The following is a 113836-nucleotide window of genomic DNA, read 5'->3' as shown; positions in this document are numbered from 1 at the left end:
GAGCGCCCGGGGTCCAGCTCCGTGACCACGTACTCGCTCTCGGGGAGACGCGGTTGGCTGATCCGCGCCCGGCTGCCGACGCGCAGCGGGCCGTCGTCGAGCAGGCGCACCGAGGTCACGGTGGACGTCCACTGCGACCAGTGCTCCACGTCGGTCAGCACCTCCCAGACACGCTCGGGCGGTGCCCCGACGTCGACCGTGACGCTCTGCTCCATCGGCCCATCCTGACGCTCGTCGCGCCGGCGATCGAGAGGGTGTCCGTCGGGGCCCCTGCGCCGGCGGCGTGGTCGCTAGCATCGGCCCTGGGCACGGTGCCGCCCGCCGCTCGCGTCCTCCGGGATCAGGTGAAGGCACCGACGACCGTCGCTGACCACCGGCCGAGCACTCCGAGCGCGGCGCCGCCGGCAACGCGAGCACCCACGGCCGACTGACGCCGCGCGAGGAAGGTCGCCCCATGATCCCGTCGACGACGACCGCCAAGGCTCAGGCCCGGCGCCTGCGCCAGGACCTGGGCGCCACCGGCGTCCCGGTCGGCCACGCCCGGGCGCTGGAGCTGGTCGCCCACCTGCACGGCGTGCGGGACTGGAACACGTTCGTCGCACTGGCGTCGGACGCCGCAGCCCCTGACGTTCCCGCCGCCGGCCCCACCGCCGGACCGGGCGTGCCCGTCCTGCGGGTCAGGTCGGCCGCCGTGGCCGTGCCGTTCTACGTCTCGTACCTGGGCTTCACGCTCGACTGGGAGCACCGGTTCGAGCCCGGCCTCCCGCTGTACGTGCAGGTGTCGCGCTCGGCCCTGGTGCTCCACCTCTCCGAGCACCACGGGGACGGCAGCGGGCCCACGGTCGTGTGGGTCCCCGTCGTCGACGTCCACGGGCTGCAGGCCGAGCTGCGCGCCCGCACCGACGTCCCGCTGCGGCCCGGCATCGACCTGGACGCCCCGGGCGGGCCGACCATGGAGGTCGTCGACCCGGACGGCAACGTGCTCCGCTTCGCCCAGCGGGTCCCGTCCTGACGGTCCGGCCCGGGTCCGCGCCTCTCCGGCGGCGCGGATCCGGCCGACCGGCCCCCAACGACCTCCCGGATCGGGTAGACCAGAGCGGGGCCACGCAGGACCGCACCGGCAGCACCGAGGGAGACCCGAGGGACATGGGCACGACCACCGACACGCAGCCCACGACCGTGCACGTCGCGGACAGCCACGACCGGATCCGCGTGCACGGCGCGCGCGAGAACAACCTGCGGGACGTCACCGTCGAGCTCCCGAAGCGCCGGCTGACCGTGTTCACCGGCGTCTCCGGGTCCGGCAAGAGCTCGCTGGTCTTCAACACGATCGCCGCGGAGTCCCAGCGGATGATCAACGAGACCTACAGCGCCTTCGTGCAGGGGTTCATGCCGACCCAGGCGCGGCCCGACGTCGACGTCCTGGACGGTCTGACGACGGCGATCATCGTCGACCAGCAGCGCATGGGCGCCGACCCGCGCTCCACGGTGGGCACCGCCACCGATGCCAACGCCATGCTGCGGATCCTCTTCAGCCGCCTCGGGCAGCCGCACATCGGCTCGTCGCAGGCGTTCTCGTTCAACGTCGCCTCGATCAGCGGCGCCGGCGCGGTCACGCTCGAGCGGGCGGGGCAGACGGTCAAGGAGCGCCGCGAGTTCAGCATCACCGGGGGGATGTGCCCGCGGTGCGAGGGTCGCGGCTCCGTGAACGACATCGACCTGACCCAGCTCTACGACGACACCAAGTCGCTCAACGGGGGCGCGCTGACGATCCCCGGCTACACCATGGACGGCTGGTACGGCCGGATCTTCTCCGGCGTCGGCTTCTTCGACCCGGACAAGCCGATCAACCGCTTCACGAAGAAGGAGCTCCACGACCTGCTCCACAAGGAGCCGACCAAGGTGAAGATCGAGGGGATCAACCTCACCTACGAGGGGCTGATCCCCAAGCTGCAGAAGTCGATCCTGTCCAAGGACGTCGACGCGCTCCAGCCGCACATCCGTGCGTTCGTGGAGCGGGCGGTCACCTTCACCACCTGCCCCGACTGCGGCGGCACCCGGCTGAACGAGGTGGCCCGGTCGTCGAAGATCGGCGGCGCCAGCATCGCCGACGTGTGCGCGATGCAGATCAGCGACCTGGCCGGGTGGGTGCGCACGCTGCACGAGCCGTCCGTCGCGCCGCTGCTGCAGACCCTGCAGGGCACCCTGGACTCCTTCGTCGAGATCGGCCTCGGCTACCTCTCGCTCGACCGGCCGTCCGGCACGCTGTCGGGTGGGGAGGCGCAGCGCACCAAGATGATCCGGCACCTGGGCTCCTCGCTCACCGACGTCACCTACGTCTTCGACGAGCCCACCGTCGGGCTGCACCCGCACGACATCCAGCGGATGAACGGCCTGCTGCTGCGCCTGCGGGACAAGGGCAACACCGTGCTCGTCGTCGAGCACAAGCCCGAGACGATCGCCATCGCCGACCACGTCGTCGACCTCGGTCCCGGCGCCGGGACCGCCGGCGGGACCGTCTGCTTCGAGGGGACGGTCGAGGAGCTGCGGGCGAGCGGGACCGTCACCGGCCGCCACCTGGGCGACCGGGCGCGGATCAGGCCCACGGTGCGGACACCCACCGGCACGCTGCCGATCCGCGGTGCGACGGCGCACAACCTGCGCGACGTCGACGTCGACGTCCCGCTCGGGGTGCTCGTGGTCGTCACGGGGGTCGCCGGCTCCGGCAAGAGCTCGCTCGTGCACGGGTCCATCCCGGCCGGCGCCGGAGTCGTGTCCGTCGACCAGGGCGCGATCCGCGGCTCCCGGCGCAGCAACCCGGCGACCTACACCGGGCTGCTGGAGCCCATCCGCAAGGCGTTCGCCAAGGCCAACGGTGTCAAGCCGGCGCTGTTCAGCGCCAACTCCGAGGGCGCGTGCCCGACCTGCAACGGTGCCGGCGTCATCTACACGGACCTGGCGATGATGGCCGGCGTGGCCACCCGGTGCGAGGAGTGCGAGGGCAAGCGTTTCCAGGCCGCGGTGCTCGAGTACCACCTCGGCGGCAAGGACATCAGCGAGGTCCTCGCGATGTCGGTGACCGAGGCCGAGCGGTTCTTCGGTGCCGGGGAGGCGCGCACGCCTGCCGCGCACGCCGTCCTGGTCCGGCTCGCGGACGTCGGGCTCGGCTACGTGAGCCTGGGTCAGCCGCTGACCACGCTGTCCGGCGGCGAGCGCCAGCGGCTCAAGCTCGCCACCCACATGGGCGAGAAGGGCGGGGTCTACGTCCTCGACGAGCCGACCGCCGGGCTGCACCTCGCCGACGTCGAGCAGCTGCTGGGCCTGCTCGACCGGCTGGTGGAGTCCGGCAAGTCCGTGATCGTCGTCGAGCACCACCAGGCGGTCATGGCGCACGCGGACTGGATCATCGACCTGGGCCCGGGCGCCGGGCACGACGGCGGACGGGTCGTCTTCGAGGGCACCCCCGCCGACCTGGTCGCGGGCCGGTCGACGCTCACCGGGCAGCACCTCGCCGCCTACGTCGGAGGCTGACGGCCGGACCCGGCGCAGCACCCGGGGGCGCGCCTATGATCCGGCCTGTGCTCCACGCCGAACCGCTCAGCCGCCTGCTGGACGCCGCCGAGTCGGCGGCCCCCGTGGACGCCGTGCGTGCGGTCACCCAGGAGGTCGGACGGCGCCTCGAGGCGACCGCGGTCTCCCTGCTCGTCCTGGACATGTCGGGCCGGCAGCTCGTCCGGCTCGCGTACGTCCCTCTGGTCCCCGGTGGCTCCGGGCACGGCACCCGGACGCCGACCGCCGGGCAGCGGACCGCGGGCGGCGAGTCCGCCCGCACGGTGCCGCTGGACGGTGGGCCGATGGAGCGGGTCGTGCGCAGTCAGCGGCCCGAGACCCTGCCCCCGGATGCCGCGGCGGGGCGGGACGGCTGGACGGTGCTGGCGCCGGTCACCGAGCGCGGGGAGGTCCTCGGCGTGCTCGAGCTGCGGCTCCCGCGCGAGCCCGACCCCGCGGACGCCGAGGAGATCCGCGCCCTGGCGCACGTGCTGGCGTTCGTCCTCATCGCGAACCACCGCCACACGGACCTGTTCGAGTGGGGCCACCGCACCCGACCGCTCAGCCTGTCCGCCGAGATCCAGCAGCGGCTGCTCCCGGGCTCGCGCACGTGCGAGGCGGGGTCGTTCACGCTCGCGGGGTGGCTCGAGCCGGCCGCGGACATCGCCGGGGACACCTTCGACTACAGCGTCGCGCGCGACACCCTGCACCTGTCCATGACCGACGCCATGGGCCACGGGGTCGGTGCCGCGCTCACCGCGACGCTGTGCGTGGGTGCGCTGCGCGGGTCCCGGCGCCGCGGCCTGTCGCTGACCCAGCAGGCCGTGGAGGCCAACGTCGCCGTCGCCGAGCACGGCCGGACGCACGGTCTGGACGACTTCGTCACCGGTCTGGTGGGTCGGCTGGACCTGCGCACCGGTGCGCTGCACCTGGTCAACGCGGGCCACGTCGCTCCGTTCCTGGCCCGCGGTGCCAACGTCCAGGCGCTGCACCTGCCGCCCAACCTCCCCTTCGGGATGTTCCCCGACTCGGTGTACCAGTCCGCCGTCGTCCCGCTCCAGCCGGGCGACCGGGTCCTGCTCGTCACCGACGGCATGCTCGAGCGCGGCGCGGCGGGCGCCGACCTGCCCGCCGCCATCCGCACGTCGCAGACGCTGCACCCCCGCGAGCTGGTGACCGCGCTCGCCGACAGCGTGCTGGACGCCGTCGGCCACGCGCTCAGCGACGACGCCACCGTGCTGTGCCTGGACTGGTACGGCGGCCACGGCGACGACCGCACCACGTCGGGGGGCGCGGACGTGGGCCGCGCGAGCAGCGCCGCCCGCTGACCGCACCGTCCGCTGACCGCGCCGTCCGCCGGGCACCGCCGTCGGCCGTGCCGCCGGTCCGCGTGCACGTCCGTGCACGATGCTTGCCTGCCCGTGCTCGCGGTGAGAAGCATGGGGCTCGGCCCCGCGGGGCGGACGGCGACGACGCCGGACGCCCGGACCGGTGGTCCGAGCCCTCCCGGGCCTCTGCGACAGCCGCCCGGGAGGACGCAGGGGGTCGACCACCGGGTACGGCAACGCCGCCGCGTCCGGATCGCAGTCGGACGAGGAGGAGCTCGTGACAAGAGTGCGACGTGCGCTGGGCGCATCGATGGCGCTGTGCTGCGCCCTGGTCGGGGCGGTGGTGACCGGGACCCCGGCGACCGCCGCCGACGGCCCGACGCCGGTACCGCAGGTCATCGGACCGCTCGTGGTGACCGAGGAGTCCCACCCCTTCGGGGCGGCGGACCATCAGCTCGTCCCCCAGGACCTGGCCCGCGAGCACTACGTCGAGGAGGAGTTCCTCGTCAGCGGGACCGCGAACGTGTACACGTGGCCGGCCGACGGACCCGCGGTCGTGCGCACGCCCGACGCGCCCTACACGACCCGCGTCCTGGTGCGCCGCCCCGAGAAGGGTCAGCGGTTCAGCGGCAACGTCGTCGTGGAGATGCTCAACCCGTCCAACCTGATGGACCTCAACATCGGGTGGGCGCTCGCGCACCGCCAGATCATCGACAACGGCGACGCGTGGGTCGGCATCACGGCCAAGCCGACCGCCGTCGAGGCGCTGAAGCGGTTCGACCCGGCACGCTACGCAGCACTGTCGTTCGCGAACCCGCTGCCGCTGGACGACCCGGCCAACTGCTCCACGATCCAGACGACCATCGCCGGGGACAGCTCGCGCACCACGGAGAACGGCCTGATCTGGGACGTCTACAGCCAGGTCGGGACGTGGCTGCGGAGCGACGTCGCGTCCAACCCGCTGCGGTACCGGTCCACGGAGAGCCAGGTCGAGCACGCGTACGGGTTCGGCTACTCCCAGACCGGCGGCTACCTGGTCAACTACATCAACGCGGTGCACCCCCTCGTGGTCGAGTCCGACGGCGAGCCGGTCTACGACGCCTACCTGGTCGCCGTCGCCGGGGGCGCGTTCGTCGGGGCGGTCCCGATGAACCAGTGCGAGCCGGCCCCGCCGCCGGCCGACCCGCGCCGGCAGCTCTCCGACGTCGGCGTCCCGGTGATCCGGATCATGTCGCAGTCGGACTACCTGATCGGCATCGGGTCCCGGCGCCCGGACAGCGACGCGCCCGGTGACCTGTTCCGCCACTACGAGATGGCCGGCGCCGGGCACGCGACGCCGGACGAGCTGTACTACTCCGCCAAGCCGGAGGACATCGTCCGGGCCGGCCGCCCCGTCCCTCCGATGAGCTGCACCGAGGGACCGCGCAGCCGGTTCCCGAGCGCGATCTTCTTCGACGCCGCCCTGCGCAACCTCGACCTGTGGGTCCGTGAGGGGATCGCGCCCCCGCGCGCCGCGCCGATCCTCGTCGAGAACGGCGCCCCGGTGCTGGACAGGTTCGGGAACGTCCAGGGCGGCCTCCGCTCGCCGTACCTGGAGGTGCCCACGAGCACGTGGTTCGGCAGCGCGACCGGCGAGTCGTTCTGCTTCATCGCCGGGTACGAGCGCCCGTTCGACACCGCACGGCTCACCTCGCTGTACGGCGACGAGGGCGTCTACATCCGGGCGGTGCGCGCCAGCATCGACCGGCTCGTCGAGCAGCGGTGGCTCACCCGGGACGACGCCCGCCTGCTGTTCCGGGAGGCGACCCGGGTCGACATCCGCTGACCCGCGCACCCGACCGTCCGTGCCCGTCGTCCGCAGCCTGCGGGCGGCGGGCACGGGCGTCCCCGGCACCGTCAGCGCGAGCGGCGCCTCGTCACCACGCCGGCGGCGACCACCCCCGCGACCAGTCCCCAGAACGCCGGGGACACCCCGAACGGCGCGGTCCCGGAGACCGTGACCAGGAGGGTCACCGCGGCCGGGACCCGGTCGGGCTCGCCGGCGAACGCCCCGCCCAGCGACGCCCCGAAGGTCGCGACGAGCGCCAGGCCGGCCGCTGCCGCGATCAGGCCCGCGGGGGCGGCGAGGGCCACGGCCGCGACGGCCGTCGAGGCCACGCCCAGGAGCGCGTAGGTCACGCCGGCGGTGACGGCCGCGTGCCACCGCCGGGCCGTGTCCGGGCCCGCCTCGGGCCCCGCGGCGAGCGCCGCGCTGATCGCGGCCAGGTTGATGGTGTGCCCGCCGAACGGCGCCGCCAGCACCGTGCCGATCCCGGTCGTGAGCATGACCGGCCGCAGCGGCGGGTGGTACCCGAAGCCGGCGAGGACGGCCACGCCCGGGACGTTCTGCGACGCCATCGTCACCACGAACAGCGGCAGGGCGACGGACACCACGCTCGCCCACCCCAGGGCCGGCGTCGTCCACGTCAGGGTCGGCACCAGCGCGGCGCCGTCCAGCGCTCTCGCGGCAGGACTCGTCAGGGCCAGCCCGACCGCGAGGGCCACGGCAGCGGGAGTGGCCCAGCGGGGCGCCAGGCGGAGCAGGACGAGCCACACGAGGAGCACGGGGCCGACGAGAGCCGGCGAGGCGACCACGGCGCTGACCGGCTCGAGGCACAGCGGCAGGAGCACCCCGGCCAGCATGGCGTGCGCCACCGGCACGGGGATGCGTCGGACCAGGTCGCCGAGCGGCCGGAGCAGGCCGACGGCCGCGAGCAGGGCGCCGCAGAGCATGAACCCGCCCACCGCGTGCGCCCAGCCACCGGCGGCCGCACCCGTCCCGGCGAGCAGCGCCGCACCCGGGGTCGACCAGGCGACGGTCACCGGCATCCGGGTCCGCACGGCGAGCAGCACGGTCGCGGCCCCCATCGCGACGGTCACGGCCAGCAGCCCGGACGCCGCCTGCGCCGGTGAGGCGCCGACCGCCCGCAGGCCGTCGAGCACGACGGCGAAGGCGCTGGTGAAGCCCACGACCGCCGTCACCACACCGGCTGCGACCGCACCGCCGGGACTCTGCACGCGGGCGGCACCCGCCGCGGAACGGGACCGGGTCGGCACGCCGGGGACTCTAGCCAACGAGCCGACGTGCCCGGGCGAGCGGCTCAGCCCTCGCCGCGCAGCGCGGCGAGCACCTTCGCCACGCGCCGCGCCCGGGTCTCGTCCGTCTTCGCGCCGTCGACGGACAGCGCGTGCGCGCGCTGCCTGCTCACCGACAGCGCCGCCCAGGCGTCGGCGGCTGCCCGGTCGGACGCGAGCGCGACGGCGAGGTCGGCCGGGACCTCCACCACCTTCGGGGCGTCGTCCACGTCGAGCGTCACCTCGACCTCGTCGCCGGCGCCCCGGCCGGTCGCCGCGCGGGTCGCGGCGTCGAAGGACACCAGGTACCGGCCGCCCATCGAGGCGATGGTGGTGCGGTAGGTGTGGGCGCCGTCGATCGTCACGACGACCGGGACCCGAGCACCGCGGCCGAAGCCCGCCACGACGTCGGCGGGGACGACGACCGCGACGTTGCGGCCGCCGGTGGGCTCGAGGATGGTGCGGAACGTGGGCATGGGTGCTCCTGAGGTCCGGGCCGCGCGGCACCCGCTGCGGCAGGTCACCCGCTGCGGCGGGTCACCCCGAGCGGCGGCAGGCCGACCGTAGCGGTCGGTGACGCCCCCCGGGCCCGGGCACCCGGCCCGGGCACCCGGCCCGGCGGCGCCGCGCCCGGTCCGTCCGGCGCCCTCGCCGCACGTCCGGCACGCCCCTGCCCAGCCGGGCAGCGCTGTCGACTGGCGGCGGGCGGGGTCCGCGGAGCAGGCTGCGGCCGTGAGCCACCCGACGACCCCGGACGGCCGGTACCTCGTCGTGCGCGGTCGCCTGTGGCGACGGTCCGACCCCGGGCTGGGAGCGGACGAGCGTGCGCGCCTGACCCGCGAGCTCATGGCGGCGCGCCGCGCGAAGGGCGCCGCGATGCGAGCCGGGGACGCTGCCGCCCGCAAGGAGGCCCGGGCCCGGGTCGACGCCGCCAAGGTCGCGCTCGGCGAGCGCGGGCCGGTGTGGTGGTCCGACGGCGCGCCGGACCTGACCCGGCACCTGGCGCGCACCGGGCCGTACGCCGACTGGTTCGCGAGCCTGCCCGAGCAGGACGGGCCCGACCCACCCGACGACGCCCCCGGCCCCACCACCTGACCGTCCGGGCCGTCGGCCACCGCAGCTCGTCCACGCCGGACCCGCGAGCGCGGGCCGGGGCGGACGGTCCGTCGAACCCGCCCCGCGCGCCCGGGCGCTGTCCTACCGTCGGGAGGACCAGCGTCGGGAGCAAACCCAGCGATCGGAGACCAGCCATGCCCACCGCCACGCTCAACGGGACCGTCCTCGCGGAGGCGTCCGAGGACGCCGTCCTGCACATCGAGGGCAACGTGTACTTCCCGCCGTCCGCCGTCCGCACGGACCTGCTGGAGGAGTCGCCCACGCCGTACACCTGCCCGTGGAAGGGCGAGTGCCAGTACTGGTCCGTGCGCACCGGGGACGACGTCCTGAAGGACCGCGCGTGGTCGTACCCGCACCCCTACCCCACGGCGTTCGACCGCGTCGGCGCCGACTTCAGCGGGTACGTCGCGTTCTGGAAGGAGGTCACGGTCGGCTGACGGCAAGCGCTCGCCGGCCGACGCGGTCGCCCGTGTGTGCTTCTGGGCAGTGGCCGGGTCCTGGACGTACGGTGGTCGCGAGAATCACCTCAGGCTCGGGCGACGAGGCCCGACCGCGTCGGCCCCTGCGGCCCGGCGGGGTCCGGTCTCCACGCCCCTGCGCATCGACGCTCAGGAGGCATCCCATGACCAGGCCCGCGCACCGCACCGGCCGCAACCGCACGCTCGCGACGGCCGTCGGGCTCTTCGCGAGCTGCTCGCTCGTCCTGACCGCGTGCGGTCAGGGGGAGACCCCGGACGACACGCCCGCCGCCGACTCCGACGCCGCCGAGTCGGGCGGCGACGTGAACCTGCGCTTCACGTGGTGGGGAGCGGACGCCCGCGCCCAGATCACCGAGGAGGTCATCGACCAGTTCGAGCAGAAGAACCCCGGCATCACCGTCACCACGGAGTGGGGCATCTGGGACGGCTACTGGGACAAGCTGTCGACCAGTGCCGCGGCGGGCGACATGCCCGACGTCGTGCAGATGGACGAGAGCCAGATCGACGCCTACGGCTCCAGCGGACAGCTGCTGGACCTCGAGTCCCAGCCCGACGCCCTGGACGTCAGCACCATCGCCCCCGAGGTGCTCAACACCGGTGAGGTCGACGGCACGATCGTCGGCGCCCCCGTGGGCATCGGCATCTACTCCCTCGGGGTGAACGAGGACCTCCTGGCCCAGGCCGGCGTGGAGATGCCGGACGACAAGACCTGGACCTGGGACGAGTTCATCGACGCCGCGGCGGAGGTCACCGCCCAGCTGGGCGACCAGGGCGTGACGGGGCTCGACTGGTGGGGCTTCGACTCCCCGGAGATCGGCGCGTTCGCCCGTCAGAACGGCGAGGAGGTCTTCCCCAAGGAGGGCCAGGACCAGGTCTCGAAGGAGACCCTGACGGCCTTCTTCGAGCAGGCCCTCGAGATGGTCGAGACCGGCGCGACGCCGCAGCCGTCCGTGCAGAACGAGAACATCATCAAGTCCCTCGAGCAGCAGCCGTTCGGCACCAACAAGTCGGCGTTCCACTTCCAGTTCCACACCCAGATCCAGGCGTTCGTGGACGCGAGCGGCACCGAGCTGAAGCTCCACCGGCTGCCCGCGGTGGAGTCCGGCAAGCCGAACATGGTCAACAAGGCGTCGATGTACTGGTCGATCTCGGCGGACAGCGAGCACCCGGCCGAGGCGGCCCAGCTGGTCGACTTCCTCATCAACGACGTGGACGCGGCCAAGGTCCTCGGCGTGGAGCGCGGTGTGCCGGCCAACCCCGAGATCCAGGAGGCGATCCAGCCGCAGCTCAGCCCGACCGGCGTGATGGCGACGGAGTTCGCCGCCACCATGCAGGAGGAGGTCATCGACCCGCCGCAGGTCACCCCGGACTTCGCGTCGGACTTCGACGCCGAGTTCGGTCGCATCGGCAGCGGCGTGCTGTTCGGGCAGACGAGCCCCGAGGAGGGGGCCCAGGCCGTCCTGGACATCCTCGAGAACTACGAGCGGTAGCGGCCCGGGCCCGGACCCCGGTCACCGCTCCTCCGGGGGTGGCCGGGGGGCCGGCTGGGTAGCGTGACGGGCGGTCCGGTCCTCGCGACCGGGCCGCCCGTCGTCGTCCCGACCGAGAGGTGCCCCCATGCCGTACACCGTCCAGGGCGTCGTCGCCCGCACCAAGGGGGCGCCGGTCGAGCTGGTCGACGTCGTCGTGCCGGACCCGGGTCCCGGTGAGGCCGTCGTCGACGTCCGCGCGTGCGGCGTCTGCCACACCGACCTGCACTACCGCGAGGGCGGCATCTCCGACGACTACCCCTTCCTGCTCGGGCACGAGGCGGCCGGCGTCGTCTCCGCCGTCGGGGAGGGCGTGACGAACGTCGCGGTGGGCGACACCGTGGTGCTCAACTGGCGCGCCGTCTGCGGGCAGTGCCGGGCGTGCAAGCGCGGCGAGCCGCAGTACTGCTTCGCCACCTTCAACGCCGCCCAGCCCATGACCCTGACCGACGGCACACCGCTGTCCGCGGCTCTGGGCATCGGCGCCTTCGCCGAGAAGACGCTCGTGCACGCCGGGCAGTGCACCAAGGTCGACCCGGACGTGGATCCGGCCGTCGCCGGCCTCCTCGGCTGCGGCGTCATGGCCGGCATCGGCGCGGCGGTCAACACCGCGCCCGTGCGCCGCGGGCAGACCGTCGCGGTCATCGGCTGCGGCGGGGTCGGGTGCGCCGCCGTCGCGGGGGCCGTGCTCGCCGGCGCCCGCCGGATCATCGCGATCGACCTGGACGAGAAGAAGCTCGCGTGGGCCCGCGAGCTCGGCGCCACGCACACGGTCTGCTCGCGCGGCATGGGCGAGGACGAGGTCGTGGCCGCGATCCAGGAGAGGACGGACGGCGTCGGCGCGGACGTCGTGATCGACGCCGTCGGACGCCCCGAGACCTGGCGGCAGGCGTTCTACGGGCGGGACCTGGCGGGCACGGTCGTGCTCGTCGGGGTGCCGACGCCGGACATGGAGCTGCAAATCCCGCTGCTGGACGTGTTCGGCCGGGGCGGCGCGCTGAAGTCGTCCTGGTACGGCGACTGCCTGCCCGAGCGGGACTTCCCCGCGCTGCTCGAGCTGTTCCGGGACGGGCGGCTCCCCCTGGACGCGTTCGTCTCCGAGCGGGTCGCGCTGACCGACGTCGAGGCGGCCTTCGCCACGATGTCCCGCGGTGAGGTGCTGCGGTCCGTCGTCGTGCTCGACGGCGCCGCCGGGTCGTCCGCCGCGGGCTCCGCCGGTGCGACCGCCGGGGCCGTCGCGTGACCGCGCGCGTCGACCACCTGGTCACGTCCGGGACGTTCAGCCTCGACGGCCAGACCTTTGACGTCGACAACAACGTGTGGGTCGTGGGCGACGACGTCGAGTGCGTGGTCGTGGACCCCGCGCACGACGTCGACGCGGTCGTCGCCGCCGTCGGGGGGCGCCGGGTGGTCGCGGTGGTGGCCACCCACGCGCACGACGACCACGTCCGGCGGGCGCCCGAGGCGGCCGGACGCCTGGGCGCACCCGTGCTGCTGCACCCGGACGACCGGCCGCTGTGGGAGCTCACCCACCCGGCGTCGGTGGCCACCACCGACCTGGTCGACGGTCAGGTGATCGAGGTCGCCGGGACGTCCCTGAACGTCCTGCACACCCCGGGCCACTCCCCCGGCTCGGTCTGCCTCTGGGCCCCGGACCTCGGCGTCGTCCTGACCGGTGACACCCTGTTCCGCGGCGGCCCGGGCGCCACGGGGCGCTCGTTCTCCGACTTCCCGACGATCGTGGAGTCCATCAGGCGACGGCTGCTCACGCTGCCGGCCGGCACGCGGGTGCTGACCGGTCATGGCGACCCGACGACCGTCGGGGACGAGGCCCCGCACCTGGCCGAGTGGGTCGACCGCGGCCACTGAGCCGGCCGGTCGCCCCTGGCCCTACCAGGCGCCGTCCGGCGGTGTGAACTGGCTGACCGTGAGCTCGGCGCCCTGCGGGTCGCGCAGCAGGGCGTGGCGCGTCCACATGTCCTCGCCCGACCGCAGCACGGTGGCGCCCAGCCTTTCCGCGGTCGCCACACTGCCGTCCCTGTCGGCCACGCTGAAGGTGACGTGCCAGTGCGCCGGCTCCCCGGCGGCCAGGACGGCCAGCCCCCCGATGACGTCGGCGAAGCCCGGCGGGGCCGACCTCTGCCGCTCGTGGATGCCGGGGTCGACCGTCGCGGCGAGGTGGTCGCCGTACCCGGGGACCTGGAGCATCGTCCCCGCACCTTCCACCGTCACCGCCACCCATCCGAACAGCGGTGCATAGAAGGCCAGCGCGGCCTCGGCGTCGTGGGTGTGGAGGTCGCTGAAGTTCCACGTACCCGGGACGTTGACCAGCTGGGCGCCTGGCCGCCGGCGCGGCTGCCACAGGCGGAACTCGGCGCCACCGGGGTCCCGGCACACGGCTGCCCGCCCTCCCGGACCCGCGTCCGCCGGCGCACCGACGACCCGGCCTCCGGCAGCGTCGACCGCGGCAGCGGTCACGTCGACGTCGTCCACGGCGACGTAGGTGTTCCACGAAGCCGTGCCGCCCGTCGCCGGGGCGAGAGCCGCGACGTCCTGCCCGTCGAGCGTGGCGACCAGGTACGAGCCGCCGACGTCCGGCGGCATCGCGTCCGTCAGCGTCCAGCCGAACAGGCCGGTGTAGAAGCGGGCAGCCTCACCGAGGTCCGGCTGCTGGGTGTCGATCCAGCAGGTGACGCCGTGGGGGTAGGTCCGGGGCTGGGGCTGGGGCTGGGGCTGGGGCACAGGGTCTCCTGAGAACGGTCGGGCGGCGCACGGGGTCAGCGGCGACGGGCCTCGCGGGCGGTGAGCCACCGGGCGAGCAGGCCGACTAGGCCCAGCGCCACCAGCGCGTAGCCGACGAGCAGCACGAACCCGCCGCCGATGTCCGTGGGGGCGCCGAACGTGCCGATCCGCAGCCCGGCGAGCACCCGGTAGGCGACCACGAGGACGAGCCCGGCACCGACGAGCCACAGCCACACGCGTCGGGGGACCATGCACGGAGGCTAGTGCGCGGGCCCGGCGGGCGAAGGCGCCCCCCGCACCGGCGCACCGCCCGCGGTCGCCGCGAGGGCTCGGTGGGCGCTCAGCTCACCGCGACGCCGTCGGCCGCGGCGCGCAGGGCGGCGATGTCGAGCTTGCGCATGGTGAGCATCGCCTCCATGGCCCGCTTCGTCCGCCCGGGCTCGGCGCCGGAGAACAGCTCCGCCATGCCGACCGGGACGACCTGCCAGGACACCCCGTAGCGGTCCTTGAGCCAGCCGCACATCGACTCCTCGCCGCCGTCGGTGAGCCGGTCCCAGTAGTGGTCGACCTCCGCCTGGTCCTGGCAGTCGATCTGGAACGACACCGCCTCGGAGAAGGTGAACTGCGGCCCGCCGTTGATGCCGACGAACCGCTGGCCCGCGATCTCGAACTCCACGGTCATGACCGAGCCCGCGGGACCGGGGCCGGCGTCGGTGTAGCGGGCGACGTCGATCACGCGCCCGGAGCCGAAGACGGAGATGTAGAACTGCGCCGCCTCCTCGGCCTGGGTGTCGAACCACAGGTTCGGGACGATCTTCTGCAGCATGGCGGCCTCCTCGGGGGACGGTGCCCGGCCGCGGCGCGGGGGGCACCTGTGTCGACCGGACCCGGGTCGTCGACTCATCGCCCGCCCCCCGGGCGGTCACGGGCCCGAGGAACTCGTTGCATCCGCATGCATCCGGCGCGGACGGGCGGGACGTAGTGCGGGTGTCAGGAACATCCGCACGACGCCCAGGTCCGCCGGGCACCCGCAGGAGGAAGCATCATGCGCACTCGATCCCTCGCAGCCGGTCTGGCTCTCGCCCTCACCGGCGCCGCCGCCGCAGCCGCGCCCGCGTCCGCCGCCGACGGCGACGCCACGCTGTCCGTGCTCCACGGCGTCCCGGACCTCACCGTGGACGTCTGGGTCAACGGGGAGCGGACCCTCGACGACTTCACCCCCGGCACCCTCGCCGGACCGCTGGAGCTCGCGCCGGGGACGTACTCGGTGGCCATCACCGCCGCGGACGCCGCCGACGCCAGCGCTCCGGCGATCGGACCGGTGGACCTGTCGCTCGCCGGGGACACCAGCTACACCGCGGTGGCGCACCTGGACGCCGCGGGCGCCCCCACCGCGACGCTCTTCACCAACGACACCTCGGCCACTGCGGCCGGTCAGGGCCGCCTGACGGTCCGGCACACCGCCGCCGCACCCGCCGTGGACGTGCTCGCGGGCGGCTCGCCCGTCATCTCCAACCTGGCCAACCCCGCCGAGCGGACGCTCGACCTGCCGGCGGGCACCGTCTCCGCCACGGTCGCCGCCACGGGCACCACCGCTCCGGTGATCGGCCCGGCGGACGTCGCGGTCCGCGAGGGGGTCAGCACCATCGTCTACGCGTGGGGCAGCCTGCAGGCCGGGAACCTGCAGCTCGCCGTGCAGCAGATCGAGGGCCTGCACTCCTCGCCGTCCGGGGTGCCGTCCGGTGAGCTCGGGCTGGCGGACACCTCGTCCTCCTCCTCGGCGCCGTGGTGGGTCGCCGCGACCCTGCTCCTCGCGCTCGGTGGCACCCTGGTGCGCCGCCGGACGCCGGTGCGCGCGACCCAGGACTGAGCCGGCACGGGGCGCGGCGCCCCTCCCCGCCCGGCGCCGCGCCCCGCTGCCATCCCGCCGACCCGTCCTCTCCCCCGCGACCGCACCGCGCACCGCGCGCACCGCGCACCCGACCCTCCGGAGCCCTCGTGAACCGCCCGTCCGACCACCGGCCGCCGAGGCTGCGCCGGCTCGCCGCCGTCGGCGTGCTCGTGGTGCTGGCGACCGGGGCGTCGGCGTGCAGCACGCCCCCTCCGCCGCCGGACCCGGCCCCGGCGTCCACGGAGGCACCGGGCCCCGGGCCCGCACCGGACGGCACGCCGGACGGCACGGCGGACGGCACGGCGGCCCTCCCGTCCGTCCCGGTGCGCAGCGCCGCCCTCCCGGACGCCGCCGCGCAGGCGGTCGACCCCCTCGCTCCGGTGGCGTTGGCCCTGCCGGCGCTGGAGATCTCCGTCCCGGTCGACCCGGTCGGTGTCGCGCCGGACGGGCAGATGGAGATCCCGCCCCGCGCCGAGCGGGCCGGCTGGTACCGGTTCGGCCCGGCGCCCGGCGCGAGCACCGGCACCGCCGTCATTGCCGCGCACGTGGACTCCGCCGCGTCGGCCGGGCTCGGCCCGTTCGCCCGGCTGCAGGACGCCGCCGTGGGCGACCTCGTCGACGTGGCCCTCGCCGACGGCACCGCGCGCCAGTTCGCGGTGACGGCCGTCGAGCGCCGCGCCAAGACCCAGATCGCCTGGCCGGACGTGTTCGTCCGCGACGGCGCACCCCGGCTGGTCCTGGTGACCTGCGGCGGGGTGTTCCAGCGCGACGTCGGCCACTACACCGACAACGTGATCGTCACGGCGGAGCCCGTCGGTGGGCCATGATGAGCGTGCCGGCGGCCGTCGCTGCCGTCTCACCGCGGACGTCGAGGAGGCCAGCCCTGTCCACCGTGCCGCCGGGCGCCGCGCTCGACGCCCCCGACGCCTGGACCGACGACGCCCTGGTGCGCGCCTTCCGCGCCGGGGACGAGTCCGCGCTCGCCGAGGTGTACCGGCGCTGGTCCACCTACGTGCACACGCTCGCGCTGCGCTCCCTGCGTGAGGTCGCGGACGCCGAGGACGTCACCCAGCAGGTGTTCGTCAACGCCTGGCGCGGCCGGTCCGGGTTCGACCCGGGTCGCTCGCCGCTGCCGGCGTGGCTGACCGGCATCACCCGGCACGCGATCGCCGACGCCCACGCCCGGCGGGCGCGGGACCGGCGGGACACCCTCGCGGTCGCCACGTCCACCGGCCGCGACCCGGAGCCGGACACGGCCACGGTCGCCGAGCGCGTCGCCGTGGCGGACGAGCTCGCGCGGCTCGGCGAGCCGCAGCGCACGATCCTGGCGCTGGCGTTCTACGACGACCTGACCCACGACCAGATCTCCGCCCGACTCGGCCTGCCGCTCGGGACGGTCAAGAGCCACATCAGACGTAGCCTGCAGCGCCTGCGCACGCGGATGGAGGTGGATCGTGACGCACGTTGACCCGGACGCCCTCGCCCTCGTCGCCCTGGGCGAGCGGCCCACCGCCGCCGACGCCGCACACCTGGCCGCGTGCCCCGAGTGCGCGGCCGAGGTGGCCTCCCTCGCCGCCGTCGTCCTCGTGGGCCGGTCCGCGCGTGACGACGCCCCCGTCCCGGCCGCGCCGGCCGTCTGGGACCGCATCCGCGACGAGCTCGGGCTCCCCGCGGGGCTGCGGCCGGTCGACCCCGCCGCCCGGGGGCTGCGCACCGCCACCGCGGAGGACGACCGGCCGGGCACGCCGGACGCTGTACCCGACACTCGGCCGGGCGGGCTGCCGGACGCTGTGCCGGGTGGGCTCCCGGACGGTCCGCCGGCGCCGCGGCTCGCGCCGGTGGTCCCGCTGCGCCGCCGGTCCGCGCCGTGGGTCGCCGCGGCCGCCGCCTGCGGCGTCGTCGTCGGTGCGGCCGGCGGGGCGTGGTGGGCCGGTCGGGACGTCTCGGCAGAGCCCGACGTGGTCGCGCAGGCCGCCCTGGACCCGCTCCCGGGGTGGGACGCGACCGGGTCCGCGCGGGTGGAGCAGGCCGGCGACGGCGAGCGCACGCTCGTGGTCACGCTCACCGACACCGAGGGCGACGACGGCTACCACGAGGTGTGGCTGATCGACCGCGACGTCACCCGTCTGGTCAGCGTCGGCATCCTCACCGGGTCCGAGGGCCGCTTCACCGTCCCGCCGGGTCTCGACCTGGCCGAGTTCCCGGTCGTCGACGTCTCCGACGAGCCGCTCGACGGCGACCCGGCGCACTCGGGCGACAGCATCATCCGCGGCGTCCTCGACGCCTGACCGGGCGTCAGGCGGTGCGCGCCGACGCCGGCCGGACCGGCCTGACCATCCCGAGCAGGGCGAGGTCCGGCCGGCGCGGGACGCCGAACCGCTCGTCGTCGTAGGGGAAGTCGTACCGCTCGCCGGTGAGCGTGAACCCGCACCGCTCGTACCAGGCCTGCAGCTCGGGCCGGTGGTTCAGGACGGTGATCTGCAGGCTCGTCGCCCGCCACCGGTCGCGCGCGAACGCCTCGGCGGCGTCGAGCATGCCGCGCCCGACGCCGCGCCCCTGCGCCGTCGGCCGGACGGCGAACATCCCGAGGTAGGCGGCGTCCTCGCGGCGCTCCAGGTGGCAGCAGGCGAACGGCGCGCCGGCGTCGTCCTCGGCGAGCAGCACGACGGCGTCCGCCAGGCCGACGACGTGGCGGATCATCGCGGCGTCGGCGCGCCGGCCGCCGACGAGGTCGGCCTCGGTGGTCCAGCCGCGGCGGCTCTCCTCGCTGCGGTACGCGGAGTGCACCAGGTCAGAGACCGCCTCGGCGTCCGCGACGGTCGCCGGACGGACGGCGAGGGACGGGGTGGGCACCATGACGCCATCATGCCCACGCCGGTCCCCTGATCGGGCCACGACGTGCGCGTCAGCCGGGGGTGTCACATGAGTCGCGACCTAGACTGACGCCCGTGATCTTCAAGGCCGTGGGCGAGGGGCGCCCGTACCCCGACCACGGCCTGGTGAGCACCCGGCAGTGGGCGCAGGTGCCGCCCCGCCAGGTCCGGCTCGACGAGCTCGTCACCACCAAGCGCACCCTCGACCTCGGCAGCCTGCTCTCCGACGACTCCACCTTCTACGGCGACCTGTTCGCGCACGTCGTGTCCTACCGCGGCGTGCTGTACCTGGAGGACGGCCTGCACCGGGCGGTGCGGGCGGCCCTGCAGCAGCGACCCGTGCTCCACGCACGCGTCCTCGTCCTCGAGTGAGCCCGCGTCGTCCCGCCCCCCGGACCGACCTCGCGACGGCACCGGCATCGGCTAGGTTCTGCGCGTGAGCGCGCCGGGGGTCACCGACCGTGACCGAGCGCTGCGCCGCCGGCACAAGCACGAGCGACAGGCCGTCGTCTTCGGCGTGCTGATCGCCGCGCTCGCCGTCGCCGGTCTGGGCGCGGTCGCGGTGTGGACGGGCGGGATCGAGGGGCCGTTCAGCCGTCCCTTCACGACCAAGGCCCCCACTCCGGGCGCCTCCGTCGTCCCGCCGCCGTGCCCCCCGGACGGCACCCTCCCGGTCGCCTACGGGCAGATCCAGGTCCAGGTCCTCAACGCGACCGACCGGGCCGGCCTGGCCGGCGACACCGCCGCCGCGCTGACCGCCCGGGGCTTCGGGGTCCTGGCGACCGGGAACTCCCCGTCGCCGGTGCTCGGGGTCGCCCGGATCAGCTTCGGCGCCGCCGGCGTCCCGGCCGCGTACACGCTCGCCGCGCACGTCCAGGGCGCGAGCCTGGTGCTCGACAACCGGCAGGACGCCACGGTCGACCTGGCCGTGGGCTCGGAGTGGGTCAGCCTGCTGGACCCGGGCGTGGTCGCGCTGGACCCGAACGCGCCGCTCGTGGGCCAGCCGGGGTGCCTGCCGCTCGACCAGGCGCAGGCCGCCGTCGCGGCAGCGGCCGCACCCGCCGCGGGCTGACCGGCCGCGCCCGCACCTCAGTGGTGCAGCTCGGCGCCCCCCGGGACCGACGCCGGGCTGGCCGGCTCCTGGCTGGTGCCGCGCCAGCGGGCCAGCGCCCGCATGAGGTGGTAGATCCCGATCGCGGCGGCGGTGCCCAGCGCGATCCCGCCGAACTCCACGTCGCCCGCCGCCCAGGTGAAGTTGGCGATGCCGACGACGAGCGCGACCGCGGCGGTGGTGAGGTTGACCGGGTCGGAGAAGTCGACGCGGTTCTGGACCCAGATGCGCGCGCCGAGGATGCCGATCATCCCGTAGAGCATCGTGGTGGCCCCGCCCAGGACACCGGCGGGGATGGTCGCGATGAGCTCGCCGAACTTCGGCGACATGCTCAGGACGAGCGCGGCCGCGGCGGCGACCCAGTACGCGGCCGTCGAGTAGACGCGCGTCGCCGCCATCACTCCGATGTTCTCCGCGTACGTCGTCGTGCCCGACCCGCCGCCGACACCGGCGAGGCCGGTCGCCAGGCCGTCGGCCAGCAGCGCACGGCCGAGGAGCGGGTCCAGGTCCCGGCCGGTCATCGCCGCGACGGACTTCACGTGCCCGACGTTCTCCGCGACGAGGACGAAGACGACGGGGGCGAACAGGCCCAGGACGGACAGGTCGAGCTCGGGGGTCGTGAACTGCGGCAGGCCGAACCAGGAGGCGTCCGCGACCTCCGCAAAGCTCACCTCGTCCCGCAGCCACGCGACGACGTACCCGATCAGCACGCCGACCAGGATGGCCAGCCGGCCGAGGATGCCGCGGAACAGCACGGTGACGGCGATGATGGCGAGCAGCGTGACCAGCGCCGTGACCGGCGCCTCCTGGAAGCTGTCCCGCGCGGTGGGCGCCAGGTTCAGGCCGATCAGCGCGACGATCGTCCCGGTGACCACCGGCGGCATGAGCGCGTCGATCCAGCGCGACCCCACCGCCTGGACGAGCAGCCCGACGGCGGCGAGCAGGACGCCGGCCAGGAGCACCCCGCCCAGGGCGACCCCCGGCCCGCCGGACTCCTTCGCCGCGGCGATGGGGGCGAGGAACGCGAACGAGGAGCCCAGGTAGCTGGGCAGCCGGTTGCGGGTGAGCAGCAGGAACAGCGCGGTGCCCACCGCCGAGAAGAACAGCGTGGTCGCGGGCGAGAAGCCGGTGATGTTGGGGACCAGGAACGTCGCCCCGAACATCGCCACGACGTGCTGCAGGCCGATCCCGGTCGTCCGCGGCCAGCTCAGCCGCTCCTCGGGCCGCACGACCTCGCCGACGCCGACCGTGCGCCCGTCGCCGTGCAGGCGCCATCCGATGCCGCTCATCGCGCGTCTCCCTCGTGCTCGATCCGCGCGGCCGTCGGCCACGCCGGGTGGGACCACCCGGGGGCGGACCGCCACGCAGGGTAGCGACCCCCGGTCCGGCGCTGCGCCGCCGTGCCGAGACGCGGGCGGGCGGCCGCCGCGGGGGGCCGCGGGTGCTGTGCCATGCTCGGCCCGACCGGTCGGACCCGCACGCGCAGGAGGCATCGTGACCCCCGCGGTCGAGCCCTCCCCCGTGCGGGCGGGCGGCCGCGAGCGCCGCACCTCGACGCCCCCCGGTGCCGTCCACCGGCTGGGCCGCTCCCGGATTGCGCTGTGGGCGGCGTTCGCGGTCGTGCACGGCTGGCTGGCGCTGCTCGGCGTCGTGCTCATCCCCGCCCGCGGCTTCTGGGACGTCGACCTGTACCGCTGGTGGGCCACGCTCGCGCTCGACGGCGGCCGGTGGCCGGTGCTGGACGACCCGTGGGTCTACCCCGCCGGGGCGCTCGGCCCGGTGCTGGCGCCCGCGCTGACCGGCGTGCGCAGCACCAGCGGCTACGCCACCGGGTGGTGCGTGATGGTGACCGTGCTGGACGCCGTCGCCGTCGCCGTCCTGCTCCGGGCGTCGGCCGCACGTGCGGGCGCCCGGCCGCAGCCCACGGCCACGGGGACCGGCGGCCCCGACCCGCGCGGCGTCCCCGTCGGCGCGTGGTGGTGGCTGGCGTTCCTGCCCCTGCTCGGGCCCGTGGCGATGGGCCGGCTCGACGCCGTCGTCGCGCCGGTCACGGTGGTCGCCCTCGCCGTCGCGGTCCGGCGACCGCGGGTCGCCGCCGCGCTGCTCACCGTCGGCGCGTGGATCAAGGTGGCACCCGGCGCGCTGGTCGTCCCGCTCGCGGCCGCCGCCCGGCGGCCGGTGCGCGACGTCGTCGTGCCGGCGGCGGTGGTGTGCGCGGCCGTGGTCGGGCTCGTCGCCGCAGGCGGCGGCCTCGCACGGGTGACCGGCTTCCTCACCGAGCAGTCCGAGCGCGGCCTGCAGCTGGAGTCCGTCGCGGCGACGCCGTGGGTCGTCGCCGGGCTCGTGGACGACCGGGTGCGCATCGAGTTCGACACCGAGATCGTGACCTGGGAGGTCGCCGGCCCGGGCACCGGGGTCGCGCTCGCGGTGCTCGACGTGGCGCTGCCGCTCGCGCTCGGCGCCCTGGGCGCCCTCCTCGTGGTCGCGCGCCGCCGGCCGCAAACCGACCCGGTCGCGATGCTGCTGTGGGGCTCGCTCGCGGCGTCGGTGCTGCTCATCGCGGCGAACAAGGTCGGCTCACCGCAGTTCGTCGGGTGGCTCGCCGCCCCGGTCGCGGTCGCGCTCACCGTCGCCCCGTCCCGGGCGTGGTCCCGGGTCGGCGCGGCGGTGCTCGGCACCGCCGCGCTGACCCAGCTCGTGTTCCCGCTCGGCGCGGACGGCCTGCCGACCGGGGACCCCGCGGTCACCGCCGTCCTGGTCGTGCGCAACGCGGCCCTGGTCGCCCTGGCGGTGGTCGCGGTCCGCGGAGTCATGCGCAGCGTCGTCCGGGACGTCGTGCCCGGTGCCGCCGCCGGGACGGTCGGGCGGGGGTCCTAGGCGACCTGCGGCATGACCTCCGCGGCGACCAGCTCCAGGTGGTCGAGGTCCTGCAGGTCCATGACCTGCAGGTAGACGCGGCTCGCACCCATCTCCGCCAGCGCACCGAGGGTGTCGACCGCCTCGGAGACCGTGCCGGCGACGCCGTGCTCGCGCAGCTCGGCCGGCTCCCGGCCGATCGCGGCCGCGCGGCGGGTGACCTCGGCCTCGTCGGCCCCGACGCACACGATGAGCGCGACCGAGTACGTCAGGCTCCCGGGGTCGCGGCCCGCCTCCTCGCAGGCGGCGCGCACGGCGGCGAACCGCTCGGGGACGTCGTGCTTCTCCGGGAACGCGGCGTTGTACTCGGTGGCGAACCGGGCGGCCAGGGCCGGCGTCCGGCGGGGGCCGTTGCCGCCGACGATGACCGGCACCCCGGCCCGGGACGGGTCCAGCGGCGAGGTCTGCACCGGCTTGGGCAGGGCCGGGGAGTCGGTCAGCGTGTAGTGCGTGCCCGCGTGGTCGAAGCGCTCCCCGACCGGCGTGCCCCACAGCCCCGTGACGATCTCGAGCTGCTCGGTGAGCAGCCCGAACCGCTTGTGCGGGAACGGGATGCCGTACGCCGCATGCTCCTCGGCGAACCAGCCGGCGCCCAGCCCGAGCTCGACCCGCCCGCCGGACATCTGGTCGACCTGCGCGACCTGGACGGCCAGCACGCCCGGGTGCCGGAACGTCGCCGACGTGACCAGCGTCCCGAGCCGGATGCGGGACGTCTCGCGCGCCAGCCCGGCCAGTGTCGTCCACGCGTCGGTCGGCCCGGGCATCGGGTCGCCGTCCCCCATCCGCAGGTAGTGGTCGGAGCGGAAGAACGCGTCGAAGCCCAGCCGCTCGGTGGCCTGCGCGACGGCGAGGAGGTCGTCGTAGGTGGCGCCCTGCTGGGGTTCGGTGAAGATGCGGAGATCCATGCGCCCACCCTGCACGACGACGTCGTGGAGCGCCCGGGCGGCCACCAGGGCTCGACCGCCGGTCCGCGGGGGCGCCTGCCGGTCGTCCGGTGGTCGGTGGTGGTGCGTGGGCGCCCGCCCGACGCGCGAAGATCTCCCCATGACTGCGACGCGCACCGGCTCCGCGATCACCGCGATGTGGGCGTGGGACAACCCGGTGGACCCCGCCGACGACCCGCGCGGCCGTGGGTACGCCCCGGCCGCGGCCGACCGGCTCGCCGCCTTCGCCCGCGCCGGGCAGCTCCGCGAGGTGCACCTGCTGGCGCCGTCCGGTCCGGCCGGCGGGGTGGTCGACGCGTGGGCCGCGGAGGCCGTGGCCGCGCTGCACGCCGAGGGCGTCCGCGTCACCGCCGTCTCCGGCGTCAGCGGCGCGACGCCGCGGTGGACCGAGGCCGTGCTCGCCCTCGCGCCGTTCGACCGGCTGCAGGTCGTGGTGCTGCCCTGGGCCGCGCCGGCACCGGGCCGGTCCGTGGCGGACCTGGGGACCGCACTGGCCGCCGCGCTGACGGCCGTCCGTGGTGCGGGCGGCGGCCTGCCGGTGGACGCGAGCGTGCCGTGGTGGTTCGCGACGGGTGACGGCGCGACGGGTGGCGCCCTGGAGGCGCTCGTGCCGCTCGCGGACCGGGTCGCGCTGGCCGCCCCGGCCCCGCGGGCGCACGGCGAGGGCGGGATCCTCGAGCTGGCCGCACCGGCCGTCGCGACGCTGGGCGCGGCCGGGCGGCCCTTCATGGTCGCGGTGCAGACCGACGCCCCCGACATCGCCGGCGGCGCCGACCGGACGTTCTTCGACGAGGGCCCGGTCGCGCTCATCCGCGAGTGCGCGCTGGTCGGCCAGGCGCTCGGCGAGGTCCCCGGGTTCGAGGGCGTCGCCGTCAAGGCGCACCGCGCGTGGCGGCGGCTGCTGGGCGTCTAGGCCGGCGCCGGTCCGGCAGCCGCCGAGTGCACCGCGCACGGACCGCTGCGGTGTCGGGTCGCCCGAAGCCCGCGGGCCCGCCACAGTGGGCGCCGTGAACGACACCTTCGACGTCCTGGTCATCGGCGCAGGGCCTGCCGGCACCTCCGCCGCCCTGCGCGCCGCCGAGCTGGGGGCGCGGGTGGGCGTCGTCGAGGGCGGCTCGCGCACCGGTGGCACGTGCGTCAACACGGGCTGCGTGCCGACGCGGGTGCTGGCCAAGACCGCGCGGCTCATGCGTGAGGTCCGCACCGCCGACACCTACGGCATCACGGTCACCGAGCAGGCGATCAGCTGGCGGACCACCGTCGCCCGGGTGCGGTCGACGGTCCAGCGCGTGCTCGACGTCAAGGACGAGCCGGACCGGCTCGCCGCCGCCGGCGTGGAGCTCATGCTCGGCCACCGCGCCCGGTTCGTCGGCCCGCACGAGCTGGAGCTGGAGGGCTCGGGGCGGCGGGTGCGCGGCGAGTCGATCATCCTGTGCGTGGGCGGCCACTCGCGCCGGCTGCCGATCCCGGGGGCGGAGCTGGCCACGGTGCCCGAGCAGGTGCTCGACCTCCACGAGGTCCCGCGCCGCCTCGCCGTCATCGGCGCCGGCAACACCGGGGCGCAGCTGGTCACGATCTTCAGCGCGTTCGGCAGCCAGGTGACCCTGCTCGAGGTGGCGCCGCGGATCCTCGCGCCCGCGGACGCGGACGTCTCGGCCGAGGTGACCCGCGCGTTCACCGAGCAGGGCGTCCGCGTGGTCACGGGGGTGGAGACTGTCGAGTCGCTGGCCAGGACCGACGTCGGGATCGCACTCACCTGGCAGGCGGGCGGCGAGCAGCACCGCGCGACGTTCGACGTCGTCGTGATGGCGACGGGCTGGCCCGCGTCGATCGAGGGCCTCGGCCTCGAGGCCGCCGGTGTGCACGCCGAGCGCGGTCGCATCCCGGTGGACGAGTACCTGCGCACCGACGTCGAGCACATCTACGTGGCCGGCGACGCCGACGGGGAGTCGATGCTCGTGCAGGCCGCGCACTCCGAGGCGGAGGCCGCCGCCCGGAACGCCGTGCTCGGCGCGACCCGGCGCGCGTCCCACCACCTGCTGCCGTCCGGCGGGTTCACCGACCCGGACTACGCCGGCGTCGGCCTGACCGAGGACCAGGCGCGCGAGCGGGACCGCGACTGCCTGGTGGCGACGGTGCCGTACGCGAGCATGGAGCGCGCGATCATCGACGACCGGCCGCGGGGGTTCCTCAAGCTGGTCGCGGACCGCCGTCGTGAGCTGCTGCTCGGCGCGCACGCGGTCGGCGAGAACGCGGTCGAGGTGATCCAGGCGGTGACCACGGCGATGGCCGCGGGCGTCGACGTCGCCACGCTCGCCAAGGTCGAGTTCGCCTACCCCACCTACAGCGCCGTGATCGGCGTCGCAGCCCGGCGGCTGCTCGCCCAGCCGGCGACGCCCGAGGGCTGACGCCGGTCAGGGACCGGCCTGGCAGGTCGGGCACCAGTACAGGTTGCGGGTCGCCATCGTCTCCACCGCGATCGCCGTCCCGCACACCCGGCACGGCTCCCCGGTGCGCTTGTAGACCCAGTGCCGCTCGCCGACGTCGGCCAGCGCGAGCGCCCGGCCCTCCGCGGTGTCGTCCCCGCGGGTGACCATCGCGCCGGTGCGGATGCCGTCCGCGAGCAGGCCCACCCAGTCGCGCCACAGCTCACGGGCGACCTCCGCGGGGATCCGCCGGCCGGACGTGTGCGGCTCGATGCGGGCACGGAACAGCATCTCGGCGCGGTAGACGTTGCCGATCCCGGCCACCACCGCCTGGTCCATGAGCAGCTGACCCACCGGCACGGCGCGTCCGGTCAGCCGCCGGACGAACTCGTCCTCGGCCACCGGCCCCGGGTCGTGCACCGGGTCGGGCCCCAGGCGCGCGATCGCGGAGGCCACCTCCGCCTCGCCGAGCACCTCGCACGCCGTCGGGCCCCGCAGGTCCGCGGCGCTCTTCTCGGTCAGCAGGCGCACGCGCACCTGGCCCACCGGGGCCGGCGGGAAGTCGGCGTCGGCGTCGGCGTCGGCAGGGTCGACCGGACGCTCGCCCTCGCCCATGCGCAACGTCCGCGCCACCCGAGGCGCCCCGAGGCTGCCGCGGGCCTCGTCGCCGCCGGCGATGGGCGAGATGCGCCCGTGGAAGTCCCAGGCGCCGTACAGGCCGAGGTGGACGCGCAGCCAGCGGTCCCGGTCGAAGCCGAGGAACAGCTGCTTGCCGACGGCCCGCGCCTGCGTCATGACCGCGCCGTCGAGCAGCGCCGCGCCCGCGGCGAACCGGCCCTGCGGCGAGCTCACGGCGACCCGCTCGCCGACGAAGTCCGCGCGGAACTGCAGGGCGATCCGGTGGACGGTGTGTCCCTCTGGCACGGCGAGGACGTTACGCCGCGCCCGCGCGTCCGGCGCGCGGGGTGGCGCGCGTCAGACCCCGCCGACGACGACCATCCGGTTGCCGTCGGGGTCGCGCACGACGAACATCGGCGGCGTCCCCGGGATGTCCAGGACGTCGTCGGCGTCCGCGCCCGCCGCGCGCAGCGTCGCGTGGTCGGCCGCCACGTCCAGGCTGGCGAGGCGGATGCCGGTGTCGACACCGGCCGGCGACCCGTCCTCCGGTGCGGCGAGGCCCACCGTGGTCGCGCCGCCTGCGGGTGCCACCTCCACCCAGCGCAGCGCGCCACCGCCGCCGCCGCCGCCGCCGCCGAAGGTGACGTCCATGCGGACCTCGAAGCCGAGGGTGCCGACGTAGAACTCCAGGGCGCGGTCCACGTCGGTCACGCGGACGAGGACCGCGTGCAGCGCCGTGATGTGGGTCCGACGCGTCGTGCTCGTGTCCATGGCTGCCTCCTGGTGGTCCGACAGGTGTGCTGACAGGTCCTCACGACGGGCAGACCCCGGTCGGGCCGCCCGCTCATCGGCAGGCCGGTCGGGTGCTCAGGCGAACCGGTCGGGCCGGAAGCGCGCGAGCAGCGGGCTCGGCTGCGCGTCGACGACCTCGTCCGCGAGCAGCTCCCCGGCGACCAGCCCGAGCGTCGCACCGCTGTGCGTGAACGCGACGACCAGACCGCGCACGCCCGGCACCGGACCGAGCACGGGCTCGCCGTCCCCCGGGATCGGCTTTCGCCCCGCGCCCCACGACTCGGGCTCGGGCGCCGGGCCGGACAGGACGGCGGCGGCCTCCTGCAGCAGACCCTCGACCGTGGAGTCCCGCACGTCGAAGCCGCCGTCGTCCCGGGCCACCACCTCCCGCTCGGCCCACCCGGCGTCCACCACCAGCGCGCCGCCCGGCGCCGGCCGGACCGCGACCCGTGGGGTGTTGAGCACCGCGCGCAGCCCACCGGCGACCGGCCGGGTCCGCACCAGCAGCGCCGGCGTCGTGGCGTCCGGGACCGTGACGCCGAGCCCCGCCACGGTGGCCGGCACGTCGGCACCGGTCGCCAGCACGACGACGTCGGCGCCGAGCACGTCCCCGGACGGCAGCCGGACGCCCGTGGCGCGGTCCCCCGTCACCACCACCCGGGCCGGACCGGCACCGGTGAGCACCTGCCCGCCGCCGGCGCGCACCCGGTCGCCCAGGTGGTCGATCACGGACGGCAGGTCGACCCAGCCCTCGTCCGGCGTCGCGACGGCCCCCTCGTCCGGGACAGCGGCCGGGTCGACACCGGGGAACCGGGCGGCGACGTCGTCGCGGGTCACCCACTCGGCCGCGTACCCGACGCCGCGCATGTGCTCGAACGCCTCCCGATGGTGCTGCGCCTCGCCCGGCGCGGCCCACGCCAGCCCGCCGTCGAACCGCAGCCACGGCGGGGACCCGGCCCGGACCGCCAGCGCCCGGTACCGCTCCAGGCCCGCCAGGCGCAGCCGGTGGTAGTCCGCCGACCGCTGCGCGAACGAGTTGAGCCAGGACAGCGACCGGCCCGAGGCGCCGCTGCCCAGCGCCCCGTCGGTGACCAGCGTGACGTCGGCGCCGCGGTCGACCAGGTGGGCCGCGGTGGAAACCCCCAGCACCCCGCCCCCCACGACGACGACGCGGGGCCCGCCCTCAGCCACGGGCCACGCCGTCCGCGAGGCCCACGCCACCGTGGGCGTCCGCGGCGTGCCGCTCGCCGACCGGCACAGGGGCGGCGAGCGTGTTGCCCGGACCCGGCAACGGGCACGCCCACGCGTCGTCGTACGCGCACGACGGCTGGTACGCGAAGTTGAGGTCGAGCACCAGCCCGTCCAGGCCGCCGCCCAGATCCGCGCCCTTGACGCTGTCGAGCAGGTACCGCCCGCCGCCGTAGGTGGTGCGTGCGCTGGTGGCGTCCCGCAGCGGCACGAAGAGCCCGCCGCCGTAGACCGCCACCCACCACACGTCCAGGCTGCCCAGCGCGGGCAGGTCCACCCGGCCGACGCGCTCCATCGGCACGACACCGTCCGTGCCGGTCGCCACGTCCCGGCGCGCGGGCTCCACGTCGAGGTCGACCGGGACGACGAACCGGTACGCCGGGTCGTAGGGCGCCACCGGCGCCCCCGCGAAGGACGGCCGCTCGGCAGCGGGCACGGGTGACGCGGGGTGCGTGCCCAGCAGGCCGTCGCGTCCCGCGACCCACACCGCGTGCGCCCGCGCGGGGACCACCTCCGCGCGGACGGCGTCGTACAGGTCCTGCACCCGGCGCCGCCAGTCCAGGACGTCCCAGCGTGACGCGTCGATGCTCATGGGCCCACTGTGCCCCACCCCCGGCGACAGCCCCGGGTGGGACCGGGCGCAGGGCCCCGGGCAGGCGCGCCGGACGCCCGGTCGAGCGTTTTCACGTCCCGTTCACACCCTCCCGGAAGAGTCGGTCCTGCCGGTGACACCCCCGGCCCCCCACCCCCAGCACCCACCCGGTGCGCGCCCGAACGAGGAGCAGCGACACGTGCCCCAGCCGATCACCCCGCAGGTCGATGCAGGTTCCCGTCGTGCGTCCTCCGGGCCGCGCCTCGTCACCGCGCTCCGCCGCGGTGCCGCCGTGACCGTCATCTCCCTCCTCGGTGTCACGGCCGGAGGCGCGGCGTACGCCGACGACATCTACAACACGATCGACGGCATCACGGCTGCCACGGCGATCGACACCGAGGCCGAGGTCATGCCGCTCGCCTCCGGCGGCAACGACGGCACCACCACGCTGCGCGTCCAGGCCCGCAACAGCGACATCGACGGCTTCGAGGGCTGCAACATGAACAAGGGCCCGGTCACGTTCTCGATCCAGTCGAGCAACCCCGCGGTGGCCACGGTGGAGCCCACCTCGGTCCAGTTCACCGCGTGCACCCCGCTGAAGGGTCCGGTCCAGGAGAAGACCCTCACCGTCAAGCCGGTCGGCGCCGGCAGCGCCACCATCACCGCGACCGTGGTCGTGAACCCCTCCCCGGGGTCCTTCAACACCGTGCCGGCCACCTTCCGGGTCGACGTGGCGCCTCCGCCCAACAGCCCGCCCACGGTCACGGTCGTCAACGTCGACTCCGGTGCCCACTACGTCAAGGGCACGGACGTCCCCACGCCCATGTGCAAGGTCGTCGACGCCGAGGACGGCACGTTCCAGTTCGCGCCGGCCATGTCCCGCCCCGCGCCGCAGCTGCCCGACGGTCTCGGCGAGCGGGTGGCCAAGTGCACCTACACCGACACCCGCGGAGCCACCGCCGTCTCGTCCGCCTCGTACTTCATCGAGGACGGCGACGCACCGGTCGTGCGGTACATCCTCAGCGAGCCGGCGCCGGCGAACGGCTGGTACCGCCACGAGATCGCGCTCGACTGGGTCGTCACGGAGCCGCAGTCGCCGGGGACCCTGACCACCGAGGGCTGCGAGCGGGTGTGGGTCACCGCCGACCAGGACCTCACCGACTACACCTGCACCGCGACCAGCGCCGGCGGCACGACGTCCAAGACCTCGGAGAAGATCCGCAAGGACGCCACCGCACCGGTCGTCACCGGGACCATCGAGTCGCCGTCCGTCGAGGTGGGCGACGTGCGCTGGTACCCCGCGGCGCCGTCCATCCGGTGGGACGTCTCCGACGCGGTGTCCGGCGTCCTGGAGGGCTCGGTGAAGGAGTCCGTCACCGTCAGCGGTGAGGGACGCAACAAGATGGCCCGCACCGTCGCCACCGACAACGCCGGGAACACCGGCGGCGGCTCGGTGCAGTACATCAACATCGACGCCAGCGCCCCCGTGGTCGAGGCAGCCCTCACCAGCACGCCGGCGTCCGTCGTCAACGGCAAGGCCTGGTTCAAGGACGAGGCCAAGATCCAGGTCACCGCGACCGACCCCGAGGTGCAGCCGTCCGAGCGCGGCTCCGGCCTGGCGGACGACCCGACGGGCGAGCAGACGGTCACGGCCACCGGCGACTTCACGGCCACCGCCACGGACCACGTCGGCAACACCGGCACCTCGAACACGATCCCGGTCGCGGTCGACTCCGCCGCCCCGTCGGTCGGCGTGACCTGCCCGAAGCTGCCGCTCATCAAGAACACCTCGCTGCTCAAGGCGACCTGGACGGCATCCGACGAGGCGGCCGGCTCCGGCCTGGCGACCCCCGCCGGCGGCAGCTTCGTCCTCGACACCAAGACCGTCGGCCACCGCACCGCGACCGCCCCCACGGCGTCCGACCGGGTCGGCCACACCAGCGCAGCGGCCACCTGCGGCTACCAGGTCGTGTACCCGTTCCTCGGGTTCCTCGGCCCGGTGGACAACTTCGGGGTCTACAACAAGGTCAAGGCCGGCAGCGCCGTCCCGATGAAGTTCAGCCTCGTCGGCAACCAGGGCCTCGACGTCCTCAAGGGCGCCCCCGTGGTGACCAAGGTGACGTGCCCGGGCGGCATGAAGGTCGACGAGCTCGAGGAGACCGCGTCCAGCAGGACGGCGGCCGGCCTGACGTACGACTCGAAGAGCGGCCTGTACCAGTACACCTGGAAGACCGCGTCGACCCTGGCCGGGACCTGCCAGAAGGTCACCTTCAACCTGGCGGACGGGACCTCGCCCTCGGCGCTGTTCAGCTTCACCCGGTAGGTCGCAAGCCCCCAGAACGACAGGACCCCCCGCGGTGCGCCGGTCCGGCGCCCTGCGGGGGGTCCTGTCGTGCTGCGGGCCGACGTCGTCGGCACCGTTGCTGGCGGTAGCGGTGGGATTTGAACCCACGGTGGACTTTCACCCACACACGCTTTCGAGGCGTGCTCCTTAGGCCGCTCGGACACGCTACCTCGGCGCAGACGATACCCGGTCTGCCGGGCCCGGCCGAATCGGCGGCCGCGAGCGAGGGCACCGGTCGTCGCGCCCTCCCCTCCCGACCGCGTCACACCCGTCGGACGGGAGCCGGTCCGATCACCTCGTCGGCGGGCCCCGGTCGCCCGTGCAGGTAGCCCTGGGTGTAGTCGCACCCCGCCTCGGCGTAGAACTCCAGCTGCTCCACCGTCTCGACGCCCTCGGCGACCGTCTCGATGCCGAGGTCGGCGGCGAGCCGGACGATGGACCGCACGACGACGCGGGTGGGACGCTCGCCGAGCGTGGCGGTGAAGTCCCGGTCGAGCTTGAGCGTGTCGATCGGCAGCCGGCGCAGCCAGGTGAGCGCGGTGTTCCCGGCCCCGAAGTCGTCCAGGGCGATGCGGAAGCCGTGCTCGCGCATCCGCCGCAGCTGGTCGGTCAGCCGCTGGACGTCGGCGCCCAGCACGTCCTCGGCCACCTCCAGCTGGACGCGGGCGGGGTCCAGGCCGTACCGCTGGGCCATGCTCGCCAGGTCCTCCACGAGGGTGGGCTGGGCCAGCTGGGCTGCGGCGAGGTTGACGAAGAAGACGGGCCTGCCGGGCGCCGCCCGCCACTGCGCCGCCGACCGCAGCGCGGCGTCCAGCGCCCAGTGGCACAGCGCCGGCACCAGCCCGACCTCGCCCGCGACGGGCAGGAACCGGGCCGCCGGCAGCAGCCCGCGGCGGGGGTGGTGCCAGCGCAGCAGCGCCTCCACCCCCACGGGGACGGAGTCGGCGGTGCGCACGATCGGCTGCCAGTGCAGGGTGAGCTCGTCGTCCTCCAGCGCTCGGTGCAGCTCGCTCTCGAGGTGGATGCGGTGCAGCACGCGCTCGCGCAGCGCCGGGTCGAACACCTCCACCCGGTCCCGCCCGCGGTGCTTGGCCTCGTAGAGCGCCGCGTCGGCGTGGGCCAGGAGCGCCTCGGCGCCCGCGCTGAGCCGGTCGTCGACGTCCTCGTCGTCGTCGGCGCCGTGGTCGACCTGGGCCGGCTCGCCCGCGGCGGGGACCGTGCGGGCGACGCCGTCGTCCGTGCCGCCGTGGGTGACCATCCCGATCGACACCGTGACGTGCGTGGCGAGGTCGCCGAGGTCGTACCGCGTCCCGGCGGCGTCGGCGATGCGCCGGGCGACGCCCGTCGCGTCGGCCGGGTCCGCCAGGTGCTCCGCGACGACCACGAACTCGTCGCCGCCGAGCCGCGCGATGGACTCCCGCGGCCCGAGCGCCGACGCCATCCGGTGCGACATCTCGACGAGCAGCCGGTCGCCGGCGGAGTGCCCGAGGCTGTCGTTGAGCACCTTGAAGTTGTCCACGTCCAGCAGGAGCAGCGCGAACGGGCGGCCGCTGGCACGGCTGGCGGCGATGGCCCGGTCCAGCGCCCGGCCCAGCCAGCGGCGGTTGGGCAGGCGCGTCAGCATGTCGGTCAGCGCCTGCTGCCGCAGCCGCTGCTGCGCCTCGTGCTGCTCGGTGATGTCCAGGGCGTTGATAACCACGCCGCCGACCACGGGGTCTTCCAGCCAGTTGGTCGCCACGTACGCCACCCGGCGCGGGGACCCGTCGCCGCGCACGACCTCCGCCTCGGCGCGCGCCGTGCCGCCGCAGGGCGCGGCCAGCACCCGCGCGTAGAGGTCCTCGCCGACCGACACGTCCTGGCGTGCGCTGTAGAAGCTGCCGAACCGGGTGCCGAGCAGGGACTCGGGGTCGACGTTGAGCACCGCCCCCAGGGACGGGCTCGCGTAGGTGATCACTCGGTCCGCCGTCGTGACGAGGATCGTGTCGCTCGCGTGCTCGACCAGGCGCTGGAACCGTGCCGTCGCGACCTGCAGCTCATGCTGCGCCTGGCGCGCCTCGGTGACGTCGCGCCACAGGACGACCACGTGCCCGTCGGCCGGCACGCGCAGCACCTCACCGAGCCGCACCGGTCCCACCGCGGGGTCGGCCGCCGGCACCGTGGCGGCACCGTCCTCGCCGACCCCCAGGACGAAGTCCTCCCGCGTGGTCGCCCCGGTCACGAGCGCCGCACGGTTGCGCCCGACCAGGCGCTCGGCGAACTCCGGCGGCAGGAGCTCGCGCAGCGTGCGCCCCACGCTGCGCTCCCCCGCCAGGCCGGCCGTCAGGCCGGTGTCCGCGACGACGCGGAAGTCGACCACGTCGCCGTCCGGACCGTGCAGGGGACGCAGGAGCGTCAGGGAGTAGGTCCCCAGGGAGCCGATCGCCCGCAGGACCACCGCGAGCAGGTCGGTCGGGTAGTCGTCGAGGTTGGCGTGCGTCGGCCCCGCGCCGGGGGTCTCACCCATCAGCCATCCGCCATCCGCAGGACTCCGTCCGTCACCAGGGCCCTCGCCGCGGTCCGTGCCAGCATGCCGTACACCGGACCACCGCTCGACCGCTGACCCGGTGACGGGCGGGGCCGGCGGCGCACCGGCCCCGGCCGCCCAGGTGCCGGCCCGGGGGCGCCCGGGTGCCGGCCGGACGACCGACCTAGACTCGCTCGGTGACCGAGCCGGCCCTGGCCCCCACCGACGACCTCGACGAGGCCGTGGAGGTCCTCGCGGGTCACCGCCTGACGGTGCTGACCGGCGCCGGCATCTCCACGGACTCGGGCATCCCGGACTACCGCGGCCCCGGCTCGCCGCCCCGCACGCCGATGACCTACCAGCAGTTCGTCGGCGACCTGGCGTTCCGGCGCCACTACTGGGCCCGCAACCACGTCGGCTGGGCGCACGTGCACCGGGCCGCCCCCAACGCCGGGCACCGCGCCCTGGTCGACCTGGAGGCGCGCGGCGTCGTCCTCGGCGTCATCACCCAGAACGTGGACCTGCTGCACGAGGACGCCGGCTCCCGCAACGTCATCGACCTGCACGGCCGGTACGACCGGGTGGTGTGCCTGAGCTGCGGCACGGTCGTCCCCCGCGCCGCGCTCGCCCGGCGGCTGGACGCGCTCAACCCGGGCTTCGTGGAGTCCGTCGGCGCGGTCGCCGACATCGAGATCGCGCCCGACGCCGACGCCGTCATCGAGACCACGGCGCACTTCGTCATAGCGGACTGCGAGGCGTGCGGCGGCATCCTGAAGCCGGACATCGTCTACTTCGGGGAGAACGTCCCCAAGGAGCGGGTGCAGCGCGCGTACGCCATGGTCGACGACGCGGGCGCGCTGCTCGTGGTCGGGTCGTCGCTGACCGTGATGTCCGGCCTGCGGTTCGTCCGGCACGCGGCGAGGTCCGGCACGCCGGTCGTGATCGTCAACCGGGGCGCGACCCGCGGCGACCCGCTCGCCACGGTCAAGGTCGAGGTCGGGACGTCGGAGGCGCTCACCACCCTCGCGCGGGAGCTGCCGACGCCGGTCTGAGCGGCCGGACCGGTCGCCCGGTCGTCCTGCACCTCAGCCGTCCTGCACCTCAGCGGTGCGTCGCGAAGAACGTCCGCAGCAGCTCGCCGCACGCGTCCTCCCGCACGCCGCCGACGACCTCGACGCGGTGGTTGAGCCGGCGGTCGCGCACCACGTCCCACTGCGAGCCGCACGCACCCGCCTTGGGGTCCCACGCACCCAGCACGAGCCGCGGGACCCGGGCCAGCACGGTGGCGCCCGCGCACATGAGGCACGGCTCGAGGGTCACCACGAGGGTGCAGTCGTCCAACCGCCACCGCCCCAGCGTCGCGGCCGCCTCGCGCAGCGCCCGGACCTCGGCGTGCGCGGTCGGGTCCCCGTCGGCCTCGCGCGCGTTGCAGCCCCGGCCGACCACGCGCCCCTCGGGACCGACGACCACGGCGCCGACCGGGACGTCGTCGGTCAGCAGGGCCCGCCGCGCCTCGGCGAGGGCGTCGTCCATCCAGCGGGCGTCGTCGGGGGTCCCGGGCACCGGACCATCCTGTCCCAGCGCCCGACGGTAGGTTGGGCGCCATGCGCCTGCATGTCGCGGACCACCCGCTCGTCGCCCACAAGCTCACCGTGCTGCGGAACAAGGACACGGCGTCCCCGACGTTCCGGCTCCTGGTGGACGAGCTGGTCACCCTGCTCGCCTACGAGGCGACCCGTGAGGTCCACACGGAGCCGTACCGGATCACCACGCCCGTCACCGAGACCGTCGGCGTCAAGATCGCCGACCCGCGCCCCCTCGTGGTGCCGATCCTGCGCGCCGGCCTGGGGATGCTGGAGGGGATGACCCGGCTGCTGCCCACCGCCGAGGTCGGCTTTCTGGGCATGCAGCGCGACGAGACGACGCTCGAGGCGATCACCTACGCGAACCGGCTCCCCGAGGACCTGTCCGGCCGGCAGTGCTTCCTGCTCGACCCGATGCTGGCCACCGGCGGGACGCTGGTCGCCGCGATCGACTACCTGTTCGGGCTGGGCGCGCGCGACGTCACCGCGGTGTGCCTGCTCGCCGCCCCGGAGGGGCTCAAGGTCCTGGAGGCGGCGGTCGGCGACCGGGTGGACGTCAAGGTCGTGGTCGCCGCCGTCGACGAGCGGCTCGACGAGAACGCGTACATCGTCCCCGGGCTGGGCGACGCCGGCGACCGGCTCTACGGCGTCGTCTGACACCCGCTCCCGCCGGACGACGACGGGGCGTCACCTCCGCAGAGGTGACGCCCCGTCGTCGGTGCGGACCGTCGTGACGGCCGCCGGCGGCCCGCCCGCGGCCGCCCACGGCTCAGAACGCCGCGAGGACCTCGCCCTCGGGCCAGCGCTCCTCGATGAAGGCCTTGACCTCCGGCGAGTGGAGCAGCTCGTCGAGCTGCACGATCGACTCGTTCTCCTTGTCCTGCGAGCGCACCGCGAGGAAGTTGGCGTACGGGTTGCCCTCGCCGGACTCGATCAGCAGGGAGTCGGTGGCGGGGTTCAGGCCCGCCTCCAGCGCGAAGTTGCCGTTGATGATCGCGACGTCGACGTCCTGCAGCGCGCGCGCGAGCTGCTCGGGGGCGGTCTCGACGAACTGGAAGTCCTTGGGGTTCTCCGCGACGTCGAGCAGCGTGGGCAGCTCGTCGCCGGTGTCCTCCAGGGTCAGCAGGTCGTTGGCGACGAGCAGGTCCAGCGCACGCGCCTGGTTGCCCGGGTCGTTCGTGATGCCGAACGTGGCGCCGTCCGGGATCGCCTCGACCGTCGTGTGCTTCTCGGAGTACATCGCGTACGGCTCGATGTGCACGCCCTCGAAGTGGTCGAAGTCGTAGCCCTGCTCCTCCACCTGGGACTCGAAGTACGGCAGGTGCTGGAAGTAGTTCGCGTCGAGGTCGCCCTCCTCCAGCGCGGTGTTCGGCAGCACGTAGTCGTCGAACGTCTCGATCTCCAGGTCCAGCCCGGCGTCGGGCGCGAGCTCGGCGTCGACGAACTCGAGGATCTCCGCGTGCGGGGTGGGGCTGGCGCCGACCGTGATGGTCGTGACGCCGCCCTCCTCGGTCGGGCCGGCAGCGGCGGTGTCCTCGGCGTCGGACCCGGCGCAGCCGGTCAGCGCCAGCGCGGTCGCGGCGACGAGCGCCGCCCGGCCGATCACGTGGGTGCGGTTGGTCATGGGTGTTCCTTCCCTCGACGACCCCGGATCGGGGCCGGTCTGTCGGTCAGTGGGTGCTGGGCGGGTCAGCGGTGGTCGAGCCGGCGCGCGACGGCGTCCCCGACGACCTGGATGGCCTGCACGACGACGACGATCACGACGATGCAGGCGACCATCACCGCGGTGTCGAAGCGCTGGTAGCCGTAGGAGATCGCCAGCGCGCCGAGCCCGCCGGCGCCGATCACCCCGGCCATGGCGGAGAACGAGATGAGCGAGACGACCGTGACGGTCACCGCGGAGACGAGGCCGGGCAGCGCCTCGCGCACGAGCACGGCGCCGAGGATCTTCCCGCGCGTGGAGCCCATCACCCGGGCCGCCTCGACCTTGCCGGGGCTGACCTCGCGCAGGGCCGACTCGGCCAGCCGGGCGAAGAACGGCACCGCGCCCAGGGTCAGCGGCACGACGGCGGCCTGCCAGCCGAGCGTCGTCCCGACCACCCACCGGGTGAACGGCAGGACGGCGATCATGAGGATGACGAACGGCAGCGACCGTCCGACGTTGACGACGAAGCCCACCACCGACGCCACGGTCCGCTGCGGCGTCAGGCCGCCCGGCGAGGTGGCGTGCAGCAGCATCCCGAGCGGCAGACCGAGCAGCACCGTCAGCACGGAGGAGACGGCGACCATCTCCAGCGTCTCCAGCGTGGCCAGCGGCAGCCGCTCGCGGATGATGTCGTTCTCCAGCAGGGCGTCCCACCAGCTCATCGGGTCACCTCCGCGTGGACGCCGGCGGCGTGCAGCCGGACCAGGGCGGCGTCGACCTCACCGGCCGGCAGGTCGAGCTGCAGCCGGCCGACCCGGCGTCCGGCGAGGGTCTCGATCGTCCCGGCGGCGATCTCGACCTGCGCACCGAGGCCGGCCACCGCGCTGAGGACGTCCCTCGTGGCGACGTCGTCGGTGGTGTACGCGACCTCGACCAGCGAGCGCTGGTCACCCAGCGGCAGGTCGGGGACGGGGATGAGCTCGCGGGCGAGCCGCGAGCCGTAGTGGGCGACGACGTCGCCGACCGGACCGCTCTCCACGACGCGGCCGTGCTCGAGCAGGGTGACCGAGTCGCAGATCTCGCGGACGACGGCCATCTCGTGGGTGATGATCAGCACGGTGATGCCCAGCCGGTCCCGCAGGTCGCGGATGAGCGCCAGGATCTGCCGGGTCGTCGCCGAGTCCAGCGCGGACGTCGGCTCGTCGCACAGCAGCACGGCGGGCTCGGTGGCCAGCGCCCGGGCGATGCCCACCCGCTGCTTCTGCCCGCCGGACAGCTGCCCCGGGTAGGAGTCGCCGCGGCCGCCCAGGCCGACCAGGTCCAGGAGCTCGGCGACCCGGGCGGCGCGCCGCGCGCGCGGCACCCCGGCGACCTCGAGCGGGTAGGCGACGTTCGCCGCCACCGTGCGGGAGTCGAGGAGGTTCACGTGCTGGAACACCATCCCGATCCGGCGCCGGGCGCTGCGCAGCCGCGCCTCCGGCAGGTCGGACAGGACCTCGCCGTCGACGGCCACGCTGCCGGACGTGGGTCGCTCCAGCACCGTGAGGCAGCGGATGAGCGTGGACTTGCCCGCACCGGAACGCCCGACGATGCCGTGGATGGCGGCGCGCGGGACGGCCAGGTCGATGCCGTCGAGCGCGACGACGTCCTCGCCGCGCGTCGGGTACACCTTGCGCAGGGCGGTCAGCTCGATGTGAGCGGGCGGCATGGAGCTCCTCGCGGTGCTGCGCGACAGCCGGCCCGGGCCGCGGTCGGGACCGCGTCGTCGGGTCGGCGGCGGCGCCGGGTGGGGGAACGGGCGGTGCGGCCGGCGGGGCCGCGGTGGGATCGCCGAGGGCGGCGGGGCGTCAGCCGAGGCGACGGGTGCACCCGCACAGGCCACGCATCGGTCCCACGGCAGACGCGAGGGGCGGCACGGGCGTGAGCAGGCCGGACATGGCCCCATTGCACCACACGGGTCGGGATGGGCCGGACGGGTGACCACGGCATGGCCGCGCACCGCGGACCGCCCGGCCCTAGCGTGGCGGCATGAGGATCGTCATCGCGGGTGGTCACGGCAAGATCGCGCTACGACTGGCCCGGCTGCTGTCCGGCGCCGGTCACGGCGCCGTGGGCCTGGTCCGCAACCCCGACCACGTGCCCGACGTCCGGGCGGCCGGCGGCGAGGCGGTCGTGCTCGACCTGGAGAGCGCCACGGCCGACGAGCTCGCCGCGCACCTCACGGGTGCCGACGCGGTGGTGTTCGCGGCGGGTGCGGGTCCGGGCAGCGGCGCCGCCCGCAAGGACACGGTCGACCGCGGCGCGGCGGTGCTGCTCGCCGAGGCCGCGGCGCTCGCCGGCGTGCGCCGGTACCTGCTCGTGTCGTCGATGGGCGCCGGCGCGGAGCCGCCGGCCGGCACCGACGACGTCTTCGCCACCTACCTGCGTGCCAAGACCGCCGCCGAGGAGGACCTGCGCGCCCGCGACCTCGACTGGACGATCGTGCGTCCCGGTGGCCTCACCGACGACCCCGGGACGGGTCGGGTGCGCCTGGAGCCGCAGGTCGCGCGCGGCCAGGTCCCCCGGGACGACGTCGCCGCGGTGCTGGCGGCCCTGCTCGGGGAGCCGGCGAGCGCGGGGCTGGTGCTCGAGCTCGTCTCCGGCGACCTGCCGGTCGACGAGGCGGTGCGGGCGGCCGTCAGCGGCTGAGGACGCCGTGGCGGGAGCCCGGCCGGGCGCCACTCGGCCGGAGCGCGCCGGAGAGTGTCAGGCGGCGGGAGCCGCCGGCGGGTCGACCGGGGGGTCACCGGGGTCCGTCTCCTCGGCGTCCGGGTCCGGCCGGCGGAGCGGCGCGGCGACGCTCAGCCCCGTGTCGTCGATCCCGGTCCCGCGCACGTCGAGGCCGACCCGGGTGCCCTCGTCCGGCACCACGTCGGCGTCGACGTCCAGCACCGCGGTCAGGGACGACGACGCCCCGCCCGCGAGCACGGGCAGGCAGAACTCCGCGGCGCCGCCCGGGGCGTCGTCCGCGCAGCGCTCCCAGACACCGTCGGCCGCCGGCTCGCCGTCGTCCGGCTCGTCGTCCAGGCTGACGCCGGCGGGGAGCACGAGCGCGGCGCGCAGGTCGGTCGCCGAGGACTGGCCCGTGTTGACGATCGTGACGGTCACCTCCTGCTCGGTCCCGCTCACCAGGACGAACCCGGCCTGCTCGGAGGCCACCGCCAGCGCCGCGGGGGTCGGCGGCGGTGGGTCGACCGGCGGCGGGTCGACCGGCGGCGGGTCGACCGGCGGCGGGTCGATCGGCGGCGGGTCGGTGGGCGCGGGGTCCGCGGGCGGCGGCGCCACCGGTCCGGGGTCCGTCACCAGGGGCACGACGACGACGGGCGGCGCGGTCGCCGCGGGCGGCGGGTCGACCGGGGTGCGGTCCGTGTCCGGCTCGGGGGTCGGCTGCGGGTCGGGCTGCAGCGGGTCCAGGATCGGCGAGTCCAGCAGCGGCGGTCCGGGCGTCACCGGATCGGCCGGTGCCGGCGGGGTCGACTCGGTGGGGGCCGCCTCCGACGGCGCAGCCGGCTGCTCGGGCGCTGGTGCCTGCTCGCTGCTGGTGTCCGGGGCCGGCGGCGGGTCCACCATGGCTCCGCCGACCGCGAGCGAGACGCCCACGACCCCCGCGGTGACGGCCCCGGCGACCCCGCCGGGCAGCGCCGCGATGAGGCCACCGATCCCACCGCCCGCGAGCGCGCTCGCACCCACGCCGGCCGCGGCACCCGACGCCACGCCGGCGCCCGCGCCGACCAGCACACCGGTCCCGGCAGCCGCCGCACCGGCGCCCGTCGCGCCCGCCACCGTCGCGCCGGAGGCGAGCGCACCGGCGCCGGAGGCGAGCGCGCCGGCACCCGAGGCGGCACCGGCCGCGCCGAGCCCACCGGCCGTACCCGCTGCCGCGGCCCCCGCGGTCGCGGCACCCGCGCCCGCAGTCCCGGCCGCCGCCGCGGCACCGGTCGTGCCGGCACCCGCCGCCACCGCCGACCCCGCACCGGCGGACCCGGCGCCCACCGCCGTACCCGCGCCCAGGCCCGTCACCGTGCCGGCGCCGGCCGCCGTGCCCGCACCTGCCGCCGTACTCGCTGCCGTGCCTGCTGCCGTGCCCGCTGCCGTGCCGCTCCCCACGGCCGCGGACCCGGCACCGGCAGCGCCGGACCCCGCCACGCCCGTGCCCACGGCCGACCCGGCGCCCGCCGTCCCGGCACCCGCACCCGCGGCTCCGGTCCCGACCGCTCCGGTGCCGGCGGCACCCGTCCCGGCGGCACCAGCACCCGCGCCCGCACCGGCACCCGCGCCCGCACCGAGGCCGGACGCCCCGAGCACGCCCACGGGCAGCGGCGAGGCGAGCGCCCCGAGACCGGCGACACCGAGCACGAGCGGCGCGATGATGCCGCGCAGCCCGTGGTTGACGTCCCCGAGCTCCAGGACGAGCAGCCGGCACTCGGCGCAGCCCTCGAGGTGCTCCTGCACCTGCGCGGTCTCGCGCTTGGCCAGGCCGCCGCGCACGTACGCACCGAGCTTGGAGTTGATCGCGCGGCACGCCTGCTGCGGCGTCGCAACCAGGTGCTGCTGCAGGTACGCCTCGCGCAGGCCCTCGCGCGCCCGGTACGCCAGCGCCGCGACGCCGTTCGCGGTGAGCCCGAGCAGCGGGGCGATCTGCGCCGGCGGGAGCCGCTCGATCTCGGTGTACCAGAGCACCGCCTGCCACCGTTCGGGCAGGGACCCGTACGCCCGGGCGACGACGCCGCGCTCGAAGCCGGCCAGCGCGGGGTCGTCCACCCCGCCGACCGGGCCGAACGCCGACTCGAACGTCGCCATGTCGTCGGTGGGCTGCACCCGCCGCCCGCTCTCCGCGCGGGCCTGCGCCAGCCGCCGCACCACGGTGAACAGGTACGCGCGGAAGGCGACGTCGGGCCCGCCGCCCTCACGAACGATCGCGTAGACCTTGGCGAAGGCGTCGCCGACGACGTCCTCGGCGTCCGCGCTGGACCGGGTGTACTGGCGCGCGACCATGCGCGCGGCCGCGGCGTGACGCTCGTAGAGCGCACCGAAGGCGCTCGAGTCGCCGGCACGAGCCGCCGTGATCAGCTCCGCATCGCTGGAGTCGTGGCCCCACGCCGCGGCCGTCTCGCTCACTGCCGCTCCTTCGTCCCCGCCCGATGTCCACGTCAGCGTGCCATGGATCACCCTGAGGTGGGGACGGCGTCCCATGGTGAAATCTCTTCCCCGTTTCCGCGTCATGACGGGCCCACCTGGCACTCTCATCCACCGTGACGACCACCCACCGGTCGGCCGGTTCGCCGCCCGACGTCCGCGACCGCTGGCGCGCCAGCAGTGTCGCGTCCGTCTGGCTGCGCCCTGCCGACTGGTACCACCCGGCCGTGGACGCGCTGATCGAGGCCGTCCTCGCCGGCGAGGACGGCGGCCCGGCCGCCGAGCGCCTGGGTGAGGCCCGCGCCGAGGCCGGGGTGGGGATCAGCGAGACCATCGACGACCTGGCGTGCCTGTTCGACGCCGCCGAGCTCGCCGGACCGCCGCTCGGGCTGGTCCGGTCGCTGTGCGAGGGGTGGGCGGCCGGGCAGGCCGCCGGCCCGGTGCTGACCCACTGCATCGACCCGGACTCGGGTCTGCCCACCGCCGAGTACCTGGGCGTCCGCCTGACCGAGACCTACGGGACCGCCGAGCGCACCGGCCGCCGCGCCGGTGACACCCATGCCCTCCTGGTGACCGACGTGGAGGCGAGCCCGCTGGCGCCGTGGTCGCGGATCGTGCGCTCCGCGGTCGTGGGCCAGGGGCTGGTCCTGACGTTCGGAGAGGGCCACCCCATGGCCGCGCTGGGCGGCGGGGTCTTCGCCGTGCTGGTCGAGCGGGGCTCCGACCTCGGGGCGACGGCGATGCACCTGCGGACGGCGCTCACCGACCACGCCCGCTCCATGGGCGCCCAGGACCTGGTCCGCGAGCCACCGCGGGTCTGGCTGGAGCCCCTGCCGGACACCCGGATGCAGGCCGTCGAGCTCCTCGAGCACCTGCACCGCTGACGGCCCGCGGGTGCCCCGGCGTGTCGGGACATCCGCACGGCCCGGGACTACCGTCGGCCTATGACGTCACCCGGTGTCACCGAGCCCGGGGCCGGTCCCGGTCCGCTGCTGGCGGAGGGCACGACCGCGGACCTCTTCCTGCTCGACGACGACCGCGTGCTGCGCCGCTACCGCGAGAGGCACGACCTCTCCCGCGAGGTCGCGATCATGCGCCACCTGGGAGCGCACGGCTTCCCCGTGCCGCAGGTGTGGGCCGCCGAGGGTCTCGACCTCGTCATGGAGCGGGTGCACGGCCCGACGCTCCTGCAGGGACTGGTCGCGGAGGAGATCACGATCCCCGCGGGCGCCCAGCTGCTCGCCGACCTGCATCACCGCCTGCACGCCGTCCCCCCTCCGGAGGGCGAGGAGCACGCCGTCGTGCACCTCGAGCTGCACCCGGGCAACGTCGTGCTGAGCGAGACGCACGGCCCCGTCCTGCTCGACTGGTCCCACGCCCGCACCGGGCCCGCCGACCTCGACGTCGCGCTGACCGGCGTCCTCATCGCGGAGGTCGCCGTCGACGACGACACCGAGTACACCCGGGGCGCGCGCGCGTTCCTGGCCGCCTTCCTCGCCGCCGCCGACGGCGACCCCGCCTCGCAGGTGGACGCCGCGCTGCGGATCCGCGACGAGGACCGGTCGCTGGTCCCGGGCGAGCGGGCGCTGCTCGCCCCGGCCGCCGAACTCGTCCGGCACTTCTGCTCCCTGTAGGCCGGCGCGCCGGCCGCTAGCGTCGGAGCGGTGACCCGCACCCGGACCCTGGGCAGCCGGCTCCCCCGGGAGCCGATCGCGACGCGCCTGCTGCGTCCGAGGCAGCGCCGGGACGCGCTGGTGCTCAGCGGCGGCGGGTCCCGTGCCAGCTTCGAGATCGGGGCGCTGCGCTACCTGTACGACGTCGTCGGCATCGAGCCGGCGGTGATCGCCGGGACGTCGGCGGGCTCGGTGCTCGCCGTCGTGCTCGCGCAGAGCGCCGACGCCGCGGGCCAGCGCCGCTCGCTGGACGACCTGGAGCGCATCTGGCGCGGCCTGGAGGCGTCGTCGGACCTGTTCGAGGAGACGGACTGGTTCGCCACCCTGCGGCGGATCGCTCCTGAGTGGGTCGAGGTGTTCCAGCGTCGACGGCGCCTGGCCACCACCCCGTCCTGGATCGCCCGTCCCGGCGGACGGCCGGAGGAGGGCGTCGACGGTCCGGCCGACGCACCGCTGTGGGCGCCGTTCCGCTCGGTCGAGGCCCTGCTGGCGCTGCGGACCCTGGGCCGGACCGGGCGTGACCTGGAGCGGGTCCTCGACTCGGCCGAGCGGTCCCAGGGCGTGTTCGTCCCGGGTCGGATCACCGAGCTGGTCCAGGACCCGGCGGTGTTCGACCCGGCGCGGGTGGCGCGGTCGGGGGTGCGCCTGCGGATCGCCGTCGTCGGCCTGGAGTCCGGCGAGCTGCGGTACGTCACCGAGGAGGGCCGTCTCGTCGACCGCGCGAACCGGCCCCTGCCGGACGCCGAGCCGGTGGCCCTGGCCGACGCCGTGCGCGCGTCCTCGGCGATCCCGGTCGTGTTCCCGCCGGTGCTGCTGTCCGGCGAGCACTACGTCGACGGCGGCGTGCGCGAGGTGCTGCCCCTGGAGATCGCCGCCCGGGACCTGCGGGCGTCGCGGTGCTACGCCGTGGTGGCGTCAGCGGGCGGCAGCCGCCCGGAGGGCAGCTTCGCAGACCGCAACCTGGTCGCGATCATGTACCGCTCGTACTCGGACATCATGTGGGACGAGGTGCTGCGCGACGAGGTGGAGCTGGCCCGGAGGTCGTCGGCGGTCACCCTCATCCAGCCCGAGGTCGACGTCCACGACGGCCTCACCGTCGAGCCGGGCCTCATCGCGATCGCGATCGACCACGGGTGGATGCGCGCCGCCGACGTCGTCCGGCGCAGCGACGAGGCGCAGTGCCGACTGACCCGCGACATCGTCCTGCTGCGCCGGGACCTGTGGGCCGCGCAGAGCGCGGGCGCAGCGGCGGCGCCGGTGGGCAGCGCAGCGGCGGCGTCGGTGGGGAGCGCAGCGGCCGGGTCGACGGCGAGCGCTGCGGCGGGGGCAGCGGCGGCCGCAGCAGGGGGACCGACAGCGGGCTCCACGGCGGGTGGCCGTGGGGGCGACGGCGACGGGCTGCCGGCCGACGTCCCCGCGCTCCGGCACCGGCTGCGCGAGCTGGTGGCCGCGAAGGACGACGACCTCCTGCCGGACGGCGCCCACCGGTGGTGGCAGGACTGACCCGGGCGACGCCCGTCGGGCGGTCCAGCCGACGCCCTGCGGCCGCTTGACACGCCGTGGGAGCGCGGCCACATTGACACGGCCCAGTGACACCGGTCACTGCGCGTGCTCGACCTCGACGGAGAGGACTCGGCCCCGCATGACGTCAGGACAGGACCCCCGCACCGCCCGAACCACCCGCACACCGAGGCGTCACCTGCCTCGAGCCGTCCGACCGGTGCTCGCCCTCGGGCTCGCGCTGGCGACGGCGCTCACCACCGGCCTCAGCGCCGGGGCGGCACCACCCCCGCCGCCGCCCAGCGCCACCGCGCCGGACCTGGGACCGAACGTCGTCGTGTTCGACCCGGGCATGCCGGTCGCGGAGATCCAGGCGCGGGTCGACGCGATCCACGCCCAGCAGGTGGACGCCGAGATGGGCACCGCCCGCTGGGCGCTGCTGTTCAAGCCTGGCACGTACGGCACCGCCGCCGAGCCGCTGCAGATGAAGGTCGGCTACTACACCGAGGTCGCCGGCCTCGGCGCGTCCCCGACCGACGTGACCATCAACGGCAAGATCGAGGTCTACAACCGGTGCACCGAGGGCGGCGGCACCGCCAACTGCCTCGCCCTGGTCAACTTCTGGCGCACGCTGTCCAACCTCACGCTGCAGGTCAACGGCGCCGGTCAGGACGGCTGCCGGGCGACGGCGAACTTCTGGGCGGTCTCCCAGGCGGTGTCCCTGCGCCGGGTGAACGTCACCGGCGGCACCCTGTCGCTGATGGACTACTGCACCGCCGGACCGCAGTTCGCCAGCGGCGGCTTCATCGCCGACTCCCGGGCGGGCGACGTCGTCAACGGCTCGCAGCAGCAGTGGCTCACCCGCAACAGCCGGATCGGCACCTGGTCGAACGGGGTGTGGAACCAGGTGTTCGCCGGGGTCGAGGGGGCGCCCGCGGACAACACGTTCCCCACGCCGCCCTACACGACGCTCGAGCAGACCCCCGTCAGCCGGGAGAAGCCGTACCTGTACGTCGACGACCAGGGCCGCTGGAACGTCCGCGTCCCGTCGGCGCAGGTGGCGTCCCGCGGGACGACCTGGTCCGAGGGCCTGACCCCCGGGCGCTCCATCCCGATCACCGACTTCTACCTCGCCCGGCCGTCGGACCCGGTGCAGCTCATCAACCAGCAGGTCGCGCGTGGCCGTCACCTGCTGCTCACGCCCGGCGTCTACGACGTCGACCGGTCCATCGCCGTCAAGAAGGCCGACACCGTGGTGCTGGGCCTGGGGCACGCCACCCTCACCGCCGTGGACGGCGCCACGCCGCTGCGGCTCGCCAACGCGCCGGGCATCGTCGTCGCGGGCCTGACCGTGGACGCCGGCCCGGAGAGGTCCGACGTCCTGCTCCAGGTCGGCACGCCGAACGGCAACCACCGCAACCGCGAGCCGCTCAACCCCACCACGCTGAGCGACGTCTACTTCCGCATCGGCGGGCCGCACGTGGGCAACGCCGACGTCACCCTCGAGGTCAACAGCGACCACGTGCTGCTCGACCACATCTGGGCGTGGCGCGCCGACCACGGCGTGCCGGGCAGCTTCGGCTGGGACGTCAGCGCGGGGGACAACGGCGTGGTCGTCAACGGCGACGACGTCACCGCGACCGGCCTCTTCGTCGAGCACTACCGCGAGTACAACGTCATCTGGAACGGCGAGCGCGGCCGCACGGTGCTGTTCCAGAACGAGCTGCCCTACGACCCGCCGAACCAGACCGCGTGGCAGCACGACGGCGTCCTGGGCTGGGCGGCCTACAAGGTGGCCGATGAGGTCCGGACCCACGAGCTGTGGGGCGGCGGGGCGTACGTGTTCACCAACGTCGACCCGTCCCTCCACGCGACGCGGGGCTTCGAGGTGCCGGACACCCCCGGGGTCCGGCTGCACCACGTCATGACGGTGAACCTCGGCGCCGGCACGATCGACCACGTCGTCAACGACACCGGTGCGCCGGTGGACAACAGCAACACCGGGCAGCCGAGCTCCGTGGTCGAGTACCCGTGACCGTCCGTCCCTGAGGCAGACGACAGCACCCCGGCGCTTCCTAGCGCCGGGGTGCTGTCGTGATGGGCGGGACGGGTCAGAAGTCCCAGTCCTCGTCCTGCGTGTTGACGGCCTTCCCGATGACGTACGACGAGCCGGACCCGGAGAAGAAGTCGTGGTTCTCGTCGGCGTTCGGGGACAGCGCGGACAGGATCGCCGGGTTGACGTCGGTCTCGTCCTTGGGGAACAGCGCCTCGTAGCCCAGGTTCATCAGCGCCTTGTTGGCGTTGTAGCGCAGGAACTTCTTGACGTCCTCGGTGAGGCCGACGCCGTCGTAGAGGTCCTGGGTGTACTCCACCTCGTTGTCGTACAGCTCGAACAGCAGCTCGTAGGTGTAGTCCTTGAGCTCGGCGCGCGTGGCGGCGTCGACCCGCTCCAGCCCGCGCTGGAACTTGTAGCCGATGTAGTACCCGTGCACGGCCTCGTCGCGGATGATCAGGCGGACCAGGTCGGCCGTGTTCGTCAGCTTGGCGCGCGAGGACCAGTACATCGGCAGGTAGAAGCCGGAGTAGAACAGGAACGACTCCAGCAGCGTGCTGGCGACCTTGCGCTTGAGCGGGTCGTCACCGCGGTAGTAGTCCATGACGATCGCGGCCTTGCGCTGCAGGTACGGGTTCTCCTCCGACCAGCGGAACGCGTCGTCGATCTCGGCCGTCGTGTTCAGCGTCGAGAAGATCGACGAGTACGACTTCGCGTGGACCGACTCCATGAACGCGATGTTCGTGTAGACGGCCTCCTCGTGCGGCGTGATCGCGTCCGGGATGAGGGAGACCGCGCCGACCGTCCCCTGGATCGTGTCGAGCAGCGTCAGCCCGGTGAAGACCCGGCTGGTGAGCACCTTCTCCCCGGCCGTGAGCGTGTTCCACGACTGGATGTCGTTGGAGACCGGGATCTTCTCCGGCAGCCAGAAGTTCCCGACCAGCCGGTCCCAGACCTCGGAGTCCTTCTCGTCCTCGATCTTGTTCCAGTTGATCGCCGACACCCGGCTGACCAGCTTGAGCTTCTCCGACATGACTACTTCATCTCCAGACGAGGGCGAGACAACGAGACGACGGCCCGACCCCGAGGGCCGGCGACGACAGACGCGAGCGTGGCGGCGGCAGGGCCGGCTCCGGTGTGGTGGGCGTCAAGCGCCGACGAAGGAGGCGCCGGGCAGAGCCGGCCCTGCCGCCGCCGCGCGGACCCGACCGAGGCGCCGGAGCACGACCTCACAGCATGCACGACACGCAACCCTCGACCTCGGTCCCCTCCAGCGCCATCTGGCGCAGGCGGATGTAGTAGAGGGTCTTGATGCCCTTGCGCCAGGCGTAGATCTGCGCCTTGTTGATGTCCCGCGTGGTGGCGGTGTCCTTGAAGAACAGCGTCAGCGACAGTCCCTGATCGACGTGCTGGGTGGCCGCCGCGTAGGTGTCGATGATCTTCTCGTAGCCGATCTCGTACGCGTCCTGGTAGTACTCCAGGTTGTCGTTCGTCAGGAAGGGCGCCGGGTAGTAGACGCGCCCGATCTTCCCCTCCTTGCGGATCTCGATCTTCGAGGCCACCGGGTGGATCGACGACGTCGAGTTGTTGATGTACGAGATCGAGCCCGTGGGCGGGACGGCCTGCAGGTACATGTTGTAGATGCCGAACCGGCGCACCGACTCGGCCAGCTCGCGCCAGTCGTCCTGCGTCGGGATGTGCTGGCCGGCCTCGGCGAACAGCTGCCGGACGCGCTCGGTGGCCGGCTCCCAGGCGCCGCCGATGTACTTCGCGAAGTACTCCCCCGTCGCGTAGGTGGAGCTCTCGAAGCCCTCGAACGCGCGGCCGCGCTCGATCGCGAGCCGGTTGGAGGCCCGGATCGCGTGGTAGGCGACCGTGTAGAAGTAGATGTTCGTGAAGTCCAGGCCCTCGGCGGACCCGTAGTGGATCCGCTCCCGGGCCAGGTACCCGTGCAGGTTCATCTGCCCCAGGCCGATGGCGTGGCCGGCGTCGTTGGCGCGCTTGATGGACGGCACCGACTCGATGGCCGTCTGGTCCGAGACCGCGGTGAGTGCGCGGATCGCGACCTCGACGGTGCTGCCGAGGTTCGGGGAGTCCATCGCCAGGGCGATGTTCATCGAGCCGAGGTTGCAGGAGATGTCCTTGCCGATGTGGCTGTAGGACAGGTCCTCGTTGAACTCCGACGGCGTCGAGACCTGCAAGATCTCCGAGCACAGGTTCGAGTGCGTCACCCGGCCGGCGATGGGGTTGGCCCGGTTCACGGTGTCTTCGTACATGATGTACGGGTAGCCCGACTCGAACTGGATCTCCGCCAGCGTCTGGAAGAACTCGCGGGCGTTGATCTTCGTCTTGCGGATCCGGCCGTCGTCGACCATCTCGTGGTACTTCTCGGTCACCGAGATGTCCGCGAACGGCACCCCGTAGACGCGCTCCACGTCGTACGGCGAGAACAGGTACATGTCCTCGTTCTTCTTCGCCAGCTCGAACGTGATGTCCGGGATGACGACCCCGAGCGAGAGGGTCTTGATGCGGATCTTCTCGTCCGCGTTCTCCCGCTTGGTGTCCAGGAACCGCAGGATGTCCGGGTGGTGCGCGTGCAGGTACACCGCGCCGGCGCCCTGGCGGGCACCGAGCTGGTTGGCGTAGGAGAAGGAGTCCTCGAGCAGCTTCATCACCGGGATGACGCCGGACGACTGGTTCTCGATGTGCTTGATCGGCGCGCCGTGCTCACGGATGTTGCTCAGCAGCAGGGCCACACCGCCGCCGCGCTTGGACAGCTGCAGGGCGGAGTTGATGCCGCGCGCGATCGACTCCATGTTGTCCTCGATGCGCAGCAGGAAGCAGGAGACCGCCTCGCCGCGCTGGGCCTTGCCTGAGTTGAGGAACGTCGGCGTCGCCGGCTGGAAGCGGCCCGCGATGATCTCGTCGACCATGCTCACGGCGAAGTCCTGGTCGCCGCCGGCCAGGGTGAGGGCCACCATGCAGACGCGGTCCTCGAAGCGCTCGAGGTAGCGCTTCCCGTCGAAGGTCTTCAGCGTGTACGAGGTGTAGTACTTGAACGCGCCGAGGAACGTCTCGAACCGGAACTTCTTAGAGTACGCGTACTCGAACAGCGTCTTGACGAACGCGAAGTCGTACTTCTCGAGGATCTCCGGCTCGTAGTACTTGTTCTCGACCAGGTACTCGAGCTTCTCCTCCAGGTTGTGGAAGAAGACCGTGTTCTGGTTGACGTGCTGCAGGAAGTACTGGCGCGCCGCCGCCCGGTCCTTGTCGAACTGGATCTCCCCGTTCGGACCGTAGAGGTTCAGCATCGCGTTGAGCGCGTGGTAGTCGAGCCCTACGCCGGGATCTGTCGCTGTCGCTGCCAAAACTGTCCCAATCCTTCGCGGACGCGGATGACGTCCTGGGGGGTGCCCATGATCTCGAAGCCGTAGAGGAACGGCACGGAGCACTTGGCGGAGATGATGTGACCGGCGAGGAGGTAGGTCTCGCCGAAGTTGGTGTTGCCCGCCGCGATGACGCCGCGGATCAGCGCCCGGTTGGCCGGGTCGTTGAGGAACCTCACGACCTGGCGCGGGACCGCGCCGCCCTCCTTGCCGCTGCCGTACGTCGGCAGGACGAGCACGTAGGGCTCGGTGACCCGCAGGGGCGGCTCACCCGGCGTCAGCGGGATCCGCTGGGCGGGCAGCCCGAGCTTCTCCATGAAGCGGTGCGTGTTCTCCGACGCGCTCGAGAAGTAGACCAGCGAGCTCATCGCGCGCTCTCCTCGGGACGTCGGGCCGTGCGGCGGTGCGGGTGATGCCGTGGTGCGGTCGGGCTCGCTCAGGCGACGGCGACCGAGGACGCCTCGACGATCGACCGGATGCGGTCCGGGCGGTAGCCCGACCAGTGGTCGGCGCCGGCCACGACGACCGGGGCCTGCATGTGCCCGAGCGACATCACGTAGTCACGGGCGGAGGGATCCATGCTGATGTCCACGATCGTGTAGTCCAGGCCGGCCTTGTCCAGCGCGCGGTACGTCGCGTTGCACTGGACGCATGCCGGCTTGCTGTACACGGTGATGCTCATCGGTTCCCCCACGGTTCGGGCGTCGGCGGCCTGTCCGCGACACCTCCACAGTAGTCCGACTGCTGGGGAATCACAACGGTGCAACACCAGACCTGGGGGTGCGTTGCACCACCGACCACTAGGTCTAGTGGTGACTGTGGACGAGCGGTACTCAGCCGTCCCCAGCCTGGGGACGACCGACGACGACCGCGCCGACCCGCCGCTCACCTGCGCGATCACCCCCGCGACCCCCTGTCCCCGCCAGGGCCGCGGGCCCGTCCGCCCACAGACAGGCCCACCGGACGGTCGCGCTCGTGCACAGTGCCGGGCCCGGGACGACGTCGTCCAACGCCCCGCGTGTCGCACGGCGGGCCGCCCCGGGCGATCGCCTGCGGCGCACACCGCGACCGGCGTACCGTCGCCCCAGGGCGGCGACGACGCCGCCCGACCCACGAGGGGGCACCGACGTGAAGCGCATCGTGTCTGTCCTGACCACCGCCGCCACCACGATCGCCGCCACGGCGGTACTGGTCCTGACCGGGCCGGCCGCCTCCGCCGCCGTCGACCCCTTCGGCCTGGACCCGCGCGTGGCCCCCAGCCGTCCGATCTACCTCGCTCTCGGCGACTCGCTCGCCGCGGGCCAGGCCTCCGTCGCACCGACCGGGAGCGCGGGGCGCAGCACCGTCCTGCAGTGGCGGGCGCGGGGATTCGTCGCCCAGCTCCACCAGGACCTGCAGCAGGACCTCGACTGCCGCGAGGACCGGCCCCGCGGCGCGGACCGCGACGGCTGCCTGCGCCTGCAGCTGGTCAACATGTCGCGGACCGGCATCCCGGGCGGCCCCGGCGGCGTGACCACAGCCACGGTCCTGCAGCCCGGGGACCAGCTCGACCGGGCGGTCGCGCTCATCACCGAGCGCAACGGCAACGCCTCGGCGCGCGACGACGTCGAGGTCGTCTCGGTCACCGTCGGCGGGAACGACCTGTTCGGCGCGGCCGTGGCGGCCTGCGTCCAGAGCCCCCGGCCGGACCTGACCTGCGCGACGGCCCTCGCCACGACGTTCCAGGGCTTCGCGAGCCGCTACGACGAGATCCTGGGCGACCTGCGTGCCGCCGGGGGCGAGGACCTCGTCCTGCTGACGACGACGTACTACAACCCCCTGCCGTTCTGCGACCTGGGCGCGGCCGACCCTGCGCGGGCGACGGCGCTGGGGAACTGGATCCTCGAGGGCGGCACGCTGCCCGGGCTCGGCACCCTGGAGACGGGCTTCAACGACCTCGTCCGCGGGCTGTCGGCCGAGCACGGAGCCGTCGTGGCCGACACGTTCGGGACCGTGGGCGCCGGGGACTTCGTGGGCGGCGCCGACTGCGTGCACCCGGACGCCGAGGGTCACGCGAAGATCGCCGACGTGTTCGCCGAGGCCTTCCGCGAGTAGCCCGTCACCGAGGTGGCGCCGCGCCGGCGCGGCGCAGGTCGCCGTGCGTCGGTTTGCCCCCGCGCACGGGGCGACGAATGATGCGCCCGTGGACACGCAGACCCGGATCGACGACGACCCGTACGCCTGGCTCGAGGACGTCGACGGCGAGCGCGCCCTGGAGTGGGTGCGCGCGCGCAACGCCGAGGCGATGGACCGGCTGGGCGGTGCGCCCGGCTTCGACGCCATCCGGCGCGAGGTGCTCGAGGTCCTCGACTCCGACGCCAAGATCCCGCTGGTCAGCCGCGCGGGCGACCGGCTCTACAACTTCTGGCGCGACGGCGACCACGAGCGCGGGCTGTGGCGACGGACGACGCTGGAGCAGTACCGCACCGACGACCCCGAGTGGGAGACGCTGCTGGACCTCGACGCCCTGAGCGCCGCGGAGGGCGAGAGCTGGGTGTGGCACGGCGCGCAGGTGCTGCGCCCGGACTGCCGGCGGGCGCTGGTCTCGCTGTCCCGCGGCGGCTCCGACGCCGACGTCACGCGCGAGCTCGACCTCGACACGCTCACCTGGGTCGAGGACGGGTTCGTCCGCCCCGAGGCCAAGGGCGGCCTCGGGTGGGTCGACGCCGACACCGTGTTCGCCTACACCGACCTCGGCCCGGGCACCATGACGTCGTCGGGCTACCCCCGCACCGTGCGGCGCTGGACGCGCGGGACCCCCCTCGCCGACGCGCCGCTGGTCTTCGAGGGCGAGCCGGACGACCTGTACATCTCGGCGCACCACGACCGCACCCCCGGCTTCGAGCGGGACCTCGTGGTGCGGGCCATCGCGTTCTACCGCCAGCAGGTCTTCCTGCTCGCCGGCGACGGCGCCCTGACGCTCCTGGACGTGCCTGAGAGCGCCGAGGTCAGCGTCCACCGCGAGTGGCTGCTGGTCGAGCTGCGCGAGGAGTGGCAGGCCGGCGGCGCGGTCCACCCCGCCGGGGCGCTGCTCGCCGCCCCCCTGGACGACTACCTCGCCGGCTCGCGCGCCCTGGAGGTCCTGTTCCGCCCGACCCCGTCGACGTCGCTCGCCGGGCTCACGTGGACCCGCTCGCACCTCGTGCTGACGGTCCTCGACGACGTCCGGCACGAGGTCCGCGTGCTGACGCCGGGCGCCGACGGCACGGACGGCTGGGCGACGTCCGACCTGCCCGGTGCGCCGGAGCTCACCACGGTGTCCGTCGCCGGCGTCGACCCGGACGAGTCCGAGGACCTGTGGATGACGACGTCGGGCTACCTCACGCCGACGACCCTGTCCCTCGTCACCGTCGGCACGCCGAACGCGGCGCCGGAGCCGCTCAAGGCGATGCCGGCGTTCTTCGACGCCTCGCGGCACACCGTCGAGCAGCACATGGCGACGTCCGACGACGGCACGCGGGTGCCGTACTTCCTGGTCCGGCCCACGGACCTGGCCCTGGACGGGACCGCCCCGACCCTGCTGTACGGCTACGGCGGGTTCGAGATCTCGCTGACGCCGTCGTACTCCGGTGGGCTCGGTCGCGGCTGGGTGGCGCGCGGCGGGGTGTACGTCGTCGCCAACATCCGCGGCGGCGGCGAGTACGGGCCGCGCTGGCACCAGCTCGCCCTCACCGAGAACCGGCACCGCGCCTACGAGGACTTCGCCGCCGTCGCCCGCGACCTCGTCGCCCGCGGCGTCACCCGCCCCGAGCGCCTCGGTGTCCAGGGCGGCAGCAACGGCGGTCTGCTGACCGGGAACATGCTGGTCGGCTACCCCGACCTCATCGGCGCCGCGGTGATCCAGGTGCCGCTGCTGGACATGAGGCGGTACAGCCACCTGCTCGCCGGCGCCTCGTGGATGGCCGAGTACGGCGACCCGGACGACCCGACGCAGTGGAGGTTCATCCGGACGTTCTCCCCGTACCACCTGGTCGACGCCGAGCGCCCCTACCCGCCGGCGCTGCTGACGACGTCGACCCGGGACGACCGGGTCCACCCCGGCCACGCCCGCAAGATGACCGCCCTGCTTCGCGAGCTGGGCAAGGACGTGACGTACTACGAGAACGTCGAGGGCGGTCACGGCGGGGCCGCGACCAACGCCCAGGCCGCGCACATGACGGCGCTGGCGTACACGTTCCTGTGGCAGCGCCTCGCCGGTGACGTGCCGACGTCGGCCGAGTCCGGAGCGGGCGCGGGCGTCGAGGGCGACGGCACCGCCGCCTGACCCCGGGTGCGCGTCGGCCTCCACCCCGGCGAGGGTGGAGGCCGTCGTCGTCCTCCGTGGTGCTCACGTCAGCGCCCGGAGGGCCGCCACAGCACCAGGGCGCCGGCGCCCGCGTGCTCGCGCTCGCCGCGGCGGCTGCGCGTGCCGCGCGGCACGGCGACGACCTCGCCCCCCGGGCCGGCGGTGAAGATCCGACGGCCGGGCTCGGCCATCGCACGCAGCACCTCCACCTGCGCCTCGAGCCGCTCGACCTGCTGCTCCAGGCGCAGGATCCGCTTGATCCCGGCGAGGTTGATGCCCTCCTCCTGGGAGAGCCGCTGCACCTCGCGCAGCGTCGCGACGTCCCGCAGCGAGTAGCGCCGTCCGCGGCCTCGCGCGCGGCTGGGCGAGACGAGGCCGAGGCGGTCGTACTGGCGCAGGGTCTGCGGGTGCATCCCCGCCAGCTCGGCCGCGACCGAGATCACGAAGACCTGTGCGTCGTCCTGCATGGCCGTCCTCCTCGCCCGTGCCTGCCGGTGCCCGTGCCTGCCCGTGCCTACTCGCGCGCGCGTGCCGCGAGCTCGGCGCGCGGGTCCTCGGCCGCGGTCGCCTTGGCGAACGCCTCGACGGCGTCGCGCGCGGCGCCGTTGAGCCGCTGCGGGACGGCGACCTGGAGGGTCACCAGCAGGTCACCGGTGCCCTTCCCCGTGGTCACGCCCCTGCCGCGGGCGCGCAGCACCCGTCCGGACGGCGTGCCCTCGGGGACCTTGAGCCGGACCGTCGTGCCGTCCAGCGTCGGGACGTCGACCGTCGTGCCGAGCGCCGCCTCCGCGAACGTGACCGGGACCGTCACGCGCACGTCGTTGCCGTCCAGCGAGAAGACCGGGTGCGGCAGCACCTTGACGGTGACGATGAGGTCACCGGGCTGGCCGCCGGGCTCGGACGCGCGGCCCTTGCCGCGCATGCGGATCTTCTGCCCGTCGTGCACGCCGGCCGGGATGCGGACCGTGAGGTTCGACCCGTCCACGGCGAGCGTCACGGTCGAGCCCTGCACCGCCTGCCGGAACGGCAGGGTCGCCGTCGCGGAGAGGTCGATGCCCGCCTGCGGGGCGCGGAACCCCCCGCCGCCACCGAACAGGCCGCCGAGGATGTCTTCGAAGCCCGCCCCGCCGGCCGCGCCGGGCTGCTGGTAGCGCACCCGGGGGCCGCCGCCCGCGCCGGCCCCGGCACCCGCGCCGAAGAGCCCCCCGAACAGGTCCTCGAAGCCCGCGGCGCCGCCGGGACCGCCGCCCGGGGTGAACCGCGCGCCGCCCGCCATGGCGCGCAGCTGGTCGTACTGCTGACGCTGCTCGGGGTCGGACAGCACGGCGTAGGCCTCGCCGACCTCCTTGAAGCGCGCCTCGGCGCGGTCGTCACCAGGGTTGTGGTCCGGGTGCAGGGTCCGTGCGAGCTTGCGGTACGCCTTCTTGATCTCGTTCGCGTCGGCGGTCTTGGAGACGCCGAGCACGGCGTAGAAGTCCTTCTCCAGCCAGTCCTGCCCCGTCATGGCGCCTCCCCTCCTGTGCTGTGCTGCGTGGTGGTGCCCCGGCTGCCGATCGAGCCGGGCGTCCTGCCGGGTGCCCCCGCACCCCGCGACGGGTCACGGGGTGCGGGGGCCACTCGCGGCGAGGACTCAGGCATCCGGGCTCGTGACGGCCACGCGCGCGGCCCGCACGATCCGCCCGGCGACCCGGTGCCCGGACTGCATGACCATGGAGACGGTCGGCTCGCTGACGTCGTCCGAGTGCTGGTGCATGAGGGCCTCGTGCACCTGCGGGTCGAACGGCTCGCCGACCGTCCCGAAGCGCTCCCAGCCGAACCGGGTCAGGGTCGCCTCGAGCTTCTCGGCGACGGCCGCGAACGGCGTCCCGGCGAGCTCGCCGTGCTGACGCGCCAGGTCGACGTCGTCCAGCACGGGGACCAGCGCCTCCAGGACGCCGGCCACGGCCTGGTCCCGGGCGACGGTCCGGTCACGGTCCACGCGCTTGCGGTAGTTGACGTACTCGGCCTGCAGCCGCTGGAGGTCCTCCAGCCGCTCGGCCGCGGTCGTCTGCGCCTGGACGAGCTCGGCGTCGACGGCCGACGGCTCGAAGTCGAGCCCGGCCAGCGGGTCCTCGGTGCCGGAGGGCTCGCCGGCCGCGTCGGACCCGCCCGTGGTCGCCGCGTCCACGGGACCGGCCGCGGAGCCGGCGGACGCGCTCTCGCGCACCGCGCCGGTCTCCGGGTCGATCCGCCGCCGGTCGGTGAAGCGAGGCTCGGCGGCCGGGTCCCCGGTGGGCTCGGGTGCGGAGGCACCCGTCGGGTTCTCGGTCACTTGGCCTGGTCCTCCTCGACGATCTCGGCGTCGACGATGTCGTCGTCGGCGGCCGAGGACGGCGTGCCGTTGGCGGAGGCCGAGCCGTCGCCGGCGCTGCCGGCCGCGTCGGCGGCCTGGTTCGCCGAGTACAGGGCCTCGCCGATCCGCTGGCTGACGGTCACGAGCGCGGCCTGCTTGGCCTTGACCTGCTCCACGTCCGTGCCCTCGAGCGCGGTGCGGAGCTCGCCCACGGCCTTCTCGACGTCCTGGGTGACGTCCTCGGGCAGCTTGTCGCGGTTGTCGACGAGGAGCTTCTCGGTCGAGTAGACGAGCTGCTCGGCGGAGTTGCGGGTCTCGGCCTCCTCGCGGCGGGCCTTGTCCTCGGCGGCGTGCGCCTCGGCCTCCTTGACCATGCGGTCGATCTCGTCCTTCGGCAGCGCGGAGCCACCGGTGATCGTCATCGACTGCTCCTTGTTCGTGCCGCGGTCCTTGGCGGACACGTGCACGATGCCGTTCGCGTCGATGTCGAAGGTGACCTCGATCTGCGGCACGCCGCGCGGGGCGGGGGCGATGCCGGTCAGCTCGAAGGTGCCCAGCGGCTTGTTGTCCCGGGCGAACTCACGCTCGCCCTGGAACACCTGGATCAGCACGGACGGCTGGTTGTCGTCCGCCGTCGAGAAGATCTCGCTGCGCTTGGTCGGGATGGCCGTGTTGCGCTCGATGAGCTTGGTCATCACGCCGCCCTTGGTCTCGATGCCGAGGCTCAGCGGGGTGACGTCGATGAGCAGGACGTCCTTGCGCTCACCCTTGATGACACCGGCCTGCAGGGCTGCGCCGACGGCGACGACCTCGTCCGGGTTGACGCCCTTGTTGGGCTCCTTGCCGCCGGTCAGCTCGCGGACGAGCTCGGCGACGGCGGGCATGCGGGTCGAGCCACCGACCATGACGACGTGGTCGATGTCGTTGACCGAGATGCCGGCGTCACGGATGACGGCGTGGAACGGCGCCTTGGTGCGGTCGATCAGGTCCGACGTCATCTGCTGGAACTGGGCCCGGGTGAGCTTCTCGTCCAGGTGGATGGGGCCGTTCTCGCTCATCGAGAGGTACTGCATGGAGATGTTGGTGCTCGTCGCGGACGACAGCTCCTTCTTCGCCTGCTCGGCCGCCTCGCGCAGACGCTGCAGCGCGATCTTGTCCTTCGACAGGTCGACGCCCGAGGAGTTCTTCACCTGCTTGATGAGGAACTCGACGATGCGGTTGTCCCAGTCGTCGCCACCGAGCCGGTTGTCGCCGGAGGTCGCGCGGACCTGGATCGTGGAGAACTGGTCCTCGTCCTTGCCCACCTCGAGCAGGGAGACGTCGAACGTGCCGCCACCGAGGTCGAAGACGAGGATGAGCTCGTCCTCCTTGCCCTTCTCCAGCCCGTAGGCGAGGGCGGCGGCGGTGGGCTCGTTGACGATGCGCAGGACGTTGAGGCCGGCGATCTGCCCGGCGTCCTTCGTGGCCTGGCGCTCGGCGTCGTTGAAGTACGCCGGGACGGTGACGACCGCGTCGGTGACCGGCTCGCCCAGGTACTCCTCGGCGTCGCGCTTGAGCTTGCCGAGGATGCGCGCGGAGATCTCCTGCGCCGAGTAGCTGCCGTCGTCGATGGAGACTTTCCAGTCCGTCCCCATGTGGCGCTTGACGGAGCTGATGGTCCGGTCGACGTTCGTGACGGCCTGACGCTTGGCGACCTCGCCGACGAGGACCTCGCCGGTCTTGGAGAACGCGACGACCGACGGGGTTGTGCGGGCGCCCTCGGCGTTCGCGATGACGGTGGGCTCGCCACCCTCGAGGACGGCGACGACGGAGTTCGTGGTGCCGAGGTCGATACCGACTGCTCGTGCCATGGTGCTGCCTCTTCTCTCGTGGAACCTGGACCGCGCGCCGCCGTGGACGACGTCGCGGACCGCGTGTTGAGTCTCGCTGGCTCAAGTCTGCGCGGCGACCGACGGGAGTGCAAGTTGGCCGCGGTGAACTTGAGTCTGTCTGGCTCAACTACGTCGCGGGGGTGGTTGTTCCCGCCTGGGGGTCAGTGCTCCGTTGGTCGCGTTGGTGACCACCACGTGCAGCGAGCGGGTGGGCGGTCACCGCGGAGTCCGGGCGGGTGGGGTGGGCGTCAGGTGGTCGCGGTCCGCGGCGACGACTGGGGAAGGCGGCCGGGGGCGGTGGGCGGACATGAACGGACAAGCCCGTCCGGACGGGTCACGTCGAATTCGTCATCGGTCAGTCGTCGTGCGCCCCGCCTCGCTGTGTGCTCCGGAAACTGCGGTATCGGGACGGTTATGTGTCCACAGGTCACCCCGGCGAGCGACCGTGCACAGCATTCGACCGGTCCGCAGGGAATGTCAGTGGCGAGTTCTAGCATGGAGGCGTAGAAGAGGCCGGATGAGTCGACCAGGAATGGGTCGCCGTGCGGTGCGGTGCGGTGCGGTGCGGTGCGGGAAGGAATGGGGTGAGGGTGGTGGCTGATGACGTGCGATTCGGCAGCGCCCTTCCTCCCGTGCGGGCGGTGGACCTGTCGGACCTGGCGCCCGAGGTCGCCGGTCCGTTGGTGGCGCTGCTGGCGGCGGTCGACGGGCTGGGGTCGTTGGACGAGGTGGACGTGGACGGTCGGGCGGCCGACGCGGTGGCCGCGGTGATCGGGCAGGCACGCAGCCGCCTGGCGGTGCGCCAGGCGCGGATGGTCGCGGTCATCGAGGCGGACGGGCTGTGGTCGACCCAGGCGCGGTCGCTGTCGACCTGGGTCGCGCGCCGGTACGACGTCAGCGCCCGCACCGCCCAGGTCACGGTGCGGCTCGGGCGGGCGCTGCGCGACCACCTGCCGCTGACCACCTGCCGCTGACCGCGGCCGCCGCGGCGGCCGGTGAGATCGGGGTCGAGCACGCCCAGGTCCTCGCCGCCCTGGCGCCGACCACGGACCTGCGCCGGGCGGCCCTGGCCGCACCCGGACGCGACGACCACGGCGACGACAGCGACGAGGACCGGAGCGGTGCCGACAGCGACGACGGCGGCCAGGTGTGCGACGAGGCGTGGCTGGTCGCGCAGGCGACGCACCACCCGGTGGACGACTTCCGCACCCTGGTGGGGCGGTGGGCCGCGGCGGCGGACCCGGACGCGGACGACCGCGGGTACGTCGAGGCATGCGACCGGCAGCACCTGCAGGTGTCCCCCACCCTGGACGGGTACCACGTGCAGGGGTTCCTCACCGTGGCGGCCGGGCAGACCCTGCGGACCGCCCTGACCGCGCTGACCCCCGTGCCGGCGGCCGGGGACACCCGCACGGCCGACCAACGGCGCGCGCAGGCGCTGGGCGACCTCGCCCGGGTGGTCCTCGAGCACGGGCTGACCGGGACCGGGCGGGCGGTGCGGCCCCGCATCGGGGTGCTGGTGACCCACCAGACGCTGCAGAACCTGGTCGACCGCGCCGTCGCCCGCCAGGACCACCAGCCGCTGCCGCGGCTCACCCCGGGGCTCACGCCGCAGACGGTAGCGAACGGCCCGCAGTTCGCGGACGGCACCCCGGTGCCGCGCATTCTGCTGGACCGGCTGGCGTGCGACGGCGAGCTCAACCGGTACATCTTCGGACCCGGGTCGGAAGTCCTCGACGTGGGGCGGGCGGAACGGACCTTCACCGGCGCCCGCCGAAACGCGATCATCGCCCGCGACCGCCATTGCCGCTTCCCCGGCTGCACCGCACCACCGGCGATCTGCGAAGGACACCACGTGCGCCACTGGTCACGCGACCACGGGAACACCGGCGTCGACAACGGGATTCTGCTGTGCTGGTACCACCACGACCACGTCCACCGACGCGGCATCGAGATCCACACACGCACCGGCCGATGGACCTTCACCGACGCCACCGGCCGCGAGGTAGGCGGCGAGGTGCACCCCCGGCCACCGGGATGACCTCCCCAGGTTTAGCCCGCGCTACCGCACGCCCGCCGGCTCGACATCCCGTGCCCACCCCTCGTCCGTCGCCGCGAAGCCGACGCGCGCGTAGTAGTCCTGCGACCCCACGACGTCGCGCGGGACGACCAGGCGGCGGAACCCGTGCCGCGCGAAGACGCCGCTGCGGCGGTAGACGAACTCGCCGGGCGTGAAGTCGCGGAACCGCGGCGTCACGTAGTCCAGCTCGATCTGCGCGACGCCCTCGCCCCGGTCGCGGACCACGACGACGCCGACCGTCTCGTCGCCGCGCAGCACCAGGAAGGCGTGCCGACCGGCGGGGCCCCGGTCGGTGAAGGCCGGGTAGAAGCGGGCGATGTCGTCCGCGTGGGTCCGCAGCGTCCGGGCCAGGTAGGCGTCGTCCGGCCCGACCTCCAGGACGTCGTAGGTCGCGTCGTCGTGACGCTCCCGGTGCAGGCGGACCAACCAGTACAGGTCGATCACCGAGATCGCGCCGTTCATCGCGGCGAACGGCCAGATCTCCAGCCACGCGTTGTACCCGGTGGCGATGAGCGCACCGGCGAGGTTGAGGACCCGGAAGCGCCACACCCCGGCCACCGTGAGGGAGACGACCACCAGGATCGAACCGAGCCAGCCGACGACCTCGAGCCACACCATGCGGCGGAGCCTAACCGCGCGTCCGTACCCGGCGGCCGCCGCCGGCCCGGCCAACCCGGCCGGGTACGCCGGACCACCCCGGCCAGTCACGCCGGACCACCCCGGCTGGGCACGCCGGACCGCACACGGCCGCATCGGGCCGCACCGTGCCTGCCCAAATCGCTGGACGACGGCGCGCCCACCGGCGCACGCTCGGCCGGTGAGCGACACGACGACCGTCCCCTGGCTCGTGCGGGACCTGCCCGTCCCCGCGTCCCTGGACGACGACGACGCCTGGGGCCTGCACGCCGTCGCCGACCTCGAGCGGGTCGCCATGACCCACGACTGGGGCAACGCCGACCTCGCCTACTCGGCCGCCGAGGCGCTCGTCGCCCTGCACGACCAGCGCTACACGGCACGGTCCACCGTCGTCGCCACGCACCCGGACGATCCCCACCAGGTCGTCGGCGCGCTGTCCCTCCGTGCCCCGCAGGCCGGCAACACGCACCTGACCGAGGCCTCCCTGGTCGTGCATCCCGAGCACCGGCACCGCGGTGTGGGCACCGCGCTCCTCGCCGCGGCGGAGGAGCGCACGCGCGCGCTCGGGCGCCGGCTGCTCATCCTGGAGAGCGACCACACCTCCGAGCCACCCGCCGACGACGCCGACGCGCTGACGCCACCGACGGGCGCCGGACGCATCGCCCGCGACGACCCGTTCGCCCGCTTCGCCGCCCGCCACGGCCTCGCCCTGGAGCAGGCCGACCGCTACAGCGTCCTGCACCTCCCGGTCGCCGGCACCCTGCTGGCGTCGCTGCGCGACGAGGCGCAGGACAGGGCCGGTGCGGACTACGCGGTGGTCACCTGGCAGGGGCGGTGCCCGGACGAGTGGGTCGACCACTTCGCCGTCCTGGAGACGCGGATGAGCACCGACGCCCCGAGGGGAGGGCTCGAGATCGAGGAGGACCCGTGGGACGCCGACCGCATCCGGGCCGCGGAGGAGACCAGCGCACGCAGCGGCCGCGGCTCGCTGGTCACCGCGGCGGTCCACGTGCCCAGCGGGACGCTGGTGGCGTTCACCGAGGTGGAGTACCCGCTGGAGGCGCCCGAGGTCGTGTTCCAGGAGGACACCCTCGTGCTGCGCGAGCACCGGGGTCACCGGCTGGGTCAGCTCGTCAAGGCGGTCAACCTCGAGCGCCTCGCCGAGATCCGGCCGGACGCGCGCCGCGTGCACACCTGGAACGCCGAGGAGAACAGCTACATGCTGCGCATCAACGTGGCGCTCGGCTTCCGCCCGACGGGGGTGTCCGGGGCCTGGACCAAGGCGATCGGCTGAGACCCGAGGAGGTCCCACGCGGCCTCAGCGCCGCCGGTGGTCCTCGATCGTCAGCCGTGGTCCGCGGCGCGGGACCCGCGCCATGCCGGTCAGCAGCAGGTGCCGGACGACGCGCCACCGGTGCGGGCGGTACGGCGCGAGCAGGGCGAGCATGCCGGCGTCGTCGGTCCGCTCGCCGGTGAGGGCCCATCCCACCTGACCGGGCAGGTGGTAGTCGCCGAGCGGGACGGCGTCGGCGTCGCCCAGCGCCCGCTGCGTGGTCTCCGCCGCGGTCCACTGCCCGACGCCGGGGACCAGCAGCAGTCGTCGGGTCGTCTCCACGGTCCCCAGCGCGGTCGCCTCCTCGAGGCGGTGGGCGAGGCGGGCCGCGGCGACGACGGCCCGCGCGCGTCGGGGGTCGACGCCGGCGAGGTGGAAGTCCCAGACCGGGACGTCGGCCCAGGCCTGCGCGGTCGGCGGGACGCGCATCCCGGCCGGCCCCGGCCCGGGCGCGGGCTCGCCGTGCCGCAGCAGCAGCCAGCGCCAGGCGTCGTGAGCGGTCCGGGTGATCACCCGCTGCTCGAGGATCGCCGGCACGAGCGCCTCCAGGACCCGGTCGCTGCGAGTGAGCCGGACCGCGGACGAGCGGCGGTAGGCGTCCCGGACCGGGCCCGGCGGGGGGTCGAAGGTGGAGGCGTCGTCGAGCTCGCCGAGCAGGGCGGGCGCGGCCTCCAGCGCCTGCGCCGCACCGAGCCCCCACGCGGCGACCTGCACCGCGGTCGGCGTCAGCGGCGCGAGCCGGATCGTCACCGGGCCGGTGGTCAGGCGGGTGGCCCGCCAGATCGCCCCGTCGACCGTCAGGACGTGGGCCGGGTCGCGGTGACCGTGCCGCAGCGGCGCGAGCGTGCGCCGCAGGTCCACGGGCAGCGTCGTCGACACCACCCTGCGCTCGCCGTCCACCCCAGCATGGTCACACGCGGGGACGACACCGGGACCGGCCGGGACGGGCGTCCGGGACGTGCCCGCCGGACGAGCCGCCGCCCGTCAGCCCGTCCGCCTCCACCGGCGCGCCCCGACGACGACGCACGGGACCGCCGCCCCGGCGAGCACCAGGGCGGTGACCCCCGTGACCCACTGGCCGGGTGCGGTCGCGCCGCGCACCGCGACGGCGTCGGCCACCGACATCCCGACCGAGCCCTGGGCCGCGACCATCGCGAGCAGCGCGCCGGCCAGCGCCGCGAGCGCCGTCCCGACCACCAGCAGCGCACCGGGCCAGGAGCCGTCCTTTCCGGAGACCCGCACGGCGGCGGCGATGCCGATGCCGGCGAGCACCAGCCCGACCAGCGACCCGGCGACGAAGTTGCCCGCAGGTCCCGCACCACGGCCCTCGAGCTGGAGGAGCAGCATGTCGTCACCGGCGGCCAGGGTCTGCCCGAGCAGGACGACGGCCGCGACGGCGAGGGTGAGCACCGCGAGCGCGACGAGACCGTCCTGACGCGGACCGGACAGGGAACGAGGCATGGGCGACATCGTGACGCAGCGTCAGCCCGTCAGGACGGCGACGAGCTCCGTGTCGACCGCCAGACCGACCCGGTCCCCGGGATGGACCGTGCTGACCCCGGGGGCGACCGCCGTCACCCGGCCGGCGCCCTCGACCTCGACGAGCACCTCGCTGCGGCCCCGGCGGAACGCCGCCCGCACCACGACACCGTGCACGACGACACCCTGCTCGACGACGCCAGACACCGTCGCCTCGCCCGACGGCAGGACGACCAGCGCCCCCTCCGCGAGCGCGGCGACCGCGCCAGCCCGCGCCGCCCCGCCGCGGTCCGCCCGGGCCGACCCGGCCTCCGCGGCCAGGGCCCGCCGCACCGCAGACGCCACGGGGGTCGTCTCGTCCAGCGGGACGAACGCCCGGTAGCCGAGGAACTCCGCGACGGCGCGCGAGCCGGGCCGTCGCCAGAGCCGGGCGGGGGTGTCGATCCGCAGGATCCGCCCGGCGCTCATCACCGCGACCCGGTCGGCGACCGTGAACGCCTCGTCGTGGTCGTGGGTGACGAACAGCGCGGTGGTGCCGGTCGCGACCAGCGTGGACCGGACGTCCGCGGCCAGCCGCTCGCGCAGCGCCCGGTCGAGGGCCGAGAGCGGCTCGTCGAGCAGCAGCAGCTGCGGGGCGGGCGCCAGCGCCCGTGCGAGCGCGACCCGCTGCTGCTCCCCGCCGGACAGCGTGCTCACCGCGCGACGTCCGTACCCGTCGAGGCCGACGGCACGCAGCCCGTCGGCGACCCGCCGCGTCCGCTCGCCGCGGGGCACGCCCGCCATCTGCAGGCCGTACGCGACGTTGTGCGCGACGTCGCGGTGGGCGAACAGCTGTCCCTCCTGGAACATCAGCCCGAACCCGCGGCGGTGCACCGGCACGTCGGCGAGGTCCGCCCCGTCCCAGGACACTGTCCCGGCGGCGGGCGGCTCCAGCCCGGCGACGGCCCGCAGCAGGCTCGACTTGCCGCACCCGGACGGCCCGAGCAGCGCCACCACCTCCCCGGGTGCCACGTCGAGCGAGACGCCGGCGACCGCCGTCGTGACGCCCGCGCCGCCGTCGTCGTAGCGCACGACGAGGTCCCGGACCCGCAGCCCGGACCCCGTCCCGCCCGCCGCGGTCGCCGGCCGGACCGGACGGCCCGGCGCGGGCGCCACGACCGCCGGCACGCCCCCGGCCTCGGCCTGCGCCGTCTCCTGCGCCACCTGCGCGTCCCGCACCCTCGCGTCCCGGACCCTCACAGCAGACCTCCCTGCCCCGGCGCGCGGAGCCGCTCCGCGAGCGCCATCACCCCGGCCGTCATCACGGCGAGCACGACCGACGCCGCGAGCGCCATCCCGGCGCTCTCCGCCCCCGGGCGCCCGATCAGGCGGAACACCACGACCGGCAGCGTCGGGCTGTCCGGCCGCGCCAGGAACGACGTCGCCCCGAACTCCCCCAGCGACACCGCGAACGCGAACCCGACCGCGAGGCCCAGCGCCCGCGCGACGATCGGCAGGTCGACCGTGGCGAGCACCCGCCCCGGCGCGGCGCCCATCGCCGCGGCGGCCTCGCGCAGCCGCGGGTCGATGGCCCGCAGCACCGGCAGGACGGTCCGCACGACGAGGGGCACGGCCACGACGGCCTGCGCGACCGGGACCAGCAGCCCGCTGGTGCGCAGGTCCACCGGCAGGCCGAGCGGCCGGTCCAGGGTGATCAGCACGCCGAACCCGACGGTCACCGCCGACACCCCCAGCGGCAGCATGAACACCGCGTCGAGCAGCCGGACGGCGCGCCGGCCGGACCGTCGCCGGGGCTTGCGGGACACCACGAGCGCGACCAGCCCGCCGACCACGACGGCGAGCAGGGTCGCGTCGACGGCGACCCGCAGAGAGTTCACCGCCGCCTGCCACACGGACACCGACAGCGCCCCGGCGCCGGTCGTCCCCAGGGCGACGTAGTGGTCCAGCCCCCAGCCGTCGGACGTGCGCAGCGAGCGGACGGCGAGCGTCGCGAGCGGCAGCGCGAGCGCCACGACGACCGCGCCGGTCAGCACGACGGCGCACCGCTCCCCCCACCCGGAGCCCGCCCAGGTGAGCGTGCGCGCGGAGCGGGTGGGCAAGGCCAGGTGCAGCGCACGCTCCTGCCGGGCGCGGGCCCGTCCGGCGACCGCGAGCGCCGTGGCGACCAGCACGAGCTGGACGACGGACAGCACCGACGCGGTCCGCAGGTCGAGAAACTGCGTGGTCTGGATCCAGATCTCGGTCTCGACCGTCCCGTAGCGCGGACCGCCGAGCACCAGCACCGTCCCGAACGCCGTCGCGCAGAACAGGAACACCAGCGACCCGGCCGACGCGATCGCGGGCCCCAGCGCCGGCAGCGTCACGGTGAGCAAGGCGCGCCACGGCGGCGCTCCCAGGGCGCGTGCCGCCTGCTCGGCCCGCGGGTCCAGGTTCTCCCACAGCCCTCCCACCGTCCGGACGACCACGGCGTAGTTGAAGAACACCAGCGCGGCGACGATCGCGGTGAACGTGCCGTCCAGGTGCAGGGACGCCAGCGGGCCGCCCTCAACGAGCAGCGACCGGAACGCGACACCGACCACCACGGTCGGCAGCACGAACGGCACGGTGACGAAGGCCCGGACCAGGCCGCGTCCGCGGAAGCGGCACCGGTGCAGCACGTACGCCCCCGGGATCCCGAGCAGCAGGGACACCACCGTGCCGGCAGCGGCCTGCCCCAGCGTCTGCCCGACGATCCGCCACGTGCGCGGGCGCGCCGCCACGTCGGCGAACCCGCTCAGGTCCAGCACGCCGTCGGTGGTGAACCCGCGCCCGACCAGCGTGGCGACCGGCCAGCCGAAGAAGGACGCGAGGAACGCCAGCGGCACCGCGGCCGCGAGCACCCAGCCGAGCGGCGCGAGCCGGGCCCCGGCGCCTAGCCCACGACGGTGTCGGTCCACGTCCGGATCCACTCGTCGCGGTGGGCGTCGATCTCGTCGGGCGCGACCGTGAACGGCTGCGGGGACAGTGGCGCGAACGCCTGCCACGCCGGCGGCAGCGCGACGTGGTCGTCCGCGGGGTACATGTACATCTGCTCGGGGACGCCGGCCTGGAACTCCGCGCCCAGCAGGAAGTCCACGACCTCGCGGGCACCCTCGGGGTTGTCCGTCCCGGCGAGCACCCCGGCGTACTCGACCTGCCGGAAGCACGTGTCGAGCAGGGCGCCGGTCGGCGCCTGCGTCGCTCCCTCGGGCACCTCGGCCGGCGGCGAGGACGCGTAGGAGACCACCAGCGGGCGCGGGCCCGCCCCGGACGACCCGGAGAAGTCCACGGTGTAGGCGTCCGACCAGCCGTCGACCACCCGGACACCGTTGTCGCGCAGCGCCTGCCAGTACCCCGTCCAGCCGTCCTCGCCGAACGCGCCCACGGTCGCGAGCAGGAACGACAGGCCCGGGGACGACGTCGCCGGGTTCTGCACGACGAGCAGGTCGCGGTACGCCGGCTCGGTCAGGTCCTGCAGGGTCACCGGCTCGGGGATGCCGCGCTCGGCGAACCACGTGTGGTCGACGTTGACGCAGACGTCGCCCAGGTCCACCGCGCTGAGGTGGCCGGCGTCGTCGGGTGCCAGGGCCGCGGCGCCGGCGGACAGCTCCGGCGAGACGTAGGGCTCGACCACGCCCTCGTCGATCGCACGGGACGCGAACGAGTTGTCGATCCCGAACACGGCGTCGCCGAGCGGCGACTCGCGGGTCAGCACGAGCTGGTTGACCAGCGCGCCGCCGTCCCCCTGCTGGACGATCTCCACGGTCAGCCCGGACCGCTCCTCGAAGGCCGCGAGCACGTCCTCGTCGACGGCGAACGACTCGTGCGTCACCAGGGTCACGGTGCTGCCGGGGCCCGACGACGCCTCGTCGGGCGCCGCGCCGGTGCCGGCCACGGAGCAGCCGGCCAGCGCCAGGCCGGTGACACCGACGGCCACCGTCCTCGCCGTGGTGGCGCGCGGACGGACGGGGGTGGGAAGGGTCCTTGCCATGGTCGATCTCCTCCTCGGATGCAGGAGGGGGTCCTCGCGAGGCATCGGGCGCGCGGGCGCCGACGGCTCACGAGGACTGAGAAGCCCGACTCCCTACGCCGGTGCAAACCGGATCAGGTTCGAGGGTCTGCGGTTCACCGCACTCTCAGCGCTGTCCGGTGACCCGGCGGCGCTCCCCTGTCGTTCACCGCCGAGCCTACCGCTGCGCGCCCGGTCCGCCCGCCGGGGGGCGCCTACAGTGGCGGGCGCAAGCGGTGGCGGGCGCAGGCGACGACGGTGGGAGGGCACGACGTGGACATCGAGGAGACGCGGCTCCCGGGGGTCGGGCTGCGGCACGACCTGTCGATCCGCGGCGGTCAGCGCATCGGGGTCGTCTCGCAGGTCAACGGCGACCGCGAGCTCGTCCTGTACGACCGGCACGACCCCGACGCGTCGCGGGCGGTCCTGCACCTGGGCCCCGAGGAGGCCGCCATGCTGGCCGAGCTGCTCGGGGCGCCTCGGGTCACCGAGCGGCTGGCCCGGCTGCGCGAGCAGGTCGAGGGCATCGCGACCGAGGGCGTGCCGGTGCCCCCCGGCTCGCCCTACGCGGGGCGGACGCTCGGTGACGCGCAGATCCGCAGCCGGACCGGTGCCTCCGTGGTCGCCGTCGTCCGGCACGAGGAGGTGACGCCGTCGCCGACGCCCTCCTTCCGCTTCCAGGCCGGTGACAAGGTGATCGTCGTCGGCACGGACGAGGGTGTGGCTGCTGTCGCGCGGCTGCTGGCCGACGGCTGACAGGTGCACACGGCGCAGCTGCTCGTCGAGCTCGGCGCGGTCCTGTTCGGGCTGGGGGTGCTCGCCCGGCTCGCCGGGCGGTTCGGGTTCTCCCCCATCCCGCTGTACCTGCTCGCCGGGCTGGCGTTCGGCTCCGGCGGCCTGGTGCCCCTGGAGGCGCCCGACGGGTTCTTCGCGGCGGGCTCCGAGATCGGCGTCGTCCTGCTGCTCCTGCTGCTCGGGCTGGAGTACTCCGCCGCCGACCTGGTCGGCCAGCTGCGGCAGCAGGCGCCCATCGGCGTCCTGGACCTGGTCCTCAACGGCGTGCCCGGCGCCGTCGTCGCCCTCGCGCTCGGGTGGGGCCCGGTCAGCGCGCTCGCGATGGCGGGGGTCACCGCGGTCAGCTCGTCCGGGATCATCGCCAAGGTCCTGACGGACCTGGGCCGCCTCGGCAACCGCGAGACGCCGACCGTGCTGGGGATCCTCGTGCTGGAGGACCTCGCGATGGCGGTCTACCTCCCGGTCCTCACGGCGGTCCTGGCGGCGTCCGGTGGCGCCGGCGCGCTGCAGTCCGTCGGGATCGCGCTCCTCGTGCTCGCGGTGGTCCTGGTCGTCGCGCTGCGGTACGGGCACCAGGTGACCCGGCTGGTCGCGGCCGACGCCGGTCCGGAGGTGCTGCTGCTGCGGGTGCTGGGGCTCGCGCTGCTCGTGGCGGGGGCCGCGGAGGGCGTGCACGTCTCGGCGGCGGTCGGGGCCTTCCTGCTCGGCATCGCGCTGTCCGGGGAGGTCGCCCACCTCGCGCGGCCGCTGCTGGAGCCGCTGCGGGACCTGTTCGCCGCGGTGTTCTTCGTCTTCTTCGGGCTGTCCACCGACCCGTCGCAGCTGCCGTCCGTGCTGCTGCCGGCGATGGTGCTGGTCGTCGTCGGCGTCCTGACGAAGATGGCGACGGGCATCCTGGCGGCCCGGCGCGCCGGCATCGGGCCCGGTGGCCAGATCCGTGCCGGTGCCGTCCTGGCGCCGCGCGGCGAGTTCTCGATCGTCATCGCCGGCCTCGCCGGCTCCGGGGTCCACCCGCGCCTCGCCCCGACCGTCGCGGCCTACGTCCTGACGATGGCGGTGCTCGGCCCGCTGATGCCGCGGCTCACCGACCCGCTGGCGCGGCGGGCCGTCACCCGTGCCGCGGCACGGCGTGCCGCCACCGGGACCGCCTGACCTCCGGCCCGAGCCCCCGTCCGGCACAGCGGCACGGCGCACCGCTACCGTGGGCCCGCTGCCCACCCGCTCCAGGAGGTTCCCCGTGGTCGACCAGTCCACCCAGTCCACCGTCTCGAAGGTCGTCGGCCTCCTCGTGGCCGGGGGTGCGGCCTGGGTCGCGCAGAAGGCCGTCTCGACCGCGTGGCGCTCCGTCACGGGTCACGTCCCGCCGAAGGCGGAGGACGAGGGGGACGCCGGCCTGTCCGAGGTCGCGGTGGCGGCCGCGATCACGGGAGCCATCGCCGCGTTGACCCGGGTCCTGGCCACTCGCGCGACGGCGCGCTTCCTCAGCTGACGCGCGCCGTCAGCCGACCGGCATGCATCGCCGGGAGGTCGACCGGCGTCAGCCCGGCGGCGCGACCGCCAGGAGGTGGGCGCGCTCGACGTACCGCCGGCGGTGCTCGTTGACTGCCGCGAGGAAGATGGTCAGCCCCACCATCTCCAAGAGCTCCTCGACTGTCACCGCGATCTGCATCGCGGTCGAGCCCCGCCCGCCCGCCTCGGCGATCAGGCCCTCCACCATCTCCAGTCCGAGCGCCCCCCCGACGTAGAGGGCGCCGGCGACGAGGAAGGCTCGACGGGTCCACGGCTCCAGGGACCGCAGGAACGGAAGCAGCACGACGCCGAGCACGACAACCGCCGGGATGGCGACGACGACCCAGCCGTAGAAGAACGGGCCTCCGAGGTCGAGCGCCGACTGGACGGGGTCGATGGCCTGCTCGTGGAGGGCTACCGCCTCGTCCATGCTCAGGTACGTGAAGGCGACGGCGAGCAGGAGCCAGGGCCAGTGCCGGCGCTCGCCCGAGCGTCGCACGCCCTCTGCGACGGTGCCGAGCGAGGCCGCGCAGGCGAGCAGCAGGCCGGAGGAGAACCAGGCGGGGAAGCCTCCCTCCCGGTCGACCCCGGTGAGCTGGAGAAGGCCGAACCTCGGGCCCGACTCGACGTCGTGCCACGGCAGCCAGATGGCCAGGCTGACCGCGCTCAGGAGCACGCTGATCGACATCCCGACGACCAGGACCATGCGCGGTGACAGGCCGAGCCACAGCGGTCGGCTGTCAGCTTGGGGCCGAGCCTTGCTGGATGCGCTGTCGGCGGACTCGGGAGGCGGGGACATGTCCGAAAAGTACCTATTCAAGGGCACGTACGTCTGCACGGGACGGCGTGGTCACCTCGTTCGGCCCACGCGTTTCACCCGGCACTGACTCGTCCGGCTGACACGTCGTCCGGGGGACCGGTGCGGCCACGACGCCAGCCGGTGCGCCCCACCGCGCGGACCCGCCCGCCGGCGGGGACAGTGGCCCGGTGACCACGCCGCCCGCCCGCCCCACCCTCGACGACCTCGGCCGGGAGCCGTTCGTCTCCCTGACGACCTTCCGGCGGACCGGCGCACCGGTCTCGACGCCGGTGTGGATCGCCCGGGACGGCGACGCGCTCGCCGTGACGACGCCGTCCGCCAGCGGGAAGGTCAAGCGGCTGCGGCACACCCCGCGGGTCGAGCTCCGGCCGTGCAGCCGGACCGGCACGGTGAAGGAGGGCGCGCCGACGAGCCGCGGGGTCGCGCAGATCGTGAGCGACGCCGGGACCGCCCGGCGGCTGACCGGGCTGGTGCGCGGCAAGTACCCGGTGGAGTACCGCGTGATGATGCTGGTCGAGCGGCTCGTGGCCCGTGGCCGCCGGGACCGGGTGGTCCTGCGCATCACCGTGACCGACTGAGCCGGCCGGCCCCCACCGGCCCACCGACGCGCGTCTGCCGGCGTCGGTCGCTACGACCGGTGTGCGCCGTGCGGGTCGCCGTCGGCGTCCAGCCCGGCCGCACGCCGCGCCGCGTCCTGGTCGGCGGTCAGCTCGTCGACCACCAGGAGCTCCTGGCGGACCTTGCCGGTGCGGTAGCCCGCCCGGCCGACCATGTGGGCCGCGACCGGCGACGTCAGCATCTGGAAGACCGCGACGAGCACGAGCATCCACAGCGCCGGACCGGACCGCAGCCGCAGGGCCAGCCCGATCAGCACGAGCACGAGCCCGAGCACCTGCGGCTTGGTCGCCGAGTGCATCCGGGCCAGCAGGTCGGGGAAGCGGACCACCCCGACACCGGCGGCGAACGCCAGCAGCGCACCCCCCAGCAGGCACAGCGCCGCGAGGACGTCGGCCACCGCGGACCAGCTCACCACGCCCATCGGCCCGTCACCCCCTCCCCCCGTCGACCCCGTCGGCCGGGCCGGTCCCGTCCAGCCCGCCGGCCGCTCGCACGGCCTCCTCGCGTGCGGCCTCGTCCCGCGCGATCTCCTCGCGCGTGCGCACGCGACCCTCACCGGGTGGCTCACGGGACGCGAACCGGGCGATCGTCACCGAGCCCACGAAGCCGACCAGCGACAGCGCCACCAGCACCGGGATGGTGTCCGTGCGTCGTGACCACGCCGCCTCCAGGCCGACGAAGGCGACGAGCGTCGTGGTGAGCACGTCCAGCGCGACCGTGCGGTCGAGCATGCTCGGTCCCCGCTCGGCGCGGACGACCGCGAGGATCGCCGCCGCCGCGAGCAGCACGGCGCAGACCAGGACGACGGCGGTCATGCGTGCACCTCCGGGGTGACCGGCGCCGACGGACGGGGGGCTCCCAGACCGGCGGCGGCGAGCTGGGCGTCGGAGGCGAACGCCCGCAGGACCCGCTCCTCCTGCTCGAGAACCCGGCGTCGGGCCGCCTCGATGCCCTCCGGCCCGTCGACGTCGAGGACGTGCAGGTACAGCGTCCCGGTGAGCCGGTGCGCCTCGACGACGACCGACCCGGGGACCAGCGAGCACAGCTCGGCGGTCAGCGTGAGGTACAGGTCGGACGAGCTGCGGAGCCGGACCCCGATCACGGCGCTCTGCGGCGGACGGGGACGGAACGCCTGCACGCCGACCTGGAAGCTGGCCACCACGACGTCCACGGCGAACCGGCCCACCAGCCGGGCGCACGCCACCGGCCGCACCCGGCCACCCGCGGCGATCGGTGGCAGCGGCGTCGCGACGCTGACCGCGAGCGCGACGAGGAGCCCGGCGAGCACGTTGCCGACCGACACCTCGCCCCACAGCAGCACCCAGACGACGGTGAGCCACCCGAGGGTGGGCCACTGGACGGCGGCGCGGCGCCGACGCGCGTGCAGGCTCACGAGTCGTCCCCCGTCCGCGTCGACCCGACCGGCGCCCCTGCCGGCGGGGGCGACGCCGCGCGGGAGACGTCGTCCGACACCCCGTCGCCCCGCCCGTCCTCGGTGAGCACGGCCTCGATGTACGGCAGCCGGGCCCGCAGGTCCCCGGCGGCACGCTCGGTGTACCCGTACAGGGGCCCGGCGACCGCGGTCAGCCCGACGCCGAGCACCACGAGCGCCGCCGCGGAGCCGACCATGCCGCGCGGCAGCCGCATGGGCTCGACGGTCTCCGGGGCGGTCTGCCAGAAGGCCTTGTTCCACGCCTTGACCAGCGCGTACAGGGTCAGCAGCGACGTCACGACGCTGCCGGCGACCAGCGCGTACGCCAGCGGCGTGCCGGCGACGACGCCGGCCTGGATGAGCCCGACCTTGCCGAGGAACCCCGAGAAGGGCGGCACGCCGGCGAGGTTCATCGCCGGGACGAAGAACAGCACCGCGAGGAACGGGGCGATCTTCGCCAGCCCGCCGAGGTGGTCCAGGGACGTGGACCCGCCGCGGCGCTCGAGCAGCCCGACGACGAGGAACAGCGTGGTCTGCACGGTGATGTGGTGGACGACGTAGAAGATCGCGGCGGCGGTCCCCACCTGCGACGACAGCGCGATGCCGAAGATCATGTAGCCGATGTGGCTGACCAGCGTGAAGGACAGCAGACGCTTGATGTCGTTCTGCGCGACCGCGCCGAGGATGCCGATGACCATGGTGGCCAGCGCCGCCCACAGCAGCAGGTCGTCCGCCCTCCCACCGGGGAACAGCAGGGTCTGCACGCGCAGGATCGCGTAGACGCCGACCTTGGTGAGCAGCCCGGCGAAGACGGCGGTGACCGGCGCGGGGGCGGTCGGGTAGGAGTCGGGAAGCCACGCGGACAGCGGGAAGATCGCGGCCTTGATGCCGAACGCGAGCAGCAGGAGCAGCTGCAGGAGGAGCGCGACGCCGGGGTCGATGTCGGGCAGCCGCTGCGCGAGCTGGGCCATGTTCACGGTCCCCGCGGCGGCGTAGGTCAGCGCCAGCGCGAGCAGGAAGACCAGCGAGGACACCAGCGCGACGACGATGTAGATCGTCCCCGACCGGATGCGCTCCGCCGAGCCGCCGAGCGTGATGAGCACGTAGCTCGCCGCGAGCAGCACCTCGAAGCCGACGTAGAGGTTGAACAGGTCGCCGGACAGGAACGCGATCGCGACGCCGGCGGCCAGCACCAGGTAGGTGGGGTGGAAGATCGCGACCGGCGTCTCCTCGTCGCCGTCCGCCACACCCTGCGCGAGGGAGTAGACCAGGACGGCGAGGGTCACCGCGGACGAGATCGCCAGCATGAGCGCCGAGAGCCGGTCCGCGACCAGGTTGACGCCCACCGGGGCCGACCAGCCGCCGGCGTCGACGACGAGCGTCCCGGCGTCGGCCCGCCAGAGCAGCGCGAGCGAGGCGGCGAGCGTCAGCGTGAGGGCGACCAGGGTGATGAGCTGCTGGGCGCGGCCGTGCTTCCACAGCGCGAGGGCCAGGCCGGCGCCGGTCAGCGGCAGGACGACGGGCAGCGGCACGAGCCAGGTCCAGTCGGTCACGTGCGCACCACCTCCTGCTCGTCCTCGCGGTCGCCGGTCTCGTCGCGCGCCTCGGCGGCCTCGACCTCCAGGTCCGTGCGGGTGTCCTGGGTGTCGTCCTCGAACGCGGGCTGGTCGGCGGCGGCCATCCGCGCGATGCGCCGGTCCTCCAGGTCGTCCTGCACCTCGTCGTGGCGGTTCAGCTGCCACGAGCGGTACGCCATGGCGAGCAGGAAGGCGGTCATGCCGAGCGTGATGACGATGGCGGTGAGGACCATCGCCTGGGGCAGCGGGTCGCTCATCTCCTCGACCGGGGTCGTGCCGACGATCGGCGCGCCGCCCGCCCGGCCGCCGGAGAGCAGGAACAGCACGTTGACGCCGTTGCCGATCAGGACCAGCCCGATGATCACGCGGGTCAGGCTCCGCTCCAGCAGCAGGTAGACGCCGGTGGTCACCAGCGCCACCACGACCACCACCAGCAGCAGGTTGGGGGTCATGTCGGGGTCGATCACGGGGCCACCTCCTCGGTGCTGCGCACGGACGACGACGTCGCGCCGGACGCGCGCGCGGACGCCGCCCCGTCCGACGTCCCGGACCGGCGGGGCACGGTGCCGCCGACGCCGTGCTCGGACCCGCCGGCGTCCCCGCCCTCGAGCTCCGCCCGCCGGTCGATCTCCGCGCCGAGCGAGCGCAGGACGTCCAGCACGAGGCCGACGACGACGAGGAACACGCCCATGTCGAAGAACAGGGACGTCACCAGGTGCAGCGTGCCGATGACCGGGACGGGGATGTCGACGATGGTGCTCTGCAGCACCTCGCCGCCGGCCAGCAGCGCGACCAGGCCCACCCCCGCGGACAGGAACAGCCCGGTCCCGAGCAGCAGGCCCGGGTGCACCGGCGCGGCCTCCCCGAGCTCGTAGCGGCCACCGGCGAGGTACCGCACGATCAGCGCGATGCCGACGACGAGACCGGCCGCGAACCCGCCGCCCGGGGCGTTGTGCCCGGCGAACAGCAGGTACACCGCGACGACGACCATGGTGTGGAACAGCAGCCGGGTGACGACCTCGAAGATGACCGAGCGCCGCTGGGGCGCCAGCGTCTCCTCCGCACGCAGCCACGCCCGTGACCGGCGCGCCGCCATCCCGACCGTCACCGGTCCGGTGGCCTCGCGGCCGTGCCGTCCGTCGGCGGGCGTTGGGGCCGGGACGCGCAGCGCGGCGCCGACGTCCGGGCCGCCGCCCCACACCCGGGCCTCGGCGTGCTGGTCGACGTCGTCCAGGCGGTGGATGTCACCGCTGCGGCGCTGCAGGAAGATCAGCGACGCGACGCCGGTGGCGGCGACCAGGAGCACCGCGATCTCGCCCATCGTGTCCCAGGCGCGGATGTCGACCAGGACGACGTTGACGATGTTCTTGCCGCCGCCGAACGCGACGGCCTCCTCCGGGAACGGCACGGACTGCGGCGGGTGCATGCGGGCGCCGGGGGCGACCAGCGCCATGATCCCGACGGTCCCGCCGACGGCGAAGGCGATCGCAAGCCGCAGCCACCGGCTCCGGGCTAGCGGCCGGTCGGAGAAGTACGGGGGGAGCCGGCGCAGCACCAGCACGAAGACGACCAGCGTGATCGTCTCCACGAGCACCTGGGTCAGCGCGAGGTCCGGCGCCCCGTGCACGAGGAACAGGATGGCGACCCCGTAGCCGGACGCGCCCAGCAGGACGACGGACTTCAGGCGGCGCCGCGAGCGGGCGGCGAGCACCGCCGCGACGACGACCAGCGTGGCCACGACCACCTGCACCGGGGAGTCCGCGAGCCGGACGGTGGCGGGCAGCTCGGTCCCGGTGACCAGCGCCCAGCCGGTGAGTGCGACCAGCACGACGAGGATCGCGCTGAGGTAGAACGGCAGCGACCCGCGCTGGGTGACGGCGGTGACGTCCGCGGCGACGTCGTCCAGGCGGCGCATGGTGCGGCGGTAGACGGCGTCGGCGTCGGGGGCGCGGCTGACCCGAGCCTGCGCGCGCTCGACCCGGTCCCGCAGGAGGAACAGGGTCAGCCCGCCGGCGAGCACCGCGACGGTGAGCCCGAGCGTCGGGGTCAACCCGGCCCACAAGGTCAGGTGCCCGGCCTCGCCGCGGGGGTAGGTGCTCGCGAACGGCGAGAGCAGCTCGTCCCCCGCGCCGGGCACCGCCGCGACCGCGATCCCGAGCAGGGCGAGGGTCATGGCGGGCGCGACCAGGACGAGGGAGGGCCGGCTGACCGCGGCGAACCCGTCGGCCGCCGGGGCCTTCTTGCGGGCGAAGGCGCCCCAGAACAGCCGCAGGCCGTAGGCCGCGGTCAGCGCGGACCCGACGACGACCGCCGCGAGCACGACCGCGCCCGCCCAGCCGCCGTCGTCGTCGTGCCACAGCGCCTCGAGCGCGGCCTCCTTCGCGACGTACCCGGCGAACGGCGGCAGCCCGATCATCGACGCGGTCGCGAGGGCGCCGGCGGTCGCGGTGATCGGCAGCGCCCGCCCGACGCCGGACAGCCGGCGCAGGTCGCGCGTGCCGGTCGCGGCGTCGACCACGCCGACCACGAGGAACAGCGACGCCTTAAACATGGCGTGCGCGCCGAGCAGGGCGAGGCCCGCGAGCGCCGCCGCCCGGGTGCCGTACCCGACGAGCAGCACCAGCAGGCCGAGCTGGCTGACGGTGCCGAAGGCGAGGACGAGCTTGAGGTCGTGCTGGCGCAGCGCGCGGTACCCGCCGAGCAGCAGCGTCCCGCATCCCAGCGTCAGCACGACGACCCGCCAGGCGGTCAGGTCGGCGTACGCGGGGGCGAACCGGGCGACGAGGTAGACGCCCGCCTTCACCATCGCGGCCGCGTGCAGGTAGGCGCTGACCGGGGTCGGCGCGGCCATGGCGGCCGGGAGCCAGAAGTGCAGCGGGATGAGCGCGGACTTCGTCGCGGCGCCGGCGAGGAGCAGCAGCACCGCGACCGTCGCGAGGGTGCCGCCGGGCGGGTCGGCGATCACGTCCGACAGCCGGTAGGACCCGGCGCCGTGGCCGAGCAGCACGAGCCCGACGAGCATCGCGAGCCCGCCCGCGGTGGTGATGACGATGGCCTGCATGGCCGCACGCCGGCTGGCCTTGCGGTCCGCGTAGTGGCCGATGAGCAGGTAGGAGAAGACCGTGGTCAGCTCCCAGAACACGTAGAGGAGCAGCAGGTCGTCGCTGGCCACCAGGCCGAGCATCGCGCCGGCGAACGCCACGAGCACGCCCGCGAAGCGGCCCAGCCCGCCGGCGCGCGGGGAGAAGTAGGCCGAGGAGTAGACGAGCACCAGCGCGCCGACCCCGCCGACGAGCAGCACCATGAGCCAGGACAGCGTGTCCAGCCGGAACGCCAGCTCCAGGGACAGGCCCGGCACCCACTCGACGACCTCGACCGGCCCGTCCCCCGCGGTCACGGCGGACGTGTGGCTGAGCGCCCACCCGGCCGCCGACGCCGGCGCGAGCGCCAGCAGGAGGTACGCGCGCCGCCCGAGCCACGCGACGAGCGTGGGGGCGGCGAGCGCCATGAGCAGGTGGGCCGTGAGGAGGATCAGCACGTCCGCTCCGTCCGGTCGGGGGCGGGTGGGCGGTGGTCAGGGATGGCCACGTGCACGGCATCCCGGATGGTGCTGGGAGGCTGGGGTTGCCGGGCCTCTGGAGTTGTGTCGGCGCCGGAGTGCAGGCGCGCGTCCTGAGATGCCTCCCGCGAGGCGGTGCGTCACGGGATTGCCATCACTGTATCAAGGGCCGTTCATCGAACCCGCGGCGGACGACCGGATCCGCCGGGGGCTCGAAGCCCTACGCCCGGTGTCGCGGGGTCCGCCGGGTGCGGCGTGCGACGGCGACGAGGACGCCACCGACGGTGACGAGCAGTCCTGCCGCGGCACCGGAGGGCGCCACCGTCGCCCCGGTGACCGGCAGCTGTGCCGGCGCTCGAACCGCCGCGCCGGCCGGTGACGCCGCGACGACCGGCGGCGTGGCCGTCGGCGTGGTGACGACCGTCGGCGTGGTGCCGACCTGCACCGGAAGCGGCTCGGCAGGTGCGCTCGGGACCACGACGACGCCGGAGAACGGCGTGCCCGGGGCCAGCTCCAGCGACGCGGAGACCGCCGACCCGTCCTCCGTCTCCAGGACGTACGTCCCCTCGGGCAGACCGGAGACGCCGACAAGGCCGCCCACCGGGGTGACCGGCAGGCGCAGGTCGTCGTAGGTGCCCATGGCACCGTCCAGACCGGCCCACCGCAGGACGACGTCCCCTGTCAGCGGCACCCCACCGCGCCGCACGGGCGACGCGAGCTCGGCGCCCCCGGCCAGACCGACGTGCGCGTCCCTGTCCTGCCCCTCGGGCAGCACGACCTCGGCGGACGCGTCGGCAGCTCCCTCGGAGTCCCACGTCACGGACAGCGACTGCGGCCGGTGCGCCACGACCCGGTAGGTGCCGACCGGCAGCGACCCGAACGAGAAGGAGCCGGAGGCGTCGGTGATTCGTGACGCCACCACGGTCGTCTCGGTCCCGATCACGGCTGGCGCGGTCGCCATGAGCCCACGCCCGCCACCGCCGCCGACGGCCTGGAGGACGTCTCGCACGAGCTCGACACGGACCCCCGGGACCCCCCTCTCGCGAGGTCCGTGGACCCCGTCGCGGTCGAGGTCCAGCCACACCGTGCCGTCGATGATCTGCCGTGTGGGAGCGGGTGTCGGAGTCGGCGTGGGAGTCGGCGTCGGCGTGGGGGTGGGGGTCGGCGTGGGAGTCGGCGTGGGCGTGGGGGTCGGGGTCGGCGTGGGCGTCGGCGTTGGGGTCGGCGTCGGCGTGGGAGTCGGCGTGGGAGTCGGCGTCGGCGTCGGCGTCGGCGTCGGCGTGGGTGTCGGAGTCGGCGTGGGAGTCGGAGTCGGCGTGGGGGTCGGCGTCGGCGTCGGCGTCGGCGTCGGCGTCGGCGTCGGCGTCGGCGTGGGGGTCGGCGCCGGCGTCGGCGTCGGCGTGGGAGTCGGCGTCGGCGTGGGAGTCGGGGTCGGCGTGGGGGTCGGCGTCGGCGTCGGCGTGGGAGTCGGCGTGGGGTCCGGAACGGGGTCGACGGTGTCCAGGCCGTCCTCTTCCGGGATGTCGACGAACCCGTCGTCGGGCCCCATGGTCGGGTCGTACGTCATCGCCGCCAGGCCGGTCGCGGCCGGGTCGCCGTCGGCGGCCTGCTCCTTGAGGTCCGCCAGGATGGCGTCGCGCGGTACGCCCGCGTCGGTCTGCACGTTGAAGAACTTCTGCGCCTTCATGCCGCGGCACGCGCCGGTGAGTCCCAGCTGGACCAGCGCGCCGTCGACGGTGGTGGCGCCGCTGGGCCAGTTCACCCCGGTCGTGTAGATCCGGTTGCCCGACGCCACCGGGCGGATGATGTCGCCCCAGACCTTGGCGTTCGGTGCGTACAGACGGCCCGGGACGAAGACGGGGTCGTCGTGGTGCGTGTGGTTCTTGGTCCTGGACTCGTCCACCGCAGACTTGGCGACGGTGATGCGCCGGTACGGGTTCTTCACGGAGGCCGTGCGATGGCAGATGGTGACCTTGTTGCTGGGTGCCGCCTGCGCGACGACCGGCGCGGACACGGGCGCCACGACCGCCGCCAGCAGCAGGGCGACGAGTGCGCGATAGCGCGCGGTACGAACGGGTGCGGAGGTCATGGCGTGTCCCAGGTCGCGAGGGGGCCGGACCGATGCCCGGGTCCTCCTCCTTTCGACCGCCCCCTACCGTGCGGTAGTAGCAGGTGACCACTGTGAGGCACGTCACGAACCGAGGGGCGCCTCAGAGGTCGGCGGGGTCGACGAGGAACTCGGCCGCGTCGGCCACCTCCCCGCCGACCACGGCGTGCACCTCGCGAGCGGCCGCGGCGACCAGACCCTGCGCGCGTGCCCGGGCGGTCCGGTGGGCCTCGGAGGGGTGCTCGCGCTCGAGCTCCTCGAGGTCCGCGGGCTCCCAGCGGACCCGGTAGGTGACCACGCCCTGGGCGGTCCACGGCAGCCCGCGCAGCACGAGCGGCACCACCTCGTCACCGCCCGCCTCGACGACGACGAGCCCGTCGGGGCCGAGGTCGACCTCCACGCCGTACCCGGTCAGCTCGTCGGGGCCGGCCAGCGCGGCGGCGTCGAAGTCGGCGGAGCGGTCGTGCACGCGGCGCCGCGCTCGCTCGCCCAGCCGGGTCAGGGGTGCGCCGTCCGGTCCGGTCGCGGGTGCCTGCGGGGTGATCGAGGGACCCTGCCAGGGGACGGCGTCGAGCGCGAGGCGGGCCGACGGCGTCGCGCGCTGGACGACGGCGAGCCCGGTGGCCGGCTCGAGCCACACGTCGGAGAACACCGTGAGGTCGACGGCCGCGCCCGGGTCGGGGATCAGGACGACCCCGCCGTCGGCGACGCGCACCGCCCCGCCGAGCCGCCGGGCGGCGTCGACGAGCCAGCGCAGCACGCGCTCCTCGTCCCGGATCGGCATGGCGTCCGGGAACGCCCGCTTGAGGCCCTCCCGGTCGCCGCCCGGGTACGGAGGCTCTCCCCGTTCGCGCGGTGACGTGACGACGAAGGCGGCGGCGGTGTCGTCCGGCAGGCCGAGCGCCCGGACGGCGTCCGGGGTGACCGCGTACGGGCCTGCCATGGTGGAGTGCCGGGACAGCCGCAGGACGCCGACCCCGGCGAGCGGCTCGCGCGCGGCCCGCCCGCGCGGCGCCGTCTGCGGGACGCGCCGGTCCCAGCCCGCGGCCGTGAACCGGCTCAGCGCCAGGACCTCGACCTCCTCGGCGCCCACGTCGTCCGGCAGGGCGAGCAGGTGGTGGCGGGCCGGTCGCGGGTCGTCGACCGGCAGGTCCGGCATGGGCGGGGGCACGGTCAGACGGTGGTGCGGTGGAAGCCCTGCCAGGACCGCGACGGCGTCGGGCCGCGCTGCCCCTGGTAGCGCGAGCCGTACTGCGCGGAGCCGTACGGGAACTCCGACGGCGACGACAGCCGGAAGAAGCAGAGCTGGCCGATCTTCATGCCGGGCCACAGCAGGATCGGCAGGGTCGCGACGTTCGACAGCTCGAGGGTCACGTGCCCGGTGAAGCCGGGGTCGATGAACCCGGCCGTGGAGTGGGTGAGCAGCCCCAGGCGGCCCAGGGACGACTTGCCCTCGAGGCGCGCGGCGATGTCGTCGGGCAGGGTGACCTGCTCGTACGTCGACCCGAGGACGAACTCGCCCGGGTGCAGCACGAACGGGTCCTCGCCCTCCGCCTCCACGAGCCGGGTGAGGTCCGGCTGGTCCGCCGCCGGGTCGATGACCGGGTACCTGTGGTTGTCGAACAGCCGGAAGAACCGGTCGAGCCGCACGTCGACGCTGGACGGCTGGACCATCGCCGGCTCGTAGGGGTCCAGCGCGACCCGTCCGGAGTCGAGCTCGGCGCGGATGTCACGGTCGGAGAGCAGCACCGGTCCACGGTAGCCGCTGGGTCGTGGGCGCTGGCCGGACCGTCCGTGTCCGTGACGCCTCCGGCGTTCGGTATGCTCTGTGGCGCGCGTCGGCCCCGGTCGGCGCCGCGCGGGTGTAGTTCAGTGGCAGAACTTCAGCTTCCCAAGCTGATAGCGCGGGTTCGATTCCCGTCACCCGCTCCCAGCATCACCGCAGGTCAGTCTTGGTGCCGGAGCAGGTCTGACGCCACTCCATGACGCACACGCGGCTCCACGAGTGGCTTTCGGACGCGCCGCGTCATTCCGAGTGCCGAAGTGCACGTAATCGCTGCGCGTGCAGGCATCCTCGCCGCCTGACGAGGACTACCTATCCTAGCCCCGCGACCGAGGCCGGGGCTGAGGAGTTCGCCACGCCTCGCGTGGCCGGGGTGTCCTTTTCGCGATGACAAGGGACGTGTGTTGCTGGTCAAACCGACCCACAAAGGCGCGCGCCGCACTCGACGGCGGCCTTACGCCGGAACAGTTCGGTCTCTGGCTCGAACAAGAGTCCGAGGACGCCTTCTACCGCCTTTCGGCCTTGGGGCGCATTCGTGAGGTCCTTCACCTCCGCCCAGTGAATGCCGACGACAAGTGGGAGCGAAACGACCTCAACGACGTGCTACATCTCTACTCAGCAGCCGACTACGCCGACGTGGTGGTCGGGGAAAATAAGGCCTGTACCTAGTTACAGCAAGCCTGCGACGAAGTACCCGACGGGGCTCAGGTTGCACACCGGATGACCGACGCGCTATCCATCATTGATTCGCTGCCGATTCGACCTCTATAGGGTCAAGGCGCCGGCTCCGTCGGCGCGCTGGCCTGCGTGCGGCGCTGGCGTGCCGCCCTCGGCCGCTGCGCTGATTATTTCAGCGCGCTGTCGATTCTACGGCGCGGCCGTGGTCTACTTTCACCGCGTGAGTTGGTCGTTGCACACCGATCGTCCATGCGCAACGAGGGAATGCTCACCCGCAACGGCGAAAGGATCATGTCCGTCAGCAGGGTCCGGCAGGGAACCGCCGGCGCGCACATCGAGCAAGTCGTCCAAGCTGAGCCACTGATCCACTTCGGCGGCTGCTCTATTCACTGCGTACATTGCACCGCCCGCTCCGTCCGGAGTGCGGATCTGAAGAGTCACGTATCCTCCAGAATTCCAGCACTGAATGACCGCGCCGGCGCCGGTCAGCGGGGCCTCGAGCACACCGAGAGCCGCCAAGTCCGCCGAGGACAGAGGGTGCTCGCTGCTGGGTCCAGCGGCGATGTTGCTCCGCTCGTTGGCGTCGCGCCACCATCCCACACCGGCAAGCGTCGCGAGGAACATCGCTATCACGGCCGGAACCACCAAGCATCCCCAGGGCGCGCCGCTCACTTTCGGCACCTGGCTCGGCGGCGGCACTTCGTTGCCCCGAAGTCCCATGTACGACGGCCAAGACGAGTTGTTGCTCATCACCTGCGCTCCGATTGTGGCGAGACAGAACGGCTCACGTGGTAGTGCGCTGGCTCGCGCCCGGAGTCGCAAGTGTGGCACCTCGACGGCCTCCTGAAGGGAGAACGCCTGTTGGGGCGGATCAGTCCTGGTCGGGCAAGTTGGCGGGTATCAGCCGCAGCAGGGGTCACAAGCATCGGTTACCTCCAAGCCGCCAACCCGACCGCTAAGCATCCGCCCGACTCCGGCCCGCATCAAGGGCGCCTGCGGCGTCACTACGTGATGAGCTGCGCTCCGCCCTTGACACGGTCCTCCGTCGGGCCCTGTGCTCCGCTTTCGAGTCGGTGGCTCTCCCTGGTCCAAGACCTGTGCCCGTTGCGTGCCCGATCCGGCGGCCGACCATCGTCGCTCGTGGGCACTGAGGGCGAACATGAAAGACGTCGACGGCTCCAGTCGGCGCCGCTCCATGACAGGCGGGTGTCCAATCGTGCTCGGCGCCAATTCCCAAGCTGGTAGCACGGGTTCGATTCGCGTCACCCGCGTCCAGCATCGGAAGTCTGGTTGACCAGCGACATCACCGGTCCCTGAGCCTCATGCAGGTCCCGGAGGCCGGGCTCGACTCCCCCGCCGGACGGATGAGTGAGCGATCCGGCGCTGCGCCGAACCCGCGGTCATGCCCTTGACCACCTCGGCCGGCCAATTGACACCGTCGAGGGGACGCGTATCGTTTCGATCAGTCGCCGACGTGGGAGCGCTCCCGCGGGTGAGGATCCGAGCGGATGTGAGGTCCGTGGCGCGCTCCATCGGGAGCTCGCGGACCGGCCTTCGATGGTGGCCGGTCGACCAGGAACGACCGACAGAAGGGCTCTGCAATGAGGCGGAGGGGACGACGTGCAGCCGTCGCGGTGACCGCGACGATGCTGCTCGTGGGGATCGCCGGCGGCGCGACCGGTGCGACGGCGGAGAAGGACAGCAGCAACCGGGGTCCGGCGCACGGCAAGAGCGTGCTGAACCGCGGCACGGAGTTCTACGTGCCCGAGGGCAACGATGCGAGCGTGCAGGCGGACGCGTTCGAGGCGCAGGGCCTCGTCGAGGAGGCCGCGCTCATGCGCGAGCTGGCCGCGCAGCAGGAGACGGTGTGGCTCACGGGAGGCACGCCGGAGGAGATCGGCGCCACGGTGAGCGATACGGTGGCGGCGGCGAAGGCGCAGCACCAGGTGCCGGTGTTCTCGCTGTACTACGTGCCGGGTCGGGACTGCTCGCAGTACAGCTCCGGCGGAGCCACGTCGGAGGCCGAGTACAAGGCATTCGTCGACGCGATCGCGGACGAGCTCGGCAGCACGAAGGCCGTCGTCATCATCGAGCCGGACGGCGTCGCGCTCCTGCCCAGCGAGCCCTGGTGCGGCCAGGGGGCCGGCGGCTTCACCGGGACGCCGGACGACCCGGAGTTCGTGCAGCAGCGGTTCCGTGAGATCCGATACGCGGTGACGACGCTGGGTGCGCAGCCGCAGACGGCGACGTACATCGACGCCGGCAACTCTGCCTGGCAGGGGCTGGACGACTACGACGCGTTCTACGGCGACCCGAACCTGCAGTACGGGATCGTCAACCGGCTGAGGATGGCGGGGATCGACCAGGCGACGGGCTTCGCGCTCAACACGTCGAACTACCGCGCCACCGAGGAGCTCATCGCCTACGGCGAGCGGGTGTCGAAGTGCCTCTACGCGGTGCGCGACCAGCCTGTGCCGGACATCGAGGCCGGGTACGCCCCTCAGGTGGGGACGCCGTGCCCCCCTGAGGAGGAGCTCGACGCGATGCGGGTGCGCCAGAACCAGATGACCCACTTCGTCCTCGACACGAGCCGCAACGGGCAGGGGCCGTGGGTGCTGGGCGACCCGGCGACGAGCGACGACGCCGCGGCGTTCACGGCCGAGTACGGCTACACCACCGCCGACCCGGAGATCTGGTGCAACCCGCCGGGGGCGGGCCTGGGTCAGCGTCCGAGCTCGGACACCGGCCACCCGCTCGTGGACGCGTTCCTGTGGATCAAGGTGCCGGGGCAGTCGGACGGACGGTGCACACGCGGCATCGCGGCGGCCGACCTGCCGCAGCCAGGGTTCGACGTGGTGCGCGGCATGGTGGACCCCGTCGCCGGCGGCTGGTTCGTCGAGCAGGCGCTGGAGCTCGCGCGGCTGGCGGAGCCGGCGCTCCTTCCGTGACGGGAAGGCGCGAGGACCGCTGAGAGTCCGTCGGTCGCGGCAGACGAGCGGCGACCGGTGCGGATGACGTGACATCGAGGGGATCCCCGTGGTGGGGGTCCCCTCGATGCCGTTGGCCACGGGCCAGCACGTGCGCGTTATTCCCGCACACGGCAGCAGCAGGCGGCCGCGTGGCGACCCCCCCGTCGTGTCGGATATATCTGGTTCTCCGACGGAGGAGAACTCGAGAAGGCGGAAGCAGAATTCCCCGCGGACGACCGTGTGCAGCTCACGGTGATGGTGCTCCCCACCCCGAGCCGTCGCATTCAGAAGCATGGCTACCGGCCAGAGCCGGGAGCGTGCTCCGGACCTGGTCCTGTCCGCGACGTGCACGCCTTGGGCGCCGGCATGACATGTCGACCTCGGCATCACCTCGCCGTTGCTCGTGACTACCTGGCTGGGCCAACGGCACGAGCCCACAACCGCATCGCAAACTCTAGGGCGCCCTAAGTCGCAAGCATCCGAAGTGATCGGGCCACACATCCGACCCCGTGCACACCTCCGCCACGTGCGTCGGCTCGCACCGGGAGGGCTCGACTGAGGCCCGACAGATGCGTCTAGCTACTCCTGCGTTGCTCCTCCAGCATTCTGCCCAACTCGTCGCCAGCGAACTGCGAGTACACACTTAGGCGCAGCAGTCGGCCATCCCAGTTGTCCCGAAGCCACCCAGTGAAACGGTCGTCCACGAATGTAGGAATTACGAGATCCGCGACCTCGACATCTGCCAGCCGCCACATTAGGCGTCGCAACCTGCTGCGGCTCGTACGAATCCTCGTTCCCGAATCTGCCTGAGCCTTCTTCAGGCCGCGGACAGCGAGCGTGTTGAGGAACAGGCGGACGAACTCCGCACCGTCCTCGTCGAGAGGCGTCAGAGAGCTTGTCCGTATCTCAAGCAAGAGCCGTCGCGCGAAGTACGCCGTGCGCGGACGCGGGAGCCAGCGCTCGAAGTCGCCTCGAGACGGAGCCTCGCCGAAAGCGCTAAACTCCTCGCGCCATTTCCTCATCCACAGATAGTCCAGCACCACACGAACTGCCATGACTCCGAACCAGACGAAGCCCACGAGCAGCGCCGCCAAAGCTAGAAACCCCAAGTAGAACTCTGCAAATCTGGAGCCCGTCGCCGTGACCACGATCTGTGCGCCAGCGACGGCGATCGCTGGGGAAAGAAAAATTGCAGCCTGCCGCACGACACGAATCAGGCCGTGCTCCAGAAGTGCCCGCCAGACGGACCGAATCGCCCTTGGCAGCGCGCGGACCAACTCTACGGCAGCCAGCACCGGATAGGCTGGCCACCAGATCGGATGCATCCATCGGCCGACATGCGTCAACAGAACGGCTGACACCGCCCATGTAGCAGCGTAGAAGACTGCGACATATCCCAACCAACGACCATATCCGAACTGAGCAATCATAGTGCCTGCGAAGGCGGCTAGTATGGCCACCGTGCTGACGTAGAGCACAAGGCTCACCACCAGGACGAGACCGCTTCGCCGGCGCCAGGGAACCGCAACATCCGATCCACTGACATGGACTGCCTGCGCATCAAGGGAAGACGCTCCTGAACGGACGACGTAGGGATGGAACGGCATCACGATCACAGCCGCCAGTCCGCCTATGGTCACCGCTTCGGCTCCCCAACCAAACGCAAAGGACGCCACGCCGCAGCCTAGGGCGGCGAAGAGACCTGCATGGACGTAGGGGCCGAAGATCAGGACGCGAAGCACGTCTCGCCAGTGGCTAGCATTCGGAAATCCAGCGAACTGAGAATCAATCGCTCTGCGCCGCCGCCGAAGGTTCCCGGCTGAAGCGAGCAGAGCGAGAAAGACCCGTATCGATCTCGCAAGGTCATGCGGGATCGAAGGCAAGCGGGACACCATCCGGAAAGCAGTACCGGCGAGCCACCCGCTCCCACTCGCGAACGCCCTACCCACGAACCATACGCGATCCTTGTGCTCCACGGTGCCGAGCAGCTCCAGGGCCCATTTGTGATCCACTGCATCGCCCTCTACGACTACGCACGTCAATAGTCGCGCAGCGTCAGCACGAAGCTCGTCGGGCAGAATTTCGTGCTTGCGGAAGAGTCCCTCGTCGAGCAGAGACAGCAGGTGACGAGAGAGCGGCGGCCACGTGAAACGTCTGAACCTGCTCTCAAGGTACGCGGCCTCGATGGAGTCCCCGTCCTCTCGGTCGTAGTCGCGGAGGCCGTGCACCATGGATTGAAGGCTTTGTCGCGCCTGCGCTATCAACACCGCGGCAAGTGCCGTCCCAGGATCCTGCAACTGCAGAACCGTGACGGCCGACTCGCGCCAGTTGCCCTCCAACAACAGCGTTGACGCTACGACGGCGTCCGGATCTTTCAGAAGGTGTCGAGTCGCGAAATACTCCTGGAAACGACGATGCACGAATGTCGTCTGTCGCACCGATCCAGCTCGACCGGATTCTCCGCGCCGCATGAGCTTTGCGTACTCGAGAATCTCGATGGCCTGATCCGCAACTGCTCCTTCGAGCAGTCCTCGCTCGACGCAAGCTCGCACCAGGGCGTCCCGGGCTGGCGTCAGGCCGAGATCTTTCTCCGCAGACATGGTGAAGGCGATCGCCTCGGCAGCGGCCGCCACGCGATCTTTCGTCCACCCAGCCTCGGAGGCGTACGCCGACGCCGCATCGAGTTGCCGCTGGACGTGGCTGTCGAACAGTTCGAACGGCGTGTCAGGTATGGTCGACGTTCCGCTCTCCTTGAGGTGCTGACAGAGCAGTGCAAGAAAGAGCGGATTGTTCGCGAGTTGCGCTACCGGACTGTCGGACATCGGCAATCGCGTGAGCACATCACGGGTGATGGCGCGCGGCAGCTTCATCCTCAGCATGAGGTCGCCTTGTTGTCGACTCGTCAGTGGCAGGACCTTGAACCGGGTCCATAGGGTTTGTCTTGGACCTCGGAAGTACCGCGACGCGAGAATGCCACGGCACCGGCTCTTGTTTGGCCGGGTCAGGAACTCCGCCAAGGCGTTCGAGTACGTTTTAACCGTGTCCTCGTAGTCTGCCTGGGAGAGAATCGCCGGTATCTCGTCGAAGGAGTCGAACAGGAAGATCCAGCTGCCGGAGCGGAGGCCGGACTGGAAGTGCGTCTGCAGGAAGCGGGCTTCATCGACGCTGCAGCCCTGAAGCAGTGTGGACAACACGTGGGCTTCCACTGCCTGTGCATCGACCTTCGCCGGCTTGAAGTCTTTTAGATTGATGTACAAAGGGACGATCTCACGAGGGTGCCTCGAGCGGGCAGCGCGATCCAGCAGATCTATCGCGAGTTTCCTCAGAGCCACGCTCTTTCCGCTACCTGGCTCCCCCTCCAGCACGATCAGGGGCTCGCGACTACGCTTCAACGCGCTGGACAGCGACGTCTCGCGCCTTGCTGTGTCGATTCTGTCGATGGGGCCGAACCGTCGTGCGCCTTCCGTCTCTACGTTCGCCTCGAGTTCCGTGTACCTACGGTGATGCCATTCCTCTTCACTGTTCAAGCGCTTCAGGCGGTCACTCAGATACTCGCTGAAGTTCTTCCGATCCGATCGGAGATTCTGATACCCCTCCCATGCCGCTCGAACGCCGGCGAACTCCGATAAGAGCTCCTTGATGGCGACGACATTGTCGCGAAACGCGCGAAACAACTTTAAGAGTGCGATCGCCAGCGTCAGCGATCCGCCCAGCACTATGAGCGCTGTTGTCATGAACGCCTCCTCGGGACCAAGGCACAGAGCCGATTGTCTTTCGACTGTCGGGGCCACTTGACTTGACCGGTGGCCACGGCAACCGTTCCGATCGTATGGGCACTGCACCGTATCGAGCCGTGATCGGCGCAGGCCTTGCGACGTGGGCACGGCCCCCGTCGACGCCGCCTGCCGTGCACTGCAGCGACCGCGAAGCATCGAGAGCCGACCGCAGCCGGCCCGCGCGATTGCGACAGTCGTACTGCCAACAATGGGCTCTTGGGGCGCGGGGGGTGCCAGCTCCGCCGGCGAGTTTCGCCTCGGGTGGCGCTCGCGCCGCCTCTTCGGTCGCTCACCGACGGCCTTGGACATGCGCCACCGAGAGTGATGAAGCAACTCCCCGCTGGACGGCTCTCTAGCGCACTCGCGCGCTACCGGCTCGTGTCCCGTCGCGTGCCCTACCTGACAACCGACCGCAGTCACCCGCTCGCACTCACGGACGCACGTGGAGGGGCTCGCGTCGCAGTGATCACTGAGCCAGGAGGGCAGGCTTCCGAGCCGTGCTCGACGCCCAGTCCTCCACCGGAAACCGCGGTTATAGCCCATCACGTGCTCCGGGCGTCGCTGCACGTCTGCACCCCTCGCCGTCTCTGCGACCGCCTGAGCACGGACGACGGGGGCTTGATTCCTGCCGAAGTCCTGTTCGCCCCCGATCAGCCGCGCGACCGGCGCGGGCCCACGCCGGGGATCTGCCCGCCGCGGAACGCGTCCACGAACAGCGCGTGATCGGCGCGAGCGCGGGCGCCGTACTCGAGGCCGAAGGCGACCACCTCGTCGACGAACTCGTCCTCGGCGCCGTCGAGGGCCGCGACGATCGCGTCCTCGGTCTGGAAGTCGACCAGGGGTGTGGTGGCGTCGTCGACGTCGGACACGCAGTGCACCTTGGCGGTCGCGCGGCCGAGCTGTTCGAGGACCTCCTCCATCTCGTCCGCCTCGCTCAGCACGGACCAGTCGAGGTCCGCCTCGTAGGGGGAGAACTCCTGGACGACGAAGCCCACGCCGTCGTGCGGGCCGCCCTGCATCCGCGCCCAGCCCAGCCACGGGTCCGAGCGAGCCTGCAGGGCGCGCTGCGAGACGGCGGTCCGGTGGCCCTCGTGCTCGAAGTAGTCCCGCGCGCGCCGGTCCTGCACGACCCGGCTCGGTGCGGCGACGCTGCCCTGCTTCATGGTGAGCACGACGTCGTTCTCCAGGGCCTGGCTGCGGCCCTCGACGAGGAGGTTGTACGCGGGCAGCCCCGCGCTGCCGATGCCGAACCCGCTCTTGCCGACGACGTCCTTGAGGTCGTACGTGAGGCTGCCCAGCCGCTTGGAGACGGGGATGGTGTCGAGGTAGGAGCGGAAGGCGGCCTCCACGACGTCCCGCTCCGCGGCGTCGAGCTCCCGGACGGTCGGCGAGTGCCGGAACCTGCGCTCGTAGTCCGCGACCACGGTCGCCTTGTCGAGCAGGTCGACCCGGGTGGACAGCTGCGCCGCGAGCAGCGCGTCCCGCACGGCCCCGCGGGCGGTGCCCAGCCGCAGGGACCACTCGTGGTCGCGGTCGTCGTCGACGAAGGTGTGCACCTGGTCCAGGTAGGCCCGCAGGTAGGTCCGGATGAGGTCGGCGATGTCCTCGTCGGGCATCGCCTTGGTCCAGCCCATGACGGCCAGGCTCGCCGCGAGGCGCTGCAGGTCCCAGGTGAAGTGGCCGAGGTAGGCCTCGTCGTAGTCGTTGACGTCGAAGACCAGGACGCCCTCGCTGTCCATGTAGGTCCCGAAGTTCTCCACGTGCAGGTCGCCCTGGATCCAGACCCGGCTCGTCCGCTCGTCCGCCCAGCGGTCCTCGCGCCCGGCGACGTCCGCGTAGAACAGGCACGCCGTGCCGCGGTAGAAGGCGAAGGGGTCGGCCGCCATGGTCCGGTACTTGCGGCGGAACGCCGGCGGGTCGGCGGCCGCGAGCTCGGAGAAGGCGTCGGTCAGGACGTCGATGATGTGCTGGGTGCGCACGCCGTCGGAGGTCACCCTGCGCACCCTAGGGGCGCCGGGCGCTCCGCGCGTCGGACCACCCCGGACGGTGTCGTCGCCGAGCCGGCCGCTGACCGAGCGGACGGTGGACCGGCAGCGGCGCCCGCCGTCACCCGGCGGGTGCGAGCCGCGAGAGGGCGTCGACGATGTGTCGCACCAGGACGGTCTGACCGGTCAGCGAGGGGTGCACGCCGTCGGGGACCCAGAAGTCGTCGGTGATCGTGCTGCCGAGCAGGGCGGGCACGTCGACGACGTCCGGGGCGGCGGCGCGGACGGCCGTCAGGGTGGCGTCGAGGTCGTCGACGGTGAAGCGGACCGTCGCACCGTCGGGCGCGGTGGCGTCGAACCGGTCCTGGTCCATGGGGGGCGGGGCGATGGCCACGAAGCGGGACCCGGCGTCGGCCTCCGTGAGCGTCCGCAGCGCACGCAGGTTCCGCTCGGTCTCCGTGGGGCTCACGGTCCGCACGTCGGCGGCGGCGCCCTGGCGGCGGCCGTCGTTCGTGCCGATCATCGCCAGCACGCAGGTCGGCCGCCGGCGGACGACGAGGTCGAACATCGCGATCGTCTCCGCGCTCGTGGACCCGCTGACCGACAGGTTGGTGACGGTGACCGACGGGCTCCCCGGGAGGCGCCGCAGGCCGGCCGCCAGGAGGTCGGCCCAGCCCAGGCTGTCGGCGGTGATCGAGTCGCCGAGGACGACGACCCGTGGGCCGGTGACGGCGGGCACCCGCGCGAGCCGCGCGGCGAACCCCGGCTCGGCGAGCAGGGCGTCCGCGGTGCGGGCGAGCGTCTCGGCGTGCTGCTGCCGGATCTCCCGCAGGCGGTCGGGGGTGCACCCGATGAAGTGCGCGTCGAGCACGTCGGCCAGCTCGGGGTCGAGCCCGACCATCGCGTGCAGCGGGAGACGGCTGTGGTGGGTGTACCGGGCCGCGGCCGCATCGTCGAGCCACAGGGGCGCGCCGTTGCCGGTGCCCCCCGGGTCGGCCGGCGGTGCGGGGTCGCGCGGCGCCGGGAGGTCGATGTTCTCCTCGATCACGCCCGTCAGCCCTTGACCGAGCCCTGGAGCAGCGCGGCGACGAACCGGCGCTGGAAGATCAGGAAGACCGCCAGGGTCGGGGCGAGGATCAGCACCGCGCCGGCGCACAGCAACGGGATGTCCGTGCCGTACTGGCCCTGGAAGGCGCCCAGCGCCCCGGCCATGGTGCGCTTGGAGGCGTCGTCGACGAGCACGATGGCGAGCAGGAACTGGTTCCAGGTCCACAGGAACAGCAGGATCCCCAGCGAGGTCAGGGCCGGTGTCGCCAGGGGCACCTGGATCCGCCAGAACTGCTGCCACGTGCTCGCGCCGTCCACGCTCGCCGCCTCGGAGAGCTCGCCGGGCACGTTGACGAAGTGGGCGCGCATCCACAGCACGGAGAACGGCATGAACAGCCCGATCAGCGGCAGGATGATCGCCCAGCGCGTGTTGAGCAGGCCCAGGTCGCGGATCTGGAAGTACAGCGGGGTCAGGATGCCCTCGAACGGCAGGGTGAGCCCGAGCACGAACAGCAGGAAGACCGCCCGGTGCCCGCGCATGCGCAGGTTGCCGAACGCGTACCCAGCCATCGTCCCGAGCAGGAGCGACGCGGGCACCACCCCGACGACGATCAGCGCGCTCGAGAGCAGCAGCGCGCCCATGTCGGCCGCCTGGAAGGCGGCGGCGAAGTTGCCCCACTGCGGGCTGGCGGGCCAGGAGATGCCCAGCGGATAGGTGCCGGACGGGTGCAGCGCGGTGACGAACAGGCTGACGAACGGCACCAGCGTGATCAGCATGAGCAGGACGAGCAGGGCTCGGCCGACGAAGGCCTCACGGCGGTTGACGATCATCGGTCGCGCTCCTTGGTGAGCCACTGGATGGGCAGGACGACCGCGAGGACGAGCACCATCAGCGCGACACCGAGGGCCGAGGCCTGACCGATCTCCCTGTCCGCGAAGGCGAGGTAGTAGATCTGGAGGCCGGGGACCATGGTCTCGTTGCCCGGTCCGCCCTGGGTAGAGATGTAGATGATGTCGAAGCTGGCCAGCGCCGCGATCACGGTGACCGTGACGCAGACGCCGATCTCCTGGCGCAGGGACGGCAGCGTGATGGCGAAGAACTCCCGCACCGGCCCGGCGCCGTCGAGGCGGGCCGCCTCGTACAGGGACGGGTCGATCTTCGTGATGCCCGACAGCAGGAGCAGCGTGCACAGCCCGAGGAGCACCCACGCGCCGATCACGCCGACCGCCGGCAGCGCGAACGTGAAGTCGCCGAGCCACGCCCGGGTGACGTCGCCCAGGCCGATCCAGGACAGCGCCTGGTTCACGAACCCGGTGGAGGACAGCAGCCAGCTCCAGACCATCCCGGCGGCGACGAGCGGGATGACCTGGGGGAGGAACAGCACCGTGCGGGCCACGACGGCCAGCTTGCTGGCCGCGATCTGCCGGATCGACGTGGCGATCAGCAGCCCCAGCGTGACCGGCACGAAGCTGAAGAAGACGATGAGCTGGAAGGCGTTGAGGATCGAGCCGTACAGCGTGGAGTCGGTGAAGAGGTTGGCGTAGTTGCGCAGCCCCACGAACGTCGAGGCGGCGACGCCGTTCCACTCGTAGAGGGAGTACTGCACGCTCACGGCCATCGGGCGGAGCACGAACACCGCGTACACCAGGAACGCAGGAGCGACGAACAGCCAGCCGACCCACCGCCCGCGCCCCGAGCGGCGCGGGCGGCGCGTGGGGCGCTCCGGTCCGGCCGAGCGCGACCCGGAGGTCGGCGCGGCTCCCCCGACCGCCGAGGTCGCCGTGGGCGTCGTCATCAACCCAGCTCGGACTCGTAGTCGGCCTGGACCGCCTGGAGCAGCCCCTCGGGCGTCTGCTGCCCACCGACCATCTTCTGCAGGTTCGGCGTCCAGCTCTTGGCGTAGATCGAGCCTGTGGCGTTGGCGATGAAGTCCATGGCGCCGTTGTCCTCACCGATCTTCCCACCGGCCGCGAGGGTCTCCGCGGTGACGGTGCCCTCCTCCACGGCGGGCATGAACGCGTCGGCCGGACCCATCGGGTGCGACCCGCCGACCTCGACCGCGATCGTCCGCGCCGTCTCGTCGGTGGCGACCCAGTCGAGGAAGAACGCGGCGCAGTCCGCGTGCTCGGCCTCGGCGGCGATTCCGTACGTCAGCGGGGCGGACATGGTCGCCTGCTTCCCGCCGGCCTCCGCGGGCGGCATGAGGAAGAAGCCGGCGTTCCCGGGCATCTGCTTGTCCAGGTTGCCCGACTCCCAGTCGCCGTTGAACATCAGCAGGCTCTGGCCGCCGATGAACCGGCTCATCATCGTGGCGTAGTCGAGCGAGTTGACGTCGGAGGCGAAGAAGCCCTTGTCGATCCACTCCTGCAGGTGCGCCGCACCCTGCAGGTTGGCCTCGGTCTCGATCGACGCGCCGTCCTTGTTGAAGATCCAGTCGTTGATCTCACCGGCGTCGCCGTAGGCGGCCATCAGGTTCTGCAGCGGGAAGGCGAGCCCGCCGGTCGCGCCGCCGTTGAACTGCGCGATCGGCGTGATGCCGGCGTCCTTGGCGCTCTGCAGCAGGGCGTCGAGGTCGGCCAGGGTCTGGGGCGGCTCGGTCATGCCGACCTGCTCGGCGAGCTGCTTGTTGTAGAAGACGCCCGTCATGCTGAAGTTCAGGCCGTTCGCGTACAGCGAGCCCTCGCCGCGCGCGCCGTCGTCGCCCACGCGCATCTGCTGGAGCTGCGACGCGGGCCACTGGTCCCACCCGAGGGCCTCCGCGTAGCCGTCGAGGTTCAGCAGCAGGCCGTCCTGCGCGAGCTCCGACATCTGCGGCAGCCGCATGAGGTCCGGGGGGTTGTCGGCCAGCACCCGCGGCGCGTTCTGGGTGATGACGGCGAACTGGTCCTCACGGATGTCCCACGTCACGTTGGGGTGCTGCTCGGTGAATTCGTCGGCGAGCGCCTTGGGCAGGGGGAACCCGGTCTCGAAGTAGCCGCTCATCGTCACCGGCTCCGTGCCGCACGTGGGAGCACCGGCGGTCTCGCCCGCCGCGGCGCCCTCGGACGCGTCGGCAGCCGGGGTCGACGACTCGCCACCCGGCGCGCTGCACCCTGCGGTCACGGCGACGGCGGCGGTGAGACCGACGGCCCACAGGCGTCGAGCGGCGAGCGGACGGGAGGACGTGCGAGCGGACATGGCGGGCTCCTTCGACCGACGACCAACGGGACGGGCGAGCCGGAGCGGTGCGGGTCGAGCGGTCGTGCGGATCGATGTCGGCCCCGGACTGGCCCGCCGGTCAGTGAAGCACGTCACACCTGCCGCAGCAAGCACTTCGATAAAAGCACTTCTCATCGTGACCCGACCGAGACCTCGGCTGCCGGCGACCGGCTCAGGCGGGGGGACCTGTCGTGGCGGTCGTGGCGGGGGGACCCGTCGTGGTACGGACGACGAGCGAGCAGTCCAGCAGGGTGACCGTCCGCGGGGCGGCGCTGTGGGCCATGTGCGCGGTCAGGACGCGCACCGCCATGGCCCCCGAGTCGACGAAGGGCTGGCGCACCGTCGTCAGTCCCGCACCGAGGGCGGCGGGTCCGTCGTCGAAGCCCATGACCGACACGTCCTCGGGCACCCGCAGCGAGAGCTCGCGCGCGGCCTGCAGCGCGCCGATCGCGAGCTCGTCGTAGTGCGCCATGATCGCCGTCGGGCGCTCGGGTGCGGTCAGGAGCCGGCGGGCGGCCTGCCGCGCCTGGTCCGCGGTCGGCCCCGACGCCGTGACGAGCACCTGGGTGTCACCGGCTCTCTCGACGGCGCGCGCGAAGCCGTCCAGGCGCCGGCGCGCCTGCGACTCGTAGTCGGACTCCTGGCGCTCGGTCAGGTAGCCGATGGTCCGATGACCCAGACCCAGCAGGTGCTGCGCGGCCAGGGCGCCGCCCTGGAAGTCGTCGGTCGTCACGACGCTGAACAGGTCGCTGGTCGCGTCGACCACCACCGTGGGCACGCCGCGCTCCTGCAGCCGGCGCTCGACGGTCTCGTCGATGCGCTCCCCCATCACGACCAGTCCGTCGACGTGGCCCCGGATCGCCGACGCGGCCAGGAACGGGGACGTCGCCGCAGCCGCGGACTCGATGTCCACCACGCGCGTCTCCAGTCCGCTGTCACGCAGCTCCGCCAGGACGCCGTCGAGTCGTGCGTAGTAGGACGCGTAGGACGTGAACGGAGCCAGGATGCCGACGCAGCCGACACCCCGACGGGCCTGGGACACCGCGGCCGGCTTCGGGACGAACCCCAGGCGGTCGGCGGCGACGAGCACCCGTTCCCGCGTCTCGGGTCTGACCCGGTCCGGGCGGTTGAGGACGTTCGAGACGGTGGAGATGCTGACGGCGGCCTCGCGCGCCACGTCGTAGATCGTGACCTGCCTCGCCATGGCGCCGACCCCCTGGTCCCCCGCAGGACGGCGAGGCAGGAGCCCGACCGCTCTCCTCACTTTAGCGAAGCACTTCTAGCGCGGTGGCGACCCGAGCGACCGTCGCGACCGGCCGTCGGTCAACGCCGCAGCACGCGCCGGGCCAACCCGTTCCCGACCATCTGCGCGCCCTGCACGACGATGACGATGACCGCCACGGTGACCCAGGTGACCACGTGGTTGAACCGCTGGTAGCCGTACTGCAGGGCGAAGTCGCCCAGACCGCCGCCGGCCACGGCACCGGCCATCGCCGACATGTCGACGATCGCCACGAACAGGAAGGTGTAGCCCAGGATCAGCGGCCCGAGCGCCTCGGGGATGATGATCGACCCGACGATCCGGATGCGGCTGGCACCCACCGCGCGGGCGGCCTCGATGACGCCGGGGTCCAGGGCGACGAGGTTCTGCTCGACGATCCGGGACGTGCCGAACACCGTGATGATCGCCATCGGGAAGATGACCGCCTCCGTCCCGAAGCTCGCCCCGGTGACGGAGTGGGTCAGCGGCAGGATCGCGGTGATGAAGATGATGAACGGGATGGGCCGGACGATGTTCACCAGCACGTTCAGCACGGAGAAGACCCCGCGGTTCGCGAGCACGTTGCCCGGCCGCGTGACGTAGAGCAGCGTCCCCAGGGCGAGCCCGCCCAGGCCGCCCGCTGCCAGGGTCGCCGTCACCATCCACAGCGTCTCGCCGAGGGCGGCGAGGAGCAGGGGCCACAGGTCGGTGCCGTTGCTGGTCATCGGACCCCCTCCTGCCGGGCGCCGACGCCGGCGGGACTGGCCACCGGCCGGCGCAGGGGCCGCCCGTCGCCGTCGTACTCCTGGATGTCCGACCGTGCGCTCAGGTCGTCGAGCACGGCGTCGATGCGGTCGGCGTCCCCGGCGAGCTCGAAGGTCAGGGAGCCCAGCGGCCGCGAGTTCACCTCCGTGATGCCCCCGTACACCACGGACGCGTCGACGCCGTGGGTGCGGAACGTCTCGGTCAGCGGCGCCTGCCCCTCGACGTCGCGCACGGTCACCGTCACGATGCGGCCGGGGTGGCGCCGGCGCAGGCGCGCGACGACGTCCGGCGAGGGGCGGTCGTGCAGCGCGGTCCCGATGAAGCGCCGGGTGACGTCGCGCTGCGGCGTGGAGAAGACGTCGTAGACGTCGCCCAGCTCGACGACCTTGCCGCCCTCGAGCACGGCGACCCGGTCGCAGAGGTAGGACACCACCGACATCTCGTGGGTGATGACCACGATTGTCACGCCGAGCTCGGTGTTGATCCGCCGCAGCAGGTCCAGCACGTCGCGGGTCGTCTCGGGATCCAGCGCGCTGGTGGCCTCGTCCGCCAGCAGCAGGGCCGGGGACGTCGCGAGGGCCCGCGCGATGCCGACGCGCTGCTTCTGCCCACCGGAGAGCTGGTCGGGGTACTGGCGGGCCTTGTCGGCGAGACCGACGAAGTCGAGCAGCTCGGCGACGCGCTCCTCGCGGCGCCTGCGCGGCCAGCCGGCGACCCGCAGCGGGTACCCGACGTTGCCGGCGACGGTCCGCGACCGCCACAGGTTGAACTGCTGGAAGATGAAGCCGATGCCCGTGCGCGCCTGGCGCAGCTCGCGCTCGGACGCGCGGGTCAGGGACCTCCCGTCCACGACGACGTCGCCGCTGTCGGGCAGCTCGAGCGCGTTGATGAGCCGGACGAGCGTGCTCTTGCCGGCCCCGGAGTAGCCGATCACCCCGAACACCTCGCCCTTGGCGATGTCCAGGCTGAGCCCGTCCACCGCGCGCACCGGTCCCTGCTTGCCGGGGAACACCTTCGTCACGTCGCGCAGCGACACCATCGTGGTCGTCATGGGGGGCTGTCCTCGTCAGGCGGCGCGGGTGCGCGCGGTGGGTGGGGTCCGGAGGTGGTGCGGCAGGGCCGGAGCGCCCCCGCACCACCACGGGCGAGCTGGTCAGCCGGCGCTCGTGCGGACCAGGTCCTCCAGGTCGGTCAGGTCCTTCTGCAGCTCCTCGGGCTCCACGACCTCGGTCACCGCGGTGCCCTTGTTCTCCTCGAGCAGCTGGTCGAGCACCTCGTCGGAGTGGTAGAGGTCCACGAGCTTGAGGTAGGTGGGGTTGTCGGCGTCCTCGGCCCGCGCGACCCAGATGTTCAGGTACGGGCGCGCCGTGCCGGTGTCCTCGAGGTCGGAATAGATCGCCGTCGACGGGTCGATGTCCGCGTCGGAGGCGAAGTTGTTGTTGATGACCGCCCCGTCGAGGATGTTGACCTGCACCGCGGTCTGGTTGGCGTCCACCGGGACCACGGTGACGCGCGACGCCTCCTCGTCGATCTCGGCCGGCGTGGAGAACGCGTTGCCCCCGCCCTCCAGGGCGATCAGGCCGGCCGACTGCAGCACCAGCAGGGCGCGCGCCTGGTTGACGACGTCGTTCGGGATGGCGATCTCGGCGCCGTCCGGGATGTCCTCCGGCGACTCGTAGCCCTTGGTCGTGTAGAGCCCGAGCTGGTAGATCGCCGTCGACCCGATCGGCGCGAGGTCGTCGTCGGCCGAGACGTTGTAGTTGGCCAGGTACAGCAGGTGCTGGAACTGGTTGAGGTCGAGGTCGCCCTGGCTGAGGATCGGGTTCGGCTGGGTGTAGTCGGTGAAGTTCACCAGCTCCACCTCGATGCCCTCGTCGGCCGCGAGCTTCTCGAAGGTCCGCCAGTACTCCTTGCTCTGGTCGGCGACGCCGATCGTGACCGGCCCCTGCGACTCCGAGCCGCCGGCGGCCGCGCCGTCCGAGCCGTCTCCTCCGCCGCAGGCGGCGAGGCTCGCGGCGAGGGCGACGGTGCTGGCGAGTGCGGTGAGGGTGCGCTTCATGGGTGGTGCCTCTCTGGGGTCGTGCCGTGGCAGGGGGACGGCCCGCGATCCGAGGGATCCGGGCGTGCAGGACGGTGACCGCGTGCGTGCGGTCGTGGCTGGCGGGGCCGTGCTCTCAGCGTCGACAGGACCCGTCGGGGACGCCGGGCGGCAGGGCGGTACGGGCGCGCAGCGCTCCGCACGACCGGCTCGGGGGCAGGTCGCGAGCGGGGGTGGTCATGGCGCCTCCATCGGTCCTGGCGGTAGCACCCATGGCGGGACGGAGGGTCCCCGGGTTGCTGCGGCGTCGTCGAGCCAGATCTCTCGGCCGCTCTGGATGGTTGACGCGATGCTAGGAACGAGGGGCCGAGGGCGTCCAGCCGCCCGCCGATTGGCTCACATGGTGAGATGGCCGTATCACCTCGTGGCTGCCCCGCCACCGACGGCGGGTCGGGCCGCGCCGCGAGCGCGGCAGGATGTCCGGCGGCGGAGGGAGCGGGGATGGTGGTCGGGACGGACGTCGACGTGGTCGTCGTCGGTGGCGGCGTGATGGGGTCCGCGACGGCGTGGCAGCTGGCCGGGCGCGGGCTCGACGTCGTGCTGCTCGAGCGCTTCGGCGCCGGCCACGTGCACGGGGCGTCCCACGGCGCCTCCCGCCTGTTCCGGCACACCTACACCGAGCCGGAGTACCTCGACCTGGTCGAGGAGGCGGGCAGGCTCTGGCGTGACCTCGAGGCCGCCACGGGGACGCAGCTGCTCACGATCACCGGCGGGGTGACCCACGGTCCGGGGCTCGACCCCCACCTCCCCGACGCGCTGTCCGCGCGCGGGGTGCCGTTCACCTGGCTGGAGCCCGACGAGGCGGCCGAGCGGTGGCCGGGTCTGCGCTTCGACGGACCCGTGCTCCACGAGCCCGGCACCGCCGGCCGGGTCCACGCCGACCGGGCGGTCACCGCCCTGCAGGACGAGGCCGCCCGCTCGGGCGCGTCCGTCCGGCACGACCGCCCGGTCCGGCGCCTGGAGCCCCTCGGGTCCGGTGACGCCGTCCGGGTGGTCACGGACGACGGGACGGTGGTCGCCCGCCGCGTCGTCGTCACCGTCGGGGCGTGGACGGCCGGGCTCCTCGCGGGCGTCCCGGGATTTCCCACCGGTGCCGCGGCGTGGCCGCTCGTCGTCACCCAGGAGCAGCCCGCGCACTTCGCTGCGCGCACGGGTGCACCACCGCTGGACGCGTGGCCCGGCTTCGTGCACGCCGTCGCCCCCGGGTCCTGGCCCAGCGGGACCTACGGGATGGCCACTCCCGGGGAGGGGATCAAGGTCGGCTTCCACGGCGTCGGGCCGGTGACCGACCCCGACCGGCGCACCTTCGCCCCCGAGCCGGTCCAGCTCGAGCAGCTGCGGTCGTACGTCGCGCAGTGGGTGCCGGGCGCCGACCCCGACGCCCTCGACCCGATCTCGTGCACCTACACCACCACGCCGGAGAGCGACTTCGTGCTCGACCGGCGCGGTCCGGTCGTGGTGGGCGCGGGCTTCTCCGGGCACGGGTTCAAGTTCGCCACCGCGGTCGGTCGCGTGCTCGCGGACCTGGCGGACCCGCGAGGTCGCGCCGGGACGGCGGGTGCGGCAGGGGTCGCCGCGGCCGACCGGTTCGCGCTCGCCCGACTGCTCGACCGCCCGGCCGGGGCCGCGGTGCCCGGGCCGTCCTCCACACCGGTCGAGCGGTAGTCCGCGGCGGGGCCCCCGGACGACGCGCCGGGGGCCGCTGAGCGCGTGGGATACGTTCGGCCGATGCCCCTTCCCCCCGCCGACGCCGCCCGGGCCGGCCGGTGAGCACGGCGAGCGTGGTCGGCGGCGGACCGGCGGGGCTGATGGCCGCCGAGGTGCTGGCCCGGGCCGGGGTCGCCGTGACGGTGCACGAGCGGATGCCCTCGGTGGGTCGCAAGCTGCTCATGGCCGGTCACGGCGGGCTGAACCTCACCCACACCGAGGACCGGGGTCCCTTCCTCGCCCGGTACGGCGACTCGGCCGACCGGCTGGCGCCGATGCTGGACGTCTTCGGTCCGGACGACCTGCGCGACTGGTGCGCCGGACTGGGTGAGCCGACCTTCGTGGGGTCGAGCGGGCGCGTCTTCCCGCAGGCGTTCCGGGCGACGCCCCTGCTGCGGGCGTGGCTGGCGCGCCTCACCGAGCTGGGTGTCACCGTCCGCACGCGGCAGCGGTGGACCGGTTGGGCCCCGGACGGTGCCGGCCTGCGCTTCCTCGACCGGGAGGGCGTCCTGAGCGACATCACCCCGGACGTGACGGTCTTCGCCCCGGGCGGGGCGTCGTGGCCGCAGCTCGGGTCGGACGGCGGCTGGGTCGGGCCGTTCGGCGAGCGGGACGTCGCGGTGGCCCCGCTGCGGCCGGCCAACGTGGGGGTGCGCGTGGGATGGACCGAGACCTTCGCGGACCGGTTCGAGGGGACACCGCTGAAGCACCTGAGCCTGGCGGTCCGCGGGCACCACGGGCCACCGGTGCGGGGGGACGCGATGGTGACGCGCAGCGGCCTGGAGGGCGGGCCGGTGTACGCGACCGGCGCCGCGATCCGCCAGGCGCTGGACGCGGGCCGGTGCGTCCTGGAGGTGGACCTGCGCCCGGACCTCACCGTCGCGCAGCTGACGGACCGGCTGCGCCGGCGCCGGCCGAAGGACTCCGCCTCGAGCTGGCTGCGGCGCTCGCTGGCGCTGGACCCGGTGGCGATCGCCCTGCTCCGGGAGTCCGGCGGCGGTGCGGTGCCGGACGACCCGGCCACGACGGCGGCGCTGGTTAAGGCCGTCCCGGTGCCGGTGACCGGGACGATGCCGATCGAGGAGGCGATCTCGTCCGCGGGCGGCCTCGCGTGGTCGGAGGTGGACGTGTCGCTGATGCTGCGCCGGCTGCCCGGCACCTTCGTCGCGGGGGAGATGCTTGACTGGGAGGCGCCCACCGGCGGCTACCTGCTGCAGGCCTCGTTCAGCACCGGCGTGGTCGCCGCTCGGGGTGCCCTGGCCTGGCTCGGGCGGGGCCCCGCGCGCTGAGGCACGCGAGGTCGACGCCGTGGTTCCCGGTCCGTCGTCGCGCGCGGGCAGCCGGCCGGTGCCGGGACCGCGGCACCGGCCGGCAGCGCCGAGCCCGCTACTTCACCACCACGACCGGGCAGTGCGCGTGAGCCATGACGTGCTGGCTGACCGATCCGAGCAGCATCCCGGAGAAGCCCTCGAGCCCGCGGGACCCGACGACCAGGAGATCGCACTCCTCGGACCGGTCGATCAGCACCTTGGCCGGGTTCCCCTCGACGATCGCGCTGCGCACGTCGACGGCCGGGTCCCGGGTCCCGAGATCGGCGACCAGGCGGTCGAGCGTGGCCAGGGCGTTCCGCTTGGGCTGGCTCTCGTAGCCCTCGTCGGGGAGTGCGCCGAGGGGCGGCGACATGGGGAGCGTCGGGAGGTGCCAGGCGGTCACCACGGTGAGCGACGCGCCGTGGTGGGCGGCCTCCTCGTGCGCCCAGTGCAGCGCCGCCCGACTGGTGTCGGACCCGTCGACGCCGACGACGATCGAGCTGATCCCGGCCACGTCAGAGCTCCTCGTGAAGGGCGGACGTCTGCACGACCAGCACGTCGCACGCAGCGTTCCGGACGATCTTGGCGGGCACCGACCCGAGCGACTCCCCCTCCTCGGCGCCGAGCCCGCGGTTGCCCACCACCAGCAGGCTGGCGGTGCTGGTCCGCGCGACCTCCAGCAGCGCGTCCGCCGGCTCCCCGGCGACGACGACCTGCTCGATCTCGCGGATCCGGTCGGAGGTCAGCTCGGCCACCGAGCGATGCACGGCCCGGCGCGCTGCCTCCTGCCCGTACAGCAGCTGCCGGCCGCCCACCTGCACGGGCCGGTCCACCGCCCCCTCCGGGGAGTACGCCGTGACCACCACGACCCGCGCCTCGGCGGCGGCGGCGACCTCGTGCGCCCGTGCCACGGCGTAGAGCGCGGAGGGGGAGCCGTCGGAGCCCACGATCACGCGGTCGTACACGGTGATCTCCCGCCGCGCCGCCAGCGGCATGACGCTGGAGTCCTCGTCCTTGGGCGGCGAGTTGACCCACAGCATCGCCACGGCCGCGCACCCCAGCAGCACCCCGGCCAGCAGGATGGCGTTGGTCCCGCGCTCGTCGAGGAGGTTGTCGAAGATCCAGCCGAAGGTCAGCGTCTGGATGAGCATGGGCACGACGATCATCATGTTGAGGATGCCCATGTAGACCCCGGTGCGTTCGCGGGGGACCATGCTCGCGACCATCAGGTACGGGACGCCGACCATGCTGGCCCAGCAGATGCCGAGGCCGATCATGGGGACGAGGGTGAGCGCCTGGGTGTTGATCGTCGAGAGGGCAGCCAGGGAGATCCCGGCGAGCGCCAGGGTCCCGGCGTGCACGCGCTTCCCGCCGAACCGGTGGCACAACGGCAGCAGGAACATGGCGGAGACCATGGTGACGAAGTTGTAGCCGCCGTTCATCAGCCCGGTCCAGCCGGCGGCGTCCTCATATCCGGGGGTCCCCGGTGCGGCGTCGAACACCGACTCGGCGACGCTCACGCTGACGAACTGCCAGTAGATGAACATCGCGTACCACTGGAACATGAACGCCAGCCCGATCTTGTGCATGCCGATCGGCATCACCTTCACCGCACGGGCGACGTCACCCACCGTCGCGGCGATCCCCTTCGACTGGGTCCGGATCTCGGCGAGCTCCTCGTCGCTCGGCGTGACCTCCCGGGTGCGCATCATCGCGATGGTGATCGTCACGAGGCAGCAGACCGCACCCAGCCAGAAGCAGACGAACACCCAGGTGGGGACACCGGCTTCGGACGAGCCGGTGAGCACCTGCTGGAACACGTACAGCGAGACGTTGGCCAGCACCGCGCCCGCACCGGTGAACATGCTCTGGATCAGGAAGCCCTTGGGTATCTGCGCCTTGCGGAGCCGGTCGGAGATCAGCGCCCGATAGGGCTCCATGGCGGTGTTGTTGCCGGCGTCGACGAGCCAGAGGCACAGCACGGCCATCCACAGCGCGGACACCAGGGGGAACAGGAACAGGATGATGACGCAGACCAGGCCCCCACCGAGGACGAAGGGCTTGCGCCTGCCCCACCGGGGGCTCCAGGTCTTGTCGCTCATCGCCCCGATGAACGGCTGGATCAGCAGACCGGTGATCGGGCCGGCGATGTTCAGGATCGGCAGGCTGTGCGCATCCGCCCCGAGGAGCAGGAACAGCGGGTTCACGGCGGTCTGCGTCAGCCCGAAGCTGAACTGGACGCCGAAGAAGCCCAGATTCATCCACGCCATGTTCGACGTGGTCATCAGTGACCGGCGTTCGTCGCCCGAACCCACCTCGGTGACGACCATTGCTGTGGACAAACGACACGCTCCTTCGACGATGAATGCGAGGCGAGTCCTTCTGCGGCGCGCTCGGCGCTGGTGGCCGCTGGGCGGCGTGAGACGACGTCGTTGTCGCCGGTCAAGGGCGAGGACGGCCATTGCCGTCCTCGGTGACAAGGATGTTTCCGCCCGCGGCGGGACGTGTCAACCGGATGGTCACGAGCGATTCCGCCCGGTTTCACCGCGCGCCGACGCACACGTTTCGGCCGGCCCGGGGACCGAGGCGCCGGAAACTGGACCCGCGCGCCCGGTGCTCCGCGACCGGTGCCGGGACCGACCGACCGGCGTGGCAGGATCCGTCGGCACCGGCCGCCGCCCACTTCCCCGCGGTCGAGGAGCCTGTCCCCGTCGCCCCGGTAGGGTCGGGTCGGCCGCCCAGGAGGAACCCGCATGCGAACCGCAATCCCGAGTCCCGACCTGTCCTGGGCGTCGATCGCCGTCGGACCCCTGACCCTCCACACGTACGCCCTCTGCCTGCTCGCGGGCATCGCCGCGGCGACGTGGCTCACCTCGCGACGCCTCACCGAGCGCGGTGGGGCGGAGGGCGCCGTGCTCGACATCGCGATGTGGGCGGTCCCCCTCGGCATCGTGGGAGCCCGGATCTACCACGTGCTCACCCACTGGGGGAGCTACTTCGGCGCCGGGCAGGACCCGCTGCAGGTGCTGTACATCTGGGAGGGCGGGATCGCAGTCCTCGGGTCGCTGATCGGTGGCGCGGTCGGCGCCTGGATCGGGTGCCGACGCACCGGGGTGCGGCTCTGGTCGTTCGCGGACGCGCTGGCCCCGGCGATGCTGCTGGCGCAGGCGATCGGGCGGCTGGGCAACTGGTTCAACCACGAGCTGTACGGGCGGGCCACCACGCTGCCGTGGGGTCTGGAGATCCCGGCGAGCAACCCGTCCTTCCCGGCCGGTCTCCCTGCCGGGACGCTCTTCCACCCGCTCTTCCTCTACGAGCTGCTGTGGAACCTGCTGGGGGTCGCCGTGATCGTGCTGCTCGAGCGGCGGTTCGCGCTGCGCTGGGGCCGCGCCTTCGGCGTGTACCTGATCTGGTACGGGTCCGCGCGGGTGTGGCTCGAGACCCTGCGCATCGACCCCACGCGGTCCACCCCGCTCGGCCTGCCGGCGAACGTCTGGGGTGCGCTGCTCGCGGTCGCGCTGGGCGTCGCCATCCTCGTCGTGCAGACCCGCCGCCACCCCGAGCCGGAGACGTCCGTGTACTCCCCCGGGCGCTCGCCGGCCGAGCTGGGGGCCACGCCCACGGCAGGGGAGCATGGGTCCGCCGGACATGGGGGGACGGTCGCGGCGGCGGGAGCGGTCGGGGCGGCAGGGCCGCCGGACCGGCCCGGGACCACCGACGTCGACGCGGGCACCGACCACGCCGGCTCGGTGGACCACCGCGACGAGCGCTGAGCAGCCCGGGCGCACGGCCCCGGGTCAGGGCTCGAAGCGTCCTGGCTGCGGCGCCGCCCCGGTGGTCGCGGTGACGATGTCCGCCGCGATCGCCGCGACCTTGCGGTTCCGGGACTGGCTCGCCGAGCGCAGGATCGCGAACGCCTCGGCGGCGGAGCACCGCCGGCGCGCCATGAGGATGCCCAGCGCCTGGTCGATCACGCTGCGCGACCCGATCGCCTGCTGCAGCTGCTCCACCAGCGCGTGCTGCTCGGCGTCGCGCAGCGCGATCGCGATCGCCACCTCCGCCTCGGCACCGAACCTGTGCAGCCGCGTGCTGAGGTCGTCGTCGTCGAAGGCGGCCGCCTCCCTCGCGTACGCGTTGAGGGCCCCGACCGTCGTGCCGCCGACGTGGAGAGGGACGGACAGGCTGCTGCGCACGCCGCGGCCGAGGGCGTGGGCGGGGTAGTCGTCCCACCGGTCCTCGTGCACCGTGTCCCGCACCGCCACGGTCCGGCCGGTCAGGATGGAGTCCAGGCACGGCCCGGTCGCCAGGCCGTACTGCACCTCGTCCACCGCCATGACCAGGTCGTTGCTCGCGGCCACGGTCAGGTCGTGCCCGTCGCGCCGGAGGGTGACGCCGGCGCCGGCGATGGACCGGCTCAGGCCGGCCGCCGCCACCGACACCTGGTGCAGGTGCTCCTCGACGGTCCGGGTGCTCAGCACGAGCTCGAGGAGCGTGGCGGCGGACCTTGCCTCGGGTCGGTCGGGGCCGCCGGTGCCCTGGTCGATGGTCGACGGCATCCGCCCCCCGTTCCGGTGACCGGCCCGGACCGCCTGACGGCCGAGCCGTGCGCTGATCCCTGTCGAGGCACCGCCGTGAGGAGCGGCGCCGTGGTGTCGCGCGAGAAGTCCGCGGGGACGTCCAGGCTAGGTCGCACGCGCGCGGCCGGCGCGCGCTGGGCGCTGAACCAGCGCCCGCGAGGTGTCCCCCGCGCCGTGCCGGCCCGCGAGGTCGTCCCCGAGCGGCGGCACCTGGGCCGCCACGGCCGAGGGGTCCCGTCCTGCGGCCGTTCCCGCCTTCACCTAGGGTCGAGGAGCGCGTCCAGGGGTGGGACGCCGTCATGGATCTCCAGGCAGCCGGGAGGCGGGTGACGTGCCGCACCTCAGCCTGCACGTCCCGGCCCGACGGGGAGCCCTGCCCGCGGCGCGGTCGTGGGTGCGGACCCTCGCCCGTGACGAGGGGCTGCCCGTCGTGGTGACCCAGGTGGTGGAGCTGCTGCCCAGCGAGCTGGTCGCGAACGCCGTCGTGCACGGCGCCGGACCCACCGTCACCCTCCGGGCGGGTCGGGACGGCGACCACGTCGTGATGCGCGTCACGGACCTCGGCGACTCGATGCCGGTGGTGCGCAGCAGCGGCCCGGAGGTCCCCGGCGGTCACGGCATGCGCCTGGTGGACCGGCTGGCGGAGAGCTGGGGCGTGGACGCCGGGGCGGACGGCGGCAAGACCGTGTGGTTCCGCGTGGAGACCCGGGCGGGCTGACCTGCGTCCGGACCTGACCGCGCCGGTCCCGGACCCGAGAGCCGGTCAGGCGCCCGTCGGGCACGCCGGCGCGAACGTCCTTACAGTCGAGGCGGCTCCTGACGTACGGATGAGAGGTCCGCCATGGCCGACGACGCCCGTCCGGACCTCGAGGCACTGCTGATCGAGTCCCGGACCGTCCGCGACCACCTCGACGAGTTCGCCGTGCGCGCGGCCGAGCACCTGCCGCCGGGGACCCAGTGCAGCATCGCGCTGCGGCACCGAGGTCGCGACCGGCTGGCGGCGAGCAGCGGGCCGGACCCCGCCTCGTGCGACGAGGCCGAGTTCCGATCGGGCGAGGGGCCGTGCCTCACGTCCATGGACCACCTCAAGGTCGTCGTCGTCCCCGACGTCGGCGTGGGCAGCGAGTGGCCCGCGTGGCGGTCGCAGACCACGGCGGTCGGCTTCCGCTCGTCCGCCGCCGTCCCCGCCCACGTGGCGGACGGGGCCGAGATCGCGCTGAACCTGTACTCCGACCGGCTCGACCCGTGGGACGCGGACGCCCTCACGCGTGCCGACGCCTACGCCCAGCGGATCGCCCGCACCGTCCAGCTGTGCCTGCAGGTGGCGGAGCTGACCGACCAGGTGCGCGACCTCGAGCAGGCGGTGGCCGCCCGGGACGTCATCAACCGGGCGGTCGGCGTCGTCATGGCGACCAACGCGTGCACCGCGGACGAGGCTCTCGCGATCCTGCGCAGCGCCTCGACGAACCGCAACATCGACATGGCGGAGGTGGCCTCGGCCCTCGTGCGCGGCCTCACCGGCCACGACCCCCGCTCCCAGGAGCCTCCCGAGGACGACGGGCGTCCGCATGACGACTGAGCACCTCCGGGTCGGCGCGGCCGCCCGGGACCCCCGCGAGGAGACGCCGACCATGGAACCGATCCCGGAGACGCGCGAGGCGCTCAGGAGCCTCAGCGTCACCAGCCCGTCGGACGTCGAGGCGTCCATGCGCCGGCTCGCCGAGCTGGTCCTCGAGCTCGTCCCGACCGCGGTGGGGCTGAGCCTGTCGGTGCGCGAGGCGGGCCTCACGTTCACCATGGTGTCCACCGACGAGCGGGTGGCGGCCCTGGACGGCGTCCAGTACCTCGGCGGCGGTCCGTGCGTCGACGCCGCCCGGACCGGGGACGAGGTCGCGATGGACGACTCGCTGAGCGAGCAGCGCTGGCACGAGTACGCCCTGGCCGCCTGCGCCACGGGTGTGCGCAGCAGCCTGTCCATCCCCGTCCTGCGCGGCGAGGAGGCGGTCGGAGCGCTCAACCTCTACGCGGCGGACCCGCACGGGTTCGACGGCCGCGCCGACGCGCTGCGCGCGCTGGTCAGGGCGTCGACCGGCCTGGCCGCCGCCAACGCCGACCTGTCCTTCAGCTCCCGGGCCGAGGCGCAGACGGCCCCGGGGACGCTCCGTGAGCGCGGCGTGGTCGACACCGCGGTGGGGTTCCTCGCGGCCTCCCGCAGCGTGAGCATCCGCGAGGCGCGGCAGCTGCTGGACGACGCCGCCGTGCGGGCGAAGGTCGACGTCCCGACGCTGGCGGCGACCGTGCTGCGGACCCCGGGCCCGCTCGACGCCCTCTGAGCGCCGGGCACCGCCGCGGGGCCGGCCGAGCCGGCGGTCACGACCGCCGGTCGTCACGGCAGGTGCGCAGGCCGTGCGGCCCGGCGGCACGTGGCCGTCGGGGCCGCACGGCACCCGCGCGCGGTCGAGCGGGTGGGCTCAGGCGAAGGTGGCGGCGTCGATGACGAACCGGTACCGCACGTCCGACGCCAGGACCCGCTCGTAGGCCTCGTTGATCCGGTCGGCGGGGATGAGCTCGATCTCCGCGCCGAGCCCGTGCTCGGCGCAGAAGTCGAGCATCTCCTGCGTCTCGGCGATCCCGCCGATCATCGAGCCCGCGTAGGAGCGTCGCCCGCCGATCAGCGAGAACACGTCCAGGCTCATCTTCTCCGGCGGGGCGCCGACGTTGACCAGCGTCCCGTCCACGGCCAGCAGGCCGAGGTAGGCGTCGACGTCGATCGCGGCGCTGACCGTGTTGACGATGAGGTCGAACCGGCCCGCGAGCGCCTCGAACGTCGCGGGGTCGCTGGTCGCGAAGTACTCGTCCGCGCCCAGGCGCAGTCCGTCCTCCTGCTTCTTCAGCGACTGCGACAGCACCGTGACCTCCGCACCCATCGCGTGGGCAATCTTGACCCCCATGTGGCCCAGCCCGCCCAGCCCGACGACGGCGACCTTCCGGCCCGGGCCGGCGCCCCAGCGCCGCAGCGGGGAGTAGGTGGTGATGCCGGCGCAGAGCAGCGGCGCGGCGGCGGCCAGGTCCAGGCCGTCCGGGACGGCGAGGACGAAGTCGGCGTCGACCACGACGTGGGTGGAGTAGCCACCCTGGGTGACGGTGCCGTCGCGGTCGGTGGCCCCGTAGGTGCCGACCATGCCGCGCAGGCAGTACTGCTCGTCCCCGCGCAGGCAGTTGACGCACTCGCGGCACGAGTCGACCATGCAGCCGACGCCGACGCGGTCCCCGACCCCGTGGCGGGTGACCTCCGGGCCGACCTCGGTGACGACGCCGACGATCTCGTGGCCGGGAGCGAGCGGGTAGGGCTGCGGGCCCCAGTCGCCGCGGACGGTGTGGATGTCGGAGTGGCAGATCCCGGCGTACCGGACCTCGATGAGGACGTCGTTCGGGCCGACGGCGCGGCGCTCGATGGTGGTGGGCTGCAGCGGCTCGGACGCCGCCGGTGCTGCATAGGCGTGGACGCGCATGGTGCTCCTGATCACGAGAGGGGTGGAGGCCGGTGGGCTGGGGTGCCCGGCCGCGGCCTGCGTCCATGAGACGCGCCCCGGGACGCAGGCGGGAGGTCGGGCTCATCGGGGGGACAGCCGGTACCTCCCTCGGCGCGTCCCGCACCGGCCGCGGCGACGTAGCGTGGACGACGTGGACAACCGCTCCGACATCCGCGACTTCCTCGCGACCCGCCGTGCCCGCCTCACCCCGGAGCAGGTGGGGCTGGCGGCCGGGGGGACGCGTCGGCGGGTGCCGGGGCTGCGCCGGGAGGAGGTCGCCGTCCTGGCCGGGGTGAGCACCGAGTGGTACGCGAGGCTCGAGAAGGGTCACATCAGCGGCGTGTCCGACGACGTCCTCCAGGCGGTCTGCGTCGCGCTGCGGCTCAGCGACGACGAGCGGACCTACCTGCTCGACCTGGCGCGGGCGGCCCGTCCCGGCGACCGCGCGCCGCGGCGCCGCCGGGCCGTCGACGTCCCGCCGCCCGTGCAGTGGATGCTCGACGCGATGACGATGTCCGCCGCGTTCGTGAGCAACGGCCGCCTGGACGTCGTCGCCAGCAACCCGCTGGCCCGGGCGCTGTACGCCGGCGCCTTCGCCGGGGCGGGCGCGGGCCCCCGCGGTCAGGTCAACCTCGCCCGTTTCGCCTTCCTCGACCCGGCCGCCCACAGCTTCTACGAGGACTGGGACACCGCGGCCGACACGACCGCGGCCCTGCTGCGGGCCGAGGCCGGGCGCGACCCGGACGACCGCGCGCTCCGCGAGCTCGTCGGGGACCTGTCCACGCTAAGCCCCGAGTTCCGCACCCGGTGGGCCGCCCACGACGTGCGGATCCGTCACGGCGGCGTCAAGCGGTTCCGGCACCTCGACGTGGGTCCGCTGGAGCTGACCTACCAGTCGCTGGCGCTGCCGGTGGGCGCGCACGAGCACGCCCTGGCCGTGTACACCGCGGAGCCGGGCACGACGTCGGAGGACCGGCTGCGGCTCCTGGCGAGCCTGGCCGCGACCGCGAGCCCGACCGCTGCGGTGCCCCCGGCGTCGACGCCAGGCTAACGCCGCCCGTCACCCGCCGCTCAGCGCCGCCCGGGCCTCGTGGACGGTCTTGTGGACGGGCAGGACGTCCGCGAGCGCCGTCAGCCGCAGCAGGTTCATCACCGGGTCCTCGTGCGACACCAGCTCGATGCGCCCGCCGCGCTCGTGCACCTGCCGCACCGCGCGGACCAGCACGCCCAGGCCGGTGGAGTCCATGAACGTGACGCCGGAGACGTCGACGATGAGGTCCTGCTGGTGGGAGCCCATGTGCACGGCCAGCTCCTGACGCAGCGGGGCGGCGGTGGCGACGTCGACCTCGCCGGTCACCCGCATGACGACCGGGCCGAGGTCGTCGTGCTCGACGGACACATCCATGACGGTCTCCTGACCCGCCCGGCGGACGCCGGGCCTGCGACGTGGGGCTGCCCTCGCGGTCGTGCGGGGGCGTGCGCGTGCTCGGGGCGGCGATCACACCGCGACTTCCTGGCC

At 73.7% G+C, this 113836-nt stretch carries 102 protein-coding genes, 2 tRNA genes and 2 riboswitches (1 of these 106 cut by a window edge); of the genes, 44 read left to right on the top strand and 60 right to left on the bottom strand.

The genetic code is table 11. From position 1 onward, the window contains the following. Positions 1 to 215 carry the 5' portion of an SRPBCC family protein gene (locus CAE01nite_RS02010; RefSeq protein ID WP_146899124.1) on the bottom strand. It extends 211 nt beyond the left edge of the window, so only the first 215 of its 426 coding nucleotides appear in the window; the start codon lies at positions 213 to 215; its stop codon lies beyond the left edge, outside the window. A gap of 239 nt (positions 216 to 454) precedes the next feature. On the opposite strand from CAE01nite_RS02010, the gene CAE01nite_RS02000 reads away from it, so the two are divergent. The 4 genes from CAE01nite_RS02000 to CAE01nite_RS01985 all read left to right on the top strand — a co-directional run bounded on the left by CAE01nite_RS02000 (position 455) and on the right by CAE01nite_RS01985 (position 6702). Further along, positions 455 to 1012: a glyoxalase superfamily protein gene (locus tag CAE01nite_RS02000; protein WP_186816377.1), complete on the top strand. Its 558-nt coding sequence runs from the start codon at positions 455 to 457 to the stop codon at positions 1010 to 1012. A gap of 134 nt (positions 1013 to 1146) precedes the next feature. Beyond that, positions 1147 to 3531, top strand: coding sequence for an ATP-binding cassette domain-containing protein (locus CAE01nite_RS01995; RefSeq protein ID WP_146899121.1), 2385 nt, complete (start codon positions 1147 to 1149; stop codon positions 3529 to 3531). Between the two features lie 47 nt (positions 3532 to 3578). Beyond that, positions 3579 to 4877 carry a PP2C family protein-serine/threonine phosphatase gene (locus tag CAE01nite_RS01990; protein WP_222595790.1) on the top strand — a complete coding sequence of 433 codons (1299 nt, stop codon included), beginning with the start codon at positions 3579 to 3581 and terminating at the stop codon, positions 4875 to 4877. 277 nt (positions 4878 to 5154) lie between these two features. Then, positions 5155 to 6702, top strand: a complete 1548-nt coding sequence (locus tag CAE01nite_RS01985; protein ID WP_146899115.1) for an alpha/beta hydrolase domain-containing protein — start codon at positions 5155 to 5157, stop codon at positions 6700 to 6702. A 71-nt stretch (positions 6703 to 6773) separates the two neighbouring features. Here CAE01nite_RS01985 and CAE01nite_RS01980 read toward each other — a convergent pair whose 3' ends face one another. Then, a complete protein-coding gene (locus tag CAE01nite_RS01980) occupies positions 6774 to 7973 on the bottom strand; it encodes a benzoate/H(+) symporter BenE family transporter (protein WP_146899113.1) in 1200 nt (399 codons plus the stop codon). 44 nt (positions 7974 to 8017) lie between these two features. After that, positions 8018 to 8467, bottom strand: a complete 450-nt coding sequence (locus CAE01nite_RS01975) for a DUF1905 domain-containing protein (protein ID WP_146899110.1) — start codon at positions 8465 to 8467, stop codon at positions 8018 to 8020. 256 nt (positions 8468 to 8723) lie between these two features. Here CAE01nite_RS01975 and CAE01nite_RS01970 point away from each other — a divergent pair, with 256 nt between their 5' ends. The 5 genes from CAE01nite_RS01970 to CAE01nite_RS01950 all read left to right on the top strand — a co-directional run bounded on the left by CAE01nite_RS01970 (position 8724) and on the right by CAE01nite_RS01950 (position 12984). Beyond that, a complete protein-coding gene (locus tag CAE01nite_RS01970; RefSeq protein ID WP_146899107.1) occupies positions 8724 to 9086 on the top strand; it encodes a hypothetical protein in 363 nt (120 codons plus the stop codon). Between the two features lie 155 nt (positions 9087 to 9241). Beyond that, complete coding sequence (locus CAE01nite_RS01965) at positions 9242 to 9544, top strand: DUF427 domain-containing protein (protein WP_146899104.1); 303 nt, start codon at positions 9242 to 9244, stop codon at positions 9542 to 9544. 185 nt (positions 9545 to 9729) lie between these two features. Further along, on the top strand, positions 9730 to 11076 hold the full coding sequence (locus tag CAE01nite_RS01960; RefSeq protein WP_146899101.1) for an ABC transporter substrate-binding protein: 1347 nt from the start codon (positions 9730 to 9732) through the stop codon (positions 11074 to 11076). A 127-nt stretch (positions 11077 to 11203) separates the two neighbouring features. Then, the gene (locus CAE01nite_RS01955) at positions 11204 to 12358 is read left to right on the top strand and encodes an S-(hydroxymethyl)mycothiol dehydrogenase (protein WP_146899098.1); all 1155 of its coding nucleotides are present in this window, start codon (positions 11204 to 11206) and stop codon (positions 12356 to 12358) included. Then, positions 12355 to 12984, top strand: coding sequence for an MBL fold metallo-hydrolase (locus CAE01nite_RS01950; protein WP_146899095.1), 630 nt, complete (start codon positions 12355 to 12357; stop codon positions 12982 to 12984). The genes CAE01nite_RS01955 and CAE01nite_RS01950 overlap by 4 nt, the downstream gene beginning before the upstream one ends. A 21-nt stretch (positions 12985 to 13005) precedes the next feature. On the opposite strand, the gene CAE01nite_RS01945 is transcribed toward CAE01nite_RS01950, so the two are convergent. The 3 genes from CAE01nite_RS01945 to CAE01nite_RS01935 all read right to left on the bottom strand — a co-directional run bounded on the left by CAE01nite_RS01945 (position 13006) and on the right by CAE01nite_RS01935 (position 14683). After that, positions 13006 to 13857, bottom strand: coding sequence for a VOC family protein (locus tag CAE01nite_RS01945; protein WP_146899092.1), 852 nt, complete (start codon positions 13855 to 13857; stop codon positions 13006 to 13008). 35 nt (positions 13858 to 13892) lie between these two features. Continuing rightward, positions 13893 to 14108, bottom strand: a complete 216-nt coding sequence (locus CAE01nite_RS01940) for a hypothetical protein (RefSeq protein ID WP_146899089.1) — start codon at positions 14106 to 14108, stop codon at positions 13893 to 13895. A gap of 89 nt (positions 14109 to 14197) precedes the next feature. Further along, complete coding sequence (locus CAE01nite_RS01935) at positions 14198 to 14683, bottom strand: VOC family protein (RefSeq protein ID WP_186816376.1); 486 nt, start codon at positions 14681 to 14683, stop codon at positions 14198 to 14200. A 219-nt stretch (positions 14684 to 14902) separates the two neighbouring features. Here CAE01nite_RS01935 and CAE01nite_RS01930 point away from each other — a divergent pair, with 219 nt between their 5' ends. The 4 genes from CAE01nite_RS01930 (at position 14903) to CAE01nite_RS01915 (ending at position 18036) form a co-directional block, all read left to right on the top strand. Beyond that, positions 14903 to 15727 carry a DUF4397 domain-containing protein gene (locus CAE01nite_RS01930; protein WP_146899087.1) on the top strand — a complete coding sequence of 275 codons (825 nt, stop codon included), beginning with the start codon at positions 14903 to 14905 and terminating at the stop codon, positions 15725 to 15727. Positions 15728 to 15855: 128 nt separating this feature from the next. Next, entirely contained in the window at positions 15856 to 16575 is a 720-nt protein-coding gene (locus tag CAE01nite_RS01925) for a class F sortase (protein WP_246130944.1), read from the top strand. Further along, positions 16575 to 17216 carry an RNA polymerase sigma factor gene (locus CAE01nite_RS01920; RefSeq protein ID WP_146899847.1) on the top strand — a complete coding sequence of 214 codons (642 nt, stop codon included), beginning with the start codon at positions 16575 to 16577 and terminating at the stop codon, positions 17214 to 17216. The genes CAE01nite_RS01925 and CAE01nite_RS01920 overlap by 1 nt, the downstream gene beginning before the upstream one ends. Next, positions 17203 to 18036 carry an anti-sigma factor gene (locus tag CAE01nite_RS01915; protein ID WP_246130942.1) on the top strand — a complete coding sequence of 278 codons (834 nt, stop codon included), beginning with the start codon at positions 17203 to 17205 and terminating at the stop codon, positions 18034 to 18036. The genes CAE01nite_RS01920 and CAE01nite_RS01915 overlap by 14 nt, the downstream gene beginning before the upstream one ends. A 7-nt stretch (positions 18037 to 18043) precedes the next feature. Here the strand turns inward: CAE01nite_RS01915 and CAE01nite_RS01910 are convergent, their stop codons facing one another. Continuing rightward, entirely contained in the window at positions 18044 to 18604 is a 561-nt protein-coding gene (locus CAE01nite_RS01910) for a GNAT family N-acetyltransferase (RefSeq protein WP_146899082.1), read from the bottom strand. Between the two features lie 92 nt (positions 18605 to 18696). Here CAE01nite_RS01910 and CAE01nite_RS01905 point away from each other — a divergent pair, with 92 nt between their 5' ends. Beyond that, a complete protein-coding gene (locus CAE01nite_RS01905; RefSeq protein ID WP_146899078.1) occupies positions 18697 to 18993 on the top strand; it encodes a type II toxin-antitoxin system VapB family antitoxin in 297 nt (98 codons plus the stop codon). A gap of 64 nt (positions 18994 to 19057) precedes the next feature. Then, positions 19058 to 19693: a LytR C-terminal domain-containing protein gene (locus CAE01nite_RS01900; protein ID WP_146899075.1), complete on the top strand. Its 636-nt coding sequence runs from the start codon at positions 19058 to 19060 to the stop codon at positions 19691 to 19693. Positions 19694 to 19710: 17 nt separating this feature from the next. Here the strand turns inward: CAE01nite_RS01900 and CAE01nite_RS01895 are convergent, their stop codons facing one another. After that, a complete protein-coding gene (locus tag CAE01nite_RS01895) occupies positions 19711 to 21021 on the bottom strand; it encodes a uracil-xanthine permease family protein (protein ID WP_146899072.1) in 1311 nt (436 codons plus the stop codon). A 205-nt stretch (positions 21022 to 21226) separates the two neighbouring features. On the opposite strand from CAE01nite_RS01895, the gene CAE01nite_RS01890 reads away from it, so the two are divergent. Beyond that, entirely contained in the window at positions 21227 to 22609 is a 1383-nt protein-coding gene (locus CAE01nite_RS01890) for a glycosyltransferase 87 family protein (RefSeq protein WP_186816375.1), read from the top strand. Here the strand turns inward: CAE01nite_RS01890 and CAE01nite_RS01885 are convergent. Next, on the bottom strand, positions 22606 to 23553 hold the full coding sequence (locus tag CAE01nite_RS01885; RefSeq protein WP_146899067.1) for an LLM class F420-dependent oxidoreductase: 948 nt from the start codon (positions 23551 to 23553) through the stop codon (positions 22606 to 22608). The genes CAE01nite_RS01890 and CAE01nite_RS01885 overlap by 4 nt on opposite strands. A gap of 139 nt (positions 23554 to 23692) precedes the next feature. On the opposite strand from CAE01nite_RS01885, the gene CAE01nite_RS01880 reads away from it, so the two are divergent. Beyond that, positions 23693 to 24505 (top strand): hypothetical protein, encoded by an 813-nt coding sequence (locus CAE01nite_RS01880; protein WP_146899065.1) that lies wholly within the window; start codon positions 23693 to 23695, stop codon positions 24503 to 24505. Between the two features lie 94 nt (positions 24506 to 24599). After that, entirely contained in the window at positions 24600 to 26000 is a 1401-nt protein-coding gene (locus tag CAE01nite_RS01875) for a dihydrolipoyl dehydrogenase family protein (RefSeq protein ID WP_146899062.1), read from the top strand. A gap of 6 nt (positions 26001 to 26006) precedes the next feature. On the opposite strand, the gene CAE01nite_RS01870 is transcribed toward CAE01nite_RS01875, so the two are convergent. The 4 genes from CAE01nite_RS01870 to CAE01nite_RS01855 form a co-directional block, all read right to left on the bottom strand. Further along, positions 26007 to 26942, bottom strand: coding sequence for an Fpg/Nei family DNA glycosylase (locus CAE01nite_RS01870; protein ID WP_146899059.1), 936 nt, complete (start codon positions 26940 to 26942; stop codon positions 26007 to 26009). Positions 26943 to 26993: 51 nt separating this feature from the next. Beyond that, entirely contained in the window at positions 26994 to 27407 is a 414-nt protein-coding gene (locus CAE01nite_RS01865) for a VOC family protein (protein WP_146899056.1), read from the bottom strand. 96 nt (positions 27408 to 27503) lie between these two features. Further along, a complete protein-coding gene (locus CAE01nite_RS01860; RefSeq protein ID WP_146899054.1) occupies positions 27504 to 28619 on the bottom strand; it encodes an NAD(P)/FAD-dependent oxidoreductase in 1116 nt (371 codons plus the stop codon). After that, entirely contained in the window at positions 28612 to 29268 is a 657-nt protein-coding gene (locus CAE01nite_RS01855; protein ID WP_146899051.1) for a DUF1684 domain-containing protein, read from the bottom strand. The genes CAE01nite_RS01860 and CAE01nite_RS01855 overlap by 8 nt, the downstream gene beginning before the upstream one ends. 292 nt (positions 29269 to 29560) lie before the next feature. Here CAE01nite_RS01855 and CAE01nite_RS01850 point away from each other — a divergent pair, with 292 nt between their 5' ends. Further along, positions 29561 to 31591, top strand: a complete 2031-nt coding sequence (locus CAE01nite_RS01850; protein ID WP_146899048.1) for a PxKF domain-containing protein — start codon at positions 29561 to 29563, stop codon at positions 31589 to 31591. A gap of 101 nt (positions 31592 to 31692) precedes the next feature. Here CAE01nite_RS01850 and CAE01nite_RS01845 read toward each other — a convergent pair. Together CAE01nite_RS01845 and CAE01nite_RS01840 are read right to left on the bottom strand one after the other, a co-directional pair. Then, positions 31693 to 31782, bottom strand: a tRNA-Ser gene (locus CAE01nite_RS01845). Between the two features lie 92 nt (positions 31783 to 31874). After that, a complete protein-coding gene (locus CAE01nite_RS01840; RefSeq protein WP_146899045.1) occupies positions 31875 to 34115 on the bottom strand; it encodes a putative bifunctional diguanylate cyclase/phosphodiesterase in 2241 nt (746 codons plus the stop codon). A 197-nt stretch (positions 34116 to 34312) separates the two neighbouring features. Between CAE01nite_RS01840 and CAE01nite_RS01835 the strand changes: the two genes are divergently transcribed. After that, positions 34313 to 35167: an NAD-dependent protein deacetylase gene (locus CAE01nite_RS01835; protein ID WP_146899042.1), complete on the top strand. Its 855-nt coding sequence runs from the start codon at positions 34313 to 34315 to the stop codon at positions 35165 to 35167. A 49-nt stretch (positions 35168 to 35216) separates the two neighbouring features. Here the strand turns inward: CAE01nite_RS01835 and tadA are convergent, their stop codons facing one another. Beyond that, entirely contained in the window at positions 35217 to 35678 is a 462-nt protein-coding gene (tadA, locus tag CAE01nite_RS01830; protein ID WP_281285541.1) for a tRNA adenosine(34) deaminase TadA, read from the bottom strand. A 41-nt stretch (positions 35679 to 35719) separates the two neighbouring features. Here tadA and upp point away from each other — a divergent pair, with 41 nt between their 5' ends. Further along, positions 35720 to 36355, top strand: a complete 636-nt coding sequence (gene upp, locus CAE01nite_RS01825; protein ID WP_146899039.1) for a uracil phosphoribosyltransferase — start codon at positions 35720 to 35722, stop codon at positions 36353 to 36355. A gap of 112 nt (positions 36356 to 36467) precedes the next feature. On the opposite strand, the gene CAE01nite_RS01820 is transcribed toward upp, so the two are convergent. From CAE01nite_RS01820 to CAE01nite_RS01810, 3 genes are all read right to left on the bottom strand, one after another. Beyond that, positions 36468 to 37322 (bottom strand): MetQ/NlpA family ABC transporter substrate-binding protein, encoded by an 855-nt coding sequence (locus CAE01nite_RS01820; RefSeq protein ID WP_146899036.1) that lies wholly within the window; start codon positions 37320 to 37322, stop codon positions 36468 to 36470. Positions 37323 to 37387: 65 nt separating this feature from the next. Next, positions 37388 to 38065, bottom strand: a complete 678-nt coding sequence (locus tag CAE01nite_RS01815) for a methionine ABC transporter permease (RefSeq protein ID WP_146899033.1) — start codon at positions 38063 to 38065, stop codon at positions 37388 to 37390. Next, on the bottom strand, positions 38062 to 39051 hold the full coding sequence (locus tag CAE01nite_RS01810) for a methionine ABC transporter ATP-binding protein (protein ID WP_146899030.1): 990 nt from the start codon (positions 39049 to 39051) through the stop codon (positions 38062 to 38064). Before CAE01nite_RS01810 ends, CAE01nite_RS01815 begins: the two co-directional genes overlap by 4 nt. Before the next feature lie 320 nt (positions 39052 to 39371). Here CAE01nite_RS01810 and CAE01nite_RS01805 point away from each other — a divergent pair, with 320 nt between their 5' ends. Beyond that, positions 39372 to 40031 (top strand): SDR family oxidoreductase, encoded by a 660-nt coding sequence (locus tag CAE01nite_RS01805; protein WP_146899027.1) that lies wholly within the window; start codon positions 39372 to 39374, stop codon positions 40029 to 40031. A 57-nt stretch (positions 40032 to 40088) separates the two neighbouring features. On the opposite strand, the gene CAE01nite_RS18695 is transcribed toward CAE01nite_RS01805, so the two are convergent. Then, complete coding sequence (locus CAE01nite_RS18695; protein WP_186816374.1) at positions 40089 to 42500, bottom strand: sigma-70 family RNA polymerase sigma factor; 2412 nt, start codon at positions 42498 to 42500, stop codon at positions 40089 to 40091. Between the two features lie 134 nt (positions 42501 to 42634). Between CAE01nite_RS18695 and CAE01nite_RS01795 the strand changes: the two genes are divergently transcribed. From CAE01nite_RS01795 to CAE01nite_RS01780, 4 genes are all read left to right on the top strand, one after another. Next, entirely contained in the window at positions 42635 to 43402 is a 768-nt protein-coding gene (locus CAE01nite_RS01795) for a hypothetical protein (protein ID WP_146899021.1), read from the top strand. A 60-nt stretch (positions 43403 to 43462) separates the two neighbouring features. Next, positions 43463 to 44152 (top strand): phosphotransferase, encoded by a 690-nt coding sequence (locus tag CAE01nite_RS01790; RefSeq protein WP_146899018.1) that lies wholly within the window; start codon positions 43463 to 43465, stop codon positions 44150 to 44152. 30 nt (positions 44153 to 44182) lie between these two features. Continuing rightward, a complete protein-coding gene (locus CAE01nite_RS01785; protein ID WP_146899016.1) occupies positions 44183 to 45694 on the top strand; it encodes a patatin-like phospholipase family protein in 1512 nt (503 codons plus the stop codon). Between the two features lie 139 nt (positions 45695 to 45833). Continuing rightward, positions 45834 to 47726, top strand: a complete 1893-nt coding sequence (locus CAE01nite_RS01780; RefSeq protein ID WP_186816373.1) for a pectate lyase-like domain-containing protein — start codon at positions 45834 to 45836, stop codon at positions 47724 to 47726. Between the two features lie 76 nt (positions 47727 to 47802). On the opposite strand, the gene nrdF is transcribed toward CAE01nite_RS01780, so the two are convergent. The 4 genes from nrdF to nrdH form a co-directional block, all read right to left on the bottom strand. Beyond that, entirely contained in the window at positions 47803 to 48777 is a 975-nt protein-coding gene (gene nrdF / locus CAE01nite_RS01775; protein ID WP_146899010.1) for a class 1b ribonucleoside-diphosphate reductase subunit beta, read from the bottom strand. A 196-nt stretch (positions 48778 to 48973) separates the two neighbouring features. Then, positions 48974 to 51112, bottom strand: coding sequence for a class 1b ribonucleoside-diphosphate reductase subunit alpha (gene nrdE, locus CAE01nite_RS01770; protein WP_371862878.1), 2139 nt, complete (start codon positions 51110 to 51112; stop codon positions 48974 to 48976). Then, positions 51082 to 51498, bottom strand: coding sequence for a class Ib ribonucleoside-diphosphate reductase assembly flavoprotein NrdI (gene nrdI / locus CAE01nite_RS01765; protein ID WP_146899004.1), 417 nt, complete (start codon positions 51496 to 51498; stop codon positions 51082 to 51084). Before nrdI ends, nrdE begins: the two co-directional genes overlap by 31 nt. Positions 51499 to 51566: 68 nt before the next feature. Further along, complete coding sequence (nrdH, locus tag CAE01nite_RS01760) at positions 51567 to 51812, bottom strand: glutaredoxin-like protein NrdH (protein ID WP_146899001.1); 246 nt, start codon at positions 51810 to 51812, stop codon at positions 51567 to 51569. 458 nt (positions 51813 to 52270) lie between these two features. On the opposite strand from nrdH, the gene CAE01nite_RS01755 reads away from it, so the two are divergent. Both CAE01nite_RS01755 and CAE01nite_RS01750 read left to right on the top strand, forming a co-directional pair. Further along, on the top strand, positions 52271 to 53224 hold the full coding sequence (locus CAE01nite_RS01755) for an SGNH/GDSL hydrolase family protein (protein ID WP_186816372.1): 954 nt from the start codon (positions 52271 to 52273) through the stop codon (positions 53222 to 53224). An 88-nt stretch (positions 53225 to 53312) separates the two neighbouring features. After that, entirely contained in the window at positions 53313 to 55433 is a 2121-nt protein-coding gene (locus CAE01nite_RS01750) for a prolyl oligopeptidase family serine peptidase (protein WP_246130940.1), read from the top strand. A 68-nt stretch (positions 55434 to 55501) separates the two neighbouring features. Here CAE01nite_RS01750 and CAE01nite_RS01745 read toward each other — a convergent pair whose 3' ends face one another. From CAE01nite_RS01745 to dnaK, 4 genes are all read right to left on the bottom strand, one after another. Continuing rightward, positions 55502 to 55921 (bottom strand): heat shock protein transcriptional repressor HspR, encoded by a 420-nt coding sequence (locus tag CAE01nite_RS01745; protein ID WP_146898995.1) that lies wholly within the window; start codon positions 55919 to 55921, stop codon positions 55502 to 55504. A gap of 47 nt (positions 55922 to 55968) precedes the next feature. Next, entirely contained in the window at positions 55969 to 56958 is a 990-nt protein-coding gene (locus CAE01nite_RS01740) for a DnaJ C-terminal domain-containing protein (protein ID WP_146898992.1), read from the bottom strand. Positions 56959 to 57084: 126 nt separating this feature from the next. Beyond that, complete coding sequence (grpE, locus tag CAE01nite_RS01735; protein WP_146898989.1) at positions 57085 to 57765, bottom strand: nucleotide exchange factor GrpE; 681 nt, start codon at positions 57763 to 57765, stop codon at positions 57085 to 57087. Then, a complete protein-coding gene (gene dnaK / locus CAE01nite_RS01730) occupies positions 57762 to 59636 on the bottom strand; it encodes a molecular chaperone DnaK (RefSeq protein WP_146898986.1) in 1875 nt (624 codons plus the stop codon). The genes grpE and dnaK overlap by 4 nt, the downstream gene beginning before the upstream one ends. A gap of 614 nt (positions 59637 to 60250) precedes the next feature. Between dnaK and CAE01nite_RS18400 the strand changes: the two genes are divergently transcribed. After that, the gene (locus CAE01nite_RS18400; RefSeq protein ID WP_246130939.1) at positions 60251 to 60631 is read left to right on the top strand and encodes a hypothetical protein; all 381 of its coding nucleotides are present in this window, start codon (positions 60251 to 60253) and stop codon (positions 60629 to 60631) included. A gap of 173 nt (positions 60632 to 60804) precedes the next feature. After that, positions 60805 to 61698: an HNH endonuclease signature motif containing protein gene (locus tag CAE01nite_RS01725; protein WP_281285547.1), complete on the top strand. Its 894-nt coding sequence runs from the start codon at positions 60805 to 60807 to the stop codon at positions 61696 to 61698. 21 nt (positions 61699 to 61719) lie between these two features. Here the strand turns inward: CAE01nite_RS01725 and CAE01nite_RS01720 are convergent, their stop codons facing one another. Then, positions 61720 to 62355, bottom strand: a complete 636-nt coding sequence (locus tag CAE01nite_RS01720) for a hypothetical protein (protein WP_146898981.1) — start codon at positions 62353 to 62355, stop codon at positions 61720 to 61722. 199 nt (positions 62356 to 62554) lie between these two features. On the opposite strand from CAE01nite_RS01720, the gene CAE01nite_RS01715 reads away from it, so the two are divergent. Beyond that, positions 62555 to 63667 (top strand): GNAT family N-acetyltransferase, encoded by a 1113-nt coding sequence (locus CAE01nite_RS01715; RefSeq protein WP_146898978.1) that lies wholly within the window; start codon positions 62555 to 62557, stop codon positions 63665 to 63667. A 24-nt stretch (positions 63668 to 63691) separates the two neighbouring features. On the opposite strand, the gene CAE01nite_RS01710 is transcribed toward CAE01nite_RS01715, so the two are convergent. From CAE01nite_RS01710 to CAE01nite_RS01690, 5 genes are all read right to left on the bottom strand, one after another. Then, positions 63692 to 64606: a DNA-3-methyladenine glycosylase family protein gene (locus CAE01nite_RS01710; RefSeq protein WP_246130938.1), complete on the bottom strand. Its 915-nt coding sequence runs from the start codon at positions 64604 to 64606 to the stop codon at positions 63692 to 63694. 84 nt (positions 64607 to 64690) lie between these two features. Beyond that, a complete protein-coding gene (locus CAE01nite_RS01705; protein WP_146898975.1) occupies positions 64691 to 65167 on the bottom strand; it encodes a hypothetical protein in 477 nt (158 codons plus the stop codon). Positions 65168 to 65188: 21 nt separating this feature from the next. Further along, complete coding sequence (locus CAE01nite_RS01700) at positions 65189 to 66340, bottom strand: ABC transporter ATP-binding protein (RefSeq protein ID WP_146899838.1); 1152 nt, start codon at positions 66338 to 66340, stop codon at positions 65189 to 65191. An 80-nt stretch (positions 66341 to 66420) separates the two neighbouring features. Further along, entirely contained in the window at positions 66421 to 68121 is a 1701-nt protein-coding gene (locus tag CAE01nite_RS01695; RefSeq protein ID WP_246130937.1) for an ABC transporter permease, read from the bottom strand. Beyond that, the gene (locus CAE01nite_RS01690; RefSeq protein WP_146898969.1) at positions 68097 to 69194 is read right to left on the bottom strand and encodes a thiamine ABC transporter substrate-binding protein; all 1098 of its coding nucleotides are present in this window, start codon (positions 69192 to 69194) and stop codon (positions 68097 to 68099) included. Before CAE01nite_RS01690 ends, CAE01nite_RS01695 begins: the two co-directional genes overlap by 25 nt. Before the next feature lie 73 nt (positions 69195 to 69267). Continuing rightward, positions 69268 to 69383: riboswitch (TPP riboswitch) on the bottom strand. A gap of 102 nt (positions 69384 to 69485) precedes the next feature. On the opposite strand from CAE01nite_RS01690, the gene CAE01nite_RS01685 reads away from it, so the two are divergent. The 3 genes from CAE01nite_RS01685 to CAE01nite_RS01675 all read left to right on the top strand — a co-directional run bounded on the left by CAE01nite_RS01685 (position 69486) and on the right by CAE01nite_RS01675 (position 71496). Further along, a complete protein-coding gene (locus CAE01nite_RS01685) occupies positions 69486 to 69968 on the top strand; it encodes a cation:proton antiporter regulatory subunit (RefSeq protein WP_146898964.1) in 483 nt (160 codons plus the stop codon). 3 nt (positions 69969 to 69971) lie between these two features. Then, positions 69972 to 71159, top strand: a complete 1188-nt coding sequence (locus CAE01nite_RS01680; RefSeq protein ID WP_146898961.1) for a cation:proton antiporter — start codon at positions 69972 to 69974, stop codon at positions 71157 to 71159. An 85-nt stretch (positions 71160 to 71244) separates the two neighbouring features. After that, positions 71245 to 71496: a DUF4235 domain-containing protein gene (locus CAE01nite_RS01675; protein WP_146898959.1), complete on the top strand. Its 252-nt coding sequence runs from the start codon at positions 71245 to 71247 to the stop codon at positions 71494 to 71496. 48 nt (positions 71497 to 71544) lie between these two features. Here CAE01nite_RS01675 and CAE01nite_RS01670 read toward each other — a convergent pair whose 3' ends face one another. After that, entirely contained in the window at positions 71545 to 72315 is a 771-nt protein-coding gene (locus CAE01nite_RS01670) for a DUF8692 domain-containing protein (protein ID WP_146898956.1), read from the bottom strand. 188 nt (positions 72316 to 72503) lie between these two features. On the opposite strand from CAE01nite_RS01670, the gene CAE01nite_RS01665 reads away from it, so the two are divergent. Continuing rightward, the gene (locus tag CAE01nite_RS01665; protein WP_146898953.1) at positions 72504 to 72914 is read left to right on the top strand and encodes a PPOX class F420-dependent oxidoreductase; all 411 of its coding nucleotides are present in this window, start codon (positions 72504 to 72506) and stop codon (positions 72912 to 72914) included. Between the two features lie 50 nt (positions 72915 to 72964). Here CAE01nite_RS01665 and mnhG read toward each other — a convergent pair whose 3' ends face one another. The 9 genes from mnhG to dcd form a co-directional block, all read right to left on the bottom strand. Beyond that, entirely contained in the window at positions 72965 to 73375 is a 411-nt protein-coding gene (gene mnhG / locus CAE01nite_RS01660) for a monovalent cation/H(+) antiporter subunit G (RefSeq protein WP_146898950.1), read from the bottom strand. A 7-nt stretch (positions 73376 to 73382) separates the two neighbouring features. Beyond that, positions 73383 to 73769, bottom strand: coding sequence for an MrpF/PhaF family protein (locus tag CAE01nite_RS01655; RefSeq protein WP_146898948.1), 387 nt, complete (start codon positions 73767 to 73769; stop codon positions 73383 to 73385). Beyond that, complete coding sequence (locus CAE01nite_RS01650) at positions 73766 to 74347, bottom strand: Na+/H+ antiporter subunit E (RefSeq protein WP_146898945.1); 582 nt, start codon at positions 74345 to 74347, stop codon at positions 73766 to 73768. The genes CAE01nite_RS01655 and CAE01nite_RS01650 overlap by 4 nt, the downstream gene beginning before the upstream one ends. Continuing rightward, positions 74344 to 75939 (bottom strand): Na+/H+ antiporter subunit D, encoded by a 1596-nt coding sequence (locus tag CAE01nite_RS01645; RefSeq protein WP_146898943.1) that lies wholly within the window; start codon positions 75937 to 75939, stop codon positions 74344 to 74346. Before CAE01nite_RS01645 ends, CAE01nite_RS01650 begins: the two co-directional genes overlap by 4 nt. Continuing rightward, positions 75936 to 76415 carry a Na(+)/H(+) antiporter subunit C gene (locus CAE01nite_RS01640; protein ID WP_186816391.1) on the bottom strand — a complete coding sequence of 160 codons (480 nt, stop codon included), beginning with the start codon at positions 76413 to 76415 and terminating at the stop codon, positions 75936 to 75938. The genes CAE01nite_RS01645 and CAE01nite_RS01640 overlap by 4 nt, the downstream gene beginning before the upstream one ends. An 11-nt stretch (positions 76416 to 76426) precedes the next feature. Beyond that, positions 76427 to 79501 carry a Na+/H+ antiporter subunit A gene (locus CAE01nite_RS01635; protein ID WP_146898940.1) on the bottom strand — a complete coding sequence of 1025 codons (3075 nt, stop codon included), beginning with the start codon at positions 79499 to 79501 and terminating at the stop codon, positions 76427 to 76429. 241 nt (positions 79502 to 79742) lie between these two features. Next, positions 79743 to 81611 carry an SdrD B-like domain-containing protein gene (locus CAE01nite_RS17965; RefSeq protein WP_186816370.1) on the bottom strand — a complete coding sequence of 623 codons (1869 nt, stop codon included), beginning with the start codon at positions 81609 to 81611 and terminating at the stop codon, positions 79743 to 79745. A gap of 121 nt (positions 81612 to 81732) precedes the next feature. Beyond that, complete coding sequence (locus CAE01nite_RS01625) at positions 81733 to 82800, bottom strand: hypothetical protein (protein ID WP_246130936.1); 1068 nt, start codon at positions 82798 to 82800, stop codon at positions 81733 to 81735. Between the two features lie 2 nt (positions 82801 to 82802). Then, positions 82803 to 83378 carry a dCTP deaminase gene (gene dcd, locus CAE01nite_RS01620; protein ID WP_146898938.1) on the bottom strand — a complete coding sequence of 192 codons (576 nt, stop codon included), beginning with the start codon at positions 83376 to 83378 and terminating at the stop codon, positions 82803 to 82805. A gap of 109 nt (positions 83379 to 83487) precedes the next feature. On the opposite strand from dcd, the gene CAE01nite_RS01615 reads away from it, so the two are divergent. Continuing rightward, a tRNA-Gly gene (locus CAE01nite_RS01615) sits at positions 83488 to 83558 on the top strand. A gap of 745 nt (positions 83559 to 84303) precedes the next feature. Here CAE01nite_RS01615 and CAE01nite_RS01610 read toward each other — a convergent pair. After that, positions 84304 to 84840, bottom strand: a complete 537-nt coding sequence (locus tag CAE01nite_RS01610; protein ID WP_146898935.1) for a hypothetical protein — start codon at positions 84838 to 84840, stop codon at positions 84304 to 84306. Between the two features lie 884 nt (positions 84841 to 85724). Between CAE01nite_RS01610 and CAE01nite_RS01605 the strand changes: the two genes are divergently transcribed. After that, positions 85725 to 87038: a glycoside hydrolase family 6 protein gene (locus tag CAE01nite_RS01605; protein ID WP_146898932.1), complete on the top strand. Its 1314-nt coding sequence runs from the start codon at positions 85725 to 85727 to the stop codon at positions 87036 to 87038. A 596-nt stretch (positions 87039 to 87634) separates the two neighbouring features. On the opposite strand, the gene CAE01nite_RS01600 is transcribed toward CAE01nite_RS01605, so the two are convergent. The 10 genes from CAE01nite_RS01600 to CAE01nite_RS01555 form a co-directional block, all read right to left on the bottom strand. Continuing rightward, positions 87635 to 90793, bottom strand: a complete 3159-nt coding sequence (locus tag CAE01nite_RS01600; protein WP_186816368.1) for an NACHT domain-containing protein — start codon at positions 90791 to 90793, stop codon at positions 87635 to 87637. A 692-nt stretch (positions 90794 to 91485) separates the two neighbouring features. Beyond that, complete coding sequence (locus CAE01nite_RS01595; protein ID WP_222595789.1) at positions 91486 to 92829, bottom strand: DUF2252 domain-containing protein; 1344 nt, start codon at positions 92827 to 92829, stop codon at positions 91486 to 91488. A gap of 112 nt (positions 92830 to 92941) precedes the next feature. Further along, complete coding sequence (locus tag CAE01nite_RS01590; protein WP_146898927.1) at positions 92942 to 93868, bottom strand: SGNH/GDSL hydrolase family protein; 927 nt, start codon at positions 93866 to 93868, stop codon at positions 92942 to 92944. Between the two features lie 5 nt (positions 93869 to 93873). After that, positions 93874 to 94698, bottom strand: a complete 825-nt coding sequence (locus tag CAE01nite_RS01585) for a carbohydrate ABC transporter permease (RefSeq protein ID WP_146898924.1) — start codon at positions 94696 to 94698, stop codon at positions 93874 to 93876. Next, positions 94695 to 95663 carry a carbohydrate ABC transporter permease gene (locus CAE01nite_RS01580; RefSeq protein ID WP_146898921.1) on the bottom strand — a complete coding sequence of 323 codons (969 nt, stop codon included), beginning with the start codon at positions 95661 to 95663 and terminating at the stop codon, positions 94695 to 94697. The genes CAE01nite_RS01585 and CAE01nite_RS01580 overlap by 4 nt, the downstream gene beginning before the upstream one ends. Next, the gene (locus tag CAE01nite_RS01575) at positions 95663 to 97045 is read right to left on the bottom strand and encodes an ABC transporter substrate-binding protein (RefSeq protein ID WP_146898919.1); all 1383 of its coding nucleotides are present in this window, start codon (positions 97043 to 97045) and stop codon (positions 95663 to 95665) included. The genes CAE01nite_RS01580 and CAE01nite_RS01575 overlap by 1 nt, the downstream gene beginning before the upstream one ends. Positions 97046 to 97238: 193 nt before the next feature. Next, positions 97239 to 98270, bottom strand: a complete 1032-nt coding sequence (locus CAE01nite_RS01570) for a LacI family DNA-binding transcriptional regulator (RefSeq protein ID WP_146898916.1) — start codon at positions 98268 to 98270, stop codon at positions 97239 to 97241. A gap of 119 nt (positions 98271 to 98389) precedes the next feature. Next, on the bottom strand, positions 98390 to 99052 hold the full coding sequence (locus tag CAE01nite_RS01565; protein ID WP_146898913.1) for a methionine ABC transporter permease: 663 nt from the start codon (positions 99050 to 99052) through the stop codon (positions 98390 to 98392). Beyond that, entirely contained in the window at positions 99049 to 100143 is a 1095-nt protein-coding gene (locus tag CAE01nite_RS01560; protein ID WP_146898910.1) for a methionine ABC transporter ATP-binding protein, read from the bottom strand. Before CAE01nite_RS01560 ends, CAE01nite_RS01565 begins: the two co-directional genes overlap by 4 nt. Positions 100144 to 100245: 102 nt before the next feature. Further along, positions 100246 to 101151, bottom strand: a complete 906-nt coding sequence (locus CAE01nite_RS01555) for a MetQ/NlpA family ABC transporter substrate-binding protein (RefSeq protein ID WP_146898907.1) — start codon at positions 101149 to 101151, stop codon at positions 100246 to 100248. Positions 101152 to 101375: 224 nt separating this feature from the next. After that, positions 101376 to 101474: riboswitch (SAM riboswitch) on the bottom strand. Positions 101475 to 101631: 157 nt separating this feature from the next. Here CAE01nite_RS01555 and CAE01nite_RS01550 point away from each other — a divergent pair. Both CAE01nite_RS01550 and CAE01nite_RS01545 read left to right on the top strand, forming a co-directional pair. Continuing rightward, entirely contained in the window at positions 101632 to 102855 is a 1224-nt protein-coding gene (locus tag CAE01nite_RS01550) for an FAD-dependent oxidoreductase (protein ID WP_146898904.1), read from the top strand. A gap of 101 nt (positions 102856 to 102956) precedes the next feature. Then, positions 102957 to 104186, top strand: a complete 1230-nt coding sequence (locus tag CAE01nite_RS01545) for a BaiN/RdsA family NAD(P)/FAD-dependent oxidoreductase (RefSeq protein WP_146898901.1) — start codon at positions 102957 to 102959, stop codon at positions 104184 to 104186. Positions 104187 to 104283: 97 nt separating this feature from the next. Here the strand turns inward: CAE01nite_RS01545 and CAE01nite_RS01540 are convergent, their stop codons facing one another. Continuing rightward, on the bottom strand, positions 104284 to 104721 hold the full coding sequence (locus CAE01nite_RS01540) for a universal stress protein (protein ID WP_186816367.1): 438 nt from the start codon (positions 104719 to 104721) through the stop codon (positions 104284 to 104286). 1 nt (position 104722) lies between these two features. Then, complete coding sequence (locus CAE01nite_RS01535; RefSeq protein ID WP_146898895.1) at positions 104723 to 106492, bottom strand: MFS transporter; 1770 nt, start codon at positions 106490 to 106492, stop codon at positions 104723 to 104725. Positions 106493 to 106960: 468 nt separating this feature from the next. Here CAE01nite_RS01535 and lgt point away from each other — a divergent pair, with 468 nt between their 5' ends. Then, entirely contained in the window at positions 106961 to 107980 is a 1020-nt protein-coding gene (gene lgt / locus CAE01nite_RS01530) for a prolipoprotein diacylglyceryl transferase (RefSeq protein WP_222595788.1), read from the top strand. Positions 107981 to 108004: 24 nt separating this feature from the next. Here the strand turns inward: lgt and CAE01nite_RS01525 are convergent, their stop codons facing one another. After that, positions 108005 to 108763 (bottom strand): GAF and ANTAR domain-containing protein, encoded by a 759-nt coding sequence (locus tag CAE01nite_RS01525; protein ID WP_146898893.1) that lies wholly within the window; start codon positions 108761 to 108763, stop codon positions 108005 to 108007. A 352-nt stretch (positions 108764 to 109115) separates the two neighbouring features. Between CAE01nite_RS01525 and CAE01nite_RS01520 the strand changes: the two genes are divergently transcribed. The 3 genes from CAE01nite_RS01520 to CAE01nite_RS01510 all read left to right on the top strand — a co-directional run bounded on the left by CAE01nite_RS01520 (position 109116) and on the right by CAE01nite_RS01510 (position 111117). After that, positions 109116 to 109502, top strand: a complete 387-nt coding sequence (locus tag CAE01nite_RS01520; RefSeq protein ID WP_186816366.1) for an ATP-binding protein — start codon at positions 109116 to 109118, stop codon at positions 109500 to 109502. Between the two features lie 123 nt (positions 109503 to 109625). Beyond that, positions 109626 to 110363, top strand: coding sequence for a GAF and ANTAR domain-containing protein (locus CAE01nite_RS01515; protein ID WP_146898887.1), 738 nt, complete (start codon positions 109626 to 109628; stop codon positions 110361 to 110363). Beyond that, positions 110353 to 111117 carry a GAF domain-containing protein gene (locus CAE01nite_RS01510; RefSeq protein ID WP_146898884.1) on the top strand — a complete coding sequence of 255 codons (765 nt, stop codon included), beginning with the start codon at positions 110353 to 110355 and terminating at the stop codon, positions 111115 to 111117. The genes CAE01nite_RS01515 and CAE01nite_RS01510 overlap by 11 nt, the downstream gene beginning before the upstream one ends. A 138-nt stretch (positions 111118 to 111255) precedes the next feature. Here CAE01nite_RS01510 and CAE01nite_RS01505 read toward each other — a convergent pair whose 3' ends face one another. Next, positions 111256 to 112296: an NAD(P)-dependent alcohol dehydrogenase gene (locus tag CAE01nite_RS01505; RefSeq protein WP_146898882.1), complete on the bottom strand. Its 1041-nt coding sequence runs from the start codon at positions 112294 to 112296 to the stop codon at positions 111256 to 111258. Between the two features lie 172 nt (positions 112297 to 112468). On the opposite strand from CAE01nite_RS01505, the gene CAE01nite_RS01500 reads away from it, so the two are divergent. Beyond that, complete coding sequence (locus CAE01nite_RS01500; RefSeq protein ID WP_222595787.1) at positions 112469 to 113368, top strand: helix-turn-helix domain-containing protein; 900 nt, start codon at positions 112469 to 112471, stop codon at positions 113366 to 113368. A 9-nt stretch (positions 113369 to 113377) separates the two neighbouring features. Here the strand turns inward: CAE01nite_RS01500 and CAE01nite_RS01495 are convergent, their stop codons facing one another. Further along, complete coding sequence (locus CAE01nite_RS01495; RefSeq protein ID WP_146898877.1) at positions 113378 to 113722, bottom strand: STAS domain-containing protein; 345 nt, start codon at positions 113720 to 113722, stop codon at positions 113378 to 113380. Between the last annotated feature and the right edge of the window lie 114 nt (positions 113723 to 113836).

Origin of the sequence: Cellulomonas aerilata, assembly GCF_007991755.1 — a bacterium.
In the GTDB taxonomy this organism is placed as follows: Bacteria; Actinomycetota; Actinomycetes; order Actinomycetales; family Cellulomonadaceae; genus Pengzhenrongella; species Pengzhenrongella aerilata.
This window is presented reverse-complemented; position numbering and strand designations above follow the sequence as displayed.

Coding starts and splice junctions, on each gene's coding strand:
- CAE01nite_RS02000 (WP_186816377.1), top strand. CDS start 455: ATGATCCCGTCGACGACGACCGCCAAGGCTCAGGCCCGGCGCCTGCGC.
- CAE01nite_RS01995 (WP_146899121.1), top strand. CDS start 1,147: ATGGGCACGACCACCGACACGCAGCCCACGACCGTGCACGTCGCGGAC.
- CAE01nite_RS01975 (WP_146899110.1), bottom strand. CDS start 8,467: ATGCCCACGTTCCGCACCATCCTCGAGCCCACCGGCGGCCGCAACGTC.
- CAE01nite_RS01965 (WP_146899104.1), top strand. CDS start 9,242: ATGCCCACCGCCACGCTCAACGGGACCGTCCTCGCGGAGGCGTCCGAG.
- CAE01nite_RS01960 (WP_146899101.1), top strand. CDS start 9,730: ATGACCAGGCCCGCGCACCGCACCGGCCGCAACCGCACGCTCGCGACG.
- CAE01nite_RS01955 (WP_146899098.1), top strand. CDS start 11,204: ATGCCGTACACCGTCCAGGGCGTCGTCGCCCGCACCAAGGGGGCGCCG.
- CAE01nite_RS01940 (WP_146899089.1), bottom strand. CDS start 14,108: ATGGTCCCCCGACGCGTGTGGCTGTGGCTCGTCGGTGCCGGGCTCGTC.
- CAE01nite_RS01935 (WP_186816376.1), bottom strand. CDS start 14,683: ATGCTGCAGAAGATCGTCCCGAACCTGTGGTTCGACACCCAGGCCGAG.
- CAE01nite_RS01930 (WP_146899087.1), top strand. CDS start 14,903: ATGCGCACTCGATCCCTCGCAGCCGGTCTGGCTCTCGCCCTCACCGGC.
- CAE01nite_RS01920 (WP_146899847.1), top strand. CDS start 16,575: ATGAGCGTGCCGGCGGCCGTCGCTGCCGTCTCACCGCGGACGTCGAGG.
- CAE01nite_RS01910 (WP_146899082.1), bottom strand. CDS start 18,604: ATGGTGCCCACCCCGTCCCTCGCCGTCCGTCCGGCGACCGTCGCGGAC.
- CAE01nite_RS01895 (WP_146899072.1), bottom strand. CDS start 21,021: ATGAGCGGCATCGGATGGCGCCTGCACGGCGACGGGCGCACGGTCGGC.
- CAE01nite_RS01885 (WP_146899067.1), bottom strand. CDS start 23,553: ATGGATCTCCGCATCTTCACCGAACCCCAGCAGGGCGCCACCTACGAC.
- CAE01nite_RS01880 (WP_146899065.1), top strand. CDS start 23,693: ATGACTGCGACGCGCACCGGCTCCGCGATCACCGCGATGTGGGCGTGG.
- CAE01nite_RS01865 (WP_146899056.1), bottom strand. CDS start 27,407: ATGGACACGAGCACGACGCGTCGGACCCACATCACGGCGCTGCACGCG.
- CAE01nite_RS01855 (WP_146899051.1), bottom strand. CDS start 29,268: ATGAGCATCGACGCGTCACGCTGGGACGTCCTGGACTGGCGGCGCCGG.
- CAE01nite_RS01840 (WP_146899045.1), bottom strand. CDS start 34,115: ATGGGTGAGACCCCCGGCGCGGGGCCGACGCACGCCAACCTCGACGAC.
- upp (WP_146899039.1), top strand. CDS start 35,720: ATGCGCCTGCATGTCGCGGACCACCCGCTCGTCGCCCACAAGCTCACC.
- CAE01nite_RS01820 (WP_146899036.1), bottom strand. CDS start 37,322: ATGACCAACCGCACCCACGTGATCGGCCGGGCGGCGCTCGTCGCCGCG.
- CAE01nite_RS01815 (WP_146899033.1), bottom strand. CDS start 38,065: ATGAGCTGGTGGGACGCCCTGCTGGAGAACGACATCATCCGCGAGCGG.
- CAE01nite_RS01810 (WP_146899030.1), bottom strand. CDS start 39,051: ATGCCGCCCGCTCACATCGAGCTGACCGCCCTGCGCAAGGTGTACCCG.
- CAE01nite_RS01805 (WP_146899027.1), top strand. CDS start 39,372: ATGAGGATCGTCATCGCGGGTGGTCACGGCAAGATCGCGCTACGACTG.
- CAE01nite_RS01790 (WP_146899018.1), top strand. CDS start 43,463: ATGACGTCACCCGGTGTCACCGAGCCCGGGGCCGGTCCCGGTCCGCTG.
- CAE01nite_RS01780 (WP_186816373.1), top strand. CDS start 45,834: ATGACGTCAGGACAGGACCCCCGCACCGCCCGAACCACCCGCACACCG.
- nrdF (WP_146899010.1), bottom strand. CDS start 48,777: ATGTCGGAGAAGCTCAAGCTGGTCAGCCGGGTGTCGGCGATCAACTGG.
- nrdI (WP_146899004.1), bottom strand. CDS start 51,498: ATGAGCTCGCTGGTCTACTTCTCGAGCGCGTCGGAGAACACGCACCGC.
- nrdH (WP_146899001.1), bottom strand. CDS start 51,812: ATGAGCATCACCGTGTACAGCAAGCCGGCATGCGTCCAGTGCAACGCG.
- CAE01nite_RS01745 (WP_146898995.1), bottom strand. CDS start 55,921: ATGCAGGACGACGCACAGGTCTTCGTGATCTCGGTCGCGGCCGAGCTG.
- CAE01nite_RS01740 (WP_146898992.1), bottom strand. CDS start 56,958: ATGACGGGGCAGGACTGGCTGGAGAAGGACTTCTACGCCGTGCTCGGC.
- dnaK (WP_146898986.1), bottom strand. CDS start 59,636: ATGGCACGAGCAGTCGGTATCGACCTCGGCACCACGAACTCCGTCGTC.
- CAE01nite_RS01720 (WP_146898981.1), bottom strand. CDS start 62,355: ATGGTGTGGCTCGAGGTCGTCGGCTGGCTCGGTTCGATCCTGGTGGTC.
- CAE01nite_RS01705 (WP_146898975.1), bottom strand. CDS start 65,167: ATGCCTCGTTCCCTGTCCGGTCCGCGTCAGGACGGTCTCGTCGCGCTC.
- CAE01nite_RS01690 (WP_146898969.1), bottom strand. CDS start 69,194: ATGGCAAGGACCCTTCCCACCCCCGTCCGTCCGCGCGCCACCACGGCG.
- CAE01nite_RS01670 (WP_146898956.1), bottom strand. CDS start 72,315: ATGTCCCCGCCTCCCGAGTCCGCCGACAGCGCATCCAGCAAGGCTCGG.
- mnhG (WP_146898950.1), bottom strand. CDS start 73,375: ATGGGCGTGGTGAGCTGGTCCGCGGTGGCCGACGTCCTCGCGGCGCTG.
- CAE01nite_RS01655 (WP_146898948.1), bottom strand. CDS start 73,769: ATGACCGCCGTCGTCCTGGTCTGCGCCGTGCTGCTCGCGGCGGCGGCG.
- CAE01nite_RS01640 (WP_186816391.1), bottom strand. CDS start 76,415: ATGACCCCCAACCTGCTGCTGGTGGTGGTCGTGGTGGCGCTGGTGACC.
- CAE01nite_RS17965 (WP_186816370.1), bottom strand. CDS start 81,611: ATGACCTCCGCACCCGTTCGTACCGCGCGCTATCGCGCACTCGTCGCC.
- CAE01nite_RS01610 (WP_146898935.1), bottom strand. CDS start 84,840: ATGAGCAACAACTCGTCTTGGCCGTCGTACATGGGACTTCGGGGCAAC.
- CAE01nite_RS01600 (WP_186816368.1), bottom strand. CDS start 90,793: ATGACAACAGCGCTCATAGTGCTGGGCGGATCGCTGACGCTGGCGATC.
- CAE01nite_RS01585 (WP_146898924.1), bottom strand. CDS start 94,698: ATGATCGTCAACCGCCGTGAGGCCTTCGTCGGCCGAGCCCTGCTCGTC.
- CAE01nite_RS01580 (WP_146898921.1), bottom strand. CDS start 95,663: ATGACGACGCCCACGGCGACCTCGGCGGTCGGGGGAGCCGCGCCGACC.
- CAE01nite_RS01575 (WP_146898919.1), bottom strand. CDS start 97,045: ATGTCCGCTCGCACGTCCTCCCGTCCGCTCGCCGCTCGACGCCTGTGG.
- CAE01nite_RS01570 (WP_146898916.1), bottom strand. CDS start 98,270: ATGGCGAGGCAGGTCACGATCTACGACGTGGCGCGCGAGGCCGCCGTC.
- CAE01nite_RS01565 (WP_146898913.1), bottom strand. CDS start 99,052: ATGACCAGCAACGGCACCGACCTGTGGCCCCTGCTCCTCGCCGCCCTC.
- CAE01nite_RS01560 (WP_146898910.1), bottom strand. CDS start 100,143: ATGACGACCACGATGGTGTCGCTGCGCGACGTGACGAAGGTGTTCCCC.
- CAE01nite_RS01555 (WP_146898907.1), bottom strand. CDS start 101,151: ATGAAGCGCACCCTCACCGCACTCGCCAGCACCGTCGCCCTCGCCGCG.
- CAE01nite_RS01550 (WP_146898904.1), top strand. CDS start 101,632: ATGGTGGTCGGGACGGACGTCGACGTGGTCGTCGTCGGTGGCGGCGTG.
- CAE01nite_RS01535 (WP_146898895.1), bottom strand. CDS start 106,492: ATGACCACGTCGAACATGGCGTGGATGAATCTGGGCTTCTTCGGCGTC.
- lgt (WP_222595788.1), top strand. CDS start 106,961: ATGCGAACCGCAATCCCGAGTCCCGACCTGTCCTGGGCGTCGATCGCC.
- CAE01nite_RS01525 (WP_146898893.1), bottom strand. CDS start 108,763: ATGCCGTCGACCATCGACCAGGGCACCGGCGGCCCCGACCGACCCGAG.
- CAE01nite_RS01515 (WP_146898887.1), top strand. CDS start 109,626: ATGGCCGACGACGCCCGTCCGGACCTCGAGGCACTGCTGATCGAGTCC.
- CAE01nite_RS01510 (WP_146898884.1), top strand. CDS start 110,353: ATGACGACTGAGCACCTCCGGGTCGGCGCGGCCGCCCGGGACCCCCGC.
- CAE01nite_RS01505 (WP_146898882.1), bottom strand. CDS start 112,296: ATGCGCGTCCACGCCTATGCAGCACCGGCGGCGTCCGAGCCGCTGCAG.
- CAE01nite_RS01495 (WP_146898877.1), bottom strand. CDS start 113,722: ATGGATGTGTCCGTCGAGCACGACGACCTCGGCCCGGTCGTCATGCGG.